The following is a 114,975-nucleotide window of genomic DNA, read 5'->3' on the forward strand; positions in this document are numbered from 1 at the left end:
CGTTTCATTACATGAGAGCAACCCCAAGCAAGTGCAATTAGTAGTACTAAACTGATTGTTAGCTTAGCGTCAGTTGGTGGCTTGCTCATTACTTGGCCAGCGACGATAAATGGTACGAAAACAACGACCAGTAAAAGTCGAATTACTTGAAAATAAGAAATAACGCCGATTTCTTTAACTTTTTCTTCCTCGGCAAAGACGACAATTTGTCCTAAACCGCCTGGGATGGCGCCTAATATGGCAGCTTTCACCGGGATTTTTGTCCATTTGCTCGTTAAGTAGGCGATGCCGATTGAACCGCCGATCAAAATGACGTTTAGGGTTATCATGTAAAGTAAAATGGAGCTCATCATGCCGAATAAATCGGTGTTGAATTGTACACCAATCGCGGTCCCGACCATGACGACACCTAAATCACGCATTTGGCTGGACCATCTAAGCGGTCCTTTATAAACGAATTGAGCTAACATGACGACAACAATTGGGCCAAGCATCCAGGGAATAGGGATGTGCAGCAAGCTAAAAATATAACCGCCAATGAAAGATAAGATTAACACTTTTAACATTGCCTTCAATAGAGACACCCCTTCCTATATAACATTCATCGCATAAGAACCACCAGCATCCTTCATCATGAATGGCTGGTGGTCAATTTATTATGAATTCGCTAATTCCTTAACTTGTGCTTCACGATCTACGTCATCGCGGCGACGGTCGCCCCAGTAGGCAGATCCGTTTTTCAAGTATTCTTCATACGTCCATTTCACTGGCTCCCAGTCTGGCTCGAAGATTAAATAGCTGTTTGTAAAGATTTCAAGACGTAAGCCACTTCCTGGATCTTTTACGTAAATGTACATGGCTTGAGAAATACCATGTTTACCAGGGCCTACGAATTGTACATCAGCTTCGCATAAAATATCCGCAGCACGTAGTAAGTCTTGGGAGTTGTCTAACCAGTAAGCGATATGGTGCATTTCGTTTGGTTCTTTTGAACGGGATGTAGACATGATTGCCACGTCATGAACTAAGTTTGTTACGGATAACCAGCTTGCGACTTGTACATCGTCCGGATTTACGAAATATTCACGTAGCTTGAAGCCTAATGCTTGTTGTAAGTAATTTACGATCACAGCGTTATCTTGTGAAGTTTGTAAGTTAACATGGTCGATGCGACGTGGTGATACACCTTTGGCCCAAGATTTATACGTTTGGTTTTTAAGCACCGATTTACGAGATTCATCAGCAGGTGTTTTTTCCATATCGTAATACAGTTCAAAGCGGTGACCACTTGGTAATTCGAAGCGGACTGCTTCCCCTTGGGCTACTTCTTCGCCTGCTTCTATCCAACGTACTTCTGTACCAGCATCTTCTAATAATTTAGCGAAAGTTGCTACGTCCTCAGGACGTTTTGTACGCCAGCCAATGTGATCGATGTAAGAAGTTTCACCAGCTGTAATGGATAATGTATGGTGTTCGAAATCGCCCCAAGCGCGCAAGTAATGTACACCATCTATCACTTCGGTTTCTTCTAACCCGATTGTGTCGCGGAAGAACCATAAAGATTTTTCAAGATCTGCTGATACTAAAGCTACGTGTCCTAATTTTGCAATTTCCGGTGCGTAAAGAAATTTTTCCATTTATATTCACCTCATAGTCATGTTTTTTTAATAAGAGGACAAGGAAAATATGATTTCAATATTTATCCATCATACTTTCCGATGCTGAAATTACCCTTGAATGTTTGTTTGAACGCCGAATAAATTTCTACCGTATCCTAATATGCCATCTTCATATAAAGAAGTAATGTGTGTGGCGATTGCCATCAGGTCACGAGTGTGCATTTCTACCGGATGACCTTTTAATAATGCGTGCCCACCTAAAGTCAGTAGGGCCTTAACACCGATTTGTGTACACTTATCGATGATTTTTGCACGAATCGCTTTATATTTTGCTCCTTCGTATGGACCACCTTTATCTTCTTCCATCATCCGGATGTATTCGTTCAATAAGCTTTTTGCAGAAATCATTTCTAGCTTTAACTCCGAAAGCACGCGTTGGCTTGTGGGAGAATCCTTTTCGTTTATGCCAGAGAAGCGGACGCGGCCGGCTGTATGCTTTTCGAACTCGTCAACTACACGCTCTGCACCACCAACAGCCATTGCGGCGAACCCTACATAGAAGCCAGGATAGAATGGTGTATTGTAATATAAATAGTCTTGATCGAAATCTTCATATGGCGGTTGGCTCTTTTCGATTATTTTGCTGAAGCGTAAAATGGCATCAGGCTTAACGAAAATATTATCAATGATCAATGTATTACTGCCTGATCCACGAAGACCAAGGGAATCCCAAGTTTTTACCACTTCCAAGTCAGAAACCTTCAATAAAATGCCGACACGTTCGGGCTTGTCATTGTCTTCGAATTTCATCATGGCGCCAACGCCAACCCAATCACAGTAATTGATACCGCTTACAAAATTGTACTTTCCGGAAACGACATAGCCATCTTCAGCTGGTTCCACTTTACCGATGGGGGCAAATACGTCAGCTACAAAGCCACCTTGGTTAATGACTTCATCACGAATGTGCTTAGGATAGTAGCAAACCCAAGAGTTATGCACGGAGAAGAAGTAGGTTAACCATGAAGCTGATAAGTTATGGTAACCAACTGTGCTTACCATATCAACGAATGTATGCCAATCGAGTTGTGGATAACCAAACTCTTTCGGTAAAATCAAACGGTGAATGCCTTCCTCACGAATAATTTCCGCGATGCGTGGGGACACGGTCGAATTTCGATCAGCTTCGATTGCTTCTAACTCTGCGGCTTCACCGATGCGTTTTGCCTTTTGTATAATTTCTTCATACAGCCCTTTACTTTCAACTACTGTTACCATTTGATCAATCCTTTCAAAAATAGTTTATTGTGCTGTAACGGCTTGATCTTTTTCCACTGCCAAAAAGTCAACGACAAGTTTGTTCACGATTTCCGGTTGGTCCGTTTGAGCTTGATGACCGCAGTTTTCTATATATTCAAATGATATGTTCGGTAATAATTTCTCGAGTTTATAACCTGTCTCCACTGGTGCAACGGCGTCTTGCTTACCCCAAATGAATAGGCCTGGAATTTTCAATTTTGGTAAGGTATCTTTCATGCAGTAACGATCCCAAAGCTTAGGCTCTTCGTTCATCCTCGCTAAGTAGGCATCGAACGCCTGATTGGATTCTTTAACGCCTGGGCGGGTTGCCGCTTGATGACGTAGTTGAATCAGTTCTTCAGGAATGACCGTGTCTTCGCTTGAATTACGGTACATGAATTTACGTAAGGATTCTTCTGTATAGTCATAACCAATCACTTCTAAGAATGACCGCAGCTTTCTTTCAGGTACTTCATGCATCGCTTGATAGATGGTATTACTACCGATGTAAACAATTTTATTTACTTTTTCGGGGTGGTCTATGGCATATTTAGCTGCAACGTAAGCACCTTGTGAATTGCCGACAAGTGATACTTCGTCGAGGCATAATGCTTCAATGAAATCATGTACATGATCCACTAGGCTTTGATGACCATTTACAGGCCATGCGTGAGGGCGGGCGTCGGTGAAGCCCATTGAAAGTTGGTCTACTGCATATGCTCGGAAGCCAGCTTTAGCTAATGCAGGTAACATAAAACGCCAACCTGCTGCGCCGCATGCTCCAGGTCCTGCACCGTGCAGTAAAATTACAGCTGGTCCTTCTGTTCCAGCCCAGGAATAATGTGTACGTACACCGTTTGCCAATATGTAACTATTATGAAACCCTTCAAGAATTGTCATCGCTTTGCCTCCTCATACTGATGTGCTTTTATTTTCTGTTTTGAGTATACCTGTTAATAATTTCAAACGTTATACTGATTTTTATTGAAAGAATAGTGTTAATCTTTAAAATTTATTGAAAAATCAATTTCACTTTTGTAATATGAGGAATAGATAGTCAAAGGGGATGTGATTTTAATGAGCGAAATTGCATTTGATTCCAGCGAAACGAAAAATATTTTAATGTCGGCAAATGCCTTCCATACATTAAAGAACAGCTTGTTTAACAACATTGGTTCTCATAAAACAAAAGGCTTTTTATTTCGATTTGGGAAAGAGTTCGGGATGGAATCAGCAAGAAAGATGCTTCAAAATAAAGACTCGATAGATCCAGTCGGTAAGAGACATTCACGCTTAGGTCACGTGAAGGATGTAATTTTCATGGGGGAAATTGTGCGACATCCAGATGGCACGGTTGAATGCATCGATACGTGGGGACAATGGGTAGAATCATTCGAAGCCGCGTTACACCTAAAAAATTATGGTGTAGCAAACGAATGTGTTTGTCATATGTTATGTGGGTTTGCAAGTGGTGCATTGACCTATGAGTATGGTGAATCGATTATTGCCGTTGAGTACAAGTGCGTCGCAAAAGGTGATCCGTGCTGTGAGTTTAAAGTGCGCTTGGAGAGCGATTGGCTCGAAGATGAGGAAGAGCTTATCCACCTTTATCAAAACGACAACATTTTATCTGAACTTGAAATGACTTATGATGCACTTTTACACCATAAGCAAGTGCTCGAGAAAATTTCATTGTTTAATAGTCAGCTCACACAAAAAGTAACAGATAAACATTCGATGGATGAAATTGTTCAGGTTGCGTCCGAGCTGTTGAACATCTCGATTTTGATTGAGGATATCCATGGCAATGCGTTAAGCCATTTTGGTTTAACGGAAGAACAGCAACTAGCAATAAAAAAAGATAAGGTGAAATTATCGCATTTCGACGATACGCATAACGTTTCGCATTACAAAGGCGAAACATTCAGGAAGTTGACGGCACCTGTTCTTATTAACAAAAGGAATTATGCCACTTGTTCATTTTTCTACTTTGATGAAAAGGATATGGATGAAAACGACCACTTATTTTTAGAGCGGATTTCTACGGTCGTGGCCTTATGTATTTTATATGAGGAGGCGCAGTTTGAAGAGCAACAAAGGATGCGTAGCTCACTATTGGAGCGCTTAATTCATAATCGGAAAATTAAAGATATCGAATCTTACTATAAATTTTTACCATTTAAATTTCAGCCGCCGTTCTCTACAGGTATTATCAGTGTCAAAAAGAAAAAGAAAAATAAAGAAATCATCGACATTCATGACCAGTTGACACAGCTGTCCAAGTTGGCAAAAGAGTGGGATTTGCCTTGTATTTTTGCAGTGCTTGGTGAGGAAATTGCGCTCCTCAATTCGCTAAATAGTGATAAGCAAGGCTGGAATAAGAAAATCACGAAAATTTTTCAAAAGATGGAGAAGCAAAATGCCAATTATAAATATTCGATCGGGCTTAGCGGAACATTTAGTAACTTCAAAGATTTCGAGCGTTCGCTACAAGAGGCTCGTGTTGCACAGCGCTTTCCCAACGATAAGCTGCTAACGGATTACGAAGATTTAGGAATGCTTGGGGATATCGTAAAGAACATGAGCATGGAGCATCTGCACGAAATGGCGAAGAAGACGTTAAAAGACTTATACAATTTTGATGATCCCCGTAAAAAGGAATTATTGCATACGCTTTACGTCTATTTATTAAATAGTCAGCGCTTGAAAGAAACGATGGACGAGTTGACGTTATCTATCGGCGGTATCCAATATCGTATCAAGCAAATCGAAGAGCAACTACAAATTTCACTGAAAGACGCATCGACTGCAGCGTATACCTTATTAGTCATTCAGGTACTGATCTTGTCGGATAGCTTAAGCTTCGAGGAATTTGCAAGATAAGAGCGGAGTCTATCAACCATTAGGCTCGAGATGGATGGAAGAGTTACGTAAACCGCTTTTATAAACAAAACAGACTGAAGACAAACTCATTCTTTGAGTTTGTCTTCAGTCTGTTTACATGTGATGAACCCATGGTTGAGTATTATCGCCCTGGGGCGATGTCAAGGTTTATCTGCTCTTCTTCTGTAGCACGACGAGCATCTTCTTTTTCAGTTGCGGTGATTTTCAATTTACGTGTGGCTACTAACACGATGGCCGTAACAACATATAAACTAACGATGACCAACACACCTAAGTTGAAGCCTGACCGCACGTTATCGCCTGCTTGTGTAATCAAGTACCCGGTAATCCATGGCCCGATTACTCCAGCCATACTTGAAATGGATAATGAGACACCCGTTACGCTACCTACTAGATTTTTCGGAATGATCAATGTTTTAATCGCTGTATTTAACGGTAATAAGCAAGTGTTTATGATTAAGCCCATCCCTAGGAACAAACAGGCTAGAACCGGTGAAGCGACAATCGTGGTCATCGCATAAGAAGCAGCGCCGACCAGCAATACTGTAATTAATACACGATCATAAGATTTGATAAGGCTTTTATTTTTCTTGAATAAGTAGTCTGTGAATTTACCTATACAAATTGCGAACACTGTTCCTGAAATGCCCATTGCAGCGAAGATTAAGCCCATACGCTGTGGCTCAAGACCCACGATTTGTGTTAGGTAAGTTGGTGCCCATGTAAGGACCCAAGTTGTAATCCACATGGATACGAAACCTACAACTAAAATCGATAATACATAAGGGTTGATGAATACTTTAAAGATATGTTTGAACGGTACTTCTTTGTTGGACGCTAAACTTTTTACGTCTTCGATGAGGGGTTGCTTTGGCTCGTCTCTCATGAAGAAGAAGAGGATCGCCCATGCAAAGCTTGCTATCCCTAATAATGCGAAAGTGTGCTGCCAACCAAAATTCGTGATGCCTTTAACTAAAAGTGGTGCAGCCAAGTACGTTCCAACTGTTGTACCAGAAGTCATGATAGCTGCAGCGACACCACGTTGTGAGCTAGTGAACCATCGTGCTAAGTGCACGATGCACAGACCGAGCGTACCACCTTCGAAGAAACCTAAGACAACACGCAGTAAAATTAAGTGTGTTAAGGTTTCTACAAAATAAGCGCTTGCTAATGAAATGGTCCATCCAGTAGCAATCATCATTAATAAGTATTTTGTGTTGAAGCGATACGTTAAGGTACCTAAAACGATACTTCCGACAGCGTAAGCAGCGAAGAAACTACTTCCTACTAAACCGAACTGATCATAAGATAGATTCAGTTCAGTCATGATTGGTTCTGCGGCTAATCCTAAAACCGATTTATCCGTATAATTTAAAACAGATAGTAAGAATAGAAAAGCTAATACAACCCAACGCATGAAAATCCCCCTTGTATTACCGTATTTTCCCCATCCACAATTGTTTTTCAAAAAAGTATTGGTGGTCTGATACTTCTGTCTTTTTCTGAAAAGTAGTGATAGCGCTTTCAATTCGGTATTGGAATCATCAAACACCTCCATTATTGTAAGTAAAGGCACACATTTCACCATTATTTTCACTTTTCTCTACAAGAATAATAGTGAATGGTGGGAAAATTCGGAAATTTTTCTTCCATGAACAGAATTCTATTTGAAAAAAAAGAGATTTACAAGCAAAAAAATAAGGATACTAATTTGTGTTTTGAAAGAGAACAAAAATGAAAAAGAAAAATTTCCGATTTACAATGTGGAATTTATAATGGAAGGATATATGATACAGCTGATTTTTTGTAAAAATAATTCACAAAGAATTCAAATATATTTTCATGTGCAATTTTATTGTTTTTATCTGAATTTTCAATAAAAAATACAATGATAATTTTAAATGGACTGATTTATGATTGAATTATTCAGTTACGAATGGAGGAATTAGGATGGATGATCGTTTATTTAGAGATGCAATGGGCAAGTTTGCTACAGGTGTAACCGTTCTATTAACAGAAAACGAAGGTGAAACGCATGGAATGACGGCAAATGGTTTTGTGTCAATATCATTGGATCCTAAACTTGTCTTAATTTCCGTTGGACATAAAGCAAAATTCTTAGAGAGAGTTTCACAATCCAAAAAATATACAGTTAATATTTTAGCGGAGGACCAAGAGCATTATTCACGTCATTTCGCTGGGAGACCTGGTGATGCAGTAGAATTCGAAGCATTGGCTGAACAACCGGTATTAAAAGGGGCCATCGCTCAAATTGCGTGTGAAGTTGTATCCGAATATGTAGAAGGTGACCATACATTATTCATCGGTAAGGTAGTGGATTTACGCCTTGAGGAAAAAAATCCGTTATTGTTCTTCAGTGGTAAATATCATCAGTTGAATGCGGTAGAAACAGTCAATTCATAAAAGGAGAATGGTCTATGAATACACAAAAAATGGCGGAAGCATTGCTTGAAGCGGAACGTACGAAACAGCCCATTGCACCATTAACTGAAACTTATGAAAAGATTACCCCTGCTGATGCCTATGCTGTGCAATTGGCGCAAATTCGTCAAAAGACGGACAACGGGGCGTCTGTAAAAGGGCTGAAAATTGGGTTGACGAGTAAAGCGATGCAAGAAATGTTGAATGTCTATACACCGGATTACGGCTTCATTTTAGATACGATGGTTTACGACGAGGCTGATGGTTTAAGGACTGAGTCCTTCATTCAACCAAAGGTGGAATTTGAAATCGCATTTGTTTTCAATAAAGAGTTAAAAGGACCTGACGTGACGGTGCAGGATGTAATCGATGCCACGGCATATGTTGTGCCAGCAGTGGAAGTGATCGATAGCCGGATTGCGAATTGGGAAATAAAGTTCGAGGATACAGTGGCGGACAATGGCTCTTCGGCAGGTGCCATTTTAGGAGAAAAGCGGACCCTGCTTGAAGAGATTGAAGACATCACGAATATACCAATGACCGTGCATAAAAATGGTGAATTCTTAGATGAAGCAACGAGCGCGGCCGTGTTAGGCAACCCGCTCCAAGCGGTGGTATGGTTAGCAAATGAAGTGAGTACATATGGGATCTCCATCGAGCCTGGCATGTTTGTTTTATCAGGAGCCCTATCAAAAGCCGTGACCTTTGAAACAGGCGATAAATTCGAAGTGGACTTCGGTCAGCTCGGAAAAGTAAGCGTTAACATTTCTAAGGAAGTGGTGAAAAAATGACGAAGCTTAAAGTGGGAATCATCGGGTCAGGAAATATAGGCACCGACTTAATGTACAAAATCGAGCGCAGCCCCGTATTGGAAATGAGTGTGATGGTAGGCATCGACCCGAATTCCGATGGTTTAAAACGTGCAAAGAAGCGCGGATATGAAATAATTTCAAACGGGATTGACGGACTCATGGAACGTGTTGATTTAGTGGATATCGTATATGACGCGACAAGTGCGTATGCACATAAGCATAATAGCGATCGATTAACGGCTGCCAATAAAAAAGTAATTGATTTAACACCAGCTGCAATCGGACCATTTACAGTTCCACCAGTAAATTTAAAAGAGCATATCGATAAACCGAATGTGAATATGGTTACGTGTGGCGGTCAGGCGACAATTCCCATCATTCATGCCATAAATCGGATTGTGTCCGTAGAGTATGCTGAAATTGTCGCAACCATTTCAAGCCTTTCTGCCGGTCCTGGTACACGCGCAAATATCGATGAATTCACAAGTACAACTTCTAAAGCGATCGAAGTGGTAGGAGGTGCGAAAAAAGGGAAAGCCATTATCATTTTGAATCCTGCGGACCCACCAGTTATTATGCGTGATACCATCCATGCTTTGGTCGAAGAAGAAGGTCATGAAGAAGCGATCACCAAGTCGATTCACGACATGGTAGCGGAAGTGCAAGCTTACGTACCAGGTTATACATTAAAAGTGTCGCCGATTTTTGAAGGTAGGAAAGTATCCGTATTTGTCGAAGTGAATGGGGCAGCAGACTATCTACCGGCTTACGCTGGTAACTTGGATATTATGACGGCAGCTGCCGTGCAAGTCGGCAATGAAATGGCACGTCATTTACAAAGAGGGAAGGAGGAGGTCATCTCATGACATTAAATATTTTAGATGTATCGTTACGTGATGGAAGTCACTCTGTCCGCCATATGTTTACAGAGGAACAAGTACGTGCTGCAGCAAAAGGTTTAAATGCGGCGGGTGTTCGCTATTTTGAAGTATCACATGGAGATGGCTTGGGTGGTTCTTCCTTACAATATGGTTTGTCAGCAACCGATGAACTGAAACTGATTGAAGTGGCTGTATCAGAATGTACGACTTCAGAAGTCGCTGTATTATTGATTCCTGGAATCGGTACAAAACATGACTTGGAAAATGCAGCGAACTTAGGGGCGAAAATGGTTCGTGTAGCAACGCACGTAACAGAAGCCGATGTAGCTGCCCAACATATTGAATTAGCACGCAAACTCGACTTGAAAACAGCTGGATTCTTAATGATGAGCCATATGGCGCCCGTTGAAAAAATTGTGGAGCAGGCAAAATTATTTGAAAGTTACGGAGCAGAGATCGTATATGTAACGGATTCGGCTGGTGCCATGTTACCAAAAGATGTAACCGAGCGAATCACAGCGCTAAAACAGACTTTACAATGCGATGTCGGTTTTCATGCCCATAATAATTTATCGATGGCCATGGCTAATACAGTTGCAGCGTTGGAGGCTGGAGCCACTTATATTGATGGAAGCATGCGTGCATTAGGTGCAGGGGCCGGTAATACACAAACAGAAGTGCTGGTAGCTGTTTTAGAAAAACTAGGCTTTGAAACAGGCATCGATTTATATACATTAATGGACACGGCGAATGATGTAATTGCGCCCATCATGCAACAATCACAAGAAATAACTGGCGGTAGCTTAACCTTAGGGTATGCTGGCGTGTACTCAAGCTTCTTATTGCATGCACAAAAGGCCGCAAAGCAATTTGGTGTCGACGAACGGGACCTTTTAATGAAAATCGGCCAAATGAAAGCGGTTGGTGGGCAAGAAGATATAATTTATGAAGTGGCACAAAATCTAGCAAGATAAAAGGAAAAGGAGAGAATCGCAATGAAGGTAATCTATGTGAATGCGAATAATTTACAAGAGATTAAGCAATCCGCTCCCCATGTAGCGATGGCCCTTGGTTATTTTGATGGTGTGCATTTAGGGCATCAAAAAGTTATTCGAACCGCTAAAGAAAAAGCAAAAGCACAAAACTTATCGCTAGCGGTTCTCTCTTTTTTTCCACATCCTAAAAGTGTGCTATTTTCGGATAAAGAAGTTTCCTATCTTGAGCCACTTGAACAAAAGGTTGAGAAACTAGAAAGGCTTGAAGTGGATATTTTTTATATCGTGGAATTCACAAAGGAATTAGCTAAAGTAGAAGCGAACGATTTTTTAGATGATTATATTATTGGGTTGAATGCTAAGGAAATCATTTGCGGTTTCGATTACACATATGGGGCAAAAGCGAGTGGAACTGTTCATACCCTGGCAACTTATGCAGCAATCCAGCAAGTAGGCCTCTCAGTTGTCGAGGAGCTAAAGTGGAATGATCAAAAGATTAGTTCGACTTTGATTCGGAGGTATTTATCAGAACGGAAGCTTAGTGAATTACCGAGGCTATTGGGACGCTTTTATAAAACGAAATATTGTCAGAAGAATGGTCTACTACCGAATTATTCGTTACCGAATGTAGGAAGCTATAAAGTATTGATTGAAGATCAACATTCTATTATTGAGTGTGTTGCAACAGTGAAGTGCAAAAAATATATTCAGATTCATCATGAACTGTCGACACTGCCGAATTTATTAACGATACAATGGGTTGATCAAGTTGATCGACTAGAAACAATACCTAGCTGAATACTCTTTAAACATGTGGCAGAACCATTACTGAAATTGTTCTGCTTATATATTTTTTGAAGGCAGATCCCCTATTTCAAATCTCTCCTCACGGACGACTTTCTTCTATTATATATTAACTGCAAACGCTTGCGAATTTCCCAAATGAACTTACCTTTCAAGAATTCAACAAACTCCCCCATCTCGGAATAGGAGATTGCTAGTAACGAACGATAGGGTTAAGGAATCCATATTAATAGAGTATTGTCATTCATTAAGTCATATAATCCATGTTTATGGTGATTCTAATGGGGTAAAAATATAAGAGAGACAGGATACTTACACATGTAGTAAGGGTGAGCAGAGTACATACATATATTTTAGGCTAGCATTCTGTTTCGACTTATTAAATAATCTATTAGGAGTGACTACAACTATGAAAAGCAAAAAATTAGCAATTGGTTTGGTTTCTTTGGCATCAGCTTTCGCATTATCCGCATGTAATGATGATAATGAAGAGAAAAGCACGGATCAAACACCGAAAACGGAACAAAGTACGGATACAGATACGACTAAAGAGGAAACGAATCATATGGACCATGCTAAAGATACTTCCAATGAGGCAGAGGTTCCTGATGGTTTGAAAGCTGCAGAGAATCCAAAGTATGAAGTGGGAAGTAAAGCAACGATTAAATCAGATCATATGGAAGGCATGGATGGAGCCGAAGCAACAATTGTCGGAGCCTATGATACGACAGCTTATTCCGTTACGTATACACCTACAACAGAAGATAAAAAAGTAGAAAATCATAAATGGGTGATTCATGAAGAAATCGAGGATGCTGGGGAAGTTCCGTTAGAACCAGGTACTGAAGTGACTCTTGATACCGATCATATGGAGGGTATGGAAGGCGCAAAAGGTGTCATTGAGGAAGCCGATACCACTACCGTTTATATGGTTGATTACAAACCTACCGATGGTGGGATTGAAGTGAAAAATCATCAATGGGTAACAGAAAGTGAACTATCATCTAAATAATGATGATGAGCTGTCAAAAGACCTTATCCCTTTACCGATAAGGTCTTTTTGGCGTTGAAATTCATATAGTCATTCATGACCTCTAAAAAACATGTCCTGCTAATGGAGGACATGTTTTTTTATTTTATCTCATTCATGATCAATATTCGCTGCTTTCTGTAGTCATTTCGAAAATTTCGCCTTGTGAAGGGGTAGGATGATTGACTGATTCTGTAGAATACCAGCGAAATTCAGCGGTTTATTTCCCTGTTTTTATAATAGTTAAGGGGATTTTGTCGATATAAGTAGAGGCATCTTTTAGGAGAGTAGAATCTTCTTAAAAGCTCTCTAAAAGACCGAGGACTAGTAAAAGGATGATCCTTGTATTTTCAAAAGATATCAGCATATGTAGGGGGACAAACGTAAATGGTGCAAATAAAATCCGCTTATAGTAGTAAAAAAACTGCATTAGAAGCCTTTCGCGAATTGAAGAGCGGTATACATAGTGAACCAAAATTACTTCTTTTTTTTGCAAGTACCACTCAAAACTTCGAGGAATTAACGGGGCTTTTTCATGAGTCGTTCCCACACTCCGAGATATTGGGATTAACCACTGTTGGTGAAATAGGTCCCAATGGGATTACGGAACATGGGGTTTCGGCCATGAGTTTTAATGGAAGTAATTTCTCGGCAAAAGGTGTGATGATCAAAGATATCATCAAATATCCGATTTTTTATCGCGATCATTTAATTCAAGGGTTAAGTGAGGTTGGGATTGATCGAAATAGTAGGAATATCGAGACGGAAGGCATCGGCCTTGTCTTTCCCAATGGGTTAGTGGGGGCGGAGGAAAAGATGCTTTCCGTTGTGAACTCGGTATTTAAACAAGAAGGGTTTCCACTGTTTGGCGGTACGGCAGGGGATGATGAAAAGTTTCTAGAGACAATGGTTTCTTATAACGGGGAAACTTCGAATACGGCCGGTCTGGTTGCTTTCATTAAAACAGATGATGAGTTTGTCATTCGTAAGGAGAATATCTTTCAGACGACTGGCAAGGAAATGAAGATTACTAAGTCGGATACGGAAAGTCGCACGGTTTATGAAATGAATGGAAAAAGGGCAACGAGTGAATATGCCCGATTATTGGGAGTTCCTGAGAATCAGCTCTCCAAACATTTTATGTCCAATCCTTTAGGTCGTGCGGTCAACGAGGAAATCTATATAGCATCTCCTTTCCAAACACAGCCGGACGGATCCATACAGTTCTACTGCCAAATATTCCAGGACTCGGTTGTAGAGATATTGGAGCCGAAAAATCCAGTGGAAACGCTGAAAAGTACAGTGGCTGATTTCAAAGAAGAGTTTTCTCAATTGGATGGCGTACTGGGCATCAATTGCATATTACGAAAACTACAATTTAAAAGTCAAGGAATCGTCGCCACGTTAAATAAGGAATTAGAGAAACTTCCTCATTTGGGTGGGTTTTGCAGTTACGGGGAGCAACTAAATAACATGCAATTAAATCAGACCCTTATATTACTGGGGTTCGGGAAACGCAAACGAGGAGATAGAAAATGAGTATTCTAGATTTGCTTCGTAAGGGCAACGTCGAGAAAGTGACGAAGAAAGAAATCATCGAGCTTGCGACCACGATGGATAAACAAGACTTCGATCAAGTTGTAAAGGGATTAGACGACTTGGTCGGACTGTTACGGGATACCAGTAGCGACAATTCCAAGCAGGATAGCCAGTTGAATCATTTCGTCCATGATTTGAAATCTAGTATCGAAGTTCAGAATCTGGCCTTGGGAGAGACGGTTTCTAATATTCGTCATGTAGTAGGCAGTACGGAAAACATCGAGACGATTACGGATGAAGTATCTATACAAACAAAAGAAAGTATGGAAATGGTCTTGGCTGGTAGTGATAATATCGATAACTTGGTCAACCAAATGACGAATGTTAATGCGATGTTCCAACAATTCGAAGAAACCATCATGAGTTTACAAGAAGAAATCAAAGAGATTTCAAGCTTTGTCGTGGTGATTGAATCGATCGCCGATCAAACGAATCTTCTCGCCTTGAATGCTTCGATTGAGGCAGCTAGAGCCGGGGAGCACGGACGAGGTTTTGCTTTAGTGGCACAGGAAGTAAGGAAATTGGCAGATAAAAGCAAAGCCTCCCTGACTGAAATCAATCTGAAGGTAAATAGTATCGTGAAGAATGTGGATACTTTTTCAAGTAGTGTTTCAGAGAAAACGAAAGAAATTGAAGCGGTTATCCTGACCACTGAAAATACGAAAAAGTACTTTAATGATATTTCCAGCAATGAGAAGAAATTATCCGAGAAAATGAACGAAATCAAAAAGGCCACGGGTAGTACCCTTCATGAAATGATCGGTTTCTCAGAGGGACTGGATGACGTGCTGAATGGTTTTATCGACAATAACGATAAAATCAAGGCACTCCATGCTTTATCACAGGAAAAGTTCATTTTTTCTACAGAAGCTTTTTCCTATATTACACAAATGAAAGACTTGGTTCATTCTTTGAAGCAGGGGAAGCTGTAGACCCTGCAACTAATTTTGAAAGATAGAGGAAAACTGCCATTCCAAGGGCAGTTTTTTTATTTTAGTTTATACAAATTATTTTGCCTTGAGGAAACATTTTGTCGGAATTGCATAGATTATAAAAAGGAGAGGATTCATATGAATTTTACGAACCGTACCCAAAAGAAAATCATTGGATATTCCACCTTGTTCAAGAAGTTGGGAATCATCAATGATAAGGAATATAAAAATATAATGAATACTGTTCAATCGAAGGATTAAGCTGTGGATACCTATAACCGCGGTTTTCAATAAAAGGTAAGACCCCATCTTTATTACTAAGTAAGGTGGGGGAGGCTGCGGTTACAAAAGAGATGGGATATGGTAGAGTGATTATATTACATTTAATAGGTAAACATCCGTTAAGTGGTGGGAGGATGAGTTGAAAATGAAGCAGAACGTGTTTGTACATATGCCCTCTTTTATTCTATTAGTCTTCAGTTATTTACTTATTGCCCTACTATTCTTTGTTGTTTACAAAAAACAACAGAATCCGCCAAAGGTATGGAAAGGGCTTCTAGTTATGCTCATTGGGATTTTTTCTTTCAGTATTCATTTTAATTTATCAAGTGAAGTGACAAAGATACCAATATTGCCATTAGGGGTCGTCTTTTTATATTGGTTTTTGAGAAGAAAGGACAATACAGAGCGTTGGCCGCGGTACCGTCGTTATGCTTGGCTAGGGTTTTGCGTGAATTTCATCTTTTTTGCTTCTTCATTCTTAAACTCGCCGCTTGAACATTTAATGTTCCCAAAAGATCAACCCTCGACCTATATGCAGGACGTTGAAAAAGCTTCCCTGATTATCACTCACCCAGCTGGCAAGGATGTCACATTGAATAATGAAGTGTTGCAAGTACAGGTGGACAAGATGAAACAAAATCAAATCAAAAGTGAATCTTGGTATTATAAAATTAATGAAAAGAACGGGTATAAAGAACGGTTCCCTTATCTTTTGATAGGAACGGTTCCTGAAAAGGGCAGCGGACTTAAAACAGTCATTTATGTAGAAGATGATGGAAAGGGTTTCCTCATTACACCGAATAATGGAGGCCAGGTTTACTTCCGGTCTGAAGAATCTGTGTTGATCGGAGGTGCTGAAAGAAATGAATAAAAAAACGAAAACCATCATTTTAGTGATGGTGATTGTCCTTATAGTGGGAGTCCTTTTGATCATTCGAGCTCCAAGAGAACCTGAAGCATTTCTTACAGATAAACAAGTGATTAAACGAATCAATTCTTTTTTTCCTGAATCAGAGCCTAAAATCATTCAAGACGTTCTTTATTTAGATGAAACCCATGTTTTTGTCCCTTTCATCAATGAAAGCAAAGAATACGGGATGAGTTTCTGGGTATGGAAGGACAAAAAGTGGAGAACGGCTTCCGTAGATAATGGGGGTGAGCCAAAGGCCTGGAATGGAGAAGGAGATTCATTTTTTATGTGGAATCTAAATCCAAAGGACGAAGTGTCTGAAATTAAGGCGTTTATGAAAAAAGATAGGAATTTCAGTGTATCAGGGGATGAGGCGACCTATGAACCCGGTTTAGAAATGATGCACAGCATTACGGTTGAGGATAAATCATATGGAGTGGAAAAATATCCGGATAGCTGGCGGACTCTTATGGATCAGTATGCAGAAGTACAGAAAGAATCCAGTTTTGATGGGTTCTTTGAGTATGGACAAACATTTAAAATAGGGAATAGATTCTATGACAAGGATGGCAAGGTAGTTTTTCCTACAGTGCCTACCGATGGAATCGGGTATTCAACAGGGAATGATTATGTGGATGTGCCTTATCTAATGGATTTGGTAGATGAAGAATTGGAAGGCTCATATTAACAGGGGGCTACCAAGAAATTGGTGGCCTTTGTACGTTGTGAAAAAACTAGTATTCTTATATAGTTAAAGGACGAAAGTTTTATAGAAGGAGTGGCTTAGAGGTGCTGGCATCATGAGTTCGACGTTTTTAGCTCTACTTATTTTTATGATTACATTAGTGTTGGTCATCTGGCAGCCAAAGGGTCTGGGAATTGGCTGGAGTGCCTGCGGAGGGGCGATCATCGCTCTTTTGTTTGGTGTTGTTTCATTCCAGGATGTAAGTGATGTGACGCAGATTGTTTGGAATGCGACATTGACGTTCGTGGCCCTGATTATCATTTCGTTAATTTTAGATGAAATTGGATTTTTTGAATGGGCTGCGCTTCACATGGCCCGTTATGCAGATGGTAAAGGCTTCCGTCTCTTCATTTTGGTGATGATTCTAGGAGCCATCGTTTCGGCGCTTTTTGCAAACGATGGGGCGGCATTGATCTTGACGCCGATTGTGCTAGCGATGGTGCGAGCATTGAAGTTCGACGATAAGATGGTGCTCCCATTCATCATGGCGAGCGGATTCATTGCCGATACGACTTCCCTGCCATTCGTCATCAGTAATCTGGTGAATATCGTGTCTGCGGACTTTTTCGGGATCGGTTTTGGTGAATATGCCAGCCGGATGATCGTTCCGACTTTATTCAGTTTAGGAGCTAGCATTCTCGTATTGTATTTGTTTTTCAAAAAGGATCTACCTGTAACCTATGATTCCTCTCATTTGAAGCGTCCTGCAGAAGCGGTAAAGGATCCACGTATGTTCAAGATTTCCTGGTTCGTCCTGGCTATTCTTCTAGTCGGCTATTTTTCAAGTGAGTTTGTAGGTGTACCCGTTTCGTTTGTGGCTGGTGTAATCGCCATTGTCCTTTTGATTTTGGCAAGAAGAAGTCCAGCCGTGAAAATCCGTACCGTCCTAAACGGTGCCCCATGGAATATCGTATTCTTCTCGATTGGGATGTATGTGGTCGTATATGGACTGCGAAATGTAGGACTGACTAGTTTGTTAGCTGACGTCATTAAGGCAACGGCCAATCAAGGTTTGTTTTCGGCGACGATTATCATGGGATTCATTGCGGCTATTCTATCTTCATTCATGAATAATCTGCCAACGGTCATGATTAATGCCTTGGCCATTGCAGAAGTTCAAACAACGGCGCCTATTAAGGATGCTCTGATTTATGCCAACGTCATCGGTTCCGATTTAGGACCAAAGATCACGCCAATCGGCTCTTTGGCCACACTTTTGTGGCTCCATGTATTAAAGCTAAAAGGTGTCCGGATCACATGGGGATATTATTTTAAAGTAGGAATCATCCTGACTGTTCCAACACTATTCATCACTCTGTTTGGACTATATATCTGGCTATTGATCCTTCATTAACGAGACTGCCGGTTTTCTGGCAGTTTTTCTTTTGCATGAAAATAATTGGTGAAGGGCCCTATCCTTTGAGATAATAGAATAAATGATTCGAAAAGGAGTTACATAGATGGCAGAGGACTTTAGCATTCTAAGCACCAAGGTGGATGAAATCGATAAGAAAATCATTTCGATCTTGCATGAAGATGCGCGGATTTCGTATACGGATTTAGCAAAGCAAGTGGAACTGTCGAGAGTGGCGGTTCAAACAAGAATCAATCATTTAGTGGAAAAAGGGGTGATTGAACGTTTTACCGCTGTCATCAATCCGGCTAAGATAGGCATTCATGTTTCTGCATTTTTCAATGTCGAGGTGGAGCCTAAATATTTGGAATCGGTGGCACAACAACTGGAGGATGAGCCTGCAGTAACGAGTTTGTATCATATGACGGGGCCTAGTAAGCTGCATATGCATGGAATCTTCACGGATAATCAGGAGATGGAACGCTTCCTCAATGAAAAGTTATATCCGGTCGTCGGGGTTGTCAGCGTCGATTGCCAACTTCTTATTAAACGCTATAAGAGCCGGATGGGAATGAAGCTCTAGGAAAAGCTCCATGTAGAGATAAAAAAAGATTGTCGAGAAGATATAGTTATCTCGGCAATCTTTTTTTTGGGCGCATAATGCCTACAATTCTAATACTATTCCATTTCTTCCACAATTCCTTTGACCAATCCAACGAATTGCGTTCTAACTTTACTTGCAACTTCAATCACTTCATCATGACTTAATGGTTGATCTAAAATCCCGCAAGCCATATTCGTTAAGCAGGAAATCCCTAGCACTTTCATCTTGCCATGGACGGCTACAATGGCTTCCGGAACGGTTGACATCCCTACAGCGTCTGCCCCCAGCGTACGAATCATTCGAATTTCCGCTGGTGTTTCATATGCGGGACCACTCCACCAAGCATAGACGCCCTGTTGCAAGGAAATGTTCTTTTCCTTAGCTACTTTGGACGCAATGTTTCGCAAGTCAGGATGATAAGTTTGGGAAAGGTCAGGGAAGCGAGTACCCAATTCATCATTATTAGGTCCTATGAGAGGATTTGTACCAACTAAATTGATATGGTCGGTAATGAGCATTAAATCACCTGGATTAAAGTCTGTATTAACTGCGCCACAAGCATTGGTAATGATCAATTGCTCCACCCCTAATGCCTTCATGACACGTACGGGAAATGTCACTTCATCTAGTGTATATCCTTCATAATAATGAAAGCGTCCTTTCATAGCCACTACAGTCTTACCTTTCAATTGCCCGATTACTAGTTCGTTTGCGTGTCCAATTGCTTCGGATTTTGCAAAGTGAGGAATTTCACTATATGGGATTTTGAATGGGTTCTCAATTTCATCAGCAAGAGATCCTAACCCCGATCCTAAAATCATACCGATTTTTGGCTGATTGTCCGTTTTGCTCATAATAAAATCTCTGGTCTCTAAAATTTCTTGTAATCTTTGCATACAAAATTCCTCCTCGATAAATGAAAATCCAAGTACTCTATTTGAATATGGATGGTAACCAAAAGTTTAAGGGCTTTACTGGCTAATGTAAATAAAATATTTAGATAAATGGTAATATTAAAATAACTTTTTTTAAATGAACGGGGGAGTTGTTGATCATAATTGCTAAAGAATAACTAGAAATTATTAGTGAAATTAAAACTGAACAAGCAGATAAAATCTAAAACTCAATGGCTATCAACTAATTTATAAGGAGACAATTTAATGTTTGGATTTTTCCGTATGTATCGATTTACATTATCAATTTTACTATTATCAATTATTGTATTAAGTGGTTGTGGAACCACAAATAAAATGGACTTCTATGAAAATACTGATAGCACAAGTTTGTCAGAGGAAGTAAATACAATTTCTTTAAATTCCACAGAAGATAAGATTAAAGAAATTTTAGGAGAACCAGACTTTGTTGAAGAGGTAGAAAAATCAAAATCTACCTATTTAATATATGGAAAAGATAGAGATAATAGTGATATAGAATTTCAAATAGTTAATGGGCAAGTTGCTAGTTATTTTTTTTCAAACAATACATATAAAACATCAAAGAAAATAACAAAGGGCAGTTCAAAGGAAGATGTTATACAAGAATATGGAGAAAATTACTACGAAAGAGATGATTCTGGTGCGAAAATAATGGGGTACTTTGATAAAAACCAAAAGGTTAATATGGAATTTTCTTTTAATGAAACGATAGAGGGTATAATCATATCAAAAATTAATTAATTAAATTTAGCCGTTTAGTTATAGTATCCTTTTCAAATAGTTTTCTTGCTACCCTAATAAAAAAACCACCTTTAAGGTGGTTTTTTTTATGTGATCGGGAGGATGAACCCTCCATAGGCAAAGGCAAAAATGATGACGAAGGCAGGATGAATCTTGAATTTCCCCAATGCTAGGAAGGCAATTCCGGCAATGATTAAGGAATGAATATATCCAATGGAGCCGACAGCGTCAGCAGCCATATGCCATGTAAGCAATAGCATCATGATTGCGATCACGGGCTGAACGAGTAAGGACATGCCTTTTACGATGGGCGACTGCTTGTATTTTCGCAAGATTTTCAATAAATAAATCAAGGCCACGGCAGAAGGAATGATCGTCCCCGCCAAAGCGACGAAGAACCCGGGCCATCCGTAAACATCGTAACCGACATAGGCGGCGATTTTTGTGGCAATCGGTCCTGGGAGGGAGTTTCCAAGCGCAAGCATTTGTGAGAATTCCGTATTAGAAAGCCAACCATAGCGGGTGACAATTTGGTCGTACATAAGCGGAATCGAAGCTGGACCTCCTCCATAGCCAAGGATATTCGCTATGAAAAATGCCAAGAACACAGCTACACCAATCGGGATGAAAATGGCACCCATTATGCTGATTCCTCCTTCTTATCCTGTTTCTTATTTTTCAATCTGTTCTTCAATTTAAAATGAAAGGCACCATATAAAAGGAAAATCATGATGACGATACCAGGATGCAGGGAAACGACCTGAAGAAGTAAGAAGGAGATGGAAAAAAATAAGATGCCAAGCACTTTCCCTAACCCTTTAACGGCCTTTTCACCAAACTCATACGCCATTTGTCCAAGCATGACAGCAACGACTGGCATCACGGCAGCAATCATATTGGTAATCATCGCCGAATTACTGAGGACGTTTATGAAGGCGATCAAGAATACCATGGCAAAGGCAGATGGTAAGATATGCGCCGCCACACTTACGATGGCACCAGGCCATCCTTTCAGTTTGTACCCCAGATAGGCGGCCATCTTTGTGGCAATCGGACCAGGGAGTGTATTGGCAATGGCCAATGTATCACCGAATTCGTCATCATCCAGCCAATGATAACGGGAAACTGCTTCATGCCGGATGAGTGGAATGACCGAGGGACCACCACCGAACCCTAAAATCCCCGTCCGCATCATTCCCACGGTTAATTCGCCATATGGATTGTTCATATTGGTTCCTCCTGTTCGAATAATAATTTCCATGATTATCTATTAATCATAACAAAATAGGTTTCGAAATGCTCATAAAATTTTAATAAAAGTATCGGATTGTATGTAATTATATAACTTATTAGTTCAATAGATGATTTAAAGATGAAAATGATTTCTATTTGTTAATAAAAACAAAAAAGTGGATTACGTATTGTGAGTTAATGGTTTATAATACAAATATAGTTAATTTTCAGAAAAAATAAAATAAATGAAAGGAGCAACTGTATGACACAATCGATTATCGGAACGAAGAGCATGGTAGTGAGCCCCCACTATTTAGCATCGATGGCGGGAAATCATATTCTCGAAAAAGGAGGCAATGCTTTTGATGCAGCGGTGGCTGTCAGCGCCTGCCTGGGTGTTGTTTATCCGCATATGACGGGACTTGGCGGTGATATGTTCTGGCTGAATTATGAAAACAGTGACGGGAAAATAAGTGTTTATAATGGTAGCGGACGATCTGGGGCAAATGTCAGCCGTGAAATGTATGCAGGGGAAGCGGCCATTCCCTTTCGTGGCATAAGGAGTGCCATCACCGTTCCGGGAATGGTAGATAGCTGGGATGCTATATTAACAGAATTAGGTACCTTATCATTGGCTGAAGTTCTTGTACCGGCAATCGAGTATGCGGAAAATGGTTTTCCCATTACGAAGAACCAAGTGGACTATACAAAGCAGAACTGGGACTGGCTTTCAAAGATGCCGATCACGGCTGATATCTATGCGCCAGGAGGAATAATTCCGGAAGTGGGGGAACGCTTTTTCCAAAAAGACTTGGCCCGTAGTTTAATCTTGATCGCTGAACGGGGGAGGGATGTTTTTTATCATGGCGAACTTGGTCAATCCATCGTTACTTATTTGCAGGAACAAGGTGGACTTTTAACCGCTGCTGACTTTGCCAACCATGAAGGTAACTGGGTCGAGCCTATATCCACTACCTACCGCGACTATACCATTTATCAAGTCCCACCTAACTCTCAAGGGTTCGTCGGTCTGCTGGCGTTGAATATTCTAGAGAACTTTGACTTGGAAAGCATGGAGCATGGTTCTGCCGATTATTATCATCTATTGGCGGAGGCATTAAAAGCAGGGTTTCGTGACAGAAACGAGGTATTAACGGATCCTGAATTCTCTGAGATTCCCCTGGGTAAGCTCCTTGATAAGCGATATGCTGCCAAGATCGGGGCAGCCATTCAACGAACGAAGGCAGAAAGGGTAGCCAGCCCGCCGATGGGCAGTGACACCGCTTATGCCGCCGTTGTAGATAAGGATGGGAATTCCGTATCATTCATTCAGAGCCTGTACTTCGAGTTCGGATCGGGTGTCGTTGCCGGGGATACAGGAGTGATTCTTCAAAACCGGGGGTCCTTTTTCTCGCTAGATTCCAACCATGTCAATACTTTGGAACCTAACAAGCGTTCCTTCCATACCCTGATGCCGGCAATGGCCTGTAAGGATGGAAAACCTAGCATTATTTACGGAACGCAAGGTGGGGAAGGTCAACCGCAGACGCAAACCGCGATCATTACCCGGATGATCGATTATGGGATGGATCCCCAAACGGCCATCAATGAGCCTCGTTTTGTCTGGGGCAGGACCTGGGGAGAATCTAGTGAGGCGTTACGCATCGAAAGTCGAGTCGAAAAAGATACCATTAAGGAACTCCAAGAAAAAGGGCATCTTGTCGAAGTCGTGGATGAGTTTGATGGGGCAATGGGACATGCGCAGGCCATCCGGATCGATGAGCATGGGTTCCTTAAAGGTGGAGTCGACCCACGGGGAGACGGTGCAGCCGTCGGATCTTGAAAGAGTACGAACGTAACCTCGATATAACCTGATTTTATTTCATAAAAAACGTAGGGCCTAGGATTTTAAGCCGGGGCCCTACGTTTTTTACTATTACTTTTTTAAAGTTACCAACTTTTTAGTATTCACTCTCACTATATATATTTTAAATGAATAAGATGTTAGTTAGTTCCTACAGAAAATACTACTTTAGTCTAGTGATATATTAAATATAGGAAAATAATACCATTTTAACCATTGCTGACTATCATTAAATATACGGACCTAGCAATTCCAGCGTCATTTTAAGATGGCAGTCGGAAGCTCTTTCTCGCTATTTTCCTACTTCTATACAAGGATTAACCTTGGGAAAGTGTCGAAGACTAAGGGTAAAGTGGATAATTTAAAAGATAATATTTTTTGAAATCCTAAAAAGATTATAAACATATAAGACTATATACAATAATATGTAAAATTAGGTAATATTATGTAAATACATTCTTTATTGAGAACAAATAAATCTTAATAAGGAATATTATGGAGTGAATGTACTCCTAGATTAGTATTGTAAGGTTGCTTCAAGGGTACTCATACGAGTTAAAAAATAAAAGGGAGGAGATAATTTACTTTATATTCCATATTATATAACTTGCAACATGAAGAAGGCTACTAAAGATTTTTAGAAGTAAAAATAGAAATGCGGGGGGAATTGAAGTGGGTATGAAGAAAAAGTTAGGTTTAGGTATTGCATCAGCAGCATTAGGACTATCACTGATTGGTGGGGGTACATATGCTTATTTCAGCGATCAAGAAGTAACCAATAATACGTTCGCAGCCGGTACATTGGATTTGTCCATTAATCCACAAACAATCGTCAATCTTGAGAATATGAAACCTGGTGACTCGAAAACAACTGAATTTAAATTAGCGAATAATGGTTCGTTGAAAATTAAAAACGTCAATCTAAAAACAGCGTATTCGGTTGTCGATGCGAAGGGTGACAATGGTTCTGAGGATTTCGGGAAGCATATCCGAGTGAACTTCTTATGGAATTGGGACAAAGAGAATGAACCTATTTTTGAGACAACACTGCAAGAATTGAAAAATATGGATCCAGACCTTGTTAAAAAGAGTGTTCTAGACCCTTTCTTTGCAAAAAATGGTGGGCTTGAACCGGGTGCTGAAAACGATCTTTGGGTACAGTTTGAATTTATCGATAATGGTGAAGATCAAAATGTATTACAAGGCGATCAACTTAAACTTGACTGGACATTTATCGCCAATCAAACGGCTGGTGAAGCTAAGTAAAATTTCTCATATACCTATGAGAAGTAATTTAAAAACTATTTATCAGGGAGATGAGATAATTGAAAGTAAATAAGAAAATGGTTTCTACTACTTTAGCTCTATCCGTTTTTTTAGGGACGTTCGGTACAGCTGGATCACTTGTAGGTGCTCAGGATACTATTAAATATAATGATGAATATAAAACTCCTTCTTTTATTGGTGAAACCTGGTCCCCAAAAGGGAAAAGTGGCTTAAGTAAGAAGGAAATCGCCTATTCTTTCCTTAATGAAAATAGTAAGAAGTTTAAACTAAAAGGTGATATGAAAAAAAACTTTAAAGTAATAGACGAACAAGCTGATAAAGAGGTCGGAACCCATCACTTTAGACTGATTGAACAGTATAAAGGAGTTCCTATATACGGATCGGATTCGACGATAGCGATTGACGAGAATAATAATGTTACGTCGTTCTTCGGTGAAGTAGTACCTGATCTAGAGAATGAAAATATCAAGACAGAGGTTGCCATTTCTGAAACAGAGGCGATTGAAGTAGCAAAACAGGATCTTGAAAAGAAAATTGGCAAGGTAGATCAGTATGATGGTGACATTGCCGTTGAACAGTATATTTATGAATTCGATGGAGCATTCCATAATACTTTTCTAGTTAAAGCTTCTACTATTGAACCCGAGGTTGGATACTGGCATTATTTCATTGATTCTACCAATGGAAAAATTGTAGATAACAATAATGCTTCCCATGAAGTTACGGCATTTGGTAATGGCGTATTTAATAACAAGCAGATGTTTGAAGCGCAATATGCTAACGGGGTGTATGGTCTCACTGATGTGACGCGAGGTAAAGGTGTAGTCACCAATGATGCAAAGAATGGCAATCGACTAGTCACAAGTCTTATTAAAATGTTTAAAGACGGTGCTGCTGTAGATGCACATGCAAATGCACAAAAGACCTATGATTATTTCAAAGGCACATTTGGGCGTAATTCGGTTGATGATAAGGGTCAACAGTTAATTTCTTCGGTCCATGTGAATAATAATTGGAATAATGCATCCTGGAATGGAAGAACGATGTCATATGGTGATGGTGATGGCATCGCCTATCATAATTTCGCGGGAGGTTTGGATGTTGCTGCGCATGAGATGGCGCATGGTGTGACTGAACATACGGCAAATCTAATCTATCGAAATGAATCCGGGGCCTTAAACGAATCCATGTCAGATATATTTGCTGCCATGGTAGACAGAAGTGATGAAGAATGGCTAATTGGAGAAACAATCGTTAAGGATGGAAGAAAGGGATTGCGTTCCATGAGTAATCCGGCAGAAATCGTTGACGTCAGAACGGATAGCGGCTATTCTCCAGATCATTGGAGTAAAAGGTATACAGGTACTTTAGATAGTGGTGGCGTTCATATCAACAGTAGTATCAATAACAAGGCAGCTTACCTGATCTCAGAGGGTGGAACTCATTATGGAGTTACCGTGAGTGGGGTTGGTCGTGAAGCGACAGAACAAATTTATTACCGCGCCCTTTCTAAATACCTGACAGCCAGTTCAAACTTTACAATGATGAAAGAAGCAGCTATTCAGGCTGCAACGGATTTATATGGAGCTAGCTCAAAAGAAGTAAGAGCTGTAAAAGCTGCATATATCGCTGTTGGTGTGAACTAAGAGTTTAAAAAGTGGAGGTGTCCCAAAGTGTTCTTTTGGGCACTTCTTTTATATCGAATACTTGAAGTACATTCTATACATAGGAGTTCCAGAGCATTAGTCTAGGAATCGTAAATCTGAAAGGCAGCAAGCACTATAAAGAATGAAGCCTAGGAAGAAGGGGTTTCCAATACTAAATAAAAAGGGAATTTGGAAGAGAAAAAAACTATTATGGACATTAACCAAGCTGGTGGCTATATGGTATTTATTTTTAGGAACAGTGGTGGCTGTTACGGGGCAAACGAATGCCTATTACACCGACATGGAACTAGTAAACCAAGAGATTCAAATTGGGACTTGGGAGATAGCCGAGGACATGGATTGCTCTAACGCAAAAGAGAATGAAAATCATGAAGAATGTGAAGAAGTGAAGGAACCGATCGACGATGAGCCAGATCCAAATGAAAATCAGGAGAATGAGAGTGCTGAGCCCGAAACTGAGGAGAATGAAGAAGCAAAGGACTCTGATGAAAAAGTAGAGGATTCCACTAAAGACGAAATTGAAAATAAGCCTAAAGAAAACGAGGCTATCGATAAAGAAAAAGAAGAAAGTGAGTTACCGATTAAAAAGGACCCTATTACAGAGGATGAGAACACAGATGGTAAGGTAGATAATAAGTCAGGAGGCGAAGAGTTTGAAAAGAACGCTGAAAGTAATAAGTAATTTGATTACAGTGGTACTATTTTTAAACTTAATGGTAATGGTATTTCTTGTCATATCTTCAAAAGCATCTGGGGGGGAACCCCAGGTTATGGGGTATCAGCTTAAAACTGTTTTGTCCGGGTCGATGGAACCTACCTTTCAAACCGGGTCAGTTATAGCTGTCAAGCCACTAAGTTCAGACGAGAAACTAGCCCTTAAAAAAGGGGATATCATCACCTTCCAAACAAGTGAGGAAATACTCATAACGCATAGGATCACCAAGGTGAACAGTAGCGGAGAGCATGTTCTTTATGATACGAAAGGTGATAATAATAAAACTGCAGATGCTGACCCGGTTCTATCCGATAATATTGTAGCTCTATACTCTGGATTCACCATCCCTTATGTAGGATATTTCATCGATTTCACCCAATCAAAAGAAGGTGCTGCCCTTTTACTGATTGGTCCGGGTTTATTGCTCTTAGCTTACTCAGGTTTTTGCATCTATCAAGGGTTAAGAGAAGTGGAATCAACCGAAAAACTAACACCCAAGAAAAAAATAGTGTGATGGTGTATGGGCTTAAAAAGACTAATGAATCAATAAGCAGGAAACCCCCGGCAAAGGGACAATGTATATGCCTCTTTGCCGGGGGTTTGTTTGTAGTATTCCTAAATTCATTAACTTCCCCGGTATACCTGATAGCCCCATGGGGAGACGAGTAAAGGCACATGATAGTGGGAAGCGGGGGACGCTAGACCGAAGCGGATAGGAACTTGGTCCAAAAAGGGAGGGTCAGGTAGCTCAATTGATTGACCGCGGAAGTAATCGCCGATATGAAAGACGATTTCGTACTGTCCGGTTTTTGCCTCTTCCCCGGTGAGGAGAGGGGCATCGAGCCGCCCATCCGCGTTCGTGACAGCTGTTTGGAGTAGCTGCCAGGTAGAGGATGATGATTCGGAGTAATATAATTCAATCGTGACGTTTGCAGCGGGTTTCCCGTGCGTTAAGTCCAAGATATGCGTTGTTAAACCAGACATATATGTCTCCTTATCCCTTGCATTCTTCGGCCAAGGCCGAGACTATTTAGCTTTTGATTTTTTCTTGTAAACGAAAGAACGCTATTTGATAAATCTCTGCTAAGGCTATTTCAAACTCGGTTTCTTCTGTATGATGAATCCTTAATTCCATTGCTTCATATATGTCATGCTTATCCTTGCCGCGTACTGCGAGGATGAAGGGGAAGCCGAACTTTTTTTGATAACGCCTATTTAATGAAAGGAAATTTTCGTATTCCAAAACGGTAAGGTCCTTTAATCCCGCTCCTCGTTGTTCCTTGGTCGAGTCAGCTGTCATTTCGACTTTTTCACCCAGGTTTGGGTGCTTCCTTATTAAATCCATTTGCATTTCCTTAGGTGCGTGGTTCACGATATCGACCATGCATTGATGAAGGCTTAATAAGGAAGAAAACGGCCTGGACGCTGAGGCTTGCTCTGGAATCCAAGGTGAGTGCTCGAAAATATCCCCGAGAATCTCCGTGAATTCCTTATCGCTTTTTTTCTGTAACATCTCCAATGTGATCATGTTCTAGGCTCCTTTTATACGCTTTTGGCTAAGAGCTGGTCCGTTTTAGGCACCACTCTAGGATCTGATTTTTTATTCCGGGGAGTTAAAATTAAGTTCAGGATGATGGCTGTCAGGCTACCGGTAATGATTCCATCGCCGACAACAATACGAATCGCTTCCGGCAGGCTCGAGAACAATTCGGGAACGACCGTTGCGCCGAGACCCAATGATACCGAACATGCGATGACCAATAAATTCGAGTTATCGGAAAAGTCTACATCGCCTAACATCTTGATTCCTGAGGATACAACCATCCCGAACATGACGACGGTAGCTCCACCAAGAACGGCTGTAGGAATCAATGTAGCGAGTGCTGCAATTTTTGGAACCAGTCCAAGCCCGATTAAAATGAAACCTGCCGCGATGGTGATGGATCGTTTTTTCACGCCGGACAATTGAACCAGTCCGACATTTTGTGCGAATGTGCTATAGGGAAAGGCGTTGAAGATTCCTCCTAAAGTGAAGGCAAGCCCTTCTGCACGATAGCCCCGTACAATATCCCGTTCCTTCAAGGCACGCCCGGTTATTTTTCCAAGGGCAAGGAAGGCACCGGTCGATTCGATTAGGATGACCGTTCCGACTAGCATCATCGTCAGGATAGGCGCGATTTCAAAGGTGGGTACGCCGAAGTAGAATGGAGCTGGGACATGAAACCACGAGGCTTCCATGACGGTGGAAAAATCCATTTTTCCTGTAAATGCGGAAACGACCGTTCCTGCGATGATGCCGACCAATACGGAAATGGCACGGATGAATCCAGTGAAATACCGATTCATCAGTAAAATGATGGAAAGGACACCGAATGAGAGCATGAGGTTTTCAGCTGAACCAAAGTCTTTGCTTCCTGCACCGCCAGCCATGTTTTTAATGCCGGTGGGAACTAAGGATAATCCAATGATGATGACGACTGTCCCAGTCACGACAGGAGGAAATAACTTTAGTAGCTTGCCAAAGATATTGGAGAAAAAAATGATGAACAGACCTGCTGCGATGATCGATCCATATATGGCGGAAATGCCATAGTTACTTCCTATGGAAATCATGGGGGTGACCGCTACGAAGGAAGTCCCTAAAACAATCGGGAGCCCAATGCCGAAGAATTTGTTTTTCCATGCTTGGAGTAACGTCGCGATTCCACAGGTTAATAAGTCAATGGCAATGAGGTAAGCAAGCTGTTGAGGAGTGAAGCCTAAGGCGCCTCCGACGATGATGGGCACCAGGATTGCCCCTGCATACATGGCGAGGACATGCTGTAGGCCTAAGGAGAAGACCTTGGACTTGCCAACTTTTTCATTCATATAAGTAAAACTCCCTTCTTGAAAAAAATGTCATATAATATAACGCATGCTTGTTATGATTAATATCATCATAATAAATATTCTGATAATTGTCATTGGGTATTGTAACTAATTTTCAGAGGGGATTATGGACAAACTATATAAAGAAAGAAGAAGGTAGTCCAAAGAATGATAGAGTATTTTCCTGCTGGCTTACTTGAAAAGTGGGGATTTGTCGTAATATGCGAAATATATTGACAGATTCATAATGAACATATTAGTATATATGTAATCATTTGGTTGGAATTTAGATATCTCCATATATACCTGTTGGATGTCTGTAATGACAGGAGGCCACTAAGGATGTTTCAGAAAAATACAGTGTACATAGTGGGCGAGTCAAAGGCGGCGTCCAATAATCCGATTACTCAGCAGTTTAACTGCTTTTTTATTGGATTGGTCATTGATAGTGATACACACGAGATCGTGGATGTGGAATGTTCGACTACAATATCGCTTACATCCAAGTTCATTCGCTCCATGTTGAATGGACATTCCATTCTTCAACCTGATGTGTTGGAGAAGGAAATTGAGAAACGGTATTTTGGTTCTTCTCAGAAAGCTCTGACCGTTGCCATAAGGAATGCAAGTATTAAATATCTTCAACTTAATAAGGTATAGCTGCTTCTTTTGTTAGACGCAATTGAAATCCAGCTGTTAAAGAGTGTATTCGTGCGCTCTTTGGCAGCTGGATTTTTTTATTAGGGACATGTTGACTAAATCATAGTTTAGTAGAACGGAATCCCTTGAATATAAGGAGGTATGGGAAATGATTCAAGATGGTGTGATGTTTGTCTGTTTTTTATTGGCATTTACTGCTGCGATTGCCGTAGTGGAGAAGAAATTAGGAGGAAAGTTCTTCAAGTATGTACCTGGCATTGTCCTCATTTATATTGGAGCGGCCTTGATGAAGACATTTGGGCTCTTTTCAGACAGTGAATCAGTCGAAAATGCATATGGTACTGTCAGGGGTCTCCTGCTTCCAGCCATGCTAATGCTCATGTTGTTGCAATGTGATATGCGTAAAATACTGAGACTTGGACCGAAGATGCTTTTAACTTTTTTTGCGGCGTCAATCAGTATCATAGGAGGGTTCACTCTAACTTACGTCTTGATGAATGGTTTTTATGCGGAAGGAACTTGGAAGGCATTTTCGGCTTTGAGTGCAAGTTGGACAGGGGGATCGGCCAACATGGTGATCCTGCAAGGGATATTGGATGTACCTGAAAATATCTTTGGTTATGCGTTAATCATGGATACAGTCAATTACTCCATTTGGGTTATGTTTTTGTTCTGGTTGGTACCTCTAGCCGGGAAATTCAATTTTTGGACCAAAGCGGATACTTCTTTCATTGAACAAATGACCTCCGAGCTTGAAGCGGGAGAAACGACAAAGACGGAATTTGGCTTCGTGGAATTGATCGGTTTCTTGGCGCTCGCTTTAATCGTATCAGCAGGGGCAACGAAAATCGGGGAAAATCTGCCAGTGTTGGGTGCTGCAGTGAATGGGACGACGTGGACCATCATCATCGCGTCGACTGTAGGGTTGCTTCTGGCCGTCACGAAGGTTGGGCGCATCGCGGGCTCCATGGAAATTTCCAAAGTCATGCTGTATATAGTCATTGGTTTAATTGCCTCCCATGCCGATTTTTCACAGCTGTTTCAAGCACCTGTGTATATTCTATCCGGTTTCATGATTCTATTCTTCCATGGATTGATCATGGTCATTTTGGCAAAAGTCTTCAAGTTGGATCTATTTACAATGGGAGTTGTCTCATTGGCTAATATAGGAGGGGTTGCTTCAGCTCCGATATTGGCGGGCGCATTTAACCGGGCTCTAATACCTGTCGGAATCCTGATGGCTGTTTTGGGTAGTCTTCTGGGTACCTATTTTGGAATATTTACGTCATATATACTATCAAGCTTTTAAGGAAGGAATGTTACGATGAAGATTGAAAGTTTACAAGTATCAGTGGAAACTCTACCACTCATCAAACCATTCAAGACTGCCTTGCGCACTGCAATGGAAATTGAGAACATCATGGTTTCTGTGAAGTTGGAGGATGGTACGGAAGGATTGGGTGCAGCAGCCCCGACGGTTGCCATCACAGGAGATTCTACTAATGGAATCATGACGGTCATTGAAGAAGTGATCGCGCCACATCTCATTGGCCGTGACATTGAGAGTATTCATGTATTGTCTCAGGTAATCCAACAATCCTGTGTAGGCAATACAAGTGCAAAAGCTGCTGTTGAAATCGCTTTGTATGATGCAGTCAGCAAAAGGTGGCAGCTCCCTTTATATCAATATCTGGGTGGGAAATCGAATGAGCTGAAAAACGATATGACAATCAGTATTGATACACCTGATGAAATGGCAAAGGCGGCCTTGTCTCTAATAGAAGGTGGATTTTCAACGATGAAAATCAAGCTGGGGAAGGATTGGAAGAGTGATGTGGAACGGGTCTCCCGCATTCGAGAAGCTGTGGGGGATCAAGTCATCATCCGGGTCGACGCGAATCAAGGATGGACAACAAAACAAGCAATCTCCATCATTCATGAAATCGAGGAGAGGAAGCTGAACGTTGATTTGGTGGAACAGCCTGTGCAAGCACATGACATCGATGGTTTGAAAGAAATAAAGAGGTCGGTGAACGTGCCGATCATGGCCGACGAAAGTCTGTTTTCCCCTCGTGATGCCTTGAGACTTTTAAGTGAACGGGCTGTTGATTTACTGAATATTAAATTAATGAAAACCGGAGGAATTCGGCGTGCACTTCAGATCGCGGATATGGCAGAAGTAGCCGGGGTTGAATGCATGATCGGAAGTATGATGGAATCAACCATAAGTGTAGCGGCCGCAGCACATCTGGCAACCGCACATCCAAACATCACGAAGATTGATCTGGATGCACCATTATGGATTAAGGATGAACCATTTGAAGGACTTCAATTTAAGAAAGACCAACTCTTCATTACCGATAAACCTGGACTAGGGGTCAAGAGGAAATCCTCTTTTACTCAATAAAACTTTTTGGAAGGGTGATTATGTAGATGGAAAGAAAAAAGGTATTGGTTTTAGTGCTATCTTTCTTTGCACTTAGTATTTTACTATTCAGTTCAAGTGAAGCAAGCGCAAAAGAAAAAGTGAGAAGTGCCTATGTAGATGTAGCAGTTGCCACTCTGTGGACGGAGCCGGACCTATTAAGACAATTGGATGCTCCTTCTGCGTCGAACCCCGTTGATTTGAATGCCTGGATCAAGTCCATGAAGTATGAGGACAAGCTGTGGCTTGTGGGTAACCTGGAAACACAGGCGTTATATGGGTCAAAAGTGACCATACTCGAAGAACGAGGAAATTGGGTGAAAGTAGCAGTAGCCAATCAGTTGACACCCCGAAATGAAGCGGGTTATCCAGGATGGATGCCAAAAGGGCAATTGAAGACAGCAAAGGCCTTTGAAAAACAACTCTCTAAAGGGTTAGTCCTTGTGGATGCTCCCAAGACTTGGCTTTATTCGGATTCGAAACAGCGGTCGAAATTCATGGAAGTCAGCTTTGATACACGCCTTCCACTTTTACAGGTGAAAAAAGATAAGGTAAAAGTTATGACACCAAGTGATGGAGCCAAATGGATAGATAAGAAAGACGTAGAGATCTATCAAAATGAAAATCAAATTCCAAAACCGACGGGTACGGACATCGTGCAATCGGGCAAAGGGTTTTTAGGTCTTCCTTATCTATGGGCCGGAATGTCCGGTTTTGGATTTGACTGTTCCGGGTTTACCTATACGATGTACCACGCTAATGGAATAACGATTCCAAGGGACTCTTCCGTTCAGGCGCAACAGGGGGAAATGGTGAAAAGGGAAAACCTTGAACCAGGCGATTTACTCTTTTTTGCCTATGATAAAGGAAAAGGGAAGGTCCACCATGTAGGGATGTATATAGGAAAAGGGAAGATGATTCATTCACCAAACACCTCTACACATGTAAGGATAGATGAAATCGATACATCGGGTTACGGTGAAGAATATGCTGGGGCAAGAAGATATCTAGATTGACTTAAGGCGTTATGATAGTCAAAAGGGGTTCGAAATGAAGATTTCGAACCCCCTTTTATTTTGATATTCAGTTCGTCATCCTGGGCATTATTTTATAATGGCAACGGCAGGATCTTTTTTATCTTGATTAGCATGTATTTTTACCATGGCCATTCTTGCAAGGGGTTGAATGACTAAACTCTCAGCAATAAGAACGATGAAGAAGTTTCTTGGCCAATATGAAATAAAGTTGCTAAAGGTATCCGAATTAAAACCGTTACCGATGATTCCGCCAATGAAAGTCATGCACATGGACATGCCGAATACAGTGAATACGATACGGAATAAAATCTTTGCGTTAAAGCTATCTGTTGGTTGAGTGAACTTTTTAACCATGTTTTCTGCAATGCGTCCTACAAGGACTGGCTCAATGACCATGGCGATAACAAACATGATTGGCCAAATTTTGATAATATCCATTGCAATTTCCCCGTTAAATTCACCAGTTACTGTAATGATACTGAATGACGACATGAATAAAGAGGTAAGAAAACAGATGATACCTCCGTATAATGCGCCCTCTTTTCCGTTTCTTGGTAATCTAGTTTCGTTTTTCAATGTTTTCTTCCTTCCGAAAATACATATTTAGACGTTGTGGCTACGTGATCAACACACGTAAAAAGTATTTACACTAACTGATTTCTAAGGCGTAATGAAAATCCCTCAACAAGCAAGTCGAGGGGCTTTGTATGGACGTGATTATATTACATTAATACGCCTTTAATAAATTGGGCAATCCCTTTGAAATCGTTCTTAATGGTTCGCTCGAGTTTTTTGTTAAACAAAGCATGATCCCACCTTCGATGGTAGCGGTCAGCATTAATGCCAGTGCCTGAGCTGCTTCTTTGGAAAAGCCATCTTCTATTAATTTGATTGAATAAATATCTTGAATCTTTGTGAAAGTGAGAGCACAAGTGGTTCTCACTGGTTCGCTTAGCGATCCCATTTCGCTTACCATACTACTGAATGTATAACCACTAATCATCCCATCACGATCATACTGAACGGCCAGTTTTTCAATCATCGATTGAGTAGCCATTTGTGTAGTTGGATGTTGTTGGAAAATTTCTTTCATATCCGAAGTGATAATAGTATTCAAAGATTGAAGACAAGCGATGAGTAATTCTTCTTTTCCGTTGGGGAAATGGTGATAAAGTGAGCCTTTTGAAATGTTACATTTCTTTAAGATTTCATTTAATCCTACGCCTAAATATCCTTTTTTCTGAAAAAGGTTTGTAGCGATGTCAATGATCAGTGATTTTGTATCCAATCGCAGTAAACCTCCTCTAAACCAACCGGTCTGTTTTTAAATATATCAAAATAATGTTTTATAAGTCAAGATAATTATAAATTCTAACTTATTACAAATTAAAATTTATCCCCATTCCATAATCCTACTGGGATAACGCATATGTGGATGGTGGATACAACGGTATATTCTTTGCTTCCATAAAAAAGAGAGCCTTTAACAGGCTCCTGAATACTCCCAATCATTCTTATTCTTTGTAAGTTCGGTCGAATCTTGGAAGGTATTTAGCTTTTTACCCGTTCAAGCAATTCCATGCGGTTACCGAAAGGGTCGGAAATGAAGAATCTTTTAACACCTGGGATTCTATCGTCCTCCATGACATCGATTCCATTTGTTACTAAATGCTGTTTTAAAGCTTCTATATTCTCTACTTCAAAAGCGGGATGAGCTTTTTTTGCCGGATAAAATGGTTCTTCGATTCCGATATGTATTTGGTGATTGGCGAATTCAAACCAAACGCCACCGCGTTTCTTTAGGGCTTCAGGTTTCTCGACTTCATCAAAGCCTAGCAGGTCCTTGAAAAATGTTCTTGCCTTGTCCTCGCTGCCTTTAGGGGCGGCGAGCTGAATATGGTCAATGGACTTAAAAGTAAATGGCATGTAAATCAATCCCCTCTGGATCCAAATGGATAGTATGTTCTTGATTCAAATCTTACACCTATTGTAATAATAAGGAAATTATAAAGTTGTTATTTAAGTTGATAAGTCTTGCTTATGGTTAACGATCCTAACGTGTTTGTAATGGAAGGATGTAATTGGAAAGATGAAATCTAAGTAGTTAGCAGGGTGTTGATCCTTAAGGCAAGTCGTATTTGCAGTGTGGTTTCAGGGTCTTTCAAGCTCTTCCCAAGTAGTTCCTCGCATTTCTCGAGTCTGTATACAACGGTGTTCCGATGAACAAATAATCTCTTGGCTGTTTCGGAAATTTGGCAATGGGTCTCCAGGTAGACGGATAGTGTCTGCAATAATGGTTCTTGCTCTTCGTTCTTTATTTTCGAAAATCCTTGTAGGGCGAAGTGGTTAAAGTTCTTTAGGTCTTCTTCAGGGATGATTCGTAGCAATTCCATGATGTCTTTTGTCCGGAATGTCTGGATATATCCAGCCCTTTTTGATAGACCGCCTTCCTTGAGGGAGTCATTCGCTTCCTTGAAGGCGTGTTTGATCTGAAGAAATTTCGGGGCCATATGGCTGACTCCGAACGACATGGTACAGTCAAATTGTTTATTCACTGTTCTTTGCAAGGCATGTAAGGAGGATTCTACATATTGAAGGGAACGGTTTGAATCTTCGTTTACCTCATATAAAAGAATGCACTTCTTTCCTTTTGTAAAGAGGTGGATAGGGAGGGTTGAGTCGAGAAGTTCCTCTTCTAAAAATGCATAAACCGAATCGGCTTTTTCCTGTTGCTGTGTATAGTTTTTACTTTCATGGGTTTCGTCCATTTTCCCAACGACGCATATATATGTTTGTTCGTTATGTAAGGAGAACTCTTTTGCCCGGTTTATGATTTCCTCATGTGAGGAGAAGCTGCCATCAAGGACATGGAGGAAGAATTCATTTCGTATATTTCGATCATGCTGTTTGAGTGCGTGCTCTTTCATTAATGCGAAGGAGATGACGTTTGTGGCCTGTTCGATTGTTAAGGTAATCAAATTGTCGCTGGACTTGATTTCTCCTGAAATGGTCAAATATCCAAATGTTTTTCCATCCAGATAGATGGGGAAAACCGTATAGGTTTGCTGATTGGATAGGACTGAAAATGAGAAAAAAGGAGACTTGGTTAGTTGAAAATTGTATCCTTCACTGATCATTTTTTTGATTATTGAAAAAACTGAAGAGGTGCGATATGGATGAATCATCGGTTTAAGGTATTGATCAACCAATGTGATGGGAAATTCAATCATATTGGATAAATGATCGAGTAATTTCTGAATTCCTTTTCCACGCATAATGAGATTGGTGAATTGTTTATGTGTTTCCATCGCGTGCGTTAATTCATTGGCTCGTTGATCGAGAATTTGCCGGAGTATGAGATTGGTGATTTCACCGAGAGACAAGTCTGCGGGAAGATCGATGATAGGAAGAGAGAGTTCGTTGGCAAGTTGAAGTATCTCCTCAGGTACTTCCTTCAAGTACCGTCGAGTCTTGATGCCGAGTGCGGCACAACCTTGTTTGGCCATGCCTTCGATGAGAGTCTTGAATAAGAGTGGCTGGTCCTTCAGGTGGTACGCGGTCGTTACGAGAAATTCATTAGGTTTTAGAAAATGGATGATATCCGGGGCATCCATCATGTTGACCGTTTGTACTTCCCCATCCAAACCTAATTCTCCAGCGATAACGTGCATGCCGGGTAAAAACGGCAAATGTAAAAGTTCGGCTACCTTCATCTAAACACACCTCATTCATTAAGATTTTGATTATCTAGGGGTGCGCGAGTGTAATAGTCTTTTCCTATAGAACGTGCTGTGGACTATTTCCTTATCGCCTTCATGATGTGAGTTTTTTTCTATCATATCATACAATTCCTTTGACAATCCTTACAAATTTTCCATTTTATTTTGTTGAGATAGCCAAAATTATATTTTAATGTAAGGTTTTATAACATTGGTGGTGACATAATGTCTGAATATTGTTACTATTTATAAAAAGCTATGAATGAAAAAGGGGAGATGAAGGAATGAAGGAAACCAATGTTGCTACGAAGAAGAAAAAAAGAGTGACACCCTATCCAAAAGAATGCACGTTCAGTAAAGTGGATTGGGATGTATTGACGCAGTATTGGTTTCCGGTGGCGGCGGTCGAGGAAGTGACGGAAAAGCCCCTCGGCATTAAATTGCTGGATGTCCATCTTGTACTTTACCGTGCGAGCGGAAAAATCATTGTGGCTAGGGATCTTTGTCTGCACCGGGGGGTTCCGCTAAGCATGGGGTGGGTGGAAGAAGACAATATCGTTTGTCCTTATCATGGATTTAGATACGGGCCAGAGGGGAACTGCACGGGAATTCCCGCACACCCTAATGCGAAAATATCTCCTCGTCTTTGCATTACCATCTATCCGACGGTAGAACGTTATGGATTGGTCTGGACTTCGATAGCAAGCGATGTTGAGGATATCCCGCCATTGCCGGCATGGGACGATCAGGCATACCTGAATATTCTGCCTCCGTTCATCGACATTGCTGGTTCTGCAGGAAGACAGATGGAAGGGTTTTTGGATGTATCTCATTTTGCCTGGGTTCACTCAGAAAGCTTCGCTGATCGTGATAATCCCGTTGTGCCAAGTTATAAAGTGGATAAAACGGAATACGGCTTACATGTCGAGTATAGAAGTTCGGTCAGCAATTACGGAAAAGCCCTGAAACATTTGGAACCGCCGAATTTTGAGTGGCTACGAGTGTTTGACATTTATCCTCCATTAGCGGCGAGGTTGACAGTCCACTTTCCGGAAGGTGGGAAATTATTTATCCTGAATTGCGCTAGTCCAGTCTCGGCTAGGAAAACAAGGATGTTTTCCCCGATGGCGCGAAATTTTGATTTAGATGCACCTCTTGAAGACACATACGAATTCAATTTACAGATTTTTAATGAAGATAAGGAAATGGTCGAAAATCAAAAGCCGGAGGAGTTGCCGCTCGATCTTCAGGCAGAAGCCCATATCGCGGCGGATAAGACTTCGATTGCTTACCGTCAGCTATTGAGGGAATTGGGGTTAGGCTCAAATTATACAAGTTGATGTGTGAGGGTGTCCTTTTTGTGGACGCTCTCGCTTTTTTTTCTACATCACACTCATTATGAATGCCTCAAATAAGTTTGACGTTTAGTGATTGTGTACAAAAATATCTTTGATTTCTAACAGAATTGTCAATGAAGTTCATCATGTAAGCAAGTAAAATAATCTATATAACATAATTTTGTGAAGATTCATAACATATAATAGGACAGAATAAGAGGAGGTTTATGCTATGGCCATGCAAATCAAGGAATCTCTTTATGAAAAAGATAATGTTGCTTCTATGATTGAATGGTTGGCTTCTTTCGGGTTAACGGAGAAGCAGGGAGTAACTCGGTTATTATATTCCAAGGCATGGGTGCAGGCCCAGCAAGCATTGAAAACGGAAATGGAAAAAGTGGGTTTACAGACGCATTTTGATAGCGTAGGCAACTTGTTTGGAAGATTGGAAGGGACGAATCCCGGAAGTAAAACAATCCTGACGGGGTCGCATATTGATACGGTTGTCGAAGGAGGGAAGTATGATGGTGCATTTGGAATCATCGCTAGTTTTCTAGCGGTACAAAGGTTGCATCAAACCTATGGGCCTCCCCGGAAAACGATCGAAGTCGTTTCCTTTTGTGAAGAAGAAGGGAGCCGTTTCCCCTTGACATTCTGGGGATCGAGGAATATCCAAGGGGTGTATGGTCTGGACCAAGTGAAAGGGCTGATGGATTCAGAGGGGTATCCATTTTTGAAAGCCATGAAGGAAGCAGGTTTTGACCCTGATACATATATAACGCCAGTCCGTGATGATATTGAGGGATTCGTCGAGATTCATATTGAACAGGGAAGTATCTTGGAAAAAAATCAAAAGACGATCGGGGTCGTCAGTCATATTGTTGGGCAGCGTCGCTATACGATTAGGGTTCTTGGTGAAAGTAATCATGCAGGCACCACTCCGATGCATGATCGAAGGGATGCAGTCAGTGCAGCTTCGGAATACATTTCTTTTTTAACGAGTAAGGCCAAGGAAATGGACCCTCATTTAGTGGCGACGGTCGGTAAAGTGGATGTGTTTCCAAACGTTCCGAACGTCGTGGCTGGTGAAGTGGCATTTAGTTTAGATATCAGGCATCACCAAGAAGATGTCCTTGATTCGTTTTGTCGGGAGATTTTCTCTACCTTCCAATCTCATGCGGATGGTAACGAGATACAGTTGGAAGTTGCACAGTGGATGGATGTCGTGCCGGTTGAATTAAGTACAGAGATGAATTCCTTGGTTCGGGAAATTACCGAAAATCATAAGATTCCTTATCAAGATATCATTAGTGGTGCGGGGCATGATGCACAGGTGTTTGGTTCGATTTGTCCGACATGCTTGCTCTTCGTTCCAAGTCGGGATGGAATCAGCCATTCGCCGGGAGAATTCACGAACATTCAGGACTTAGAAAAAGGAATCGATGTGTTAAGCGACCTATTATATAAATTAGCCTATTAAAGGGGGAAGATGAAATGGCATATAAAGAATTATGCACACCGGTCAGGACCATCATGACTCCAGGGCCAGTGGAGGTGGACCCCCGGGTTTTACGGGCGATGAGCACTCCGATTTTAGGGCAGTTTGATCCTGCCTTTACGAATATTATGAATGAAGTAATGGAAATGCTTCGTCTCGTATTCCAGACGAACAATCACTGGGCTTTTCCAATCGACGGGACATCCCGATCCGGAAATGAAGCGATACTATGCAGCATTATTGAGCCTGGCGATAAGGTCCTGGTTCCCATTTTTGGGCGGTTCGGTCATTTGCTGGTTGAAATTTGTGAGCGATATGGTGCGGAAGTGCATACGATCGAATGTCCGTGGGGGGAGGTTTTTGATCCAGCGGATGTCATTGCGGAAATGAAGAAAATATCCCCGAAAATAACGGCAATTGTTCACGGGGAAACGTCCACAGGATGCATGCAGCCGTTAGCGGAAATCGGTAAGGCCTGTCGGGAGCAAGATGTTTTGCTTGTGGTCGATGCGGTTGCGTCGATTGGAGGAACGGAGGTAAAGGTGGATGAATGGTATATTGATGGGTTGATAGGCGGTACGCAAAAATGCCTGTCCGTTCCTTCGGGTATGGCGCCAATCACATATAATGAAAGAATTGAAAAGATCATTCAGTCCCGTAAAAAGGTGGAACGGGGGATTGAAACAGAAGAAGATCGTCAACGTATTTCTAGCCATCGTCCCATTCCCTCCAATTATTTCGATTTGGGCATGCTGCAGGATTATTGGGGACCACGTCGTTTGAACCATCATACAGAAGCAACTTCGATGATTTATGCATTACGTGAAGGACTACGCCTTGTGCTCGAAGAAGGATTGGAACAGCGATTTGCCCGCCATAGGCATCATGAGTCCGCACTTGTTGCTGGCATCAAGGCGATGGGGCTTACGTTATTTGGGGATGGGAAAAATAAATTACCATGCGTAACTTGTGTTGAAATTCCAGAAGGGGTGGATGGAGAGCAAGTCCGGTCGATGCTATTGAATGAATTTAGTATCGAAATCGCATCCTCGTTCGGTCCCCTTCACGGGAAGATTTGGAGAATTGGAACAATGGGATTCAGTTGTCGGAAAGAGAATATTCTCTTTGTGCTGGCTTCTTTGGAAGCGGTCCTTTTACGCCAAGGGTTCGAGGTGAATCGGGGGGGAGCTTTGCAGGCTGCACTCGACATATATGTAGGGGAATCGGGAAAACGGATCGGAGTGAAATCATAACGGGAAGGTGACTTCCTTTATCTTTTGCCAAACGATTTGAAGGAGTGAACAAGATGTCCACATACGAACTCATTATCCGTAATGGCTACGTGGTATTGCCTGAAGAAGTGAAAAAAGCCGATGTTGCCATCCGGGATGGCAGGATTGCCGAGATTGGCAATCTGATCGATGATAAAGGGCTCGAAGAATATGAAGCATCGGAACATTATGTTTTTCCTGGAATGATTGATGTTCATGTCCATTTCAGTGAGCCGGGACGTGCCCATTGGGAAGGGTTTGAAACCGGTTCGCAGATGATGGCAGCAGGCGGATGCACGACCTATTTTGACATGCCATTGAATGGGATCCCTTCCACGATTGATCAACTGGCGCTTCTTGAGAAGGCGAAAATCGGTGAAGCGAAGTCGGTTGTCGATTTTGGTTTATGGGGTGGTTTGGTACCCGGAAATATAGATGAATTGGAAGGGCTAGCTAAATCAGGGGTCATTGGTTTTAAGGCCTTTCTTTCTGCGACGGGCAATGATGAGTTTGAACGGGCGGATGATTTAACTCTGCTTCATGGTATGCGGGAAATCGCCAAGTTGGATAAGATTTTGGCACTGCATGCCGAAAGTGATTCAATTACTCGCTGGTTGAAGCAAGGGAAGGAGGAGCAAGGATTATACAGCGCTGACGACTATGCGGCGACTCGTCCCGTATTAGCAGAAGCAGAGGCAGTCGAACGAGCCATTACATATGCAGAATTGACAGGATGCCGACTGCATTTTGTCCACATCAGCAGTGCATTGGCGATAGAAAAGATAGAACGGGCCAAGCGACGTGGCCTGGATGTAACGGTCGAAACCTGTCCTCACTATCTACTATTCAATCAAGCTACACTCATCGAGAAAGGGTCGGTCGCAAAATGCGCACCTCCACTCCGTGAGAGGGACGAACAGGAAAAGTTAATTGCTTTATTAATAGAAGGAAGGTTTGACATGATTTCATCAGATCACTCCCCAAGTCCTTATGAAATGAAGGATCCTGCGGTGCATAACCTGTTCGAGGCATGGGGTGGAATAAGTGGCGGGCAGTTTTCCTTACTATCGATGATCGAACTGGCCATTACATACGATATTCCTTTACCGAAAGTGGCTGATTGGATAGCGGTAGCACCTGCTGAGCGATTTGGACTTTCTTCAAGGAAGGGACAAATCAAGGAAGGAATGGATGCAGATCTTGCTGTTATTTCCCTGAGTCAAAACTATACAGTCAGTAGGGACAATTTTTATGCCAAGCATAAGCAAAGTGTCTATATGGGCCACACCTTCCCCTGTCAAATAACCTCCACCTTCAACAAGGGAAAGATAGTCTATGATAAGGGCGAAATCAGGAAACAGGCGCGGGGAACGTGGCTAAAATAGTAGGGAAATCGAATTGCACATCTAATATTACAATATTATATGAAGTGGAAAGAAGGTGATTCTCCTATATTTGGATCGCCTTCTTTCATTGTTTTTGCGGAAAGGGTGAAATGAAAAATCTATATAGTGTAGACTAGTATAGGTATAAGTAGCGATGAATGCAGGGAAGAGACTATCCTCCAACGGTACTAGAAAAATATCCCGGTAATAAAACGTTGACTCTTTATGAACCGTTGTTATAGGATTACGGTATGAAAAAATGTGTAATAGGTATAAAATCCACACGATAGATACCGGTAACTGTCCTTTTAGCAAACAAAGGGTGCCCGTGAACAGCGGGGGCATCCTTTTTTATATGTAATTGTCAGAAAGGGGGAAACCTCTATGGAATCTTTGATCATGGATATGATCGAAGCGTTTAAATCTTTATCTTATTTCGGGGTGTTGCTTGCGTTAACATTTGAATTCATCCCAGCTGAAGTCGTTCTGCCGCTTGCCGGCTATTGGGTATATCAAGGTGAATGGAATTTAGTCTTGACGATACTGGCTGGTTCAATTGGTGGGGTAACGGGTCCATTGACCCTTTACGCCCTAGGAAAGTATGGGGGAAGGCCGCTAGTAATGAAGTTTGGGAAGTACTTCTTGGTGAAAGAGGAACAGCTGAACAAGGCTGAGTACTTCTTCGATAAGTATGGAGCGGGAATTGCCTTTTTCGGAAGATTTGTTCCCGGAATCCGTACGGCCATTTCATTACCTTGTGGTATTTTGAAAATGAATATCTGGAAATTCATGCTTTATACATACTTGGCGATGCTTCCCGTGACCACGATTTATGTATATCTAGGATATAAGTTAGGGCCCCAATGGGAGCAAGCTGGAGCGATTTTCGCGCAATACGCGAACTTCTTGCTCATCCCAATCGTCCTGATCGTCATTTGGCTGTTCTTCAAAGCAAAGAAAAGAAAAACGAATCAATAACAAAGAAGGCGCCTGGTATAGGCGCCTTGTTTTATTTAATTTGTTAGCAGCATCCGCCGTAACCTCCGCCGCCATAACCTCCGCCGCCGCCGAAGCCCCAGCTACAACCAATGATGACTAGTAAGATGAACAATACGATCAATAAGGCAAAGCCGTTATCGAAACCTCCGCCACCGCACCCATCATTGCATCCATTGTTACATCCATTATTATTATAACCACCCATTTAACTTCCTCCTCATAACATTTATGATTTACATACCTAGCAAAACATCTTTACTGGGAATACTCCATACTATGTATTCTAGGCCGAAGTGTTTGCTTATTCATTAAAAATGGGCGTGGGTAGACAGGGGGAGATGAGCCCGAATAATTTTTCCTGGATTTTAAAGATGTTATAATATACCACATATATAGAAGGGGGCTGGTCTTCTCCGTGAAAGTTGCGATTATGACAGATATACATGGCAATGCTTCGGCATTGAAAGCCGTTCTTAAGGAAATTGATGAAAGAAATGAAGTGGAGCGAATCTATTGTTTGGGGGATATGATCGCAATAGGACCCGATACAAATGACGTCTTGGATTTGTTATTTTCGAGAGATGACCTAACGATGATCAGTGGAAATCATGATGAAGCCGTATTGGCCATTGTTAAAGGGGAGGAACATCCAACAGGACATGTCCATGTTAAAGAGCACCATGAATGGATTGCGAAAAGGATGGACCCCCTATTCGTGCCGCTCCTGGAAAAACTGCCTCGCACCCTGGAGGTTCCGGTTCATGACCGCACTCTTTTCTTCACCCATTATCATATGGAAAAGGAAAAGGGGAATGCACACATCAGTGAAAATCCCTTCAGCAAGATCGTTGAACCCAATTTAGCTAACTTGGAGGCCCTTTTTAGAAATCGGTCAGAAGATTTGATAGGATTTGGGCATCATCATCCTCTTCATCACTTTCAAAACGACCAAACGATTTTCCTGAATCCCGGATCGCTTGGGTGCAATAGTGAACCAATTGCACGGTATGCCTTGGTTACCATCGAGGACAATGGCATTCAGGTTCATCTGGGAAATGCGTCGTATGATAATGCTGCCTTTCTTTCGTCCTACAAAAAGTTACAGGTCCCGGAGCATGAATTCATTATACGTGCCTTTCATGGAAATCAGATGATATAGATCCAAGCATAAAACATCTTCCTGAGGATATGATAAAAGTCAAACTGTTACATATTCGAGGAGGAGAGTCCCATGAAGGATTCGGAACAGAACCGTCATCTTCAAGATCCCGAAAATGCAGAGCAGCAACATAGCCTCGTCTGCAATGATGAATTATTCAATAAGGACCTGCGTGCGATCGTCGATGATACCATGCAAAATGAAGGATAGCTTGTTAGGACACTGTAGGACATCGCCTGCAGTGTTTATTTTTGCCCTCCCGTACCTTTTACGCTTTAAATGGGTAAGTCAATCATTTGAAACCATTCTGAAATTATCCCATACTATATATAAGGTTATAGATACGAGAGGAGGGGAAATCATGGGACATCATGAGGGTCACTCCCATGACCACGGACACCACCATCATCATTCAGATAATAAAAAAGCTCTGCTGGCGTCGTTTGTGCTGATCTCGACATTCATGGTAATCGAAGTGATTGGAGGGTTCATGACGAATAGTCTGGCCTTGCTATCGGATGCAGGGCATATGCTGAGCGATGCAGCGGCTTTGGGGCTCAGTTATGCAGCGATTAGGCTAGGCGAGCGAAAGGCGACCCAATCCAATTCCTTTGGATACAAGCGTTTCGAAATCATTGCCGCCTGTTTAAATGGTTTGACGTTAATCGTAATCTCGGTATTCATTTTCGTAGAGGCGATTCGGAGGTTTGTAGATCCGCCTGAGGTTCAAAGTTTGGGAATGCTAATGATTTCAATCATTGGCTTGTTTGTGAATATCATTGCCGCATGGATTCTAATGAGTGGCGATAAAGAAGAGAACCTGAATGTACGGAGTGCTTTCTTACATGTAATCGGCGATATGCTCGGTTCAGTGGGCGCCATTGTGGCAGCACTATTGATTTACTTTTTCGATTGGGGAATGGCGGACCCCATCGCGAGTATGATTGTCGCAATTCTAATAGTTATAAGTGGGTATAGAGTGGTGCGCGATTCTTTCCATATTCTAATGGAAGGCACACCAGAACGAATCGACATGGAAGAAGTGAAAGAGAATTTGAAGGAATTGCCGCATGTATCGGATGTCCATGACCTCCATATCTGGACGATTACCTCCGGATTTCTCTCGTTAAGCTGTCATGTCGTCATTGATGCTGGTGGAGACCACGATTCAACCCTTGCTGTTGCCCAAAAACTGCTTCATGACCGACATGGGATTGAACATAGCACGATCCAAGTGGAAAAACAGGATGTGGGGTGCCCGAACCCGCATGAGACATGTAATTGAAACAAGGCCGGCTCATCGATGAAGCCGGCTTTTTTGATGTGTCGTATTTCGGATGAAACCGAGAAGTGTCCAAAAATGTCGAGGAATGATTAGATGAACATATTCCTGACACATTAAGGGGATATGATGGGGGATAAAAGACTGATGCACAGTTAGGTTGGATAATGCAATATGATTCAACTATAATTTAAGAAGGAGGAATTCCTTTATGAAAAAAATTCTAGTCGTTGAAGATGAAATTGCCATTTCGATGGTGTTGAAAGCATATTTACAGCGTGAAGGGATGGAAGTCGTACAAGTTTTCGATGGACTCAAGGCTATTCCGACCTTCGAAGAAACGAACCCTGATCTGGTTCTACTTGATGTGATGCTGCCTGGTAAAGAGGGCTGGGACATCTTGAAAGAAATCAGGGAGAAGGATATGTGTCCTGTGATCATGCTGACGGCATTGAATGATGTGGATTACCGCCTATCCGGCTTTAAGTCGGGAGCGGATGATTATATTTCCAAGCCCTTTGTGGCGGAAGAAGTGATGGCCCGGGTGCATGCCGTTTTAAGGAGGAGCTCGACACCTGTAGTCGAAGAAAAACATGTACATCAATTTGGCAGCTTGTCCATTGATAACAAGGCCTATGCGGTGCACTTAAAAGGGGAGGAAATCAGCTTGACGCCCCGTGATTTGTCATTGCTCATTTTTTTCGCAAAGCACCCCAATCATATTTTCACGAGAGAGCAACTCCTCGATCAGGTGTGGGGCATAGACTATGACGGAAGTGACCGTGCCGTGGATTTGGCCATCAAACGAATCAGGAAAGCCCTCGATGCCTGGCCATCATCTGAAGGGGAGATTAAAACGTTGCGTGGATTGGGGTATCAATTGAGTGTCTATGAAAACTAGGAAACGGACTACCTTGCAGCTCTATTGGACAAAAAGATATGTATTGACGTTGATTTCGGGCTTATTGTTATTATCTGTCTTTTCCTTATGGTGGATGGAAAAAACGGCCCTGGAATATAGGCTGAGCCTTCTTAAGTATTTAGCGGATGAAACGTCCGACCGGGCAATGAAGGAGAATGGCCAAATTGTCGTTGGTCCCATCCTTTCCGAAATCGTGGAAGAAAGGGAAAAAATCCTTCAGCTCAATAAGCAACCGATCATTTATATCGTTGATCCTGATGGCAGTATCATCTATACGATGCCTCAATTATATCTTAATGAAGATAATAGTAAGCTTCCTCACGCCATCATGGATAGTCAGGAATTGATCCAGAAGGTCAAGATTTCCGAAAACAAGGTATTTGTCGTCAAGTCGCCGATCACATTTGAAGGCGAGACAAAGGGGTGGGTCGTCATTGCCCAGGAAGAAGGGGCATTGAAGGAAGTCAACCAGGATCACGGTTTGCTTGCATTCCTGATAGGAGGTTTGCTATGCCTTGGGACGGGCGTCATTTATTTTCTTTCAAGAAAGATATCGAGACCCATCCAAGATGTGGCTAACGCTGCTGTCCAAGTGCGGGAAGGCAACTATGATATCCATTTTAAAGAAGAAGAGGAGATACGCGAAGAAGAGATATACGAACTCGTGGAATCCTTCAAGGAAATGACAAACCGGTTGAAACTCATGGAGAAATTACGGGCCGAATTGCTTGCTGGTGTCACCCATGACCTGAAAACACCGGTCACATCCATTAGCGGGTTGATTCAAGCGGTAAGGGATGACGTGGTTACTGGCGAGCAAAGTAAGGAATTTCTTGATATATCCTTGAAGGAAACTCAACGCCTACAGGTGATGATCGAGGATTTGCTGGATTATAATGCAATGTCGGCCGGTGCCTTTAAAATTCGATTGGAAAGAGAAAATCTAAATACATTCATTCAGGAGATCGCTTATCGTTGGCAGATTACCCAGGAGGATCAGAACTTCACCCTGAATGTGCAGGTTCCGGATGAACCGATTCATGGGCAGATTGATTCACTGCGGATGCAGCAAATTATCATAAATCTGTTGAACAATGCGAAGCATTCCCTGGATGGCAATGGTCAAATCGAGATAGGTCTCTATGATCTGGAAGATTCCCGAATAGGAATCGACGTGAAGGATAGTGGACGCGGCATTCCGCAACATGAACAACAGTATGTGTTCGAACCCTTTTATCGGGGCGAAAACAAAAAACTGAAAGTGCGTGGATTAGGATTGGGCCTTCCCTTCAGCAAGATGCTTGCTAAAGCACAAAAGGGAGACCTCGTGTTGAAAGAAAGCAATGAACAAGGGACGATTTTTACCATTACAGTAGAGAAATCAGCGCGGGTATAACAAAAAAAGGGTTGTCCATTTCTAGTGGACAACCCTTTTGTCAGGTATAGTTGATTAGGCGAGTTGGCTGATGGCACGCCACAATTGAATGTGACGGACTTTTCTTGGAAGGAAGCGGCCCATTTCTTCTTCATTATAGCCAGCATGCAAATTCTTATGATCAAAAATGATCGGGCGACGTAATAAATCTGGATTTGCTTGAATGAGCGTACAAAGGTCGTTAAGTGGGGTATTGTTTATATCGATATTCAAGCTTTTGAATTTTTTGGAACGGGTTGAGATGATTTCATCTGTACCGCCTTCCGTTTTACGTAAAATCGCTTTGATTTCTTCTATAGATAAAGGTTGAGAATATAAGTTCCGTTCATTGTAGGAAATTTCATTTTTTTGAAGCCAAGCTTTTGCCTTACGACATGCTAAACTGCTTGGTGTAGTATAAATTGTAACCATTAAAATCGACTCCCTTAAGGTTTCATATTTTTTATAGGTTTTTTTTGGGTTTTTGCTTTTTTAGTTTATGGGTTAAAATTATTTTGTATTTGTTATACTCTTACTTTAACGTTTGTATGTGTCAGCAATATGTCAAGAAAAATAAACTTAAAAGTTTTTTTTGAAAAGGGAGAATTCGAATGTGGATGTTTAAATTATCGGGAGTGCCTGCATCTGAAGGAAATCCGGGGAATAGGATGAGGGTGGCTGAGCCGTTTTTAGCTAAGGAAAACTATTTCTTAGAAGAGCAACTGTTGCGTTTTCCTTCATTGATGATGTCGACTGTGGGGCAAGGATCATGACCGCGGACTTTTGGTCACCTGTTAGACTGTCCGTTCAGATAGCCGGAATCTCGGGAATCCTCGTCTTTATTATAGGAATCATGCTTGCCCGCATTATGGCCAAAAAGCGCTTCAGAGGAAGGGTCATCCTGGAAACCGTGTTTTTGTTGCCCCTTGTATTGCCGCCTTCCGTCGTCGGTTTTTTACTGATCGTGTTTTTCGGTAAAAATGGAACGCTAGGTCAAGTCATCGAGAAGGTGTTTAGCCAACCAATCATGTTCACCTGGTGGGCGGCGGTTATTGCTTCTACCGTTGTAGCCTTCCCGCTTATGTACCAATCGGCCAAAACGGGCTTTGAGGGCATAGATGAAGAAATAGAAAATGCCGCGAGAGTGGATGGAGCGGGTGAATGGAAGTTATTCTGGTATGTATCCCTTCCATTAGCCGGCAAATCCATCCTGACCGGAGCGATATTGAGTTCAGCAAGAGCCTTGGGGGAATTTGGGGCGACACTCATGTTTGCTGGAAACATCCCGGGACAGACCCAGACGATACCGACCGCGATATATATAGCCATGGATTCAGGGAATATGACTCTAGCCTGGCTATGGGTCGGTGTGATCATCGCCATCTCTTTCATCATGCTTTTCATCGTGACGTACATAAAATGATTATTTTTCGTATAAACTAATGAAAAATTGAGGTGCGACTTCCACGTCTTTCTTATGAATAAAGCCATTTTTTTCATACAGTTTACGTGCAGGCATGTTCAAGGTACCGGTCGAAACGGATAGCTTCTTCCATGGAATCGTCAGTTGTAGGTGGGTAAGAAGGGCCTGTGCAATGCCTTTTCGGAAATGATCTGGGTGTACGACCAATCGGCAAATCTCTATCAGTCCATTTTCACTTTTATAGGAAATGGCCCCGGCAACCGTATCGTCAACAAAAAAACCGATAAATGTTTCTTTGCAGCGTAAGAATTGATTAAACGTTTCTACCAATGGAGGTATTTCGTCAAACCCAACCAATTCCGCTTCCACTGCATAGGCTTTTTTTTGAAGGGAAAACAGTTGTTGTCCATGGATGGAGCGTAATTCTGGAATATTCATCATCATGCGTAAATCATCTCCTTAAAATCCATTATAATAGAAGTAGGTAAACAGAATGATGGTTTCTTGTGTTATAATCGACAAACAAGATGAACTAATGAAATGAGGAAGAAATTTGTTAACATTTGAAGAAAAATTAAGTATCATTGAAACTTTCCCGGAATTAGAACGGAAAGATGTTTCACTAGGACGCGTCAATTTCCATTTTCCCGGCAGTGTTCAGGAGAAGAAAATTGTCGTACAGCACCTGCATCCGAATGGCAATGGCTTCGTATACGCAGGGCATTTGAAAAAGAAGGAAACAGACCGCAAAGGATTCATCAATATACGTGACTATTCCGAAGAGGAATTAAAAGCATTGATCAAAACTGCCCTATCCTATTTATCCGAACCTCCTGTTATGCAAGAAGAGGAGGCGGACGATGAGTTCGCTAGGTTGGAGGGAACTTGGATTGGCCGTGAAAAGCAGGAGCTTTCGCTTGTTAGAGAAGATCAGCTTTGGAACGTATACTCAGGACCGAACTTAGAGGAGTGTTTCGAAAGTCCAATCGAAGCGGAGCGCTACTTATTGGATGAAGGATTCCGTCAAAGCAAAAAAAGAAAAATGTAGAATTTTAGGATAATTTGTCGGCAAAATTACTCCCATTAATATTGTTTTCAGTTAATTACCCATGATATAATATGGGTAATTATTTTTGTTCGGAATAAGTTGTTTGATAGAAGGATTTACCGTTTTAGGGTTCCTCTTGAGACATTATCCAGAACCAAAAATAGTATAAAAATGGATTTTTTCCAAACACAGGAGGAACTAACATGGTACAAGGTAAAGTAAAATGGTTCAACGCAGAAAAAGGTTTCGGTTTCATCGAAGTTGAAGGACAAGACGACGTATTCGTACATTTCTCAGCTATTCAAGGTGAAGGTTTCAAAACACTTGAAGAAGGCCAAGAAGTTTCTTTCGAAATCGAGCAAGGCGCTCGTGGACCACAAGCTGCTAACGTTCAAAAATAATTGAATGTTAAAAAAGACCCCAATTTGGGGTCTTTTTATTTTGTATTTACAAGCTTGGGAGTTTGTTAGTTTGTAAATAGAGAGGCGAACTTTTTTATCCTGGGTAGGTCCGCTTCTTGATACATTTGTTCGATTTTCAATGTAGCGACCAATTGGCTCTTGGCAAATAGCATGTCACGAAATTGGTCGACGGCTCCGCAAAAATGATTGTAATTGGTTTCACCCGTTCCGAAGACTCCTGTTTTCAGGTGTGAAATCGGCATTTGCTCTAGCTCCGAATAGAAGGCGGACATTCTGGCAGGAAGCTCGCCATTTCCCCAAGTATAAGTACCGACAATCAACGAATCATACTCATGCACTGTACGTATATCAAATTCAAGAACCCGAAATAGCTCTGCTTCGGGCAAAAGGGATGCAAGGACTTCAGCAAGCGCCTTTGTATTGCCGCCTGCCGAATGATGGACGATGGCGGTTTTAAAGCTCATCGAACCCGTTGCTTGCATTTACTTGGCTATAGGTCCTTGATTTTTGCTCGAAGAAGTCGGTCTTCGTCAGCCCGATGGATTCATCGTCGAACGTTTTGATCCAGGGCATCGGGTTTTCACTATACTCTTGATACAAGTTTTCAAGTCCAAGCATGCGTAATCGTTTGTTGGCGATATATTCGATATACTCGTTGAACTCTTCCAAATCGAGATCTGCTTTCGTTTGGATATCCTCAAGCATATATTCGGACCATTCCTTTTCAAGCTCGACGGCCTTTTCAATCGTCGTATAGATGAACTTCGTATTGTCTTCATTATTCAGTTCCGGATATTCATACATTAAAATTTGTATAAGCATGCCAATGAAATCGAAGTGGACCATTTCATCGCGATGAATATAGGAAATCATCGTTGCCGAACCGGTCATGAGATTTTGCCGGCCCAGATTGTAGTAGAAGGCGAAAGCCAGGTAAAAATAGATCCCTTCAAGGTTCGTGGAATGGATGAGCGCCTCGAATAAGTGCTGAGGGCTAGGATCGTCCACAAATGTTTGGTAGGCATCCACGATCGGTTGGTTCCGCTTGATCACTTCCGGGTGTTCTTTGATCCGGTCAAAAAGCTGTTTTTGCTTGCCGACAGGAATCAAGGAAGCAAGGATGTAAGAATACGATTCATTATGAATGGATTCCTGCTGGGCCATGTTGGCGAGGATCGCCTTTGCTGCCGGATCCTTGATGTATCGAAGGATCTCCACTAATGTTGGTGTTTGCAGGCTGTCCATCCCGGCAATCATCGTGAGGATGTCGAGGAAAGCATCCTGGATATCCTCATCCAATTCACCCCACTGCTTTTTATCCTGAATCATGTTCACACTCGATGGCTTCCAAAAATTGTTGATGAGCTGTGTATAGGTATCATAGAATTTTTCATACTGAATGTCGTTCCAAAGGAGAAAGCCTGAAGCTTCTCCTTTGAAAACGCCGGTTGCCTTGGTAGGATGGGTTGGTTCGAGCATCCTGATTTTCTTGATATGGTTTGTCATCTGTAAAATCTCCTTCAATAAAGTAAATTCCATTCCCACTCGTTAACTGGAGCAGCTCTCACAGGCATTGTCGTATTCGGATGAAGTGGAACGAAGATAATAAGTCGATTTCAATCCGCTTTCCCATGCTGTTAGGTGGATGTCCAATAACACTTTAGCCTTGATCGTGTTTTGTACATACAGGTTGAAGCTGATGGCTTGGTCGATATGACGTTGACGTGCTGCATTTTGTCTGATGCTTTCCTTTTGGTCCAAATGGAAGCGCGTTTTTTTATAGTATTCATACGTAGTGGGCGTCAATCCAGGCGCTGTCACTTTAAATTTGAAGTTTTTCTTTTCTTCATAAAACTCGATTTCATATAACGGGTCGATGCCATCCGTGGAATGACCGATTTTGGCAGTCGATGAATTGGGGGCGATTGCCATTAAATAGCCGTTTCGTGTACCATACTGCTTTACTTCTTCTTTTAATTCCAACCATTTTGGATCTCTATAGTCACGAAGGTCGAAATACTCCCCCGTTTGCCAATCGGACCCTTCGAAGTATGGGTAGGTTCCTTTTTCCTTGGCCAATTCATTGGATGCTTTAATGGTTAAATAAGCGATTTTCTCATATAAGGTATCGGCGTACTTAACGGCTTCATCGGACTCCCAGTAGATATTTTGCGTCGCCAGTAAATGATGCCACCCGAAAGTTCCTAAGCCGATGGAGCGGTAGCGCTTATTCGAAATGGAAGCTTGCTTGACCGGTAAGGTATTCACGTCAATGACGTTATCGAGCATGCGGATCTGAATCGGGATCAGTCTCTCCAATACATCGCTCTTCACCGCGCGAGGCAGGTTGATGGAAGAAAGGTTACAGACAACGAAATCCCCGCTTTTGCGAACTACGACGACATCGCCATCTTCCGTTTCATATTCGTCGGTGATCGTTGAAGGGCTTAAGTTCTGGGCGATTTCCGTACAAAGGTTAGAACAATAGATCATCCCTTTATGCTTGTTCGGGTTCTTTCTGTTCACTTCGTCCCGGTAGAACATATAGGGTACGCCTTCTTCTAATTGTGAAATCATGATGCCTTTCATAATGTCCATCGCTTTGATTTTCTCGAAACTATAGCCTGGAAGTATGCCATTCTCCGCCGCCTCTACAGCAAGGGCGTAATGGTCCCTGAAACTGCCTTCCCCTTTTTTCTCGTCATAAAAATCTTCGAGGGAGAACCCAAGGGTTTGCTTCACGGTATGCGGGTCGAAGAGATACCAATCTTTCCGGTCGCGCACGGCTTCCATGAATAAATCGGGGATGCAGACGCCCGTGAAGATGTCATGCGCCTTTAAGCGGTCGTCGCCGTTTTGCGTCTTCAAGTCAAGGAAGCTCATGATGTCCTTATGCCACGCATCCAGATAGATGGCGATTGCGCCTTTACGTTGCCCCAATTGATCGACGCTGACGGCCGTTTGGTTAAAGAGGCGAATCCAGGGAGTCGTGCCTGAACTGTTACCGGAAAAACCGCGGATATCAGAACCAAGCGAACGGATTTTCCCGACATATAGACCAACGCCGCCCCCGAACTTGGAAACTTTTGCGGCATCATAGTTTGATTGATAAATTCCGTCGATGGAATCCTCGATTGCATCGATGAAGCATGAGCTCAATTGCCCGTGTGTCTTGCCGGCATTTGAGAGGGTAGGGGTCGCTACCGTCATATATAGGTTCGACATTGCCCAGTAGGCTTCTTTGACAAGCTGCAGTCGGTGTTCCGTTTTTTCCAGTCTCATGATTTCCATGGCAATGATCATGAAGCGCTCCTGGGGAAGTTCATAGACCTTGTCTTTTTTTGGACGGGCTAAGTAGCGATCATTCAAAAGATAGATTCCGATATATGAAAATAGTTTATCTTTTTCCGGATCGATGACCGAACCCAATTCTTCGATTTCCGTTTTTGTGTAGGAGTCGAGAAGCTCTGCTTTATAAACAGGGTAACGTTGGCCTTCATGCTGCTGAGAGAGTTCTTGAATCAATTCATAGAAAGGTCCATAGTTCCGGCCTTCATAGCCCCGGTTCTTTTGGGCATCACGATACATGGTATTCAATAGTTCCCTTGCGGCGACGAATGTCCAGTCTGGGGCATCGATATCGACACTTTCAAGTGCAAGCTGGATCAACTTTTTCGATGTTTGTTCTTCTGAAGCATCACCTTTTCGATCGAGCCATTTAGTAAAACGCTTTTTGAACTTTTCCATATCAAGACGGCCTTCGAAATCCTTGGATAACATGTCCAGCTGGGTTGAATTTGTTTCTGTGTCATTTTTTATGGTAGGGTTATATGTTTGAGTCATAAATGTTCCTCCTCTTAAATGTACGCGAATAAAAAAAACCGCCCAATAAATTGAGCGGATCAAACGATAGGATAAAAGAGCCATGAAAAAATAGCCGTTACACTATCGTTTCATCATCTCAATCCCCGAAGAATAAGAAACTTGAAAAAACCAGGCAGGTCTCCTGACTCATGATCATCCTACTTTGAGTCCTTCCCGTATAGAGAGCTATACAGTGGTTTTCTCATTTCGTCACATTTACAGTTGCGGGGACAGTTCCGGGTTCACACCGGATTCCCTTTTCAGCCATCTCTGGCACCTTGGTTAATAATTCTATATATAGTTATTTATGTTGTTGGAAAAGTCAATATCTAGTATGTATGCTTATATTATCGTAAGCCATCCATGCTGATAATTCAACATATATATTTGTGAAAAACTGATTCATATCTATTGACAAGGTCGGATAAAGGAAGAGGATGATGAAAGAATATAGGGAGGAATACAAAATTCCATCGCGGAATGTCAGGGTTTTTGTGTTAAAATAAATTGCATAGCAAAACTAGGGATTCTGGTTATGAAAAGAAAAATCCCTGCCAAATCATTTAGGAAAAAGGAGAAAAAATCGTGGAAAAAATATTAGTTTTTGGACATAAGAATCCGGATACCGACACTATCTGTTCAGCAATCGCTTATGCTGACCTAAAAAAGCAGCTGGGCATCCAAGCTGAACCTGTTCGTCTTGGTGAAGTGAATGGTGAAACACAATATGCGTTGGACCAATTTAAATTCGAAGCACCCCGCCTTGTTGAAAAAGTGGCTGGGGAAGCGGATGGCGTGATTTTAGTCGATCACAACGAACGTCAGCAGAGTGCCGAAGACATTGACCAGGTACGCGTATTGGAAGTCATCGACCATCATCGTATCGCTAATTTCGAAACAAGTGATCCTTTATATTACCGCGCAGAACCAGTTGGCTGCACGGCTACTATTTTAAATAAGATTTATAAAGAAAACGGAATTGAAGTGCCTAAAGCCATTGCAGGACTTATGCTTTCAGCCATCATTTCCGACTCTTTATTATTCAAATCGCCTACTTGCACGGAGCAAGACGTCGCAGCTGCTATGGAGTTAGCGGAAATTGCTGGCGTGAATGCTGAAACATATGGCTTGGAGATGCTAAAAGCGGGTGCTGACCTGAGTGACAAAACCATCGATCAGCTCATCACACTTGATGCAAAAGAATTTTCAATGGGAACGGCAAAAGTTGAGATTGCTCAAGTGAATGCTGTTGACCCGAATGAAGTGCTTGCAAAGCAATCAGAAATTGAAGCAGCGATTCATGCAGTTATTGCCGCGAAAGAATTGGATTTATTCTTATTCGTCGTAACGGATATCTTAACGAATGATTCCGTTGCCTTGGCTCTAGGAGCATCAGCGGATGCAGTGGAGAAAGCGTATAACGTAACATTGAATAAGAACATTGCTGTATTGGAAGGCGTCGTGTCACGTAAAAAACAAATTGTACCAGTTTTAACCGACATCTTCGCTAAGTAATAAAAAAAGGACTCGAAGCCACTTTGAAAGTGGCTTCGAGTCCTTTTTTCAATTCAACGCTTCATTCTCTTTTTCATACGCAATCACGATAAGCTCTTTGTTGGATTCCTCACGTATTTTGCCTTCAAAGAGTTTTAACTCATTGAGAAGGTCAGGTGATAAATCTGCTGCAGTATAATCCTGTTCGGATGACATGGTTTTCCCTCCAATCCAGAGTATCATTCACTCTAGTTTGGCGGTTCATCAAGAATTTATGCAGGGAAGCCATGCATCCTTTTACTTTTCATATGAGGCGAGGTTCTTTAGCAGCTGAGAACTTTCCTGATCAAGTCCGAGCACTTGAACCGTTTTCCCCTGTACTCTGTATTTTAAGATGACTTTCTCGACGGCGCCTACAGCCGAGGCATCCCATATTTTCGAATTGGAAAAATCAATGATGATGGAATCTGCTTTTTCCTTCGTATCAAACTTCGAAATGAAGTCTTGGACCGATGCAAAAAACACCTGGCCTTTTATCCGATAAGTGATTTGCCGAGCCTGGTTGTCCGCTGTTTTCTCGACAGACACTTTCGAAATTTTAGCCGAGAAGAAAATCATACTCAAGAGTACCCCGGCGAATACGCCTTTGGATAAATCATGCGTATAAAGAACAACGATAACCGTTACGATCATGACTATCGCCTCGGTTTTAGGAGTGATCCGAAGTCTCTTCAAGGAGGACCAATCAAAAGTCCCGATGGAAACCATGATCATGACCGCAACAAGGGCGGCCATCGGAATTTTAATGAGGACATCATTCAATAACACGATCAAGATTAACAAAAAGGCCCCGGCGACGAAAGTGGACAGCCGACCTCGTCCCCCGGATTTGATGTTGATACCGGATTGTCCAATCATTGCACATCCGGCCATCCCGCCGAAGAAACCGGCCACGATGTTCGCTATTCCCTGACCTTTGGCCTCCCGGTTTTTATTGCTATCCGTATCGGTCATTTCGTCAACGATTTGAGCCGTTAGTAAGGATTCAAGCAATCCGACAAACGCTAGGGCAATGGAATAAGGAAAAATGATGGCCAATGTCTCGAATGATAAAGGGATATCCGGAATCAAGAACATGGGAAGAGCCTCGCTCAATTGCCCCATGTCGCCTACGGTCCGTACAGTAGCCCCTGTTGCAACGGCCACGATGGTCATGAAGATGATTGCGACCAGCGGGGAAGGGACGACCTTGGTTATCCGTGGGAAAAGGTAGATGATGGCGAGTGAACCAGCTGTCATGACATACATGACCCACGTTTCCCCTTTGAAATGAGTGAGCTGAGCCATGAAGATCATAATGGCCAAAGAATTCACAAAGCCAGTCATAACCGGCTTCGGTATAAACTTCATGAGCTTCCCAATTTTAAAGACGCCCAGTAGAATTTGAAGGATCCCAGTTAATATGGTTGCGGCAAGTAAATAGTTCAAGCCATGATCCTTTACAAGGTCAACCATCACGAGTGCCATCGCCCCGGTCGCCGCTGAAATCATGCCTGGTCTTCCACCAACAAAGGAGATGACGATGGCGATGCAGAAGGAAGCATACAATCCCACCATCGGGTCGACCCCGGCAATGATGGAGAAAGCTATTGCCTCAGGAATTAAGGCCAGGGCAACGACGATTCCGGAAAGTACGTCTCCGCGGACGTTGCAAAACCACTCCTGTTTTAATGTAGATATATTCAAAATGACACTTCCTTTTTCTCTATATAAGTATGGATTGGCTATTGTAACGTACTAGATTATAGCATGACTTCATTATTCTATCTATGGATTCATAATTGAATGGAAATTTCCTTATTTATATCAATTAGGCCAAATAGAAAGATCCAAGTGGGCCACCTTCAACAAAAAAAGACCAGTGATGGTCTTTTTTTGTTGAACTTACGAGTCATAAGTAAATTCCGGTTCCTTACACTGTGGGATGAATGAAATAATACTATGAAAGGGGTGGACTTGATTGCATGAGTATGTAGAAGCATTAGAGAGAGGAGGGGGATATGTCCTGCTTATTCTTCTTTATGTATAATGCTAGATTTACATGCTGTACAGGTTACTTCTTTATAATGCTTGAAGATGATCTTTCTAAGGTCTCTTCTGGTTAACATAGCGAATACGTTGTATCTCGTACCACATACACACGTATGTTTGTCTTTTACGATGTGTCTTTCATCCGTTTTGATAGTAGGAAAAAGCATTTTAACCCTCTTTTAAACTAATTTTAGGCGAAAAAAACCAAGAAAAAAGTAAATCTTGGAAATCTACCCACCACCTCAAAAGCTTGATATGTCTGGTTTGTGGATTTTCACCTTAAATAATCTTAACATAAAAAAGAATCAAATCTATAAATATACAGAAAAACACGATAATGTTTAAAAAAACAGAAGGAGGAAGACGAGGAAATGAATAGATATCCCTAGGACTTAGGGTTTTCGTTTAAGAACTTTTCCCGACAAGATCTGCAGGTGATATCGGAAACCGATTTAAACTTAACCTTCTTCAGGTCTTTTTTCTCGAATATTCCCCGGTAATTATGAATAATTCCACATTCACAATAACGCTGATCCTTGATGATGTGAACTTTTGCATAATATGTGAAGGTCGGATACATGTTGACACCCCTTGTTAGGTATATATTACTAGGTATATTATACTATTTTATCGTGAATATGTAAAAAAATAAATTTTTAGAAATCGGACGAGAGGAGTTCTGTTACAGAGAGGGTCCAACCATCTTGTTGGGTAAGTTTGAATGAACAAGAAGACACCCGTTAGATGGATCATCTAATGGGTGTCTTCTTGTTGCTAAAGGTCAAATCAATGTGAATGCCGGGCCAACTCCGGATTGCGATGCACCGCCAAATACAGGACGAGTCCTGCTATCAGCAGTAGGAAGCTGGTCGTTATAAAAACGGCTGAAAATCCATAGAATCCAGCAACCATCCCTCCCATTGCCGGGCCGATGATATTGCCTAAAAAGCGGAGGCTGGTATTATATCCAAGCACTTCCCCCTGCATGGCAACGGGAGCCTCTTGGCGGATATAGGCAATCCTTACAGGGATAATTCCCCCTATGACTATACCTAATGCAAACCGTACAAATACAAGTTGCCAAAAGTGATTGATGAAAGCTCCAGGCAAATATACGAGTGCTGTGAGGAAAAGAAGGAGCACCAGAATCTTTATATGCCCATGGTGGTCGCCTATCCTGCCCCAGTACCTGGCCATCAATAAGTTTCCGAGACCAGCTGCGGAAAAGGCGATGCCTGAGTAAAAGGCCAGATTAGTAGTTCCGTGCAGTTCCCCGACATATAAAGATAGAATGGGTTGGATGCTGAAATGAGCCACCTGGACAATCGTTGATATGAGCATGACATTCACTAGAATGGGGTTCCGTAAAATGTGCGAGAGGACCTCCCGGCTCGAATAACTGGCTTTTGTTCCTTTTTGTCGCTGAACTTGATATTCCTTGGTTGCGAATACAAGAAGTCCAGAGACGAAAATTGTGATGGAAGTGAACTTAAACGCTGTTGAGTAGCCGAGAGTATCCGCAAGTACGCCGCCAATCAATGGTCCGAAAAGGGAGCCGGTTATATTTCCCGTTTGAAGAGTACCCAAGACCCTTCCGGCAATCTCTTTAGGTGTCTGTGTGGAAATGAAAGCTTGTGACATGGAGATGAATCCAGTGAATATGCCCATGAACATTCTTAATAAGAACAACTGCAGGACATTTTCTACAAATCCCATCAAGAAAATCGATAGGCCCATACCGAAGGCGCAGGCAATCAGGATTTTCTTTCTACCATAACGGTCCCCGATTCGTCCCCAAATGGGGGAAAACAAAAAGGCTGTCACAAAGGTAATTCCGAATGTCCACCCCGACCAATGCTGGACATATTGTGCCGAATAATTGCCAAAGGTACCGATGTATAACGAGATGAAGGGAAGAACCATCGTCATGCTACCACCGATGAAGAAGTTGGCAAACCACATGATGAAAAGATTCCGTTTGGCCAATTTAACATCCATATACATGTAACACTTCTTTCTACCTGATATTTACTATTCAGTATACAGATTTACCCTATTCTATTAAATGTATTTGATTCAGACATGCTTCAGGGCAAGAAAAAAATCTAGTTTGAAAAAGTTGTTTTTTAATGAAATACCCAGTGTTATACTAACTAAATACTAATTTTTCAGAAAATATAAAATATTTGATGAAAGTTAATATTTCAAATAGTAAGGGGAGAGTCTACATGTTATCGATTCTTGGATTTTGCATGATTTTTACATTTCTTATTTTGGTCATTTCAAAGCGCCTTTCTGTAGTGGTTGCCTTCATTTTCACTGCCATCCTTTTTGCATTGATCGGTGGGTTTGCGTCGGAAATGGGAGAAATGATGATGGCGGGGATTATAAAGGTAACGCCAACGGCCGTTATGATTGTATTTGCTATTTTATATTTTGGCTTGATGCTAGACGTTGGTTTATTTGAACCTATGATTACCAAGATACTAAGCCTTGTGAAGGGGGACCCACTAAAGGTTGTGATGGCCACTGCCATCATCACGATGCTAGTAGGGTTAGATGGTGACGGGTCTTCCACCTTCATGATCACCGTAACAGCCATGTTGCCGCTCTATATAAGGTTAGGGATGAATAGGCTTATATTGGCGTGTGTGGTTGCTTTAGCTGCAGGCGTCATGAATATCATCCCTTGGGGCGGCCCGTTGGTAAGAGCAGCAGCCAGTCTACAAGTGGAAGTATCAGACTTATTCATTCCTCTCATTCCGGTCATGATTGCAGGGCTGATATGGACGCTGTTTTCCGCCTATATCCTTGGGAAGAAGGAAAGAGCCAGATTGGGCATCACTCCATTGCAGACACCAATGCCTTCAGGGTTGGGTGAACAGGCTGCTGCGGTTGAAGCTACTAATGGTACAACCATGAAGTTTTGGTTTAATTGGTTATTGACGATCGCGTTAATGGTATTTTTGGTAATGGAAGTGTTGCCTCTACAAATCTTATTCGCTTCGGCTTTTGCCATAGCATTATTCGTTAACTTTCCAAATCCAAAAGAACAGCAGGAAAGGATATTAAGCCATGCCAATAGTTTTGTTATGATCTGTACACTTATCTTTGCAGCGGGTATTTTCACGGGCGTCTTCACGGAAACGAAGATGATGGATTCGATGGCTTCTTCCATCGTGACCGTTATTCCGGATTGGCTTGGTGCACATCTACCTGTTGTTGTGGCACTTACTAGCATTCCGATGGGCTTCATTTTTTCACCTGACGCATATTACTTTGGAATTATTCCCATCATTAGCGAGGCTGCGGCGAACTTTGGAATTGCCCCAGTTGAAATCGGGAGGGCGGCTTTATTAGGTCATTCCACAACAGGCTTTCCCTTATCCCCCTTGGTTCCTGCCACATTCATTCTGATTGGGCTGGTTGGTGTGGACTTTGGTGATCATCAAAAGTTTCTATTTAAATGGGCGTGTGGGACAACGATTGTAATGACGATCGTGGCTATCACTCTTGGGGTGATTCCATTATAAGAGGTGAGTCTAATAAACTAGTATGGAAAATCTTTTACTGTGAGATTAGTTAGATTTTTATCATGCTCATAGAATCTATTTTCCCATTTATCCCTCTCTCTGTTTATCCTTTCAAAATAGTGGAAATGATTAAGAAGACTATAGATAAATGAAAGAGAGAGAGGGTACTGATGATGAACTATAAGCAAAAGCTGCTGTTGCCAGCATGTGCCGCCTTTTTGTTGTACGGATGCAATTCAGAGGATAACTCAACGAATGCAGACAAAACCGTGGAAGATTCAAAACCGGTACAGGGAACACAAACGGAAGTGGACCCACAAGCACAGGCGGAAGTTAAGGATACTGCGGGTAAAACTTTAGGTACTGTCAATTTTTCCGCGGAAGAGAATTCCGTCTTGATCGAAGCGGCACTGGAAGGGTTAGAACCCGGTTATCATGGGTTCCATATTCATGAAAATGCAGCATGTGAAGCGGATGCAAAGGAAGGGCCTTTTACTACAGCCGGGGGGCACTTCAATCCAACAGATGAAAAGCACTCCCATCATGCTGGGGATATGCTTCCTCTTTTTGTTAAAGAAGATGGAACAGCCAAATATACAGCCACGTTGGATAACATGACAGTGGAACAACTGAAGCAAGAAGAGCTTTCGGTCATCGTTCATGCAAATCCGGACAACTTTGCCAATATTCCTGACCATTATGAAGCGGATGGAGAAAAGGGACCGAATGAAGACACGTTAAAAACAGGTGATGCCGGTGACAGGCAAGCATGCGGGATTGTAGTAAGCACAGATAAGTAAGGGCATGAGCGATTCTTCTATGGAGGAATCGCTTTTTGCATACTATTTGTAGCTTAGCTTGGCCTAAATCAACCACGAACGGCGATAATTCGACCGCAATCCGAATTATTTCAACCATACCAAGCAATATTTCAACCACGCAACATATTAATTCAACCATAGACAAAAAAGCTGAAAAAAAGGATTTTTCTATCGTGATATAGAAGTAAGAGAAAAGCATGAAAAAACCCGAATCAGGACAAGGAGTCGATTGATTCGGGTTTCATGGCTTATTCTGCTGTAGCGGTTTCTTTAATAAGTTGTAGTCGTTCTGCCACTTCTTCTTCAGACAAGTTATGCTCGACTACATAGCGATTACGTGGGTGCACCCGACATTCGTGGGAACAGCTGCGTAAGTGTTTGTGCTCGTTTTCTTCACTGCAAAGGATTTTCTTGTTGCATTCCGGGTTCGCGCAGTTCACATAACGCTCACATGGTTCGCCGGAGAAGATATCCCTGCCGACGATGACATGTTCCTTTTGATTGATCGGAACGGCAATTCTTTGATCGAATACATACATTTGACCATCCCAAAGATCGCCTTGCACTTCAGGGTCTTTTCCGTATGTTGCGATGCCTCCGTGAAGCTGGCTGACATCTTCAAAGCCTTCTTTGACAAGCCATCCGGAGAATTTTTCGCAACGGATTCCGCCTGTGCAATACGTAAGGATTTTTTTACCTTCAAACATCTCTTTATTCTCACGTACCCATTCCGGAAGTTCACGGAAATTTGTGATATCTGGCTTGATTGCGCCGCGGAAGTGACCCAAATCAAATTCATAGTCATTTCTCGCATCAAGTACGACTGTATTTTCATCTTGCATTTGCTCGTAAAATTCTTTTGGGCTTAAGTAATTCCCTGTCGTCTGGTTTGGATCGACGTCATCTTCCAATCGAAGCGTAACCAGTTCATTTTTTGGACGGACATGCATTTTTTTGAAGGCATGGCCATCGGCTTCATCGATTTTATAGACCATATCAGCAAAGCGGGGATCGCTTTTCATCATGTCCATGTATTTTTCGGTTTGTTCGATTGTACCGGATACCGTACCGTTGATCCCTTCCTGGGCAACTAAAATCCGGCCTTTCAATTCAAGTTCTTTACATGCCGCAAGATGTTCGGCAGCGAACTCTACGTGATTCTCGATTGGTGTATACAAGTAATACAATAAAACTCTATATGGTTTTGTTTCCATTTTTTAATTACCACCTGTGATTTATATTTGCAAGATATAAAGGGTGATCAGTTAAGACACTTTTCTCTTACAGACAATCATTATACCAAGAAAACATAACTTTGATAAGTGAATCATGAAAAATGAAAGGGGCCTGTTAAAAATGCTTCAAGATTTAATGAAATATCCCATCATTCAAGCCCCAATGGCTGGAGGCGCATCCACACCGAAACTGGCCGCAACGGTTTCTGCTGCAGGAGGATTGGGGTTTCTCGCAGCTGGCTATAAAACTGCAGAGGAAATGAGAAACGAAATGGAAGAGGTGCGCCGATTGACTGGGCGGCCTTTTGGCGTGAATGTGTTCGTGCCAAGTAAAGAGGTTGTGGATGAATCCAGACTCACCGCCTACCGGGAAAAAATACAAAAAGAGGCGGAAAGTGTAGGGGCTTCAATAGGGGAACCCATGAGCGACGATGATGACTGGGTCAATAAAATAGCCGTGTTAAAAGAACTCCGGGTCGCCGTTGTGAGTTTCACATTTGGGTGTCCAGAATCCGGTATCATCAAGGAACTCCAACATGCCGGTACACTTGTTGCGGTATCGGTGACGAGCCCTACAGAGGCACAAATTGCAGTGACGGCGGGAGCGGATATCCTTTGTGTACAAGGGATTGAGGCAGGCGGCCATCGTGCCAGTTTTGATAACGAGACAGAAAGTGACCAAGCGCTTTTGGAATTGATCAAGATCGTAAAAAAAGAAACGAACGTGCCGATAATTGCCGCAGGCGGATTGATGGATGGAAAAGACATTGCCGCTGTTCTTGCAGCAGGGGCAGTAGCGGCACAGTTGGGAACCGCTTTTCTATGTTGCCCGGAAAGTGGCGCAAGCCCAGCTCATAAGGCAGCGCTCCATAATCCACGGTTTACCGATACGGCGATCACCCGGGCATTTAGCGGCCGCCGTGCTCGGGGATTGGTGAATCGCTTCTTAATGGAATATGACAGGGTCGCCCCGGCAGCCTATCCTTATGTTCATCACATGACGAAACAGATGCGAAAGGTGGCGGGACAAAAAGGCGAACCTGAATTGATGGCTCTATGGGCAGGAGAAGGATACAAACGGAGTCAAACGCTTCCCGTCTCGGTATTGATGGGAGAGTTGGTTGAAGAAATGAATATTGAATCTAGGAGAGTATGTCATGAAAATTAGACCCTTGAATCCAGATGAAGTACCACCGATGGAGTTACTGTTGCTTGCTGATCCTTCAAAAGAATTGGTTGAGACCTATTTGGAGAGGGGCACGTGTTTTGTCGCTGAATCGGATGGGCTGATAACCGGTGTGTATGTCTTGAAGGAATTGACCGATGACACGATAGAAATCGTCAACGTTGCTGTCGCGGAACAATACCAAGGTGAAGGCCTGGGGAAAAGACTGGTCAATCATGCGATTCATCATGCGAAATCACTGGGGTATCACTCCATCGAAATCGGCACGGGTAATTCAGGGATGGGGCAGCTGGCCCTTTATCAAAAATGTGGATTTAGAATAACCGATATCGATCGCGATTTTTTCACGAGGAATTATCCAGAGCCCATTTATGAAAATGGGATACAGTGCAGGGACATGATTCGTTTATCTCAAACCATCGGGAGCACCTAATGGCGTTAGGGAAATCAATCCGATGTAGGCATCCCATCTTACTGGATAGAGCATAGGAGGAAAAATCATGCTTTTCGGCGATTCCATTTATCTATTATTTGCGTTGCTCATGCCACTTTTTTTCGCTATTGTCGTATTCATATTCATTCGTTCTATTAAAAAGCAGAATGAATCTTTACAGCAAAAGGAGAAGGAAAGTACAGCTCATAAACAATCATCCGAAAATTAATCCATGGTCAAGAGAGTGTCCAAATGAATGGGCACTCTCTTGATTCATTTCCCCAAAAATGATTCATTTCCCCAAAAACCCTTCCAACTTCTGCTTCACATTCGGCCACTCTTCTTTGAGGATACTGAACACCATGGTATTTCTGACTCTCCCATCTTTCAGTACTTTTTCTTTTCGTAACATCCCCTCTTCAACAGCTCTAAGCCTAGCAATGGCCGCACGTGAAGCACTGTTCAGCTCATCTGTCCTGAATTCTACACGATTCATGTGCCACGTTTCAAAGGCATGCTGTAAAAGTAAATATTTGCATTCGGTGTTGACGGCTGTCCTCCACTTTGAAGGGTGATACCAGGTCGAGCCGATTTCCACTGTCTGATTATCGAATCGTATATCCCTTAGGCTTGTGCTGCCGATAACCGATTGAGTCGAAGAATCGATTACCGCAAAGGGATGGTGCTGATTCTTTTCCCTTGATAAGATGCCTTGCTGTACAAATTCCACAGCGTCTTGATGAGACAAAATCTTCGTCGCACTCCACACCCAGATTTCTTTGGGGAGGGAGGCTGTGTAAATCGGTTCGATATGATTTTCCATCAGGGGTACCAGTGAAACGTATTTCCCGGTTAATTCAAACGGCTTCATGTTCATTCCTCCAATCAAGTAATATCCTGATTATAAAAAAAATCTGGTACTATAATAAGAACCAGAACTGTTATAATTTATGGAACCAGTAAAGGGGTGGGCGCCATGTACGAAATCACTTTTCAACTCGAAAAAACAAAGGATCGACCATTATATGTTCAACTGTATCACTATTTGAAAAGGGAAATTCAGAATGGGCAAATAAAGGCTGGAATGAAGTTACCCTCAAAACGAAAGCTAGCCGTTCATTTAGGTATTGGCTTGAATACGGTGGATTCAGCTTATCAGCAGCTAATCGCGGAAGGGTATGTGGAGAGCCGGGTGAGAAAAGGATATTTCGCAGCGGAAATCGATCGGATTTCTTCCATTATGGAGCAAGTAACCACAACTAGTAATCCAGAGACCATTTTGCCAATTGTAACCAACATGATAGATTTTCATTATGGCCATGTGGATATCGACTCCTTCCCACATACCGTGTGGAAAAAGTGCATGAATAATACGCTGTACCTTCAGGAAAGGGACATGTTCATCAGCGGGGACCCTCAAGGGGAGCATGGTCTTAGGAACGAAATTGCGGACTACCTTTTTCAGTCAAGAGGGGTGCGGTGTGTCCCTAATCAAATCATCATCGGAGCGGGTACACAGTATTTCATTCATCTTTTGCGGCTTCTTCTTGGCAAGGAGAGAGTATTTGGGTTGGAAGACCCCGGGTTTCATCGGGTGAGAGAAGTATTGAAAGTGGAGGGAGCTGAGATGAGGTTCATTCCTTGTGATGAAAGCGGGTTGTGTGTGGAATCATTAAAGGAAAGCCAAGCTGATATCGCCTATGTTACCCCTTCTCACCAATTCCCGTTAGGAATGATCATGCCCATATCACGAAGGGTGGAATTATTGAAATGGGCAGGTAGAAAGAATGGCTATATTATTGAAGATGACTATGATGGGGAATTCCGACATACAGGCAAACCTATACCGTCTCTGCAAGGTCTGGATACAGGTGGAAGGGTGATCTATTTAGGCACGTTTTCTAAATCATTGATTCCCACGATTAGAGCGGGATATATGGTACTACCTCCTGAGTTAGCCGATCTTTACCAAAGAAAATTACAAGGATACAAACAGACCATTTCCAAAATGATCCAAGAAACGGTCTGTCTTTTTATAAAAGATGGCCATTGGGAACGGCATCTGAATAGAATGAGAATCCTGTATCGAAAAAAGAATCAAGTGTTGCTTGCTGAACTAGAAGAAACCTTCCATGATCAAATAACGGTAATAGGAGAGAAGTCCGGACTACATATTCTAGTGCAAGTCCATAGTGATAAATCCGAAGCCGAGCTTATTCAAACCGCTGAAAGAAAGGGAGTGAAGGTGTACCCCACTTCGGTTTATCATTCAAAGAAAGACAACCATCCAACCATTTTGATGGGATATGGCGGTTTATCTGAATCAGATATCAAAGAAGGGATTCGCCTGTTAAAAAAGGCGTGGCTCTAGCTTTTGAATCGCTTATATAAAAGGGATTTAAAAGAATGATGGCAATTAATCTCTAATATTATTTAGAATTTTAAGCAGTGTTTGGAAAAATAAGTCCTGCTCTTCTTCGGAAATGCCATCTAAGGCTTTTCCTTCGATCTTATCCGCAATCTTCATGCATTTCATATGTACTTCTTTTCCTCTGGGCGTGAGTTCAATTCGCTTTTCCTCTTCATCCTTCCCAGGGACTTGTTTGATCATATGGTTCTCTTCCATGCTATTCACGGAACGGGTAATGATCACGCTATCAACGTCTAGATAATTGGATATGTCATTGATGGTAGAATAACCGCAGTTCTTTAAATAATTCAAGATTGTCCATTGGTTATGATAAATATTCAGGCTTGTGATCTGTTCGTTCATATTTTTTACGATAGTTCTGGATAATTGTAAATGTTGATGGAATAGCTGATTTTGTTTGTTTTTCATATAATTCTCCTTCATAATGAGCGGCCACTTCATTATAATTTATAAATTGAAAAAGTCTAAGATAAAGAAAGATTCATATGATTCATTTTACTCATAACCGATTTTATCTTCAAGACATGTAAGGGGTATCATTTGTCGTACTTTGTGAGCAGTTGAACATAAACAAGTGCCAAAAAGAGAACGACCCTTTGTATTATACGACAAACATACAGAAATTTTAAGTATCGTCTTGAAAATCATGGGGAACTATCTTTTTCCAATTTGCCCCTTACAAAAATATCAACTAAAAAAACCAGCATGGAAGCTGGTTTTTTGTCGTTAAATTCTTTCGCTTGCGGAGCGGTGTTTGGTTTCTTCTTTATTTCGTTCTTCTTCTTTTTCGTATTTAATGTCTTCTAGTGGCAAATCGTCGATGGGCATGACAAGCTGATCACGTTCTAGTTGTTTCTCCTGATTTTCTTTGAAAGCCTTGGATTTATCATTACGTTCCTGCAGAGTTTTATCTTTTTTTAAGTTATCCATAATCGATCCCTCCATCTCTTTCCTTATCTTTTCCCTTGAAATGAGAAAATAAAACGTATAACCGAAATATATGGGAGATTCTTTCATAAATATAGGAGAAATAGGAAAGGGCAAGGGGGTGTAGTAATTGAATTTCGCTATGTTTTTTCGCTGGTTTTGGAAGGCGGCTATCCTTTTAGGGATTATATTCTTGATTCCTTACTCGTGGGCGCTGATTTTTGCTCTAGTAACCGCCATCATATTGGATGGATTAGTGAACTTTATAAGCAAAATGTTAAACGTACATCGCCTTTGGGGCGTGTTGGTTTCCTTCATTATCTATGTAGGTGGCTTTATCGGCTTGATTTATTTCTCGCTTTCCGTTCTTATCAAACGGATCATCGTCCATTCTGAAAAGCTACCGATTTTAATTCGAGAAATTTATCTCACGGCAATTTTGCCGGTCATCAGGCAATGGGAGCAATATTCCCAAACGTTGCCGCCTAATCTCATTCAGTCAATCGAACTTACGATGGAAAAAGGGGTCATGGCTCTTGAAGGGTTTACGAAGGACTTTGTCCAGGACATGGTTCAGCTTGTTACGCTCGTACCCGCCTTTTTTATAGATTTCTTAATCTATTTAATTGCTTTATTCTTAATCAGTCTTGAGCTTCCGATGTTGAAGAGAAAGCTAGTTTCTTTTTTAAGGGAGTCAACCTACCAAAAAATCACCATGGTTTATCAAGATCTTAGTATGGCGGCTGTCGGATTCTTTAGGGCGCAGATTGTATTGAGTTTATTCACGTTCTTGATGGCCTATGCGGGACTATGGATTCTAGATGTGAAATACACCTTGCTCTTGGCTCTTTTAATCGTCATCGTCGATATTCTCCCGATATTGGGAACAGGGTCAGTGCTCGTTCCTTGGGCTGTCATTGTATGGACGCAAGGAAATCATCACCTTGGCATTGGTCTAATCATCTTGTTCCTGGTCATAACCGTTGTCAGGAGGACCATTGAGCCAAAAATCTATTCAGCAAATATGGGTTTAACCCCGCTAGCGTCGCTTGTCAGTCTTTATTTAGGATTTAAAGTGCTGGGGGTAATCGGACTTTTCCTAGGGCCGGCTATTCTCATCGTTTATAATACATTGAAGAGGGCTGGTGTCATCAAGCTTCATCATTTTAAAATATGAGCCATTGTTAGAAATTCTTAATGGAGTTTACTGAATTGGACATATCTTTAACCGTTTTACCTTTTCCTTTACAATGATTGCAGTTCCGTGAAAAGAACTGTAGATAGCGAGTTTTGCCTTTCCCTTTGCATTGCTGGCAAATGGTTATAACTTTCATCAGTCTTCACTCCTTAATTATGATGATGTTTCTTTAACAGTATGAAACAAGAAAGGTAGAACTATACCTCAATCACTATAAATAGAGGGGGATTTCTTACTATAATATGAAAGTTTTTTGTCTCATGTAACCATAATGAAAGTGAAATCATGGAAGATGCCATGATGTAGGGTAGAAAAAACCCCGTCCTAATAAACTAGGGCGGGGTTTTCCATTAAGAAACGATTTCAGTCTGCGACATTAAAGGAAATTCCTTTACTTCGCTTACTGCTTTTGCAGGTTTATAAATCTCGATATAGCTGATATGGTGGTCTTCCATTTCTTTTATTTTAAAATGGTAAGGTCCATAATTCAGAATATCGCCTTGTTTGGCTTCGTAGTTCTCGGTAAGAATCCAGCCACCCATCGTATCGATATCTTCATCGTTGATATCGATGCCAAGTAAATCATTTATTTCACTGACCAATACCTTTGCATCGATAATATAATGATTTTCCTTCACTTTACGAACGTCAGGGACTTCATCTAAGTCGAACTCATCCCGGATATCACCGACAATCTCTTCCAGGATATCTTCAACGGTGACTAATCCCGATGTGCCGCCATATTCATCCATGAGGATTGCCATGTGTACACGTTCTTTTTGCATCTTTAATAGTAAATCGTGGATGGGGATGCTATCGATGACACGAATGATCGGACGAACATAACGATTGATCGTAGATGTTGCCTGATTTTTCTTGTCTATCATTTCCGTGAAAAGTTCCTTGATATTGACCAGTCCGATGATATGGTCTTTATCACCATCGATAACTGGGTATCGAGTGAAGTTTTCTTCAGCCATGATGGAAAAAAACTGCTGTATGGTATCATCTTTGGAAATCGTGGCGATTTCGGTACGAGGAACCATGATTTCCTTTGCTATGCGATCATCGAATTCAAAAATTTTATTCACATATTTAAACTCAGATTGGTTAATTTCGCCGCTTTTATAGCTTTCTGAAACAATGATGCGAAGCTCTTCTTCCGTATGAGCCAAGTCATGCTCAGAAACTGCTTTTAATCCAAACATTTTTGTTAGCACTCTTGCAGAGCCATTAAGTACCCAGATGAAAGGATACATGACTTTGTTAAATCCAATTAGCGGTTTGGCAATGAATAATGTTACTTGCTCTGCTTTTTGAATGGCCATCGTCTTTGGTGCCAGTTCTCCCACCACCACATGAATGAAGGTGATCAAAGAAAAGGCAATCGCGATTGAAAGGATATGTGAAGCAGATTCAGGGATATTTAATTGAGTGAGAAGCGGGCCCAAAATACTTTCAACTGTCGGTTCTCCCAGCCACCCAAGTCCTAATGCCGTAACTGTAATTCCCAGTTGGCATGTTGACAGGTATTCGTCGAGATTGGATGTGACCTTCTTTGCTGCTAGGGCATTCGGCTTACCTTCTTCAATTAATTGATCGATCTTCGTGCTCCTCACTTTAACAATCGCAAACTCCGAAGCTACAAAAAATGCTGTTAAAGCAATTAAAATGGCAATAAGTACCAAGTTTATTATGTCCAAAAAGTCTCCCTTACATCGCCTATGAGACGAATAAGGAGTCCACCTCCTACATTTTTAAAATATACAAGTATATTTTTTTTGTCGTGCTAAATAGCTAAAACGTACTGGAGTCGTGCATGAAGGCTGCAAGTTTACACTCCGTTTTTAAATGAATAGAGTACTAGTATATGTGTATTAGCGATACGTAGACGGGAAATAGAAGAATTTTGCAAGGAAAATGCAAGCAAGATTATTTAATACCGTGCACTTTTTCGCCAGGCAAAGCAGCGTCCGTCCGTCACAACGAACGTTCTTTAATGTCCCATCCAATCACCTCAGTTTAATTGATTTAAATACTTTCATTATAGAAAGAGTTAGTCATCCAGTCAAATTGCCTAATACTCGCAAAATGGTGGAAATGGCTTGTAAAAGGTTCATTTGTTTCACTATTTGACGGTTTTTGACCAATTCCTTTCCTATAACCATTATATAATGGAATATTCAGAAAATTAAAGGTCTATGCCTATAAAAAATAAAAAAGGCCTTTTATTAATTTTTAGCTTCTCTGTACATAGGATATAGGATTGGGACAAGATTATCCATTATAAAGGATGTGGAAGTCATGATGATCATCGAAAAGATGGCAGCCATAATGGCCGGAAGTTTGCTTGTGGGCGTAGGAATTAATTTTTTTCTCATCCCTTATCACTTGTTGGATGGTGGCATGATTGGGATTGGTTTAATCATTCATTATTTTCTAGGGCTTCCAACTGGGTTAGGCGTTATTCTGAGCAGTATTCCCCTATATATATATGCTTGGTATTACGAAAAAAAACTATTCCTCAACAGTTTGCATGGCCTACTTTTCTCTTCGTTATGTATCGATATTTTTTCCGAGGCTGTCATCGATTGGAATCTTCCCATCTATATAAGTGCCATAATCGGAGGGGGATTAATCGGGCTGGGAATCGGGCTCATGCTCCGGTATGGTACATCAACAGGCGGGACCGACATGCTTGCACAGATCATTTCCAGGAAAAGCGGGCTTAATGCCGGCATGTTAATTTTCTTCATAGATGGATGTGTCCTCATTGTGGGCCTGAGCGTGGTGGACCTGACTGTGTTTTTCTATTCATTTTTGACCATCATCGCGGTGGCGATGCTGACTTCGGTAACCGTGATGCGGACCGCAACTTAATAGAATGTATATATTTCAGTTATCTGGGAAGGATGGTGTATAAAACGACCGTCTTATCGGTTAATTATGAAAAAGAAGGAAGTTTTCGATGAAGAAATTTTATTTGTCAGCCATATTATTGTTTGCGTTAGCAGGATGTCAGGAAACCGAAAAGCCAGAAGATAAAGAAGTGAGCAATGCCATACCTGAAACCATGGAGGCTACTATATCCGTTAAAGGGACATTGGTTTCCGGAAAAGAGGTCATCCTTGAAACCACAGTGAAGGAAGGAAGCCAACTTGTAAATGAAGCTGGTGAGGTTCTTTTTGAAGTGAGGAAATCCGGACAGGATAAACGGGAAATGTTAGATGCAAAGAATACGGGAAGCGGGACATATCAAGTGATGCACACCTTCAAGGAACAAGGAAAGTATCATGTAATTGCCCATGTAACAGCTAAAAATCAACATGTGATGCCGGAAAAAGAAGTGGTCATTACTGATAATGAAAGTGAAAACACCTCGGTACACCCAAGGTCGAATGTTCTGATCGAGTTTCATAACAATCCTGTGACGGCGGGGAACAGTTCCACCTTTGAAGCCAATGTGCATTTGGATGGGAAGCCTTTGACTGATGCAGATGTAAATTTTGAGGTGTGGAAAGAAGGCAGTGAAGAAAGTTATTTCACCAAGGCGAAAGAAGAGGGAAAAGGGACATATCTAAATAAAGTGTCCTTTGACGAGGCGGGAACTTATAAGATTCAGGTGCATGTGGAAAAAGAAGAAGTGCATGAACATCAGTTACAAACGATACAGGTTAATTGATGAGAATATCTACCCTTTTTGGCGAGTATTTATCCAGATAGGTTTTAGCCTTACTTTTAATGGGAACGTAAAGGATAACGAATACAGCAGGAAGGGAGGGTAAGCATGAAAAATGAAATAATCAACAAGTACAAAAATCTCGGGGTCCATATTCAAAAAACGAAATCACGTCAGGAGATTTTCACGAATATTTCTCACACTGATTCATCCTTACTCACCTTAGAGTTCGCAACTGCTTTTTCAAACGATGTACAAAAACAGGAAATAAAAGAATATTAATCACAAGGAGACCGGGAAAGACAAGCTGGTCTTTTTTTTGTTATCTAAAATCATATCCCAATCTGACTGTTCCTTTTTTCAGGAAAATGAATAGAACGGATTTTTCCGCAATAGGATAGAAGGACAACCAAGTCAAAATTAGCGGAAAAGGGAGTCATTACATGATGTCAGAGCTGATAATGAAGATACTGAATTGGTTTGCGGAGATGGGATATATCGGTATTTTATTGGGGTTGATGGTGGAAATCATCCCCAGTGAGCTCGTACTTGGATACGGTGGCTATTTGATCGGAATGGGTAAGATGAACTTTTTGGGTGCCGTTATCGCAGGGGTGATGGGAGGTACGATTGCCCAATTATTCCTTTATTGGGCTGGTTATTATGGAGGACGGACATTCCTTTTAAAGTATGGAAAATATATATTCATTAAAGAAGCTCATATGATAATGGCCGAAGAATGGTTCCAACGGTATGGGGTGGGGGTGGTGTTCACAGCTCGCTTCATTCCTGTCGTACGACATGCCATTTCCATACCAGCTGGGATTGCCCGGATGTCCGCCTGGACATTCACTTTTTATACAGTGGCAGCCGTCATCCCTTGGACGATATTGTTCTTGTCATTGGGTCGGATTTTGGGGGAGAATTGGCAACAAATTAGAGAAATCACTGCACCTTATTTGATTCCTGTAGCAGGTTTTTCATTCGTCTTGATCATGTTGTATATCATTTGGAAGAAAAAGAGCCCGCCGCCAATCGTGACGGTCAAAAAGGTTGGGTCTGATAAAAGAATATAAAAAAATGGCCCCGGTAAGAATACGAGGGCCATTTTTCTTATTCTTAATCTTGTGGAAGGTTCTCCTCAAGTGTCAGCTGTTCTACTTTTTTTGTCACTTCAATAAAACGGATGGCGTGTTCATCCATCTCAATGACTTTGAAACAGAAACCATCTTTTTCCATGATGTCGCCAACTAGTACATCATAATTTTCCGTTAAGATCCAGCCACCGATTGTATCTACATCCTCTTCATCCAGGTGAATGCCAAGTAAGTCATTCACGTCTTTTACTAGAAGTTTGGAATCCAAGATATAGTGTCCATCCTTGATCTTACGAATGGAAGGAACTTCATCGATATCGAATTCATCACGAATTTCCCCGACGATTTCCTCAAGGATATCTTCAACGGTGACGAGACCGGAAGTACCACCATATTCATCCATCAAGATGGCCATGTGAATCCGCTCTTTTTGCATTTTTAGCAGTAATGTGTGAATGGGTATATTCTCCATGACCCGAATGATCGGGCGGGTATATTGTTCAATGGTTTTGGACTGGATATCCCGGTCCTTAATTAGGTCAGAAAAAACTTCTTTCAGATTGACCAAGCCAATCACATGATCCTTATCACCTTCGACAACGGGGTAACGCGTGTATTTTTCCGTTTTGGCAACATCGACGAAACCTTGTACGGTTTCATCTTTGGAAATGGTAAGGATTTCTGTTCTTGGAACCATGATTTCCTTGGCTACCCGGTCATCAAAATCAAATATATTGCTTACATATTTGAATTCAGATTGATTGATTTCCCCGCTTTTATAGCTGTCCGAAAGGATGAAACGCAATTCTTCCTCCGTATGAGCAAGCTCGCTTTCCGAAGCGGATTTGAAGCCGAATAATCCAACGACAAACCGAGAGGAATGATTCAATAACCAGATGAACGGAAACGCGATCTTATGGAAAAGGATCAGAGGTTTGGCGATGGCCAAGGCAACCTCTTCCGCTTTTTGTATGGCAACCGTTTTAGGTGCGAGTTCACCTACGACGACATTCAAGAAGGTCATTAGGGAAAATGCAATGATAAAGGACAAAATACCTGCCACTTTGTTCGGAATATGTAATAGCTCGAATAAAGGTTCTATCAATTTATAGATTGTCGGTTGCCCAAGCCACCCAAGTCCAAGGGCGGTCACGGTAATGCCGAGCTGCGTTGCCGATAGGTACTCATCGAGATCTGATGTCACCTTTTTTGCAGCTAAGGCTTTCCTGTTTCCTTCTTCTATCAATTGGTCGATTCGCGAGCTTCGTACCCTAATGATTGAAAACTCGGAAGCAACAAAAAAGGCGGTTAAAGCGATTAAGATAATGACTAAGGCTAAACTAAATATGTCCAATAGTGAGGGATGTAATTGAACCGTTTACTTGCACCAAACGGGTGAATTATCCCAGTCACCTCCCAAAAACAAAAATGAATAAAATGTATAATGACTGTAAAAAAAGTAGATGGAATGATCTTGAAATGAATGTCTTCGAGCTTTTCTTTACGAATCTGTAGATTTATTCATCACGATTATACAAGTCACCTAATTATAGTATAAGGAACTATCAGGGAATCAGTCAAAAATTACACACTACTTCCCCTTGATTTGGTGACTTTTACTTATGATTTTGTTTTTACGCGTATGGAGAATGTAGTTAAGAAGTCTGTTGAATGACAAGTCAAGGTGCCTTGATGCTTCAGGATGATTTCCTTGCAAACGAATAGTCCCAACCCTGTGCCCCTTTTTTTCGTTGTGATGAAGGGTTCAAAGATGCTAGGAAGCACCTCGGAAGGTATCTTTGGACCGTTATTAGAAATATTCAAGGTTAAGAAACCTGATGCGACCGAACCGGAAATGTCTATGGATGGATTTGGCGTTTCCGTAACCACATCCAGGGCATTCAATATGATATTGAGTAATACTTGCCTGAATTCCTCCTTGGAGCCGGCCAACTGGGCATCGCCCTCGATATTACAGGAGACGGTAGCATTTACTTCCAAGATGCTAGGGTATAGGAATTCAATCACTTCATCTACCAGGGGGGCGATTGGAAATATTTCATTTTGTGTAGTATCCGTTTCCCTCTTGGAAAGGTTAAGAAATTGTGTAATCCGATAATTAAGCTGATCCAATTCCTTTGAAATGATGTCCAGATACTTAATCTCTGGCTGTTCGGCTTGTAATAATTGAATGAAACCCATGATGGAAGTAAGGGGATTCCGGAACTCATGGACAAAACTTGATGTCATCTGGCCTAAAAGGGTCAAACGGTCTTTATGATTTGGATTGATCAGCTGATATTGCTCCGCAACCTGCTTCGTCTTTAAATCGGTATAACTGGATAAAGCGAAATAAATGAGTTTATCGAAGTACGCATTTATTTGGTGGATAACCGCAGATAGTTCTCCTTTGATGGCTTCGTAAGCGAGAAATTGATCAATGATGATCGATCTTCCGGTAGAGGTTATGGAAAAGAACATATCCATATTCAAATGCTGTTTAACCCGGCCGGCTGAAATCTTTTCCCCTAAATCCTTCAGCATATCATCTATGTTAGTATCTGTATTTTTCAGTTGTTTCATCAGTGAATTTAGAATTTTTTCTATTTCTTCTTCAAAATATTCTATATAGCCATCTGATAAATGCTTTAATCGCTCTTTCCATTCGGTAAGGATAGTAGTTTTATGAGAAGATAGGAAGTGAAGAGTCATTTCTCGATTCAATACCATTTTGCCCTCCATGTGTAGGAAAATGAATTTATCTTACTTAATTATGAATGAATTAGAATATAATTCCAAAATGCAATATATGGTTTTAATAATAACAGATTAAAAGCGTTCTTTAAATACTCATTCATGCGGTAAATGATCGGTAAAAGGGGAAAGGCTTTGTTTATATTAGGTAAACATTGTATTAATAGGGGGTTTACACATATAAAAAAGGCACCGTTCATTATTGACGGGTACCTTTTTTTTGAAATGTATAGGGTTCGATATGGACAATGACATGTTTGATGTCATGTTCCTTTAATAAGTTTTCTTCAACTTTCACTGTAATGTCATGACTTTGGATGACGGTCAAGAGCGGATTGACATGCACGGTAGTTTCAACCAGAATTTCATTCCCATGCATCCGTGCTTTAATTTCACTCATGTCTTTCACCCCATCCGTCAACAGGATGGTTTGACCTATTTGTTGGAGATGCTGTTCATCGAAACCGTCGGTCAAGGAAAGTGAAGCGTCGTGGAAAATATCCCAAGCCGTTTTGCAGATCATCAGGCCTACCACTAAAGCGGCAACCGCATCCAACCAGTCTATGCCGATTGTGGTACCGATAATACCTACGAAAGCACCGATACTGACCAGAGCATCAGAACGGTTGTCCTGTGCGACAGCATGGATGGAGGCGCTGTTTATTTTTTTGCTTAAAGCCAAGTTATAACGATAAACCCCGTACATGAAGATGGCGGAGAATAAAGCGACATAAGCTGTGAACATATTCGGTACAACTGTCGCGTCCTGCGAAAAGAATGATTCGATGGCGCTGTATATGACCTGTAATCCGACGGTGATCATAATGAAGGCGGCAACCAAAGACGCTACGGTTTCAGCTCTCAGATGACCGTATGAATGATTTTTATCCGGTGGTCGCTTTGATATTTTTAAACCTATTAATACAGCGACAGAGGCAATGATATCGGTCGTGTTGTTTAAACCATCTGCCCAAAGTCCTTTCGAGTCTCCAAAGTAACCAAACGTTAATTTGAGGGCCGACAAGAATATGTATGCGGCTATACTGATATAGGCGCCCTTTTCTGCAGAAATTGAATGTTTATCCATGTCTTTTCCCCCTCGTGCAAAATAACCTTTATAAAGATATCAAATTGAACCCTAGTGAGTCTATAGAAAAATTGTCGTCTTTATCCATCTAACTTGGCATATGGCATGTGTATTGAGGACGTGTAAAGAAGTTGGCTGGATGAAAAAATATAACCAGTAATAGGGAAAAATACTCGTGGATATAATCGTGTTATTTACTTGTCAATTAGAGAAACTAGTAGTATATTCTAACCGAGGAACAAAAATTAAATACTTCCACAAGGGGAGCCAAGATGGCTGAGAGTGAACGGTTGAGTTCAGACCCTATGAACCTGTTAGTTAGTACTAGCGTAGGGATGTGGTTTTGGATAGCAATACTGGGCATCCATTACCGCCCTGGTGTTGCTTTTTTGCATGCCAAAAAAGCGACACGGGACTCATGGGCACTTTTGCACGTGGAGAAGGGTGAGAGATGATGAAACATAAAACATTATTCATGACAGAGGTCGCGATTTTTTCTGCATTGGCATTACTGCTGGATATAGTCTCCGGTTTTGTTTTTGCAAGGATATGGCCACAGGGGGGATCGATTTCCATTGCCATGGTGCCGATATTCTTAATGGCCTATCGTTGGGGAATCAAGGGCGGAATGGCCACCGGTTTACTATTGGGGCTTTTGCAGATTGCCACTGGTTTGGCATTTCTGGCAACGCCGCTTCAAGGATTTATCGAATATTTTCTTGCTTTTACCGCCGTGGGATTATCCGGGTTGTTCATGAATAAATTTGTGAATAACCGTAAAGGGGGAAAACGGTTAAGAGGGGATATATATGCGGTTTGTGGCATGTTTGTGGGGAGCTTCCTGAGGTTTCTTTGCCATTTTACAGCAGGTATCGTTTTCTTTGGGGAATATGCGCCAAACGGGCAACCAGTCGTCCTCTATTCCTTGATTTACAATGGGACATATATGCTGTTTAGTTTTATTTTATCAGCAATCGTGGTAATGGTGCTTTATTCGGCTGCTTCGAATGTCTTGTTGAAGAAAGTCATCTAAGGACAGACCTATAAAAAGGGCCGGCTCAATTATGAGCCGGCCCTTTTCTCCATTATTTTGCAATAAATACCGAGCAAGGTGCCTGCTTGGCTATGGAACTGCTGGTGCTTCCGAGGAAGAACTTTTCCAGGCCGCTTTTTGCACTGTTGCCGACGATGATTAAATCGGCATTCGCCCGCTTTGCATAGTCACATATGCTATCGGTGGCATTTCCCTCTAAAATCTCGATATTTCCATTAACCTGGCATTCACTGAGCAATCTCATCATATTGCTTTCAGCCATCCTCACATTGTTTTCATGAACGGTGGGAGTATCGTTCATGTGCATTTGACTTTGTTGTTCTACTTCTGTTACGGGATGCGTTTGTGAAGGGTCGACATAAAATCCTGCTGCCGGTACGAACCCAGGAGCGGATGCACTCTCGATGATGCGGCTTTCACCTTTTGGATTCAGAACTTGAACAATGGTCAATTCAGCTTCCGGAAAGGCCTTTTTTAATGAAGCTCCATATTCCACTGCGCGGTTGCTCTCTTCATTTCCATCATAAGCGGCGACGATACGTTTTAATTGTTTCATCTAAGATCATCTCTCCCCATAATTTGTCATTATAGGTTATATACCCGTTTTTATTGGTTTCATGCCTTTTTCAGGTGTATATTGATTTATAAATGTGGGTAAAGGGTATGGAAAAAGAAAAGACTAGGCATGAAAGGGAGAAATATTGTAGGCACTTTGTATGGAAAAGGATAAGGGGAAAAATGTTGTGGAATTTGTTTTCCCTTTTAGCCATTGCAAGAGTTTTCTTTCATAAAAAGGGCAAAATATTTTTAATGGAGCATGTCGCATCTGGGAAAATGGGGGTACAAATGAGAGCGTTATTGAAAATAGGTCTTATAATTATATCAATCATTGTCGTAGTGGGAGCCGGTTTGTTCATATATTTTAAACAAACTGTGGATATAAGCAATCTCCAGGATCAACTTCAGCAACCGACCAAGATTTATGACGAGGATGGGAACTTAGCCAGTACCGTCACGGCTAATAAATCGGAAGGCGTCGCGATAGAGGAGATCCCGGAACATCTCATTCAAGCGGTCGTATCCATTGAGGATCACCGTTTTTATGAACATCATGGCATAGATTATCAAGCGATCATGCGTGCGATGGTGAAAAATGTCAAGGCGAAAAGCGTTGTTGAAGGCGGGAGCACACTTACCCAACAACTTGTAAAAATCACCATGCTTGAATCAGATCGGACCTTGAAAAGAAAGATAGAAGAGTTTTTCATCGCTCAAGAATTGGAACGTACGTATACAAAGGATGAAATTTTGGAAATGTATGTGAATCAAGTTTATTTTGGACATGGAGCATGGGGACTCAAAAAGGCAGCGAACATATATTTTTCAAAAGATGTTTCTGAGTTAACCGTCGCCGAAGGGGCTTTGCTTGCTGGGGTCATTAACTTGCCTTCCAAGCTCGATCCGTACAAAAATCCAGAAGGGGCGGTTAAACGACGGGATTTGGTACTGTCTAGAATGACCGAACACGGATATTTGACCGAAGAGGAAGCGGCTTCTGCCAAAAAGGATGAAGTATCGCTGCAGTTAGGTGAAGATACAGATCCTTTAAAAGGGAAGTATCCTTATTATATAGACCATGTCCTATCTGAAGCCTCCACCATGTATGGATTGGAGCTCCAGCAATTACTCACTAGGGGCTATAAAATATATACCACGTTAGATCAATCGATGCAGCAGGCAGCCGAATCAGTCTATAGCCAGGATGCCAATTTCCCTTCTGGGACAAGCAATGACATATTGGTGCAAAGTGGAACTGTCCTTCTTCATCCTAAAACAGGCGGCATTAAGGCCCTTGTTGGGGGGAGGGGCGAGCATCAATTCATGGGATATAATCGGGCGACGCAACTGAAAAGATCTCCTGGTTCGTCGATTAAACCGCTCGCTGTCTATACACCGGCAATTGAAGAAGGATATGAACTGACCGACTCTTTAAAAGATGAGAAGATGAAGTTCGGGAATTATGAACCATCGAATTTGAGCGGCACTTATAAAGGGGAGGTCCCAATGTATGAAGCCGTGATGAATTCCTTGAATGTGCCAACCGTTTGGCTCCTGAATGAAATTGGAATCGACAAGGGGCTGGATGCGCTCAAACGGTTTGGGATTCCTTATGACAAAAAAAATGACCGAAATCTATCGATAGCCTTAGGCGGGATGGATAAAGGGGTGTCCCCACTCCAAATGGCAGGAGCTTATGCGGCGTTTGCAAATGAAGGAAAGCGAAACGAAGCGCATGCCATTATAAAAATAGAAGACACGGATGGGAAAGAAATAGCAGCCTGGAAGGAAAAGAAGACAAAGGTGGCTTCGAAGGATGTCGTCGATAAGATGAATGCGATGCTTCTTGGGACAGTTAACTATGGAACGGCTAAAAATGCCGCGGTCTCTGGCTATGAAATCGCAGGAAAGACAGGATCCACACAGGTCCCGATCGAAGGCATATCAGGTGTGAAGGATCAATGGTTCGTGGGATACACCCCTTCTTTAGTAGGAGCTGTATGGGCTGGCTACGATAAAACGGATAAAGAACATTATTTAACCACTAACAGCAGCCAAGGAAGTACACTCATCTTTCAAAAAATCATGGCTCAGGCCTTACAGAACGAAACGGCTGAATCATTTCATGCAGAAGACATCGGACCATTGATAGCAGAACAGCAGAAAAAGGAAGAAGAAGCGGAAAGGAAGCAATATTGGATTGATAAGGGAAATGAAATCAAGGAGGGGCTTGGTAAGTGGAAAACATGGGATTTTCCTTGGTGATGATTGGGATATATCCATATTCCCAATAAACGAAAAAAAGCTGTCATGATTGACAGCTTTTTTCCCTCATTAAAAGATGAAATTTACAACTAAACCGATTACGACGATAGCCCCGATAATCATTAAAATGGTTCTCATATCTATACACCTCATTTATATGTAATTTTTTTATCGTATATTAAATCCCAACTGTTTGGTTGGAGTGAAATCCTAATTTTTCATCATTTTCTTTACAAATGGCCTGAACCTTTTCCAGCATTGCATGTACATTTTGTCCTTCTAGGATCACTTTCATATCCACACACTCTTGTAGGATGAGAACGAATGATACAAATGTAGAAAGTTTTGTGGCATCGACCATTTTATGATTGCAGATAAAGTAGATGTTTCCTTTGAATTCTTTTGTCACTTGATATAAGTTCATGATTTGACGCATGGATAATCGTGTATTTGTTTTAATATCAGCAGAAATTACTTTGTTCATGGTTGTTTACTCCTTTAATTTTTATATAATTAAATGTTTGTGCCGTAATACTTATAAGATAGAAAAACTAAGTTAAGTTCTTTTGAATTCATGTAATTGGGTTATGGTGTATATTTACCCGCGTATATTGTTTTGAAACCTATTAGAATTTTTAAACTTGGAGGGAGTTTGGCCCTATGCTGACACTGATAAAGAATGGTGAGGTTTATACGCCGGAATACATAGGTAAGAAAGACATTTTGTTGGTTGGAAAACAGATTGGCTTCATCGAGGATAATATCGACGTCCCTGCCAATTTCGTTGAAATGCAAGTGATTGACGCGAACGGTCGAATCATTGTACCAGGTTTTATCGATGCCCATGTTCATATCATCGGGGGTGGCGGTGAAGGGGGATTCAAAACAAGAACGCCCGAAATTCAGTTGACCGACGCGACGCTAGCCGGTATCACGACATTAGTCGGGGTCATTGGAACGGATGGAACGACAAGGACGATGCCGGACTTGCTTGCTAAAGCGAGGGCCCTAGAAGAAGAAGGAATTAGTTGCTTCGTTCAAACAGGTTCGTACCAAGTGCCGGTTAAGACCCTAATGGACAAGATTGAAGATGATCTAATCTTAGTGGATAAAATCATTGGAGTTGGTGAAATTGCCATTGCCGATCACCGTTCTTCACAGCCAACCGTGGCAGAGCTTGCGAAACTTGCGTCGCAGGCCAGGAATGGAGGACTTTTGTCCGGGAAAGCCGGTATCGTTAATATACATGTCGGGGATAGCCTGGATCATGTACAGGTAATCGAGGAAGTCGTCGGGACGACGGAAATACCGATTACCCAGTTCTACCCTACACATATGAACCGGAACCCGCATTTGTTTGAGGCCGGGATACAGTTTGCCAAAAAAGGCGGGTACATCGATTTCACGACAAGTACCATTCAAAAATTCCTGGATGAAGGGGAAGTAAAAGCAAGCACGGCAATAAGGAGGGCCCTCGACGAAGGTGTTGATATCCGCAACATCACGCTTACATCAGATGGACAGGCTAGCCTTCCGGAATTTGATGGCAACGGAAATATATCCGGACTGAGTATGGGGACCTGCATGTCGCTGTATGAATCGGTTGTCGATGCGATTATTGATGATGGAGTTTCGATAGAGGATTCCATTCGTGTGGTCACAGAAAATCCCGCGAATATTTTGAAGCTAAGTAATAAAGGACGGGTGGAAACGGAAAGGGACGCAGATATACTGATTTTGAAAAAGGAGACCTTTGAAATAGATACCGTCATCGCAATGGGACAAATTATGGTCAGTGGGGGCAAAGCGATGGTGAAAGGCACATTTGAAAAATAATTCGCTGATTTCTCTTTCTTGAATTGGAATTTTTGGGTAAAATTAACCGGAAAGTCGGATGAAGGGGGAAGGAAAGAGATCATAAAACTTTTTAATAATCAAAATTACACGAAGTTATTTTTAGCGAACGTAACATCACAAATGGGCGGGACCATCGGCATGACTGCATTTATGTTTTATTTACTGGACCGTTTCACCAATCAGCCGATTTACGCGACGGTTACGGAATTAATGTATTCTTTGCCGACCCTTGCTGTTTTCTTACTGGTGGGGGTTTTTGCTGATAGATTGGACAGGCAAAAGATTGCCTTGTATTGTGATTGGATTTGCGCAGGGTTGTCTGTTTTATTTTTGCTTTCGTTAGAGCTGGATCTTCTTATGGTATCGTTTGCCGTCATTTTTCTGAGAAGTGCCATCAGGAATTTCTTTGTGCCAGCGGAGTCAGCGTTGATTCAAGGCATTTTGCCTAAAGAGGATTATACGATGGCGGCTGGTTTAAATCAGATGGTATCGAGTCTGTTCATGCTTTTCGGAAACGGAATCGGCATTTTTATCTATTGGTCAGTCGGCATTGAGGGAGCCATTATCTTCGATGTGATCGGATTTATAATCAGTGGTTTCTTGATCCGTTCCTGTCGGATTTCAAAAGAAGTCAGACAGCCGAATGGAGTTTACAATTTGAAGGAACTGAGTGTAACAGGCGTTTGGGCAGATTTTAAAATTGGCTGGCAATATATATGGCAGTATAAGCTATTGTTCACGTTAATCAGCGGTTTTCTAGTATTTGGGATTGTGAATGGTGGATTTTCCGTGATGCAGGTTTTTATCTTGAAGTACAAACTTGAACCTGTTGATTATGAAAAGTATGCCGTCATCTTTGGTGTCATTTTTGGGACAGGAGTATTGCTGGGAAGCATTTTAGCTTCGGTACTGGCTAAAAAAATGAAGCTTCATCATATGATGGTCGTAGGCTTGCTGATATCGGGAGTGGGCACGGTGGCCAGTGGCCTTGTTGAAACAACCCTGCAATATATGATTGGGTTAGCTATCGTGGCTCTATCGCTTCCCATACTTAATGTGTCCCTTGGCGGGTGGCTGCCAAGCCTCGTTGCTCCCGAAATGATGGGGAGGGTCCAAGGATGGATCAACCCCTTGGTGATGTTATCGCAATCAATCACGTTATTCTTGATAGCCGTTGGATTCCCCACCTACATAGCAGTAGAAACGTTATATTGGGTAGTGGGAGGGTGTCTGATTTTCGTAGGCTTCCTATATATGGCCATTATACCGAAGTTCATCCATGAAAAGGCGCCAGAAGCTACTGTGATGATGAAGGATCAAGCGAAGTAATTAAGCAAGTAAGGAATGGAACAAGGAACTTCTTGTTCCATTTACCTTTTCCATTTCTAAACAGGTTCAGCCTCAATCTGAGAAAATGTCATGCTAGATATAGAGGTGCTAGGTTATGGGGGGAGACCATGAAATCGAAGCTAATCATCATACGAGGGAACTCTGGCAGTGGAAAAACAACGATAGCAAAGAGCCTTCAAAATCAGTTAGGAATAGGTACCCTATTGGTTTCTCAGGATACAGTTCGCCGGGACATGTTGAATGTTCGTGATAGAGAAGGCAACCTTTCAATTGATTTGATCCGACAAATTACGGAATACGGAAAAGGAAAATGTGAATATGTCATTTTGGAAGGAATCTTACATAAAGATCTTTATGGTGATATGCTACATCACTTAATACGGTTCTATAACGAAAAGGTTTTAATTTGTTATTTTGATTTATCCTTTGAAGAAACCGTCAAACGTCACAACTCTCGTTCAAAAAAGATGGAGTTTGGAGAAGAGTCTTTACGTGCTTGGTGGAAGCCGAATGATTATCTAGGTATCAAAAATGAAATGATATGGACTAACGAAACGTCACAGGATGATGTATTGAATCAGGTTTTTGATCATTTAGAAGATTGATTGATTGATATAACGAGAATGAGTATAAAAGCAGAGTGAATTCACTCTGCTTTAATATTTGTATAGAGAAGCGGTGTTTACCTTCTTACACTATATTCATCACATGTACGAATCCACTGCAAGTCCTAGAAATTGTAACTGAATGCAAACGTTATTTTAGTCCCATCATGGCCCCGAAGTATTGTTGTGCAGTGGAAAAACAAATGAAGGCTATTAATTCTGATATTTCTTCGTCGCTGAATACTTCCTTTAATACTACAAAAAAACGTTCTTCTGTTTTCTCGCGTTGCACTAAAAATACCTCTGCAAAGGCGATTGCGTAGCTTTCTTTTATATCGGCCGGTTCCATTGGAATGCCTTTGGCCTGACAGTATGCACAGCCATTTCCATAGGCTAGAATTCTTCTGACATTTTCCTTCAATTGCTTTGTAAGCACTCCATCAGCAGAAATGGTTTCTGAGAGGTCATTCCAATTATGCGCAATTCCTTCGTTATGAAACAATTGCTGAAATGGACTTGTTCCAAATTGTGAACTTTTAATTCTTGGCATCGATATCTCCCCTTTGAGATAATCATAATCTAGAAGAAATGAAAAATTAATCGCATATGAAAAGTGATAGGAACAAAAAAATACTAGATGAATGGAAAATAAGGAGAATAGTATTCATATGAAATTAGACGATAAAGACCGCAGCATTTTAGCCGTACTGAAGAATGATAGCAGGGTTTCCATGAGAGAATTGGCAAAGAAAGTGGAGATGTCAGCACCCGCCGTTACAGAACGTGTCCGGCAAATGGAGTCTTTTGGTATCATCAAGGGTTATGGAGCCGAGATTGATTATAAAAAAATGGGCTTTCCGATAGAATGCATGATTGAAGCGACGGTGAAAAATGGGGAATATGACCGATTCAGAAAGTTTATCTTGGGTCAAGAAAATGTGGAATTTTGCTATCGAATCGCGGGAAAGGCTTGTTTCATGCTCAAGATTCGCTGTGAAAGCCTTCAAAGAGTGGAAGAATTCATTAATCTCGCCATTCCTTTTGCATCGACGGTGACGCATGTAATTCTTTCTGAAGTAGAGAGACTTTCTGAATGAAAAATTTTTTTACAAGTCAGTGAACGAATTCATTTCCTTAACCGTCATATAAGTAACAAGCTAAGGATCAGGGAGCAGGTGATGATAGATGGAAGAACTGGAGCTGATTAAAGCGGCGAAAAAGGGGGATGATCAGGCGTTAGCCTCACTATTTCAAAACACGTATCCTTTTCTGCTAAAATACTTGCTTAAATTGACTTATGATTTACAAACTTCAGAAGATGTAGCTCAGGAAACCTTTTCTAAGGCCATCGAGAATCTTTCAAGGTACAAAGGGACTTCCAAGTTTTCCACATGGCTGATTTCCATTGCGACTCGGGTTTACTTGGATCAGAAGCGGAAGGAGAAGCGGGAAGAGTCCTGGTTAAGGCAAGAACAATCGGTCAGAAAGCTCAAATGGGAGACGCAGGCCAACAATCAGGCATGGGATGATGTAATGGAAGCATTGGGGAATGTAGAGGATGATCTGCGAATTCCAATCATCTTGAAGCATTATTACGGATTTTCTTACGAAGAGATTGCGAAAATCATCAAGATACCAGAAGGTACCGTGAAGTCACGTGTCCATATTGGATTAAAGAAGATTAGAAAGGAGTTGGTCAGTAACGATGAAAAAGAACCATCCGGTTTATCAAAACCACTCAGACAAGAGTGATCAAGAGACGGTTAGTCAAATCAAGAAAAGCTTGGAGGAATTTGACGATACGATTTCCATCGATGTCCCACAAGTATCTTTTTTTGAGCAAACCATTAAACGAAAGCGTCAAAAAGCCAGAAGGGAATGGCGGAAAGAAGTGCTTATGTTTCTAGTGACGGCTGCTCTCATTCTCTGCTTCTTGTTTCTATCTTTATTTCATCAACCTGAAGTATTTCTCACATTACAAGTGTTGAGCGTGATTTTCATCGGCATATATACGTTTTATGTAAAAAGGAAGGTGGAAAGCAGTCATGGATAGAATGCAGATGTATGTATTGATTATGTGTGGGCTTATCTTGTTGGCCCAAAGCATATATTTATTCACCGATGCAAAGAAGAATGGTTTCAATCATTGGTTATGGGGCATTCTTGGTTTGATTCAAGCACCGGTTCCGCTAATTTTTTATTTAATCGTAAAAAAAATAAGAAAACGGGAAGAGGATGAGCTCAATGATTATCGTGACTACTAATGAAGTGCCGGGTAAAGAAATAAAGGAACTGAAGGGACTCGTTAAAGGGAACTCGGTCCAATCAAAGCATATCGGGAAAGATATTATGGCGGGTTTGCGGACCATTGTCGGTGGGGAAATTTCTGAGTATACGGAAATGATGAAGGAAGCTAGGCAAAAGGCCATTGGCAGAATGGTGGATGAGGCGAAGGAAAAAGGAGCGAATGCCATCGTTGCGATGCGCCTTGAAACATCCGCTATCATGCAGAACGCTTGTGAAATCATTGCCTATGGAACTGCCGTATATGTTGAATGAAGGTTTTTGTAAGCAATTAGTCATAGGTATTTAAGCTTATTTCTTTTGTTCCTTCTATTCCTATCGTATAATTCTAGATAGAAAATAAGGGGGAATGAAGAGTGGGGATTTATGAATTTTCTGCAGAGCGAATCAATGGACAGGAAGTTTCTTTAGAGAAGTATAAAGGTGAGGTCCTTATCGTCGTCAATACGGCAAGTAAATGTGGGTTTACCCCGCAATACGAGGATTTACAAAAGCTTTATGACCGATATAAAGATAAAGGATTGAACATTCTTGGTTTTCCTTGTAACCAGTTTGGAGAACAGGAACCAGGCCAAAACCAAGAAGTGGAAACATTTTGTCAGTTGAATTACGGCGTGAATTTCCCACTATTCAGTAAAGTGGATGTCAGGGGAAGTCAGGCACATCCATTATTTCACTATTTAACAATGAATGCGCCATTTACCGGTCTTGTCGACAAGCCAGGCGGAAGAATGCTGCATGCAAAATTGCAAGCGGAGCATCCAGAGTTTTTGATAGATGATTCAATTAAGTGGAACTTCACGAAGTTCCTTATCGACCGCGAAGGAAATGTCGTGAAGCGTTTTGAATCGGTGGAAGCCCCATTTGATATGGAACAGGATATTGAAGCCCTTTTATAAAACCCTTATGGAAAAACGGCAGCGCTTGGATTCTTTCAGGCGTTTTTGTCGTTTTCACGTTAAAAATATCTGCATATGGAAATAAAGAGAAGGACGATGTGTTATCCTGCGTTTTATATGGAATAGACAATCGAGAATGAGGGTACTGGTAAAAGATAACTTTAGCGGAAAGAAGGGTGATGAACGTGGAAAATGAAAAGGCAAAACCCGAATTAGCTAATCAGGCGGTGGATGCCATTGAAAAAGTCGTGGGTACGTTTCCGGGTAATCGTCGAGCTCATGCGAGGGGGAATTACTATGAGGGCGTGTTTACCCCAAATGGTCAAGCCGCATTGTTAACTGACGCGCCACATCTTCAGAATCAGGCAGTTAATGCCACCATCCGATTCTCCAATAGTTCCCCGAACCCCAATCATACGGATGCCCATTCTCCCGTAAAAGGGATGGCGGTCAAGTTCCATTTGCCTGATGGGGAGGAAACAGATCTTATTGCTGTGACGATTCCGTTGTTCTTCGCGAAAAAACCAGAAGCGTTTGTTGAGATTCTTGAGTTTGTCAAATCGGCCAAAGATGGTTTCCCGAATTTGAAAGAACTCGCAACGATTGCGATGAAATACCCTGAAAGCAAAGCGGGTCTACAGATGATTAAAGAAATGCGTTCCCCTGCCAGTTATACAATGGCACGATACTTTTCCATACACGCCTATTATTTCGTGAATGAAAATGGGAAGCGCCAGGCCATCAAATATCAGTGGGAGCCGGATGCCGGGTTAAGTATGCTGGAAAAGGATGAATTGGCCAAGCTTCCACCAGATTTCTTGACTGGAGACATGGAGGAAAGGCTGAAACGAGGACCAGCCAGCTTTAATTTAAACATTCAAATCGGTAAGGAAAATGCTCCGACTGATGATCCTACCGTCGTGTGGCCGGAAGATAGTCAAATCATTACGGTTGGGAAGTTATCCATCACAGGTAAATTGGACTCGCAGAATGAGGCAATCCGGTTCGATCCAACGAATGTGACGGATGGGATTGAGTGTTCGGAAGATCCCATCTTGAATTTCCGTCATAGCGCCTATGCTGTTTCTTATGACCGACGCACACATAACCAGTGATTGGGCAGGCGAATTTGTGAATGTCCATGAAAAAAAGAGAAAATGCCAAGAAGGGATTTTCTCTTTTTTCATGATGAAACTACATTCTCCCCGATCTAAAGATGGTATAGATCATCAATAAGAACATGAGGGTTGCGACGACAAACCCGATTTCGATGGCCGGTATATTCCAAAGGATGTTTGCTTGGCCGGCAATGGCAGAGCCGACGATTAGACCGACCATGATGATGCTAAAGGCCAACAGGATTATACTGAAGGACAGCCGATTCGAGATTTGATCAAGTTTATGTAAGAAAACCTGGAGTTCGGGGATGTTGATGTCCAACCGTAACTTTCCTTTTTTGATGATATCTGAAACGTCCCTTATATCCTTAGGAAGCTCGGAAATTGCTTCTGCGGATTCAATAAATTGATTCCATGTTTTCTTTGCCAGGTTCTTAGGATGGAAACGCTCTTTCAATAGCCTTTCACCAAAAGGTTCTGCGGCTTTCATGATACTGAAGTTCGGGTCCAATTCTTCGACGATGGCTTCCATGGTGAGCAAAGCCTTACCAAGCATCGTGAATTCGGGTGGAATCATGACCTTGTGTTCATTGGCCACGGAAAACAGATCATTGACTGCACCACCCAAGCTTATCTGGCTCAAGGGGATGTCATAATATTTATTCCGCAATTCATCAATATCATATCGTAACGAAGACATATCCGTTTCGTCCGTGAGAAGTCCCATATTGGAAAGCGTATTGATCAATCCAGTGGTGCTTCCTCGCTTTAGATTGATGACAAGGGAAGCAAACTGATACTTCATCTCTTCCTCAAGACGGCCGACCATACCGAAATCCATCAGAGACACTACATTCCCAGGTAAGATGACGATATTCCCTGGATGAGGGTCACCGTGATAAAAACCATCAATCAAAATCTGCTGAAGAATGGAATTGGCTAATCTATCCGCGATTATCCTGCGATCATATCCTTCTTCATCAAGCTGTTTGTAATGATTGATCTTGATGCCTTTGATGAAGTCCATCGTCAGGACCTTTTTGGTTGAATAATCCCAGTGGATCTTCGGTATCTTGATACCTTGATTGTCGATGAATTGCTTGGCTATCCTTTCTCCGTTCCGCCCTTCTGAATTATAATCGAGTTCAGCTCGCAGGGACTTAGCGAACTCATCAATCATTTTTCTGATTTGATATCGCCTTGCCCAAGGTATCCGGGCTTCCATAAGCCTGGTCAAATCATCGAGGATTTCCAAATCCGTTTCCACGTTTGGCAAAATGTCGGGTCGTTGGACTTTGATGGCGACCACTTCCTGTGAGTGAAGCCGAGCAACGTGGACCTGACCGATTGAAGCGGTCGCAAGAGGGGTTTCTTGAAATTCAAGAAAAAGGCTTTCCAAGGAATCCCCCAATTCAGCTTCAACAATCTGGCGTGCTTTTTCAAAAGGGAAAGGTGTGACCTGATCCTGGAGTTTCTCTAGCTCGCGGACAATTTCTTCCGGTACAATGTCACGTCTGGTACTGGCAATCTGACCAAGCTTGATGAAAGTCGGGCCTAAACTTTGTAATATCTTATGTAGCCGTTCCCCGATCGACCGCAGGTTCAGGTTTTCTTCAGGTGCGACTTTCGATGTGGATTTTCCATCAGATAATCCCAATCGATAGATGAAATAACCCATGCCGTTTTTTAAAAAGGCATTCGTGATTTCCTGGTACCGATGTGCATGTTTCAATCGCTTGCCAAACATTCATTTTCCTCCAGATCAAGGTTGTATGGATTGGTTTTTTTGTTCTAAAGCAGCTATCCGGCGCTCTAATGCCTGAACTTCTTCTCTTGTGGCCAAATTGAGGCCATTCAAAGCCTGGTTGACTTTCACTTTGACTGAATCATCGATTTGCTTTTGGGCCTGTTCTCCTTTTTCTACCCACTGTTTAATAAGGTCCTTTGATTCTTCTTTACTGATATCGCCTTTTTTTACCAGGGTATCCACCGTTTTCTCAATCTGCTCTTTCGTTGCTGCAGCAGCACCTATGCCTAAGGAAAATATGTTTTTTATTAAGTCCATGTTTACATTCCTCCAATATAAAGTTTTTTACACCTTAAACTCCAAGAGTAAACCATGCTTTTCTTCTATCATACATGAATCATGAACACTACTAAAATATTATGGGTCAGAGTATTCGAAATGATGGGAAGAATGTGTCTACAAGGTGAAAGGTGAACATGCACTAAAGATTTGTTAGAAATCGACTTGATACGGAGAACCATTCAATATGAAAGCCACTGACAAGATAAGAAGAATGAATGTCATTTTTTACGGTAGAGGTATTGCCATTCGGTTCCGAGCTCCCGGTTAAGCAGTCGTTCCATTTGTTCGAGTTCGTTTCTGCCAACAGGCTCATCGGCAGGTGTCCACTGAATGGTGTAAACAAAATAGTACTCTCTTATTTTTCTGAAGATGACGGGGGAGTTGGGGTATTGGTCAAAAATCGCTTTGATATTGTATCGTCTCATGTAGGACCATTTAACAAGCTGCATGTCGATTCCACCCTTTTCTGCTAGATGATATCTGTGGCCGAAAAGCCTGCCGGCGACAGACTGCATCAATTATTTATCGTTGAATAAGCCGAACAAGCCTTTTGCTATGCTTCCTTCATCGGATGACCCGCCATTTTGTGGCATCGCAGCAAACACACGGCTGGCCAGGCGGCTGAACGGAAGGGATTGAATCCAGACGGTTCCAGGACCCTTCAATGTCGCAAAGAAAAGACCTTCTCCGCCGAATAGCGCAGTTTTTACACCTTTGACGAATTCGATGTTATAATCCACCCCGCTGGTCATGGCGACTAGACAGCCGGTATCCACACGGAGTACCTCACCTGGGGCCAATTCCTTTTGGTGGATCGTACCCCCTGCATGGACAAAAGTCATTCCGTCCCCTTCGAGTTTTTGCATGATGAACCCTTCACCACCGAAAAAGCCTGTCCCAATTTTCCTCTGAAATTCGATTCCAACCGATACACCTTTCGCTGCCGCTAAAAAAGCATCTTTTTGACAAATGATTTTTCCGCCGAGCTCACTCAAGTCTATAGGGATGATCTTACCTGGATAAGGGGAGGCGAAAGAAACATGCCTTTTTTCATGACTTTCATTGGTAAAGGTGGTCATGAATAAGCTCTCGCCCGTAAGCAGCCTTTTACCGGCACCAAAAAGTTTTCCCATCATCCCTCCATCACTGCTAGATGACCCATCGCCAAAGATCGTTTCCATTTTGATTTGATCTTCCATCATCATTAAACTGCCTGCTTCGGCAATCACCGTTTCTTTGGGATCCAATTCGACCTCGACAAACTGCATGTCATCCCCGTGTAATTTGTAATCTATTTCATGATTATTCATTGTTTATCCTCCATTCTGATCTTATTTTCATTGTAAAAGAAATTCATCCAATCTTCCAATATTATTCAATGATTTGTTTTACGGAAAAAGAGGGGGCTGATTGTCCAATAAGAGGGTGGGGCAGATGAAAGTAGAAAAATTGACAAAGAATGCACAAGTACCAATGTTTTTTAATGGTATGATTAAATGGAAAGTTAGTGAAAATATAGATATTGGATATGGAACATCAACTTAAAAAAGGGGTGGTTGGATGTTAGTCAAGGATTATATGATCAAAGAGGTATATGTGGCTCGCCCGAATTTTACATTAAAGGAAATCATGGGGCTCTTTATAGAAAATAAGGTTGGTGGGGTTCCTGTGGTCGATGATCAGGATAAGCTTCTAGGGATGGTATCGGATGGAGATATTTTACGCTACCTGGCACCCGCGGAAGAATCCGTCAAGGGATATTACACGTACATCACGATTTTGCCTGGCGAAAACCTGGATGAAAAGGTCGCCTCTAAAATGAATGATAAAGTCTCGCAAATTATTAAAAATAAGAAAATCACGAAGTTATCCCCGGAAGATCCATTGTCTGATTTGATAAAGGTCATATCAAAACACCACTTCAAGAAAATCCCGGTGGTGGATGAACATAATAAGGTTGTCGGGATAATTAGCAGGGGAGATGCGCTACGGGCCCTTTATAAAGAGTTCGTCCAAAAGCTATAGTATTAAGTATGAAAATGAAATGGCCTGCTCGGATGAGCAGGCCATTTTTGTCGATTCATCCGATTTGGATCACTCGGGATTTGAATCAACCGCCTTGTCTTTCTCTGTATCTCCTTTTAATCTTTTTTCCTTTAATTTGAAATAAGCATCCATCGCCCTTTCACCAATCCGCTTGTTGATATCATCTGCGGCGGAACCTTGGTAAACCCATGGTGCTACGACGGAAAACGCCACTTCTGGTTTATTGTGTGGGGCGTAACCTACAAGCGTTAGATTGATAGTTGGTTCGGGTTCGCTATATTCATTTCTTCGAGGCCCGTCATAAAAGGCCTGGGCCGTCCCTGTTTTCGCAGCCGGGCGGTATGACTTGCTGGCAAAAGCACTATATGCCGTTCCACCAGGTTCCTGTGCAACCTGTCTAAAGCCTTCTTGGACACGTTGAATCCAAATTTCTTCCCCGCCCAGATCGTTTAAAACTTTCGGACTCACCGATTGAAATACAGATCCCAATTCCCCATGCTTATCGGAAGGGTTCCTGATTTCCTTAACAACATGAGGCTCAAGTCTTTGTCCACCATTAGCAATCGTCGATACGTACTGTGCCAATTGCATCGGTGTATAGGTATCATACTGTCCAATGGATAAATCGAGTAGCAATCCATCTGTCGAAGTATCGACCCCTTTAAATCCTGCCGATTCATTGGGAAGGTCGATGCCCGTACGAACGCCTAAACCAAATTGGGCATAATGGTTTCTTAGTGTGGTAAACGACCCACTCTTAAGACCCAACTTTTGATGTGGACTATAATGACCGCCGCCAATCTTGATTGCCGTTAGGAACATATAAACGTTCGATGATTTTTTTAATGCAGTTACATCTGATAGATACCCCAAGTTGCTATATGACTTTTTGGGTTTAGCCCCAGCCAGATAAAGTGGCTGGTCATACAAGGTTGTCCCGGGAGAGATGACCCCTGTTTGAAAACCTGTGTAAACCGTCGCCCCTTTTACAGAGGAACCCATCGTATAAGATGTGGTAATCGTTCCAAGGGCAAAATCGTTAATCTCGGTCGCACCGGTTTTAGCGTTGTGCCCGTATTGTTTCCCGGACATTGCCAGGACTTCGCCAGTATTAGGATCCATTAAAACGACGAAGGCACGATCTAACAAATATGTATTACCCTTTGCTTTCGTTCTTCTTAACTCCGTTTCAATGATTTCGTCTACTATTTGCTGCAGCTCCATATCGATGGTCAGGACCAGGTCCTTTCCACTTTCTCCGTCAGTCACGGGAATCGTGTCAACCACTTCGCCTTTACTTAAGATGTTTTCCACTTTCGCCTTTTTCCCACGGAGGACATCTTCATATTGTTTCTCAATATAACTTTTTCCGACTCGATCATTCCGGGTATAGTCACGGGCTAGATAATAGTCTAGATTTTCGCTAGGAAGCCCTTCTTCGGAAGAGGAGACTTTTCCGAGTACCGACCGCAACGTTTCATCATATTTATAGGTCCTATCCCAATCCGTCGTAACATCGACACCAGGAAGGTCGGATAAATGCTCACTGACCCTGGCGAATTCTTTTTTGGTCACGCCTTTATTCTTAACGATGGATGGGGTAAGTGCGTATCCACTATTAAACTCTCGAAAAATTGCGAGAACTTCCAATTCATCCTTGGTGAATTCTTTGATGTTTTCTTCGGTTATTCGCTCTAATTGAAGTTCATATAACTTTTTTTCTTTCCACTTATTTTCTTCGACTTTCTTCCGTTCCGCTTTTGTAATCAAAGCCTCCGCTTTTTTAGGATTTTTTAAGATCCAGAAATCCTTCCTATCCCGCTCCGTAATTTTTTTCGTATCCTTTTTTATCAAGGTAGCGAGGATTTCGGCCGTTTCTAGCATTTCTGCTGTCTTTGTATTTGGATATTTCGTATAGGTGATCGCATTAAGAGGATCATTATCGACGACTGGGTTCAAGTACCGGTCGTACATTTTACCACGGGGAACGGGGCTGTTGACCACATCATTTTCGGTTCGATCCACCTCGCGTAAATAATTATCTCCATAAACAATTTGAACGATACCCAGCCTTATAACCAGGGCGGAAAATAATATGAATATGAAAAAGAACATAAAGTTCAGTCGGAAAGGAATTGGATTCTTTTTTTTCTTTTCTTTCTTCATTTAGGTCATTCCCTTCTTAATCAAAAGTAAAAAATTCCTAAATCTAATGATATATAAAAACAGCCTATATATCTATGGTTATTCCATAAAATTATTTAATTAGAAAAAATAGGTCGGAAGAATAAGAGGATAACCAGGAGAATTCGGGAGGACGAGAAGAAAGAAGCAGAGGATGAGGGGGAGTATGTACCCTTTTAGATGGGGGCTGGAACGCCGCCAAATTAACTGCGAATTTCCCTTCTTAAGGAATTATAAGGAATATACGGAATGCGAGCAATGCCTAATTGGCTTCTTTTCCCTTTGGTGTTAGCGAATAACTCATACGGTCGGATACGCTGATTACTTCATTGAAATATCCGCAAAGTTCAAGCCACTTTTCAGGATAAATCGTGATAAAACGTTCCATTGTTTCGATTGAATGCAGGACAAGGCAATCAATTTGCTTTACTTGTTTATTCTGCAGGTTAAAGAGAAGTACATGAGGGATGGTGTAATACGGATAGAGCTGATATGGGTTCAGTATGACCGGGGAAATATTCTTTTCTTCTATATACTTGTCCGTCATGATTTTTTGGATTGCAAAACTCTCACTCGGATGTAAGTCTCCTATGGCGTGATTCGGATTCATCAGTACAATGCCTCTCATTTGGTTTCTCCCCTTCTTTTTGGTACTCATTGTTTCCAAATGATGGGAGTTGTATTCGTAATGAGAGGCATGGATTCAAATGAAAGATTTCAGTTCATTGATGGTCTTTAAGTGTTGGACATTTTCTAACACCTTGCTTGTCAGGTCCACCTTCTGAACAAGCGGCAAGTCTTGTAAATCATAAATGAAGGCTTCTTTCGTAAACCAATCAGTCCGGGGCAAAGGGAAAACCGGACAATCACTCCAGGCGGTGGGGAGGGTTGGGCTGTATACCTTCGATTCCACGCCGGAAATGGATGTAGAGGTATACACATCATCCCAATAGTCTGCCCGGGAAGCGGTGTGGGGATGATTGGTTGCGAATTGCTCGACACCTTGGAGGATCATGGGGTGCTGAAAGAGAAGCTGGTATAGGGTCTTGCCGGTCTTGATTCGTTGAAGGGGATCAGCAAATCGCGAAACGGTCAGGCCGGTTAATGAATAGCGCTTTTTCTGGTATGCATAAGGAAAGAGCACCGTCGTAAAGCCTAAAAGTTCCTGTATCCGGAAATCGAGCCTCCGGAGGATTTCACCATGACGGGAGCGTTTCAATACGCGTTCTTCCAGCATCCTTTGTTCATTGATAATGAGGGCGTTTGTTAAAAGTGGAGAATGGGGCTCATGGATAAAGGATTCCCATATGGGGGCCATGAAGTTGGAGATATGGAAGATCCGCAAATATTTACTTAAGGGAATATTTTTTTGCTTGGCCTTTTCATATAAAAGGAGCTGTGGAAAGGCATCGGCAAAAATGGCCGAATTTGCCCGTTCAAGGAAAAGGAAGAATTTTTGCCGATCCTCGCTGTTGAGAAGATGGGTCATGGAAGAACTGGCCAAGTCCGTCATATGATAGCCACCGTTCCTAGAAACCATATGAGCTAAAAAAGACCAATGCACCTCGGGGTTTCGCTTGTAATAGGAAAGGTAAGCTTGAGTCCTGGTCACGTTATTCCGGTTCTGGGCCGCAGTCTCAGCCCGGATGTTTTTTATAAGGGAGGATTCTTCAGGAAAGAAAATGATGGATTCTTCCGCAGGCTGCTTAAGCTCGAGTTCCAATCTGGATTTCAATGCATCGAAATTCCCGGCATCCAAGACGGGTTGAATCTTTTGTGGAGCTCCACCTAACAGCTTCTGCACATATTGCGAGAACATACAATCACCACGAATGTTTTTCGGTTAGTATATGCAGAGCAGTCAAGAAAGGGGCGTTGCTCCTGCAGAGCCATCGTACTAGATCAACGGTTCTTTTTCTTCTTATTCAAATACATGATGATATAGTAGACGACCCAGAAAAGCCCAACAGGAATGAAAGCTAACGGACTGTATTTTTCGGGAACGACAAATGCAATGAAAATGGATAGTAATAAAAATGGAACAGCCAGTAGTATATAGCTTCTCCAATTCATAGAATGAACCTCCTTTAAGGTTACGTTATCCCTATAGGATAAATGATTATTCAACAATAATCTAGAAAAGTCACAATTGACAAAAATATACACCCGTAGTAATCTTTAAAAACAAGTTAATTATTTCCAATGTATCTTTAAAAGGAGGAGGACGTCATGACGAAATTCGATAAGCAAAAAGAAACAATGATCGTATATTTTCATACGTCAGCCTGGCCCGAGACATTGTCTATATAAGTAATAGACTTATATGTTTCTTTGGATAGCATGTGCGCAGGTTGTGGATATTCGCGGCCTGCTTTTTGATGCGTTTTCTTACGCATATTGAAAGCTTCTGCTAAATGATGCGGGAGCTTTTCCTGTTTAGAGAGCATTGTGGGCAGGCCAGTATCCTTTCCGTATACACGTGTAAGAGGAGGAAGGTCAGAGGGGGCAAAGCTTGTGGATAACTGCTTCGAGCGGGAGAGCCAAATAGTGGCCAATCAACCTTGGTGGTGACTACATAAGGAGGAGGAATTCATGTTTGCGATATTCAAGAAGCTGAGCTGGTTCTTTAAAGAGCAGTGGAGGCGGTATACCTGGGCTATTATCTTTTTATGTTTGGTAAATGTAATGGAAGTCATCCCCCCACGGCTCATTGGGAATGCCATCGATGATATGAACAATGGCAATATGACCCAAGATGCCTTGGTGCGGTATGTTACTTATTTGCTTGTTCTTATGTGTGTCAGCTATTTATTTGGATACTTATGGAGTTACCTTTTATTTGGTGGCGGGAATTTGGTCGAAAGGAAGATCAGGTCAGGATTCATGGGGCATTTATTGAAGATGACACCGACCTTTTACGAGAAAAATCGTACTGGTGATCTGATGGCAAGGGCGACCAATGATTTAAAAGCCATCTCGCAAACGGCTGGTTTCGGAATATTGACACTGGTCGACTCGGTCGTCTTCACATTCATGGTCGTCATCATGATGGGCGTGACCGTCAGTTGGCAGCTAACGATTGCGGCTATACTGCCCCTACCCATCATGGCCCTCATGATGCAGATTTATGTGAAGAAAATTTATAAGCGATTTACGGATGCACAATCAGCATTTGGTGAGCTGAATGACAAAGTGTTGGAGTCCATTTCCGGCGTGCGTGTCATACGTGCATACGTCCAGGAAAGGGAAGATGAAAAGAGATTCGATGAGATGACGGAGAATGTTTATCGCAAAAACCTGGCAGTGGCAAAGATCGATGCCCTTTTCGATCCGACGATCACCATCATCATCGGCATTAGTTACTTAATCGGCCTTGGATACGGAGCGTACCTTGTTTTTCAACAAGCCATCACGCTTGGAGGCCTTGTATCATTCAACGTATACCTAGGCATGTTGATTTGGCCAATGATTGCCGTAGGCGAATTGATCAATGTCATGCAAAGGGGGAATGCATCTTTAGACCGTGTTCAAGATACCCTTTCCTATGAAGCCGATGTGAAAAATCCATTGAAGCCCGGGCAATCTTTGAACGGGGATGATATCGCGTTTCACCAAGTGAGTTTTACCTACCCTTCTTCAAAAGTGGTGAATCTGTCTGATATATCGGTTCAACTGGAACAAGGCCGCACTTTAGGGATTGTCGGTAAAACAGGAAGCGGGAAAACGACGTTCGTGAAGCAATTGCTGAGGGAATACCCACTGGGAAGCGGGGAAGTCGTATTTGCGGGAATGCCGATTGAACGGCTTGAACTCGGGGATGTCCGCGGCAAAATCGGGTATGTCCCACAGGATCACTTTTTATTTTCAAGGTCCGTGAAAGATAATATCCTCTTCGGAAAGCTGGATGCCTCGGAAGAAGAGCTTGCAGAAGCGATCCGGCTTGCAGATTTCGAGAAGGATGTAACGATGCTACCTAACCGGCTTGAAACGCTCGTCGGTGAAAAGGGGGTCGCTCTATCAGGAGGACAGAAACAGCGGATATCGATAGCAAGAGCCTTGATTAAAAATCCGGAAATTCTGATCCTGGATGATTCCCTTTCAGCCGTGGATGCTAAAACGGAAACGACGATCATCAAAAATATCCAAAATGAACGGGCGGGGAAAACGACAATCATCACGACCCACCGCTTATCGGCCGTTCAACATGCGGACCATATCATCGTCCTCGACAATGGGACGATTATCGAAGAGGGAACACATGCAAGTTTACTCAAGAAAGAAGGCTGGTATAAGGAGCAATATGAACGGCAACAAGTTAATGAAGGAACGGAGGTCGGGGCATGAAGGTTGTAAAAAAACTCGTTCAATATGCTTCCCTTTACAAAAAGATAATCATCGGAGCACTGATCATGCTGGCCCTTTCCGTTGCCGCCGATTTAAGCGGTCCATTCGTCGCTAAAAAAATCATCGACTCTCATATAATGGGAATCGAATCATCTTGGCATGAAACGGAAAAAGGGCAAGATGCCGTGGAATACGAAAATCACTGGTACAAAAGGGATGCCTATTTTTCAAAAGGGGAAGAGAAAGGGAAAGAGGTCCGGGTGCTACAGGTCGGTAGCCAATTCGTCTTCGTCGATAAAGCGGTCCCGGTGGATGGGCGCCGCAGTTTAGATGGAAATACATTAGTCATTGAAAAAGGCGGAAAAGAAACGAGGACGGCATTTGAACCCTTATCAACCCAGGAATTGATGGGGTTTTATCAACCGGAAATTCCAAGGATATTGGGACTGGTCGCTTTTTATTTCGGTCTAGTCCTCATTTCCTCCGTCTTTCAATACGGACAGAGCTTTTATTTACAGAAAGCCGCCAACCGGATTATCCAGCGGATGAGAAATGATATTTTCACCCACATTTCCCGTTTGCCAATCCGCTATTTTGACAATATGCCTGCTGGTAAGGTCGTTGCCAGGGTTACAAATGATACAGAGGCCATCCGCGAATTATATGTAACCGTCCTGGCCAATTTCTTTTCGAGTACGATCAACATCATCGGTGTACTTATTGCCTTATACATTTTGGATGCACGTGCGGGTCTCATGGGTCTCCTACTTGTTCCCATCATTATTATCTGGACGAAGGTATATCGTAAATTCGCCTCGAAATATAATCATATCATTCGGGAACGAGTCAGTGATATCAATGGGATGATCAATGAATCGATTTCAGGAATGAATATCATTCAAGCATTCGGACGTGAAAAGGAAACGAAACAGTCATTTGAAACCTTGAACCGAGATCATTACTTTTATCAAAACAAGATGCTTCATTTGAATTCCTTGACGGGGGGAAACTTGATTGGAGTCATCAAGGTTATCGCACTCATCGCATTTGTATGGTATTTTGGCGGGATGTCTCTTACAGCGACCTCAGCCGTTTCACTCGGGATGATGTATGCCATCGTCGACTTGATCAGCCGACTGCTTCATCCGTTACATGGAATCGTCAATCAGTTCGCGAACCTGGAACAGGCATTGGTTGCGGGGGAGAGGGCTTTCAGTCTGTTGGATGAGCCGGGCATTCAAGTCAGCGATCGAAACATTCCCAGATATAAAGGCAATGTGGCATTCGAACATGTATCGTTTGGCTATAAGGAAAATGAATATGTCTTAAAGGACATATCCTTTTCAGCTAGTCAGGGAGAAACGGTCGCATTGGTGGGCCATACTGGTTCAGGGAAAAGTTCCATCATGAATTTACTGTTCCGTTTTTATGACAGCAATGAGGGATCCATTAAGATTGATGGAAAGGATATTTTGGATATTCCCCATCAAACCTTAAGGGAACATATGGGAATCGTCCTTCAGGATCCTTACTTATTCACGGGAACGATTGCTTCCAATATCAGTCTAGGCCAGGAAAGGATCACAAGGGCCACCATAGAAAAAGCGTTAAAGGATGTTGGTGGAGATAAAGTGTTGCGGCATTTGCCATTAGGGCTTGATGAACCGGTGATTGAAAAAGGTGGGACATTGTCCTCGGGACAACGACAGCTGATTTCCTTTGCTCGCGCCCTGGCCTTCGATCCGGCGATTTTGATCTTGGACGAAGCAACGGCGAGCATCGATACGGAAACAGAGGCCATCATCCAAGAAGGCATGGAAGTGTTGAAAAAAGGAAGAACGACTTTCATCATCGCGCATCGATTATCCACGATCAAGAATGCCGACCAGATTCTCGTATTGGATAAAGGGCGGATAGTGGAACAGGGGACACACGAAGGGTTGATGGAACAAAAGGGGAAATACTATCAAATGTATGAACTGCAGGCTGGACCTAATAAGGGGATGGCTGGATAGATTCATAATATGTAGGATGAGAAAGAAGAGGGGCATTTGCTCCTCTTCTTTCTCATTTGCTCATATAGATTACATTTCCTTGTAAACAAATTCTCGGTATTTTACAAACTCATTCTTCTTATAAAAGTTCCTTGCAATTTCGTTATCGAACCAATAATCCAGTTCAATCCTGTTAATGCCGTTTTCTTTTGCAAAATCAGTAATTCTATCCATCAACGTAGTAGCATATCCTTTTCTTCTTTGACTATCCACTATACTTATTTGATGAACATATACAGATTTATACGCTTTTTTAAAGGCATTTTCGGGAAGGTTTCTTAACTCAATCCAAGCATATCCCAAAGGTTTTCCTTCATCCTCCAACTTCAGGAAAGTGAATTCGTCTCGATGGATGATTCCTTGGAAAAAAGCTTTAACTTCTTGGAAGTTATATGGCTTAAAATAATCAGGATATAAATTCGCATGTAAATCGTGCACGTATTTATTCAATCTAGCAACTAATTCATAATCGTCTGTTCGATCGATTTTCAAATCCTTTTCTCCTTTGAAATATCCTGAATTAAAATCCTAACATTACTTGTTCCTTTTATCCTTCTCATCCGATTATTTAGTAGAAACGGCCTGTTTTTCTGCACTTTTCTTAAGGGCTAAATCAAAGTCCCTGATCAAATCATCAGGATTTTCCAAACCGACGGACAAGCGAAGCAAGCTGTTCGTGATGCCGCGTTTTTCCCTTTCTTCTGCAGGCATGGCCGCATGGGACATTTTAGCCGGGTAAGATAGAATCGATTCGACGGCCCCGAGGCTTACAGCAAATACGGGTAACTCGACATGGTTTACGAACGAGCGGAAAATTTCTTCGCTTTCCAATTCGAATGATAGAACAGCTCCCGCTCCCCTGGCTTGATTTTCCTGGATGCCGTGTTGTGGGTGGTCGGAAAGACCAGGGTAATACACGTTTTTCACTAACGGTTGCTGTTTTAAATATTCCGCAATTCTCTCAGCACCTTTTTGAGAGTGCTCCATCCGGACGGATAGGGTTTTCAGACCTCTCATCACAAGCCAGGCATCCTGAACACCGAGCACCGCTCCAAAAGAGTTTTGGAGGGAACCAAGTCTATCGGCAAGGTCCGGGTCTTTTACGACGGCAAGGCCTGCTACGACATCACTATGTCCAGACAAAAATTTCGTTGCACTGTGCAGGACAATATCGGCCCCGAGGTTTAACGGTCTTTGCAGGGCAGGTGTCAGGAATGTATTGTCTACAAAGCTTAATGCGCCAATGCTTTTGGCGATATCACATACCGCTTTAATATCGGTTACTTTAAGCAAGGGATTGGAAGGCGTTTCAATATAGATTGCTCGCGTATTTGGCTGGATGGCCGCTTTTACACTCTCAAGATCCGTCATATCCACGAAGGTATGTTCGATGTTAAAACGGGTCAGCACGGTTGTTACCATTCGGAATGTGCCTCCGTATACATCTTCAGAGATGACGATATGGTCACCGGCAGAAAGCAGGAGGAAAGCCGTTGAAATGGCAGCCATCCCGGATGAAAAAGCGAATCCGCGCGTGCCTTCTTCCAGTTCCGCAATGATATCTTCCAGTGCTTCTCGCGTCGGATTCCCGCTCCGGCTGTAATCGTATTTGCCAAATTGATCAATGTCGGTTTGATGGAAGGTGGAAGCATGCTGGATCGGAACACTCACCCCACCTGTTGTTGGATCGAATTTATGTTGGTTGTGTAGTAATTTGGTTTCAAAACTGAATTCTTGGTTTGTCATCGTATTGCCTCCTTTTTTACTTGAGCAAATGCCTGCTGCAGGTCTTCGATTAAATCTCCGCTGTCCTCGATGCCGACAGAGAATCGAAGGAGTCGATTGCAAACTCCATTTGCCGTTCTAACTTCAAGAGGCATATCGGCATGTGTCTGTGTCGCCGGATACGTGATGAAGCTTTCGACGCCACCAAGGCTTTCGGCAAATGAAATCAATGAAAGGGACTGTAGAAATGGGTTGACCACCGCTTCATCATTGACCCGGAATGAAATCATGCCGCCACGACCAGGATAGAGAACATCCGTTACACTTTCATGTTCCGTCAAATAATCAACGATAACCTTGGCGTTCTTTTCATGACGCTCCATTCTCAGTGCCAAGGTTTTCATCCCGCGCATCAACAGCCACGAATCAAATGGGCTCAAGACCGCTCCCATACCATTATGGTGGAAAGCAAGGGACTCACATAACTCGGCGCCTTTTGCCACAATCAAGCCGGCCAACACGTCATTATGGCCACCTAGATATTTCGTTGCACTGTGAATCACGATGTCAGCACCAAGTAAGAGGGGCTGTTGGATGATCGGCGTGTAAAAAGTATTGTCAACAATCAATAGTAAATTGTATTGTTTGGCAAGAGCGGCGACGGCTGGAATGTCCGTTTGCTGCATAAGAGGATTTGTGGGAGTTTCAATAAAGATGGCCTTTGTTTGAGGGGTGATTGCTTTTTCAATTTCCTCCAGGCAACATGTATTGACATATTCGCATTGTAGCCCCCATTTTTTAAAGCCATGCTCTAATAAACGATATGTACCGCCATATAAATCTTCGCTACTGATCCATGCATCCCCTGATTTGAATAAGGAAAGGATGGTGGCAATGGCAGCCATTCCCGAACTGCATGCATATCCTTGATCGCCATGTTCTAGTTTGGCGATAGATTGCTCCAATAGCTGGCGTGTAGGGTTTCCTGTTCGTGTATAGTCGAATCCTGTTGATTGACCAATTCCTTCGTGACGGAAAGCCGTCGAGAAGTAAACGGGCGGATTGACCGTTCCTGTCGCCGTTTCACTGCGGTTTCCAAGCTGAGCAAGATAGGTTTCTGTTTTGTACATAATTTTCACTGCTCCTTTTAGTTAAATAAAATAAAAAAAGTCTTCTTTAAGAAGAAGACTTGAATAAGTAGGATAGAGTCATTCTTCTTATCTTCCAAGTTACACAAACTTGTGGAATTAGCACCTTTTCATTGGTTTGAAACAAATGAAGGTTGCTGAGGTGTCATAGGGCCATTCCCTCTACCTCTCTCGATAAGAGTTTTGATTATTCAATTTCTTTTGAATTTACTATAAATATAGGATTCTGTCAAGGACATTCCTAATAGACGGTTATTTGGGACTAGCTATTATGGAACATGTATCAGATTTATCATTATAAAATTACGAATTCAACAGAGTAATAGAACCGGATTCAGATTAAACGGACTTTTCTGAAGGAAAAGGTCATTTGTGTTCCGTTTTTTTTGCTTTACAATAATAAAGTTTGTACAATATATAGGGGATCATATAAAACGTCATTATTCATTACATATACATATTGTTTCTCAGTGGATAGTGCGAATATAGGAGGAGAACACATGGAATATAGAATCGAACGAGATACAATGGGGGAAGTAAAAGTTCCTGCTGATAAGTACTGGGGTGCTCAAACGGAAAGAAGCCGTAATAACTTCAAAATCGGTTATGAAAAAATGCCGATTGAATTAGTTCATGCATTTGCTTACGTAAAACAAGCGGCAGCAAAAGTGAATTTTGAACTTGGCGATCTTTCAGAAGTGAAGAAGGATGCCATCGTTAAAATTTGTGGTGAAATCCTTGAAGGGACGCTTGACGAACATTTCCCACTTGTCGTCTGGCAAACTGGTAGCGGCACACAAAGTAATATGAACGTGAATGAAGTTGTCGCAAACAAAGGGAATAAATGGTTAGAGGAAAAAGGCGAAACTGAGATGCTTCACCCGAATGATGATGTTAACAAAGCGCAAAGCTCTAACGATACATTCCCGACAGCCATGCATATCGCAGCTTATATGGAAGTTGCCGAAAAATTGGTACCGGCCATTAAAGTGCTTCGTGACACATTCGAAGCCAAAGAAAAAGAATTCTGGGATGTCGTGAAAATTGGACGGACCCATCTTCAAGATGCGACACCACTAACTCTTGGCCAAGAAATCTCCGGTTGGAAAGCAATGCTTGGTAAAGATTTGGCGATGATCGAAGAAAGTAGCCAAAAATTATTGAACCTTGCATTGGGCGGTACGGCTGTAGGGACTGGAATCAATACGAAAAAAGAATTCCCGGCACTTTCTGCTAAACAAATCGCAGCGGATACAGGACATTCATTTGTCACATCGGATAATAAGTTCCATGCTTTAACAAGCCATAACGAAATTGTTTATGCACACGGTGCTCTTAAAGCGTTGGCTGCTGATTTAATGAAGATTGCCAATGATGTTAGATGGCTGGCAAGTGGCCCAAGAAGCGGAATCGGTGAAATCGCCATTCCTGAAAATGAGCCAGGCAGCTCCATCATGCCAGGTAAAGTGAATCCGACCCAATGTGAAGCAATGACAATGATTGCGACACAAGTTGTCGGAAATGATGCTACAATCGGTTTTGCAGCAAGCCAAGGGAACTTTGAATTGAATGTTTTCAAACCGGTCATCATTTACAACTTCCTGCAAACCGTTAAATTATTGACAGATGGCATTCATTCCTTCAATGATAACTGTGCGGTAGGAATTACAGCGAATGAAGATAAGATCAAAGAAAATGTTGATCGTTCTCTTATGCTCGTAACGGCATTGAACCCACATATTGGGTATGAAAAAGCGGCTAAAATTGCGAAAACTGCATTCAAAGACAACTCCACTTTGAAAGAAGCGGCGTTGAAACTTGAATTCCTAACGGAAGATGAATTCAAAGCATGGGTTGACCCTGCTAACATGGTCAATAAATAATCAACAGGTAAGCATCCTTCCTCGCATGTAGGGAGGATGTTTTGATGTGTTAAAATGATGGAATAAACGAATACTTAAACTAGATAAATCGAACAGGAGGAATGGTCATGTCTTTATGTCCACTATGCAATGGTCTTAGAAAAATGCATTTAGAATGCCCTAAATGCAGTAGTGACCTTGAAGATCAAGGGAAATTGATGGATTATGCCGATGATTACAGTGCTTATATGGATATTGATACATTGAAAAAAAATGACGGTTTTCCCGAATCCCTTCAAAAGGGACAATGCCCGCATATTATGAAGTGCCCCAACTGCGGACACGATGAAGTGATTTTGGTACAGGAATAGAGTTCTTGAATAATAGGGTGAGACCTAAGAATAATTAATGATCGAGACTTTTTCATAAAAATGAGAAGTCTCTTTTTTATGTGGATCATTTTTTCATGAAAAGGAGGTTACCTAAACTTGGATTTGGAAATTCATAGTGGAAAAATAGAGGGATAGTGGGCTTGTCTCGCCGTATAATGTTATGGTAGTGAGTTATTCGTGGTGAATGGAAAGTAGGGTGGTATCCTTGGCAATGCTCTTATTGGTTATGATTTACTTGGCTTTCATAAGCCTGGGTCTTCCAGATTCCTTACTGGGTGCTGCCTGGCCGGTCATGCAGTCTGATTATGACCAGCCACTGGAGACTGCAGGCTTACTTTATATGATTGTTGCAGCAGGGACCATTTTCTCAAGCTTGGCTAGCGGCTGGCTAAATAAACGACTGGGGACGGGAAAGGTCACGTGTATAAGTGTGGCCCTGACAGCGGTGGCCTTATTTGGCATTGCCTATTCTCCCTCTCTGGCTTGGCTTATTATCTGTGCGATCCCTTTGGGGCTGGGTGCAGGAGCTATCGACGCTGCGCTGAATAACTACGTGGCTTTGCATTATAAAGCCCATCATATGAACTGGCTTCATTGCTTTTGGGGAGTGGGGGCAAGCATAGGCCCAATCATGATGTCTTATTATATGGCTAATCAAGGCACATGGAGAGCTGGTTATGTAACCATTTCCTATATCCAGTTCACCCTAGCCCTTTTACTCGTGTTAACCCTCCCATTATGGAAGCTAGTCTCTCGGAGGGTGCCAATCGATGAACGTAGCGCAGTGAATCCGGATTACTCGGAAGAACGGGTATCCAAGGAAAGGCCGCTTAAAATCAAAGGAGTCAAGTATGCATTGTTCACGTTCTTTTTCTATTGCGGCGTTGAATCAACGCTAGGACTGTGGGGAAGCAGCTATCTTGTGAATAGCAAGGGCATGTCAGCTGCTTTGGCCGCTCAAGGGGTCTCTTTTTTCTATACGGGTATTATGCTAGGACGGCTTATAACAGGATTTATTCTTTTGAAGGTCACCAACCATCAGCTGCTGATCCGATTGGGACAGATTGCAGCACTTATTGGGACGGTACTCCTTATCCTGCCCTTGCCGGTTACGATGTCGCTTGTCGGTTTTGTTATAGTCGGATTGGGCTTGGCCCCCATTTATCCTTGCATGATTCATGAGACCCCCGCCAGGTTCGGTAAAACCCATTCACCGTCCATCATAGGATATCAAATGGCTGTGGCATACACGGGGACCACCCTTTTGCCGCCCTTTCTAGGGTTAATTGCTTCGTACACTACGCTTGATGTATTTCCGTACTTTGCTCTGGTTTATGTGATGGCCATGCTGTTCGGATCTGAAAAGTTGAATGGAATGTTGAAGAAGCGTTGGGCTAATTAAGATCCCTACCTTGGATGGGAGGACTACCTCATGAATCTTTATGAAGTGATGAACGTGAATGCCATATTTTAAAGTCTTATTGCTTCGTGGTAGGCAGGCGATTAGACGCAGGATAATGAAGCTGAAAAAAGAAACGTGGAGCGGGTCGATAGAAGTGGATGAGGTAAGTTTTTGGAATAGAATAGTTCGGCGGATCGTCCATATATGTAGTATAAAGGAGCATGTAATGTGAGTTTAGCGAGCTATATTGGGTGTAACGTGGAACTCCTTCCTTGTGAAGATGGGGAGCATAACGCCTTAATTCAGATTGGAGATTGTTTTTCAAGTAAGTACGACAAACAACATGTGAAAAAGTATCAATTCACGGCACAGTTTGTTTATGAAGTGTCATCCGACTGGGGAATTGAAATTTCAAAAGATATGAGTCCAAGCCAGTGTTTTGAATCAAAAAAGAAGCTTACAGCATTATGCGAAATGATGAATGACTATCTTGAAAAAGGTGAATATTTCGAATTGTATAGTTGCTGGGTAGGGGAGGAGAAAGAAAAACGAGTAGGTGAGTTAACGTTAAAAATGGATACATTGAATGTTGATTCGATTGAAATGCCTAAAAAGACATTGGTTCGATTTGAGAAATAAGTTGAGGGAAGCCTTGGGCGATAAGGCTTCCCTCATTTGTATGCAAATCCAAATCAAAAAGTAATTACTTAAGCCATCTTCGTTTGCTGGTTGCCTTCCATTTCTGATTCTTCGTCAAAAATGCGTTGCTCGGACTCTTTATCGAAGAAATGGGTTTTATTCATATCAAGGGCCAGGTCAATGGCATCACCAGCCTGGATGAGATGTTTGGCATCCACCCGGGCAACAAAGTCCTGTCCTGCGAATGTCGAATAGAGCATGATTTCGGCACCCATTAGCTCGGCCACATCGACTTGAGCCGTGAATGTTGAAGTGGGCGATGCGGAAATGAACGTTTCTTCGTTATGGAAATCCTCAGGCCGGATGCCAAGAATGATGTCTTTTCCGATATAGCCTTGATTACGAAGCGTATCCATTTTGAAAGGGGGCACCTCAAGTGTTTGCTCCCCAATTTGAATGAATCCATCCTGCAAGGTACCCGTAAAGAAGTTCATGGCAGGTGAGCCGATGAATCCGCCTACGAAAACATTTACAGGCTTTTCATAGACATCTTTCGGTGCACCCACTTGCTGGATGATGCCATCCTTCATGACTACAAGCCGGGTGGCCATGGTCATGGCTTCTGTTTGGTCATGGGTGACATAAATGGTTGTTGTATTGATCCGTTTGTGCAGTTTAGCGATTTCTGCGCGCATTTGTACCCGAAGTTTTGCATCAAGGTTGGAAAGGGGCTCATCCATCAAGAAGACTTTGGCATCCCGGACAATGGCCCTTCCAAGTGCCACACGCTGGCGCTGCCCGCCAGAAAGGGCTTTCGGCTTCCGTTGTAAGAAGTCTTCAAGTCCAAGGATCTTGGCAGCATCATGGACGCGTTGCTTGATTTCCTTCTTCGGGGTTTTCCTTAGCTTCAGTCCAAAAGCCATATTGTCATAGACGGTCATATGAGGATATAAAGCGTAGTTCTGGAAAACCATCGCAATGTCCCGATCTTTTGGAGGCACGTCATTGACCCGCTTGCCATCTATAAAAAGATCCCCTTGGGAGATGTCCTCAAGGCCGGCAATCATCCTTAAAGTGGTCGACTTTCCACACCCCGAGGGTCCGACGAAAACAATGAATTCCTTATCGGCCACGCTAAGGTTGAAGTCTTTAACGGCTGTCACCTTATTATCATAAATCTTGAAGATATGATCCAATACTAACTCTGCCATGAACTATTCCTCCTCTTAAACTCCTAAATTCGTAATGATATTTTATAGTCTACTCTATCAATGCTGAAATAAATATGGGCACACTGCACAAAAGGGATAATTATCCTTTTTGCTCATTTAAGAGAATGAGGAGGTAGGCAGCCAAAGCATGCGGGAAATTCCGTACATCCAGTCCTGTTTTTTCAGCGAATTTATCTATCCTGTATTGCAGGCTGTTCCGATGGATATAAAGTTGTTTAGCTGCCGATGAGGCGTTGGAATTACATTCGATATACGTTTTAACCGTTTTGATCAATTCATGATCCTGCCGCGTCTTGCCAAGCAATTCATTGATGTACCATCTTTTATCCATGTCAGTACAGGCATTCATGAGTGCGTAGGGGATAATATTGGGTAATTCCGTCACCTTAACATCGGATAGATGGAGCAAAGAAAGTGTGAAACATTTTCTCTCTTGTATCAGATGGTGATGAAGGTCCGCATCGACAGGGTGAAATCGACCGGCATAGACCCTGATCTTCACGTAAAAGTCACTCTCGAGTGTAGATGAGATGGCGAGAAAATCATGCGTCGATAAGGGTTCATCCATGTCTGATTCAATTAAGGTTCCCGCCGTTTCATTCTCCCAGACCAGGATGGAATCGGATGGTACGAATGAGAGAATCGCTTCCTCGAAATGATCGTGTGAAAAATCCCCATGGGCCAGGTTAAAGTAGGTGAACCGGACATTCTCCCAGTTCGTTAGGGGCTGGGAGGCACGCGGCCCAAATAAAAAATCATTCCAAGTAGTTTTTTGGGTAGTGGAGGTGTTTGGACTTTGGAGTGATGGAGTGTCAAAGAGTAGCGTAAGCAAACGGATTCCCTCCGCCGATATGTCTGAGCGGGGAATGCCAATTGTATGGCCGAATGGATCTTCCAACCAGAAATATGCCGAGATGTCCTGTGCATCCTTTTTATCTGAAAGGGAGTTTGGGAATGTATGTTTAAGCTTATTAAGCATCATGTTCACCTTCTTTCCATTCCATTATATCCAAAAAGGGCAAAGCGGAAAAGAAAACAATGACTGCGTTCGTAGGTATTGTTAATCAGTAAAGGCCTGCCCCAGACAGGAGCAGACCCATACTTGCTGTTTCCTTATTTCATCCAATCGGGTTTACCGAAGCCTTGGAACTTGTCATCAATCACCTTTTCGAATTCGGCACTTTCTACAACTGATTTGATATCTTTTGCAAATTGGGCGTCTTTATCCTTAGTGTTTACAGCCACGACATTGCGATACGTATCTGGCATGTTTTCTAATGCAAGAGCATCTTGAAGGTCCATTTTGGCGGCAATCGCAAAGTTACCAGGAACGGCCGATAGGTCAACACTGTCCGTTGCACGAGGTAATTGTGCCGATTCCAGTGGTTCGAATTGAATGTTCTTCGGATTCTTTGTTACATCTTTCTCAGATATTCTTAATGGATCAACATCCGGATCCACGTCAATCAGGCCCTCATCCAATAAAACTTTAAGT

118 protein-coding genes and 3 riboswitches (2 of these 121 running past the window's edge) are annotated in these 114,975 nt (G+C 42.0%); of the genes, 69 read left to right on the forward strand and 49 right to left on the reverse strand.

What is annotated here, in order from left to right; all coding sequences use genetic code 11:
• The 4 genes from ACIQXQ_RS03560 to ACIQXQ_RS03575 all read right to left on the reverse strand — a co-directional run.
• Positions 1-566: the 5' portion of an AbrB family transcriptional regulator gene (locus ACIQXQ_RS03560; protein ID WP_402956026.1), read on the reverse strand. 475 nt of this gene lie to the left of the window's left edge; only the first 566 of its 1,041 coding nucleotides appear in the window; the start codon lies at positions 564-566; its stop codon lies off the left edge, out of view.
• Between the two features lie 90 nt (positions 567-656).
• On the reverse strand, positions 657-1,637 hold the full coding sequence (locus ACIQXQ_RS03565) for a VOC family protein (RefSeq protein WP_402955391.1): 981 nt from the start codon (positions 1,635-1,637) through the stop codon (positions 657-659).
• 90 nt (positions 1,638-1,727) lie between these two features.
• Positions 1,728-2,897 (reverse strand): acyl-CoA dehydrogenase family protein, encoded by a 1,170-nt coding sequence (locus ACIQXQ_RS03570; protein WP_402955394.1) that lies wholly within the window; start codon positions 2,895-2,897, stop codon positions 1,728-1,730.
• A 24-nt stretch (positions 2,898-2,921) separates the two neighbouring features.
• Positions 2,922-3,818 carry an alpha/beta fold hydrolase gene (locus ACIQXQ_RS03575; RefSeq protein ID WP_402955397.1) on the reverse strand — a complete coding sequence of 299 codons (897 nt, stop codon included), beginning with the start codon at positions 3,816-3,818 and terminating at the stop codon, positions 2,922-2,924.
• 177 nt (positions 3,819-3,995) lie between these two features.
• On the opposite strand from ACIQXQ_RS03575, the gene ACIQXQ_RS03580 reads away from it, so the two are divergent.
• On the forward strand, positions 3,996-5,801 hold the full coding sequence (locus ACIQXQ_RS03580) for a V4R domain-containing protein (RefSeq protein WP_402867560.1): 1,806 nt from the start codon (positions 3,996-3,998) through the stop codon (positions 5,799-5,801).
• A gap of 142 nt (positions 5,802-5,943) precedes the next feature.
• On the opposite strand, the gene ACIQXQ_RS03585 is transcribed toward ACIQXQ_RS03580, so the two are convergent.
• Entirely contained in the window at positions 5,944-7,239 is a 1,296-nt protein-coding gene (locus ACIQXQ_RS03585) for an MFS transporter (protein ID WP_402867561.1), read from the reverse strand.
• Between the two features lie 533 nt (positions 7,240-7,772).
• On the opposite strand from ACIQXQ_RS03585, the gene ACIQXQ_RS03590 reads away from it, so the two are divergent.
• The 13 genes from ACIQXQ_RS03590 (at position 7,773) to chrS (ending at position 19,191) form a co-directional block, all read left to right on the forward strand.
• Positions 7,773-8,246, forward strand: a complete 474-nt coding sequence (locus ACIQXQ_RS03590; protein WP_402955400.1) for a flavin reductase family protein — start codon at positions 7,773-7,775, stop codon at positions 8,244-8,246.
• Between the two features lie 14 nt (positions 8,247-8,260).
• Positions 8,261-9,055, forward strand: a complete 795-nt coding sequence (locus ACIQXQ_RS03595; RefSeq protein WP_402955403.1) for a 2-keto-4-pentenoate hydratase — start codon at positions 8,261-8,263, stop codon at positions 9,053-9,055.
• Entirely contained in the window at positions 9,052-9,942 is an 891-nt protein-coding gene (locus ACIQXQ_RS03600; protein WP_402867564.1) for an acetaldehyde dehydrogenase (acetylating), read from the forward strand. The genes ACIQXQ_RS03595 and ACIQXQ_RS03600 overlap by 4 nt, the downstream gene beginning before the upstream one ends.
• On the forward strand, positions 9,939-10,931 hold the full coding sequence (gene dmpG, locus ACIQXQ_RS03605) for a 4-hydroxy-2-oxovalerate aldolase (protein WP_402955406.1): 993 nt from the start codon (positions 9,939-9,941) through the stop codon (positions 10,929-10,931). Before ACIQXQ_RS03600 ends, dmpG begins: the two co-directional genes overlap by 4 nt.
• Before the next feature lie 21 nt (positions 10,932-10,952).
• On the forward strand, positions 10,953-11,750 hold the full coding sequence (locus tag ACIQXQ_RS03610) for an adenylyltransferase/cytidyltransferase family protein (protein ID WP_402955409.1): 798 nt from the start codon (positions 10,953-10,955) through the stop codon (positions 11,748-11,750).
• A 415-nt stretch (positions 11,751-12,165) separates the two neighbouring features.
• The gene (locus ACIQXQ_RS03615) at positions 12,166-12,768 is read left to right on the forward strand and encodes a YdhK family protein (protein ID WP_402867567.1); all 603 of its coding nucleotides are present in this window, start codon (positions 12,166-12,168) and stop codon (positions 12,766-12,768) included.
• A gap of 405 nt (positions 12,769-13,173) precedes the next feature.
• The gene (locus ACIQXQ_RS03620; protein ID WP_402955412.1) at positions 13,174-14,325 is read left to right on the forward strand and encodes an FIST signal transduction protein; all 1,152 of its coding nucleotides are present in this window, start codon (positions 13,174-13,176) and stop codon (positions 14,323-14,325) included.
• A 374-nt stretch (positions 14,326-14,699) separates the two neighbouring features.
• Positions 14,700-15,317 (forward strand): methyl-accepting chemotaxis protein, encoded by a 618-nt coding sequence (locus tag ACIQXQ_RS03625; protein WP_402956028.1) that lies wholly within the window; start codon positions 14,700-14,702, stop codon positions 15,315-15,317.
• A gap of 138 nt (positions 15,318-15,455) precedes the next feature.
• Positions 15,456-15,578: a hypothetical protein gene (locus ACIQXQ_RS03630; RefSeq protein WP_402867568.1), complete on the forward strand. Its 123-nt coding sequence runs from the start codon at positions 15,456-15,458 to the stop codon at positions 15,576-15,578.
• A gap of 166 nt (positions 15,579-15,744) precedes the next feature.
• The gene (locus ACIQXQ_RS03635; protein ID WP_402955415.1) at positions 15,745-16,470 is read left to right on the forward strand and encodes a hypothetical protein; all 726 of its coding nucleotides are present in this window, start codon (positions 15,745-15,747) and stop codon (positions 16,468-16,470) included.
• A complete protein-coding gene (locus ACIQXQ_RS03640) occupies positions 16,463-17,197 on the forward strand; it encodes a hypothetical protein (RefSeq protein WP_402955418.1) in 735 nt (244 codons plus the stop codon). Before ACIQXQ_RS03635 ends, ACIQXQ_RS03640 begins: the two co-directional genes overlap by 8 nt.
• A 112-nt stretch (positions 17,198-17,309) precedes the next feature.
• Positions 17,310-18,608 (forward strand): arsenic transporter, encoded by a 1,299-nt coding sequence (locus tag ACIQXQ_RS03645; protein WP_402955421.1) that lies wholly within the window; start codon positions 17,310-17,312, stop codon positions 18,606-18,608.
• Positions 18,609-18,714: 106 nt separating this feature from the next.
• Entirely contained in the window at positions 18,715-19,191 is a 477-nt protein-coding gene (gene chrS / locus ACIQXQ_RS03650) for a chromate efflux transcriptional regulator ChrS (RefSeq protein ID WP_402955424.1), read from the forward strand.
• Between the two features lie 95 nt (positions 19,192-19,286).
• Here chrS and ACIQXQ_RS03655 read toward each other — a convergent pair whose 3' ends face one another.
• Entirely contained in the window at positions 19,287-20,108 is an 822-nt protein-coding gene (locus ACIQXQ_RS03655) for a purine-nucleoside phosphorylase (protein WP_402955427.1), read from the reverse strand.
• 264 nt (positions 20,109-20,372) lie between these two features.
• On the opposite strand from ACIQXQ_RS03655, the gene ACIQXQ_RS03660 reads away from it, so the two are divergent.
• The gene (locus ACIQXQ_RS03660; RefSeq protein ID WP_402955433.1) at positions 20,373-20,888 is read left to right on the forward strand and encodes a hypothetical protein; all 516 of its coding nucleotides are present in this window, start codon (positions 20,373-20,375) and stop codon (positions 20,886-20,888) included.
• 86 nt (positions 20,889-20,974) lie between these two features.
• Here ACIQXQ_RS03660 and chrA read toward each other — a convergent pair whose 3' ends face one another.
• Positions 20,975-21,529 (reverse strand): chromate efflux transporter ChrA, encoded by a 555-nt coding sequence (gene chrA, locus ACIQXQ_RS03665; protein WP_402955437.1) that lies wholly within the window; start codon positions 21,527-21,529, stop codon positions 20,975-20,977.
• The gene (chrB, locus tag ACIQXQ_RS03670; protein WP_402867579.1) at positions 21,529-22,116 is read right to left on the reverse strand and encodes a chromate efflux transporter ChrB; all 588 of its coding nucleotides are present in this window, start codon (positions 22,114-22,116) and stop codon (positions 21,529-21,531) included. Before chrB ends, chrA begins: the two co-directional genes overlap by 1 nt.
• Before the next feature lie 267 nt (positions 22,117-22,383).
• On the opposite strand from chrB, the gene ggt reads away from it, so the two are divergent.
• The 5 genes from ggt to sipW all read left to right on the forward strand — a co-directional run bounded on the left by ggt (position 22,384) and on the right by sipW (position 28,168).
• The gene (ggt, locus tag ACIQXQ_RS03675) at positions 22,384-23,964 is read left to right on the forward strand and encodes a gamma-glutamyltransferase (RefSeq protein ID WP_402955440.1); all 1,581 of its coding nucleotides are present in this window, start codon (positions 22,384-22,386) and stop codon (positions 23,962-23,964) included.
• 693 nt (positions 23,965-24,657) lie between these two features.
• Positions 24,658-25,251: a TasA family protein gene (locus tag ACIQXQ_RS03680; RefSeq protein WP_402955442.1), complete on the forward strand. Its 594-nt coding sequence runs from the start codon at positions 24,658-24,660 to the stop codon at positions 25,249-25,251.
• A 77-nt stretch (positions 25,252-25,328) separates the two neighbouring features.
• The gene (locus ACIQXQ_RS03685; RefSeq protein ID WP_402956030.1) at positions 25,329-26,918 is read left to right on the forward strand and encodes a M4 family metallopeptidase; all 1,590 of its coding nucleotides are present in this window, start codon (positions 25,329-25,331) and stop codon (positions 26,916-26,918) included.
• A 229-nt stretch (positions 26,919-27,147) separates the two neighbouring features.
• Complete coding sequence (locus tag ACIQXQ_RS03690) at positions 27,148-27,621, forward strand: hypothetical protein (protein ID WP_402955444.1); 474 nt, start codon at positions 27,148-27,150, stop codon at positions 27,619-27,621.
• Positions 27,593-28,168 carry a signal peptidase I SipW gene (sipW, locus tag ACIQXQ_RS03695; RefSeq protein ID WP_402955447.1) on the forward strand — a complete coding sequence of 192 codons (576 nt, stop codon included), beginning with the start codon at positions 27,593-27,595 and terminating at the stop codon, positions 28,166-28,168. The genes ACIQXQ_RS03690 and sipW overlap by 29 nt, the downstream gene beginning before the upstream one ends.
• Positions 28,169-28,278: 110 nt before the next feature.
• Here the strand turns inward: sipW and uraH are convergent, their stop codons facing one another.
• From uraH to ACIQXQ_RS03710, 3 genes are read right to left on the reverse strand one after another with little or no spacing between them, the layout of a single operon-like run.
• Complete coding sequence (uraH, locus tag ACIQXQ_RS03700) at positions 28,279-28,638, reverse strand: hydroxyisourate hydrolase (protein ID WP_402867583.1); 360 nt, start codon at positions 28,636-28,638, stop codon at positions 28,279-28,281.
• A 46-nt stretch (positions 28,639-28,684) separates the two neighbouring features.
• Positions 28,685-29,182 carry a 2-oxo-4-hydroxy-4-carboxy-5-ureidoimidazoline decarboxylase gene (gene uraD / locus ACIQXQ_RS03705; RefSeq protein ID WP_402955449.1) on the reverse strand — a complete coding sequence of 166 codons (498 nt, stop codon included), beginning with the start codon at positions 29,180-29,182 and terminating at the stop codon, positions 28,685-28,687.
• Positions 29,183-29,196: 14 nt separating this feature from the next.
• Positions 29,197-30,522: a nucleobase:cation symporter-2 family protein gene (locus ACIQXQ_RS03710; RefSeq protein WP_402955451.1), complete on the reverse strand. Its 1,326-nt coding sequence runs from the start codon at positions 30,520-30,522 to the stop codon at positions 29,197-29,199.
• Positions 30,523-30,864: 342 nt separating this feature from the next.
• On the opposite strand from ACIQXQ_RS03710, the gene ACIQXQ_RS03715 reads away from it, so the two are divergent.
• The 4 genes from ACIQXQ_RS03715 (at position 30,865) to ACIQXQ_RS03730 (ending at position 34,623) form a co-directional block, all read left to right on the forward strand.
• Positions 30,865-31,182 carry a DUF3870 domain-containing protein gene (locus ACIQXQ_RS03715; RefSeq protein ID WP_402867587.1) on the forward strand — a complete coding sequence of 106 codons (318 nt, stop codon included), beginning with the start codon at positions 30,865-30,867 and terminating at the stop codon, positions 31,180-31,182.
• Positions 31,183-31,330: 148 nt separating this feature from the next.
• On the forward strand, positions 31,331-32,491 hold the full coding sequence (locus tag ACIQXQ_RS03720) for a DUF819 family protein (RefSeq protein WP_402955454.1): 1,161 nt from the start codon (positions 31,331-31,333) through the stop codon (positions 32,489-32,491).
• Positions 32,492-32,506: 15 nt separating this feature from the next.
• Positions 32,507-33,589 (forward strand): dipeptide epimerase, encoded by a 1,083-nt coding sequence (locus tag ACIQXQ_RS03725; RefSeq protein WP_402955457.1) that lies wholly within the window; start codon positions 32,507-32,509, stop codon positions 33,587-33,589.
• A gap of 26 nt (positions 33,590-33,615) precedes the next feature.
• Entirely contained in the window at positions 33,616-34,623 is a 1,008-nt protein-coding gene (locus ACIQXQ_RS03730; protein WP_402955460.1) for a C40 family peptidase, read from the forward strand.
• Between the two features lie 87 nt (positions 34,624-34,710).
• Here ACIQXQ_RS03730 and ACIQXQ_RS03735 read toward each other — a convergent pair whose 3' ends face one another.
• The 4 genes from ACIQXQ_RS03735 to ACIQXQ_RS03750 form a co-directional block, all read right to left on the reverse strand.
• Complete coding sequence (locus ACIQXQ_RS03735; protein ID WP_402955463.1) at positions 34,711-35,220, reverse strand: DUF2798 domain-containing protein; 510 nt, start codon at positions 35,218-35,220, stop codon at positions 34,711-34,713.
• 151 nt (positions 35,221-35,371) lie between these two features.
• A complete protein-coding gene (locus tag ACIQXQ_RS03740) occupies positions 35,372-35,932 on the reverse strand; it encodes a TetR/AcrR family transcriptional regulator (protein ID WP_402955466.1) in 561 nt (186 codons plus the stop codon).
• 263 nt (positions 35,933-36,195) lie between these two features.
• Positions 36,196-36,570, reverse strand: a complete 375-nt coding sequence (locus ACIQXQ_RS03745) for a VOC family protein (RefSeq protein ID WP_402955469.1) — start codon at positions 36,568-36,570, stop codon at positions 36,196-36,198.
• A 170-nt stretch (positions 36,571-36,740) separates the two neighbouring features.
• Positions 36,741-38,357, reverse strand: coding sequence for a PucR family transcriptional regulator (locus ACIQXQ_RS03750; RefSeq protein WP_402955472.1), 1,617 nt, complete (start codon positions 38,355-38,357; stop codon positions 36,741-36,743).
• Between the two features lie 290 nt (positions 38,358-38,647).
• On the opposite strand from ACIQXQ_RS03750, the gene ACIQXQ_RS03755 reads away from it, so the two are divergent.
• The 5 genes from ACIQXQ_RS03755 to ACIQXQ_RS03775 all read left to right on the forward strand — a co-directional run bounded on the left by ACIQXQ_RS03755 (position 38,648) and on the right by ACIQXQ_RS03775 (position 44,832).
• Positions 38,648-39,703, forward strand: coding sequence for an aromatic ring-hydroxylating dioxygenase subunit alpha (locus tag ACIQXQ_RS03755; protein ID WP_402955475.1), 1,056 nt, complete (start codon positions 38,648-38,650; stop codon positions 39,701-39,703).
• 229 nt (positions 39,704-39,932) lie between these two features.
• Positions 39,933-41,180 carry an allantoate deiminase gene (allC, locus tag ACIQXQ_RS03760; protein ID WP_402955478.1) on the forward strand — a complete coding sequence of 416 codons (1,248 nt, stop codon included), beginning with the start codon at positions 39,933-39,935 and terminating at the stop codon, positions 41,178-41,180.
• A 14-nt stretch (positions 41,181-41,194) separates the two neighbouring features.
• Positions 41,195-42,451 carry a pyridoxal-phosphate-dependent aminotransferase family protein gene (locus ACIQXQ_RS03765; protein WP_402955481.1) on the forward strand — a complete coding sequence of 419 codons (1,257 nt, stop codon included), beginning with the start codon at positions 41,195-41,197 and terminating at the stop codon, positions 42,449-42,451.
• 53 nt (positions 42,452-42,504) lie between these two features.
• On the forward strand, positions 42,505-43,854 hold the full coding sequence (locus ACIQXQ_RS03770) for an allantoinase (RefSeq protein ID WP_402955484.1): 1,350 nt from the start codon (positions 42,505-42,507) through the stop codon (positions 43,852-43,854).
• Between the two features lie 384 nt (positions 43,855-44,238).
• Positions 44,239-44,832 (forward strand): DedA family protein, encoded by a 594-nt coding sequence (locus tag ACIQXQ_RS03775; RefSeq protein WP_402955488.1) that lies wholly within the window; start codon positions 44,239-44,241, stop codon positions 44,830-44,832.
• 43 nt (positions 44,833-44,875) lie between these two features.
• On the opposite strand, the gene ACIQXQ_RS03780 is transcribed toward ACIQXQ_RS03775, so the two are convergent.
• On the reverse strand, positions 44,876-45,058 hold the full coding sequence (locus ACIQXQ_RS03780; RefSeq protein ID WP_402955491.1) for a YjcZ family sporulation protein: 183 nt from the start codon (positions 45,056-45,058) through the stop codon (positions 44,876-44,878).
• 210 nt (positions 45,059-45,268) lie between these two features.
• Here ACIQXQ_RS03780 and ACIQXQ_RS03785 point away from each other — a divergent pair, with 210 nt between their 5' ends.
• The 5 genes from ACIQXQ_RS03785 to ACIQXQ_RS03805 all read left to right on the forward strand — a co-directional run bounded on the left by ACIQXQ_RS03785 (position 45,269) and on the right by ACIQXQ_RS03805 (position 49,612).
• A complete protein-coding gene (locus tag ACIQXQ_RS03785) occupies positions 45,269-46,012 on the forward strand; it encodes a metallophosphoesterase family protein (protein WP_402955494.1) in 744 nt (247 codons plus the stop codon).
• Positions 46,013-46,084: 72 nt separating this feature from the next.
• A complete protein-coding gene (locus ACIQXQ_RS03790; protein WP_402867602.1) occupies positions 46,085-46,222 on the forward strand; it encodes a hypothetical protein in 138 nt (45 codons plus the stop codon).
• 151 nt (positions 46,223-46,373) lie between these two features.
• On the forward strand, positions 46,374-47,297 hold the full coding sequence (locus ACIQXQ_RS03795) for a cation diffusion facilitator family transporter (RefSeq protein ID WP_402867603.1): 924 nt from the start codon (positions 46,374-46,376) through the stop codon (positions 47,295-47,297).
• Between the two features lie 208 nt (positions 47,298-47,505).
• Complete coding sequence (locus ACIQXQ_RS03800) at positions 47,506-48,195, forward strand: response regulator transcription factor (RefSeq protein ID WP_402867604.1); 690 nt, start codon at positions 47,506-47,508, stop codon at positions 48,193-48,195.
• Complete coding sequence (locus tag ACIQXQ_RS03805) at positions 48,185-49,612, forward strand: HAMP domain-containing sensor histidine kinase (RefSeq protein WP_402868516.1); 1,428 nt, start codon at positions 48,185-48,187, stop codon at positions 49,610-49,612. Before ACIQXQ_RS03800 ends, ACIQXQ_RS03805 begins: the two co-directional genes overlap by 11 nt.
• A 54-nt stretch (positions 49,613-49,666) precedes the next feature.
• Here ACIQXQ_RS03805 and spx read toward each other — a convergent pair whose 3' ends face one another.
• The gene (spx, locus tag ACIQXQ_RS03810; protein ID WP_402867605.1) at positions 49,667-50,062 is read right to left on the reverse strand and encodes a transcriptional regulator Spx; all 396 of its coding nucleotides are present in this window, start codon (positions 50,060-50,062) and stop codon (positions 49,667-49,669) included.
• Positions 50,063-50,241: 179 nt separating this feature from the next.
• Between spx and ACIQXQ_RS03815 the strand changes: the two genes are divergently transcribed.
• Together ACIQXQ_RS03815 and modB are read left to right on the forward strand one after the other, a co-directional pair.
• Complete coding sequence (locus ACIQXQ_RS03815) at positions 50,242-50,403, forward strand: hypothetical protein (protein WP_402955500.1); 162 nt, start codon at positions 50,242-50,244, stop codon at positions 50,401-50,403.
• Positions 50,400-51,053, forward strand: a complete 654-nt coding sequence (gene modB / locus ACIQXQ_RS03820; RefSeq protein ID WP_402867607.1) for a molybdate ABC transporter permease subunit — start codon at positions 50,400-50,402, stop codon at positions 51,051-51,053. Before ACIQXQ_RS03815 ends, modB begins: the two co-directional genes overlap by 4 nt.
• Here modB and ACIQXQ_RS03825 read toward each other — a convergent pair whose 3' ends face one another.
• A complete protein-coding gene (locus ACIQXQ_RS03825) occupies positions 51,054-51,497 on the reverse strand; it encodes a GNAT family N-acetyltransferase (protein WP_402955504.1) in 444 nt (147 codons plus the stop codon).
• 109 nt (positions 51,498-51,606) lie between these two features.
• On the opposite strand from ACIQXQ_RS03825, the gene ACIQXQ_RS03830 reads away from it, so the two are divergent.
• Complete coding sequence (locus ACIQXQ_RS03830; RefSeq protein WP_402867609.1) at positions 51,607-52,101, forward strand: hypothetical protein; 495 nt, start codon at positions 51,607-51,609, stop codon at positions 52,099-52,101.
• Between the two features lie 203 nt (positions 52,102-52,304).
• Entirely contained in the window at positions 52,305-52,502 is a 198-nt protein-coding gene (locus tag ACIQXQ_RS03835) for a cold-shock protein (RefSeq protein ID WP_028393295.1), read from the forward strand.
• Positions 52,503-52,567: 65 nt separating this feature from the next.
• Here ACIQXQ_RS03835 and ACIQXQ_RS03840 read toward each other — a convergent pair whose 3' ends face one another.
• The 3 genes from ACIQXQ_RS03840 to ACIQXQ_RS03850 are packed head-to-tail and all read right to left on the reverse strand — an operon-like array spanning position 52,568 to position 56,366.
• Entirely contained in the window at positions 52,568-52,987 is a 420-nt protein-coding gene (locus ACIQXQ_RS03840) for a flavodoxin domain-containing protein (RefSeq protein WP_402955507.1), read from the reverse strand.
• Positions 52,977-54,029, reverse strand: coding sequence for a ribonucleotide-diphosphate reductase subunit beta (locus ACIQXQ_RS03845; protein WP_402955510.1), 1,053 nt, complete (start codon positions 54,027-54,029; stop codon positions 52,977-52,979). The genes ACIQXQ_RS03840 and ACIQXQ_RS03845 overlap by 11 nt, the downstream gene beginning before the upstream one ends.
• A gap of 42 nt (positions 54,030-54,071) precedes the next feature.
• Positions 54,072-56,366: a ribonucleoside-diphosphate reductase subunit alpha gene (locus ACIQXQ_RS03850; protein ID WP_402955514.1), complete on the reverse strand. Its 2,295-nt coding sequence runs from the start codon at positions 56,364-56,366 to the stop codon at positions 54,072-54,074.
• Between the two features lie 136 nt (positions 56,367-56,502).
• A riboswitch (cobalamin riboswitch) is annotated at positions 56,503-56,684 on the reverse strand.
• 288 nt (positions 56,685-56,972) lie between these two features.
• On the opposite strand from ACIQXQ_RS03850, the gene ACIQXQ_RS03855 reads away from it, so the two are divergent.
• Complete coding sequence (locus ACIQXQ_RS03855; protein WP_402867612.1) at positions 56,973-57,902, forward strand: manganese-dependent inorganic pyrophosphatase; 930 nt, start codon at positions 56,973-56,975, stop codon at positions 57,900-57,902.
• 48 nt (positions 57,903-57,950) lie between these two features.
• On the opposite strand, the gene ACIQXQ_RS03860 is transcribed toward ACIQXQ_RS03855, so the two are convergent.
• From ACIQXQ_RS03860 to ACIQXQ_RS03870, 3 genes are all read right to left on the reverse strand, one after another.
• A complete protein-coding gene (locus tag ACIQXQ_RS03860; protein ID WP_402955517.1) occupies positions 57,951-58,097 on the reverse strand; it encodes a hypothetical protein in 147 nt (48 codons plus the stop codon).
• 81 nt (positions 58,098-58,178) lie between these two features.
• The gene (locus ACIQXQ_RS03865) at positions 58,179-59,627 is read right to left on the reverse strand and encodes a SulP family inorganic anion transporter (RefSeq protein WP_402955520.1); all 1,449 of its coding nucleotides are present in this window, start codon (positions 59,625-59,627) and stop codon (positions 58,179-58,181) included.
• 1,131 nt (positions 59,628-60,758) lie between these two features.
• Complete coding sequence (locus tag ACIQXQ_RS03870; protein WP_402955523.1) at positions 60,759-61,976, reverse strand: MFS transporter; 1,218 nt, start codon at positions 61,974-61,976, stop codon at positions 60,759-60,761.
• 224 nt (positions 61,977-62,200) lie between these two features.
• Here ACIQXQ_RS03870 and ACIQXQ_RS03875 point away from each other — a divergent pair, with 224 nt between their 5' ends.
• Positions 62,201-63,505 (forward strand): CitMHS family transporter, encoded by a 1,305-nt coding sequence (locus tag ACIQXQ_RS03875; protein WP_402867617.1) that lies wholly within the window; start codon positions 62,201-62,203, stop codon positions 63,503-63,505.
• Positions 63,506-63,675: 170 nt separating this feature from the next.
• The gene (locus ACIQXQ_RS03880; protein ID WP_402867618.1) at positions 63,676-64,305 is read left to right on the forward strand and encodes a superoxide dismutase family protein; all 630 of its coding nucleotides are present in this window, start codon (positions 63,676-63,678) and stop codon (positions 64,303-64,305) included.
• A 269-nt stretch (positions 64,306-64,574) separates the two neighbouring features.
• On the opposite strand, the gene trhO is transcribed toward ACIQXQ_RS03880, so the two are convergent.
• Positions 64,575-65,540, reverse strand: a complete 966-nt coding sequence (gene trhO, locus ACIQXQ_RS03885; RefSeq protein ID WP_402867619.1) for an oxygen-dependent tRNA uridine(34) hydroxylase TrhO — start codon at positions 65,538-65,540, stop codon at positions 64,575-64,577.
• Between the two features lie 142 nt (positions 65,541-65,682).
• Here trhO and ACIQXQ_RS03890 point away from each other — a divergent pair, with 142 nt between their 5' ends.
• The 3 genes from ACIQXQ_RS03890 (at position 65,683) to ACIQXQ_RS03900 (ending at position 67,409) form a co-directional block, all read left to right on the forward strand.
• Entirely contained in the window at positions 65,683-66,729 is a 1,047-nt protein-coding gene (locus tag ACIQXQ_RS03890; RefSeq protein WP_402955526.1) for a nitronate monooxygenase, read from the forward strand.
• Complete coding sequence (locus ACIQXQ_RS03895) at positions 66,719-67,180, forward strand: GNAT family N-acetyltransferase (protein ID WP_402955529.1); 462 nt, start codon at positions 66,719-66,721, stop codon at positions 67,178-67,180. Before ACIQXQ_RS03890 ends, ACIQXQ_RS03895 begins: the two co-directional genes overlap by 11 nt.
• Before the next feature lie 67 nt (positions 67,181-67,247).
• Positions 67,248-67,409, forward strand: coding sequence for a hypothetical protein (locus ACIQXQ_RS03900; protein WP_402867622.1), 162 nt, complete (start codon positions 67,248-67,250; stop codon positions 67,407-67,409).
• A gap of 63 nt (positions 67,410-67,472) precedes the next feature.
• Here the strand turns inward: ACIQXQ_RS03900 and ACIQXQ_RS03905 are convergent, their stop codons facing one another.
• On the reverse strand, positions 67,473-68,051 hold the full coding sequence (locus ACIQXQ_RS03905; protein ID WP_402955532.1) for a GNAT family N-acetyltransferase: 579 nt from the start codon (positions 68,049-68,051) through the stop codon (positions 67,473-67,475).
• Between the two features lie 105 nt (positions 68,052-68,156).
• Between ACIQXQ_RS03905 and pdxR the strand changes: the two genes are divergently transcribed.
• The gene (gene pdxR, locus ACIQXQ_RS03910; RefSeq protein ID WP_402955535.1) at positions 68,157-69,551 is read left to right on the forward strand and encodes a MocR-like pyridoxine biosynthesis transcription factor PdxR; all 1,395 of its coding nucleotides are present in this window, start codon (positions 68,157-68,159) and stop codon (positions 69,549-69,551) included.
• Between the two features lie 45 nt (positions 69,552-69,596).
• On the opposite strand, the gene ACIQXQ_RS03915 is transcribed toward pdxR, so the two are convergent.
• Both ACIQXQ_RS03915 and ACIQXQ_RS03920 read right to left on the reverse strand, forming a co-directional pair.
• Positions 69,597-70,019 carry a MarR family winged helix-turn-helix transcriptional regulator gene (locus ACIQXQ_RS03915; protein ID WP_402867625.1) on the reverse strand — a complete coding sequence of 141 codons (423 nt, stop codon included), beginning with the start codon at positions 70,017-70,019 and terminating at the stop codon, positions 69,597-69,599.
• A gap of 318 nt (positions 70,020-70,337) precedes the next feature.
• On the reverse strand, positions 70,338-70,541 hold the full coding sequence (locus tag ACIQXQ_RS03920) for a hypothetical protein (protein ID WP_402867626.1): 204 nt from the start codon (positions 70,539-70,541) through the stop codon (positions 70,338-70,340).
• A 127-nt stretch (positions 70,542-70,668) separates the two neighbouring features.
• Here ACIQXQ_RS03920 and ytvI point away from each other — a divergent pair, with 127 nt between their 5' ends.
• On the forward strand, positions 70,669-71,715 hold the full coding sequence (gene ytvI / locus ACIQXQ_RS03925; protein WP_402867627.1) for a sporulation integral membrane protein YtvI: 1,047 nt from the start codon (positions 70,669-70,671) through the stop codon (positions 71,713-71,715).
• 371 nt (positions 71,716-72,086) lie between these two features.
• Here the strand turns inward: ytvI and ACIQXQ_RS03930 are convergent, their stop codons facing one another.
• Complete coding sequence (locus ACIQXQ_RS03930; RefSeq protein WP_402867628.1) at positions 72,087-73,439, reverse strand: hemolysin family protein; 1,353 nt, start codon at positions 73,437-73,439, stop codon at positions 72,087-72,089.
• Positions 73,440-74,040: 601 nt separating this feature from the next.
• Here ACIQXQ_RS03930 and ACIQXQ_RS03935 point away from each other — a divergent pair.
• From ACIQXQ_RS03935 to uptA, 4 genes are all read left to right on the forward strand, one after another.
• Complete coding sequence (locus ACIQXQ_RS03935; protein ID WP_402867629.1) at positions 74,041-74,616, forward strand: YitT family protein; 576 nt, start codon at positions 74,041-74,043, stop codon at positions 74,614-74,616.
• Between the two features lie 88 nt (positions 74,617-74,704).
• Positions 74,705-75,418 carry a FixH family protein gene (locus ACIQXQ_RS03940; protein WP_402867630.1) on the forward strand — a complete coding sequence of 238 codons (714 nt, stop codon included), beginning with the start codon at positions 74,705-74,707 and terminating at the stop codon, positions 75,416-75,418.
• 105 nt (positions 75,419-75,523) lie between these two features.
• Positions 75,524-75,697: an Lmo0850 family protein gene (locus tag ACIQXQ_RS03945; protein WP_402867631.1), complete on the forward strand. Its 174-nt coding sequence runs from the start codon at positions 75,524-75,526 to the stop codon at positions 75,695-75,697.
• A gap of 164 nt (positions 75,698-75,861) precedes the next feature.
• Positions 75,862-76,491, forward strand: coding sequence for an undecaprenyl phosphate transporter UptA (uptA, locus tag ACIQXQ_RS03950; protein ID WP_402955538.1), 630 nt, complete (start codon positions 75,862-75,864; stop codon positions 76,489-76,491).
• Between the two features lie 43 nt (positions 76,492-76,534).
• On the opposite strand, the gene ACIQXQ_RS03955 is transcribed toward uptA, so the two are convergent.
• The 3 genes from ACIQXQ_RS03955 to ACIQXQ_RS03965 form a co-directional block, all read right to left on the reverse strand.
• Positions 76,535-77,866, reverse strand: a complete 1,332-nt coding sequence (locus ACIQXQ_RS03955; protein ID WP_402955541.1) for a hemolysin family protein — start codon at positions 77,864-77,866, stop codon at positions 76,535-76,537.
• 266 nt (positions 77,867-78,132) lie between these two features.
• Positions 78,133-79,242: a histidine kinase N-terminal domain-containing protein gene (locus tag ACIQXQ_RS03960; protein ID WP_402955544.1), complete on the reverse strand. Its 1,110-nt coding sequence runs from the start codon at positions 79,240-79,242 to the stop codon at positions 78,133-78,135.
• Positions 79,243-79,465: 223 nt separating this feature from the next.
• Entirely contained in the window at positions 79,466-80,353 is an 888-nt protein-coding gene (locus ACIQXQ_RS03965; protein WP_402955547.1) for a cation diffusion facilitator family transporter, read from the reverse strand.
• A gap of 250 nt (positions 80,354-80,603) precedes the next feature.
• Positions 80,604-80,706, forward strand: a riboswitch (TPP riboswitch).
• Positions 80,707-80,804: 98 nt separating this feature from the next.
• On the opposite strand from ACIQXQ_RS03965, the gene thiT reads away from it, so the two are divergent.
• Complete coding sequence (thiT, locus tag ACIQXQ_RS03970; protein WP_402955550.1) at positions 80,805-81,386, forward strand: energy-coupled thiamine transporter ThiT; 582 nt, start codon at positions 80,805-80,807, stop codon at positions 81,384-81,386.
• Positions 81,387-81,438: 52 nt separating this feature from the next.
• Here thiT and ACIQXQ_RS03975 read toward each other — a convergent pair whose 3' ends face one another.
• Positions 81,439-81,963 carry a universal stress protein gene (locus ACIQXQ_RS03975; protein ID WP_402867637.1) on the reverse strand — a complete coding sequence of 175 codons (525 nt, stop codon included), beginning with the start codon at positions 81,961-81,963 and terminating at the stop codon, positions 81,439-81,441.
• Between the two features lie 290 nt (positions 81,964-82,253).
• Here ACIQXQ_RS03975 and ACIQXQ_RS03980 point away from each other — a divergent pair, with 290 nt between their 5' ends.
• Positions 82,254-84,230, forward strand: coding sequence for a transglycosylase domain-containing protein (locus ACIQXQ_RS03980; protein WP_402955553.1), 1,977 nt, complete (start codon positions 82,254-82,256; stop codon positions 84,228-84,230).
• Positions 84,231-84,408: 178 nt separating this feature from the next.
• Here the strand turns inward: ACIQXQ_RS03980 and ACIQXQ_RS03985 are convergent, their stop codons facing one another.
• Complete coding sequence (locus ACIQXQ_RS03985; protein ID WP_402955556.1) at positions 84,409-84,714, reverse strand: hypothetical protein; 306 nt, start codon at positions 84,712-84,714, stop codon at positions 84,409-84,411.
• Between the two features lie 176 nt (positions 84,715-84,890).
• Between ACIQXQ_RS03985 and iadA the strand changes: the two genes are divergently transcribed.
• The 3 genes from iadA (at position 84,891) to ACIQXQ_RS04000 (ending at position 88,042) form a co-directional block, all read left to right on the forward strand.
• Positions 84,891-86,066, forward strand: coding sequence for a beta-aspartyl-peptidase (iadA, locus tag ACIQXQ_RS03990; protein WP_402955559.1), 1,176 nt, complete (start codon positions 84,891-84,893; stop codon positions 86,064-86,066).
• 18 nt (positions 86,067-86,084) lie between these two features.
• Entirely contained in the window at positions 86,085-87,416 is a 1,332-nt protein-coding gene (locus tag ACIQXQ_RS03995; protein ID WP_402955562.1) for an MFS transporter, read from the forward strand.
• Between the two features lie 128 nt (positions 87,417-87,544).
• Entirely contained in the window at positions 87,545-88,042 is a 498-nt protein-coding gene (locus ACIQXQ_RS04000) for a kinase (RefSeq protein WP_402955565.1), read from the forward strand.
• Positions 88,043-88,193: 151 nt separating this feature from the next.
• Here the strand turns inward: ACIQXQ_RS04000 and ACIQXQ_RS04005 are convergent, their stop codons facing one another.
• A complete protein-coding gene (locus ACIQXQ_RS04005) occupies positions 88,194-88,592 on the reverse strand; it encodes a carboxymuconolactone decarboxylase family protein (protein ID WP_402955568.1) in 399 nt (132 codons plus the stop codon).
• Positions 88,593-88,710: 118 nt separating this feature from the next.
• On the opposite strand from ACIQXQ_RS04005, the gene ACIQXQ_RS04010 reads away from it, so the two are divergent.
• From ACIQXQ_RS04010 to ACIQXQ_RS04040, 7 genes are all read left to right on the forward strand, one after another.
• The gene (locus tag ACIQXQ_RS04010; RefSeq protein ID WP_402955571.1) at positions 88,711-89,139 is read left to right on the forward strand and encodes an Lrp/AsnC family transcriptional regulator; all 429 of its coding nucleotides are present in this window, start codon (positions 88,711-88,713) and stop codon (positions 89,137-89,139) included.
• Positions 89,140-89,227: 88 nt separating this feature from the next.
• Entirely contained in the window at positions 89,228-89,794 is a 567-nt protein-coding gene (gene sigY, locus ACIQXQ_RS04015) for an RNA polymerase sigma factor SigY (RefSeq protein ID WP_402955575.1), read from the forward strand.
• A complete protein-coding gene (locus ACIQXQ_RS04020) occupies positions 89,748-90,095 on the forward strand; it encodes a YxlC family protein (RefSeq protein ID WP_402955578.1) in 348 nt (115 codons plus the stop codon). The genes sigY and ACIQXQ_RS04020 overlap by 47 nt, the downstream gene beginning before the upstream one ends.
• Positions 90,088-90,306: a sigma-Y antisigma factor component gene (locus tag ACIQXQ_RS04025; RefSeq protein ID WP_402955581.1), complete on the forward strand. Its 219-nt coding sequence runs from the start codon at positions 90,088-90,090 to the stop codon at positions 90,304-90,306. The genes ACIQXQ_RS04020 and ACIQXQ_RS04025 overlap by 8 nt, the downstream gene beginning before the upstream one ends.
• A complete protein-coding gene (locus ACIQXQ_RS04030) occupies positions 90,287-90,601 on the forward strand; it encodes a YbjQ family protein (RefSeq protein WP_402867647.1) in 315 nt (104 codons plus the stop codon). The genes ACIQXQ_RS04025 and ACIQXQ_RS04030 overlap by 20 nt, the downstream gene beginning before the upstream one ends.
• 101 nt (positions 90,602-90,702) lie before the next feature.
• Positions 90,703-91,245, forward strand: coding sequence for a glutathione peroxidase (locus ACIQXQ_RS04035; protein WP_402955584.1), 543 nt, complete (start codon positions 90,703-90,705; stop codon positions 91,243-91,245).
• A 185-nt stretch (positions 91,246-91,430) separates the two neighbouring features.
• Positions 91,431-92,360: a catalase family peroxidase gene (locus tag ACIQXQ_RS04040; RefSeq protein WP_402955587.1), complete on the forward strand. Its 930-nt coding sequence runs from the start codon at positions 91,431-91,433 to the stop codon at positions 92,358-92,360.
• A gap of 79 nt (positions 92,361-92,439) precedes the next feature.
• On the opposite strand, the gene ACIQXQ_RS04045 is transcribed toward ACIQXQ_RS04040, so the two are convergent.
• From ACIQXQ_RS04045 to ACIQXQ_RS04060, 4 genes are all read right to left on the reverse strand, one after another.
• Positions 92,440-94,110 (reverse strand): ABC1 kinase family protein, encoded by a 1,671-nt coding sequence (locus tag ACIQXQ_RS04045; protein WP_402955590.1) that lies wholly within the window; start codon positions 94,108-94,110, stop codon positions 92,440-92,442.
• A 15-nt stretch (positions 94,111-94,125) separates the two neighbouring features.
• The gene (locus ACIQXQ_RS04050) at positions 94,126-94,428 is read right to left on the reverse strand and encodes a phasin family protein (RefSeq protein ID WP_402955593.1); all 303 of its coding nucleotides are present in this window, start codon (positions 94,426-94,428) and stop codon (positions 94,126-94,128) included.
• Positions 94,429-94,670: 242 nt separating this feature from the next.
• Positions 94,671-94,967, reverse strand: a complete 297-nt coding sequence (locus tag ACIQXQ_RS04055; protein ID WP_402867652.1) for a hypothetical protein — start codon at positions 94,965-94,967, stop codon at positions 94,671-94,673.
• A 3-nt stretch (positions 94,968-94,970) separates the two neighbouring features.
• A complete protein-coding gene (locus ACIQXQ_RS04060) occupies positions 94,971-95,762 on the reverse strand; it encodes a TIGR00266 family protein (RefSeq protein WP_402955596.1) in 792 nt (263 codons plus the stop codon).
• A gap of 250 nt (positions 95,763-96,012) precedes the next feature.
• On the opposite strand from ACIQXQ_RS04060, the gene ACIQXQ_RS04065 reads away from it, so the two are divergent.
• Positions 96,013-96,477, forward strand: coding sequence for a CBS domain-containing protein (locus ACIQXQ_RS04065; RefSeq protein ID WP_402955599.1), 465 nt, complete (start codon positions 96,013-96,015; stop codon positions 96,475-96,477).
• Positions 96,478-96,546: 69 nt separating this feature from the next.
• On the opposite strand, the gene ACIQXQ_RS04070 is transcribed toward ACIQXQ_RS04065, so the two are convergent.
• The 4 genes from ACIQXQ_RS04070 to ACIQXQ_RS04085 form a co-directional block, all read right to left on the reverse strand.
• Positions 96,547-98,664, reverse strand: coding sequence for a peptidoglycan D,D-transpeptidase FtsI family protein (locus ACIQXQ_RS04070; RefSeq protein WP_402955602.1), 2,118 nt, complete (start codon positions 98,662-98,664; stop codon positions 96,547-96,549).
• Between the two features lie 280 nt (positions 98,665-98,944).
• Positions 98,945-99,310, reverse strand: a complete 366-nt coding sequence (locus ACIQXQ_RS04075) for a hypothetical protein (protein WP_402867656.1) — start codon at positions 99,308-99,310, stop codon at positions 98,945-98,947.
• 75 nt (positions 99,311-99,385) lie between these two features.
• Complete coding sequence (locus ACIQXQ_RS04080) at positions 99,386-100,501, reverse strand: DUF2515 family protein (protein ID WP_402955605.1); 1,116 nt, start codon at positions 100,499-100,501, stop codon at positions 99,386-99,388.
• Positions 100,502-100,584: 83 nt separating this feature from the next.
• Entirely contained in the window at positions 100,585-100,755 is a 171-nt protein-coding gene (locus ACIQXQ_RS04085) for a hypothetical protein (protein ID WP_402867658.1), read from the reverse strand.
• Between the two features lie 519 nt (positions 100,756-101,274).
• On the opposite strand from ACIQXQ_RS04085, the gene ACIQXQ_RS04090 reads away from it, so the two are divergent.
• Together ACIQXQ_RS04090 and ACIQXQ_RS04095 are read left to right on the forward strand one after the other, a co-directional pair.
• Positions 101,275-103,026 carry an ABC transporter ATP-binding protein gene (locus ACIQXQ_RS04090; protein WP_402955608.1) on the forward strand — a complete coding sequence of 584 codons (1,752 nt, stop codon included), beginning with the start codon at positions 101,275-101,277 and terminating at the stop codon, positions 103,024-103,026.
• On the forward strand, positions 103,023-105,041 hold the full coding sequence (locus tag ACIQXQ_RS04095; RefSeq protein WP_402955611.1) for an ABC transporter ATP-binding protein: 2,019 nt from the start codon (positions 103,023-103,025) through the stop codon (positions 105,039-105,041). The genes ACIQXQ_RS04090 and ACIQXQ_RS04095 overlap by 4 nt, the downstream gene beginning before the upstream one ends.
• A gap of 69 nt (positions 105,042-105,110) precedes the next feature.
• On the opposite strand, the gene ACIQXQ_RS04100 is transcribed toward ACIQXQ_RS04095, so the two are convergent.
• From ACIQXQ_RS04100 to ACIQXQ_RS04110, 3 genes are all read right to left on the reverse strand, one after another.
• A complete protein-coding gene (locus tag ACIQXQ_RS04100; protein ID WP_402955613.1) occupies positions 105,111-105,572 on the reverse strand; it encodes a GNAT family N-acetyltransferase in 462 nt (153 codons plus the stop codon).
• 72 nt (positions 105,573-105,644) lie between these two features.
• On the reverse strand, positions 105,645-106,826 hold the full coding sequence (gene metC, locus ACIQXQ_RS04105; RefSeq protein WP_402955616.1) for a cystathionine beta-lyase: 1,182 nt from the start codon (positions 106,824-106,826) through the stop codon (positions 105,645-105,647).
• Positions 106,823-107,935, reverse strand: a complete 1,113-nt coding sequence (locus tag ACIQXQ_RS04110; RefSeq protein ID WP_402955619.1) for a methionine biosynthesis PLP-dependent protein — start codon at positions 107,933-107,935, stop codon at positions 106,823-106,825. The genes metC and ACIQXQ_RS04110 overlap by 4 nt, the downstream gene beginning before the upstream one ends.
• A gap of 84 nt (positions 107,936-108,019) precedes the next feature.
• Positions 108,020-108,134, reverse strand: a riboswitch (SAM riboswitch).
• A gap of 319 nt (positions 108,135-108,453) precedes the next feature.
• Between ACIQXQ_RS04110 and fumC the strand changes: the two genes are divergently transcribed.
• From fumC to ACIQXQ_RS04130, 4 genes are all read left to right on the forward strand, one after another.
• Positions 108,454-109,836, forward strand: coding sequence for a class II fumarate hydratase (gene fumC, locus ACIQXQ_RS04115; protein ID WP_402955622.1), 1,383 nt, complete (start codon positions 108,454-108,456; stop codon positions 109,834-109,836).
• 107 nt (positions 109,837-109,943) lie between these two features.
• Positions 109,944-110,186, forward strand: a complete 243-nt coding sequence (locus tag ACIQXQ_RS04120) for a hypothetical protein (protein WP_402867664.1) — start codon at positions 109,944-109,946, stop codon at positions 110,184-110,186.
• A gap of 226 nt (positions 110,187-110,412) precedes the next feature.
• Positions 110,413-111,609: an MFS transporter gene (locus ACIQXQ_RS04125; RefSeq protein WP_402955625.1), complete on the forward strand. Its 1,197-nt coding sequence runs from the start codon at positions 110,413-110,415 to the stop codon at positions 111,607-111,609.
• A 228-nt stretch (positions 111,610-111,837) separates the two neighbouring features.
• Positions 111,838-112,248, forward strand: a complete 411-nt coding sequence (locus ACIQXQ_RS04130) for a hypothetical protein (protein WP_402955628.1) — start codon at positions 111,838-111,840, stop codon at positions 112,246-112,248.
• Between the two features lie 68 nt (positions 112,249-112,316).
• Here ACIQXQ_RS04130 and ACIQXQ_RS04135 read toward each other — a convergent pair whose 3' ends face one another.
• From ACIQXQ_RS04135 to ACIQXQ_RS04145, 3 genes are all read right to left on the reverse strand, one after another.
• Positions 112,317-113,459 carry an ABC transporter ATP-binding protein gene (locus ACIQXQ_RS04135; protein ID WP_402955631.1) on the reverse strand — a complete coding sequence of 381 codons (1,143 nt, stop codon included), beginning with the start codon at positions 113,457-113,459 and terminating at the stop codon, positions 112,317-112,319.
• Between the two features lie 100 nt (positions 113,460-113,559).
• Complete coding sequence (locus ACIQXQ_RS04140) at positions 113,560-114,459, reverse strand: PucR family transcriptional regulator (protein WP_402955634.1); 900 nt, start codon at positions 114,457-114,459, stop codon at positions 113,560-113,562.
• 134 nt (positions 114,460-114,593) lie between these two features.
• A protein-coding gene (locus ACIQXQ_RS04145) for a MetQ/NlpA family ABC transporter substrate-binding protein (RefSeq protein WP_402955637.1) crosses the window boundary here: on the reverse strand, positions 114,594-114,975 show its end. Its footprint extends 440 nt past the window's final position; the window shows 382 of its 822 coding nt (coding positions 441-822); the start codon falls outside the window, past its right edge; the stop codon is at positions 114,594-114,596.

The organism is Peribacillus sp. NPDC097198 (assembly GCF_044762055.1).
Lineage (GTDB): Bacteria > Bacillota > Bacilli > Bacillales > DSM-1321 > Peribacillus.

Coding starts and splice junctions, on each gene's coding strand:
- ACIQXQ_RS03730 (WP_402955460.1), top strand. CDS start 33,616: ATGGAAAGAAAAAAGGTATTGGTTTTAGTGCTATCTTTCTTTGCACTT.
- ACIQXQ_RS03895 (WP_402955529.1), top strand. CDS start 66,719: ATGAAAATTAGACCCTTGAATCCAGATGAAGTACCACCGATGGAGTTA.
- ACIQXQ_RS03790 (WP_402867602.1), top strand. CDS start 46,085: ATGAAGGATTCGGAACAGAACCGTCATCTTCAAGATCCCGAAAATGCA.
- ACIQXQ_RS04085 (WP_402867658.1), bottom strand. CDS start 100,755: ATGAATTGGAGAAGCTATATACTACTGGCTGTTCCATTTTTATTACTA.
- ACIQXQ_RS03900 (WP_402867622.1), top strand. CDS start 67,248: ATGCTTTTCGGCGATTCCATTTATCTATTATTTGCGTTGCTCATGCCA.
- ACIQXQ_RS03920 (WP_402867626.1), bottom strand. CDS start 70,541: ATGGATAACTTAAAAAAAGATAAAACTCTGCAGGAACGTAATGATAAA.
- ACIQXQ_RS03600 (WP_402867564.1), top strand. CDS start 9,052: ATGACGAAGCTTAAAGTGGGAATCATCGGGTCAGGAAATATAGGCACC.
- ACIQXQ_RS03850 (WP_402955514.1), bottom strand. CDS start 56,366: ATGACTCAAACATATAACCCTACCATAAAAAATGACACAGAAACAAAT.
- ACIQXQ_RS03980 (WP_402955553.1), top strand. CDS start 82,254: ATGAGAGCGTTATTGAAAATAGGTCTTATAATTATATCAATCATTGTC.
- ACIQXQ_RS04010 (WP_402955571.1), top strand. CDS start 88,711: ATGAAATTAGACGATAAAGACCGCAGCATTTTAGCCGTACTGAAGAAT.
- ACIQXQ_RS04090 (WP_402955608.1), top strand. CDS start 101,275: ATGTTTGCGATATTCAAGAAGCTGAGCTGGTTCTTTAAAGAGCAGTGG.
- ACIQXQ_RS03610 (WP_402955409.1), top strand. CDS start 10,953: ATGAAGGTAATCTATGTGAATGCGAATAATTTACAAGAGATTAAGCAA.
- ACIQXQ_RS04110 (WP_402955619.1), bottom strand. CDS start 107,935: ATGTACAAAACAGAAACCTATCTTGCTCAGCTTGGAAACCGCAGTGAA.
- ACIQXQ_RS03800 (WP_402867604.1), top strand. CDS start 47,506: ATGAAAAAAATTCTAGTCGTTGAAGATGAAATTGCCATTTCGATGGTG.
- ACIQXQ_RS03795 (WP_402867603.1), top strand. CDS start 46,374: ATGGGACATCATGAGGGTCACTCCCATGACCACGGACACCACCATCAT.
- ACIQXQ_RS03915 (WP_402867625.1), bottom strand. CDS start 70,019: ATGAAAAACAAACAAAATCAGCTATTCCATCAACATTTACAATTATCC.
- ACIQXQ_RS03570 (WP_402955394.1), bottom strand. CDS start 2,897: ATGGTAACAGTAGTTGAAAGTAAAGGGCTGTATGAAGAAATTATACAA.
- ACIQXQ_RS04070 (WP_402955602.1), bottom strand. CDS start 98,664: ATGAAGAAAGAAAAGAAAAAAAAGAATCCAATTCCTTTCCGACTGAAC.
- ACIQXQ_RS03755 (WP_402955475.1), top strand. CDS start 38,648: ATGAAGGAAACCAATGTTGCTACGAAGAAGAAAAAAAGAGTGACACCC.
- ACIQXQ_RS03805 (WP_402868516.1), top strand. CDS start 48,185: ATGAAAACTAGGAAACGGACTACCTTGCAGCTCTATTGGACAAAAAGA.
- ACIQXQ_RS03655 (WP_402955427.1), bottom strand. CDS start 20,108: ATGCAAAGATTACAAGAAATTTTAGAGACCAGAGATTTTATTATGAGC.
- ACIQXQ_RS03725 (WP_402955457.1), top strand. CDS start 32,507: ATGAAGATTGAAAGTTTACAAGTATCAGTGGAAACTCTACCACTCATC.
- pdxR (WP_402955535.1), top strand. CDS start 68,157: ATGTACGAAATCACTTTTCAACTCGAAAAAACAAAGGATCGACCATTA.
- uptA (WP_402955538.1), top strand. CDS start 75,862: ATGTCAGAGCTGATAATGAAGATACTGAATTGGTTTGCGGAGATGGGA.
- thiT (WP_402955550.1), top strand. CDS start 80,805: ATGATGAAACATAAAACATTATTCATGACAGAGGTCGCGATTTTTTCT.
- chrA (WP_402955437.1), bottom strand. CDS start 21,529: ATGGGTGCCATTTTCATCCCGATTGGTGTAGCTGTGTTCTTGGCATTT.
- ACIQXQ_RS03880 (WP_402867618.1), top strand. CDS start 63,676: ATGATGAACTATAAGCAAAAGCTGCTGTTGCCAGCATGTGCCGCCTTT.
- ACIQXQ_RS03645 (WP_402955421.1), top strand. CDS start 17,310: ATGAGTTCGACGTTTTTAGCTCTACTTATTTTTATGATTACATTAGTG.
- ACIQXQ_RS04075 (WP_402867656.1), bottom strand. CDS start 99,310: ATGAGAGGCATTGTACTGATGAATCCGAATCACGCCATAGGAGACTTA.
- ACIQXQ_RS03845 (WP_402955510.1), bottom strand. CDS start 54,029: ATGACAAACCATATCAAGAAAATCAGGATGCTCGAACCAACCCATCCT.
- ACIQXQ_RS03825 (WP_402955504.1), bottom strand. CDS start 51,497: ATGATGATGAATATTCCAGAATTACGCTCCATCCATGGACAACAACTG.
- ACIQXQ_RS04140 (WP_402955634.1), bottom strand. CDS start 114,459: ATGCTTAATAAGCTTAAACATACATTCCCAAACTCCCTTTCAGATAAA.
- ACIQXQ_RS03635 (WP_402955415.1), top strand. CDS start 15,745: ATGAAGCAGAACGTGTTTGTACATATGCCCTCTTTTATTCTATTAGTC.
- ACIQXQ_RS04020 (WP_402955578.1), top strand. CDS start 89,748: ATGAAAAAGAACCATCCGGTTTATCAAAACCACTCAGACAAGAGTGAT.
- ACIQXQ_RS03750 (WP_402955472.1), bottom strand. CDS start 38,357: ATGAAGGTAGCCGAACTTTTACATTTGCCGTTTTTACCCGGCATGCAC.
- ACIQXQ_RS03620 (WP_402955412.1), top strand. CDS start 13,174: ATGGTGCAAATAAAATCCGCTTATAGTAGTAAAAAAACTGCATTAGAA.
- ACIQXQ_RS04080 (WP_402955605.1), bottom strand. CDS start 100,501: ATGTTCTCGCAATATGTGCAGAAGCTGTTAGGTGGAGCTCCACAAAAG.
- ggt (WP_402955440.1), top strand. CDS start 22,384: ATGACACAATCGATTATCGGAACGAAGAGCATGGTAGTGAGCCCCCAC.
- ACIQXQ_RS04050 (WP_402955593.1), bottom strand. CDS start 94,428: ATGGACTTAATAAAAAACATATTTTCCTTAGGCATAGGTGCTGCTGCA.
- trhO (WP_402867619.1), bottom strand. CDS start 65,540: ATGGAAACAAAACCATATAGAGTTTTATTGTATTACTTGTATACACCA.
- ACIQXQ_RS03870 (WP_402955523.1), bottom strand. CDS start 61,976: ATGTATATGGATGTTAAATTGGCCAAACGGAATCTTTTCATCATGTGG.
- chrB (WP_402867579.1), bottom strand. CDS start 22,116: ATGAACAATCCATATGGCGAATTAACCGTGGGAATGATGCGGACGGGG.
- ACIQXQ_RS03765 (WP_402955481.1), top strand. CDS start 41,195: ATGGCATATAAAGAATTATGCACACCGGTCAGGACCATCATGACTCCA.
- ACIQXQ_RS04030 (WP_402867647.1), top strand. CDS start 90,287: ATGATTATCGTGACTACTAATGAAGTGCCGGGTAAAGAAATAAAGGAA.
- ACIQXQ_RS03890 (WP_402955526.1), top strand. CDS start 65,683: ATGCTTCAAGATTTAATGAAATATCCCATCATTCAAGCCCCAATGGCT.
- ACIQXQ_RS03965 (WP_402955547.1), bottom strand. CDS start 80,353: ATGGATAAACATTCAATTTCTGCAGAAAAGGGCGCCTATATCAGTATA.
- ACIQXQ_RS04055 (WP_402867652.1), bottom strand. CDS start 94,967: ATGCAGTCTGTCGCCGGCAGGCTTTTCGGCCACAGATATCATCTAGCA.
- ACIQXQ_RS03685 (WP_402956030.1), top strand. CDS start 25,329: ATGGTTTCTACTACTTTAGCTCTATCCGTTTTTTTAGGGACGTTCGGT.
- metC (WP_402955616.1), bottom strand. CDS start 106,826: ATGACAAACCAAGAATTCAGTTTTGAAACCAAATTACTACACAACCAA.
- ACIQXQ_RS03985 (WP_402955556.1), bottom strand. CDS start 84,714: ATGAACAAAGTAATTTCTGCTGATATTAAAACAAATACACGATTATCC.
- ACIQXQ_RS03710 (WP_402955451.1), bottom strand. CDS start 30,522: ATGAATGAAAAAGTTGGCAAGTCCAAGGTCTTCTCCTTAGGCCTACAG.
- chrS (WP_402955424.1), top strand. CDS start 18,715: ATGGCAGAGGACTTTAGCATTCTAAGCACCAAGGTGGATGAAATCGAT.
- uraH (WP_402867583.1), bottom strand. CDS start 28,638: ATGTCTGGTTTAACAACGCATATCTTGGACTTAACGCACGGGAAACCC.
- ACIQXQ_RS03780 (WP_402955491.1), bottom strand. CDS start 45,058: ATGGGTGGTTATAATAATAATGGATGTAACAATGGATGCAATGATGGG.
- ACIQXQ_RS04005 (WP_402955568.1), bottom strand. CDS start 88,592: ATGCCAAGAATTAAAAGTTCACAATTTGGAACAAGTCCATTTCAGCAA.
- iadA (WP_402955559.1), top strand. CDS start 84,891: ATGCTGACACTGATAAAGAATGGTGAGGTTTATACGCCGGAATACATA.
- ACIQXQ_RS03595 (WP_402955403.1), top strand. CDS start 8,261: ATGAATACACAAAAAATGGCGGAAGCATTGCTTGAAGCGGAACGTACG.
- ACIQXQ_RS04025 (WP_402955581.1), top strand. CDS start 90,088: ATGGATAGAATGCAGATGTATGTATTGATTATGTGTGGGCTTATCTTG.
- ACIQXQ_RS03940 (WP_402867630.1), top strand. CDS start 74,705: ATGAAGAAATTTTATTTGTCAGCCATATTATTGTTTGCGTTAGCAGGA.
- ACIQXQ_RS03660 (WP_402955433.1), top strand. CDS start 20,373: ATGTTTGGATTTTTCCGTATGTATCGATTTACATTATCAATTTTACTA.
- allC (WP_402955478.1), top strand. CDS start 39,933: ATGGCCATGCAAATCAAGGAATCTCTTTATGAAAAAGATAATGTTGCT.
- ACIQXQ_RS04135 (WP_402955631.1), bottom strand. CDS start 113,459: ATGGCAGAGTTAGTATTGGATCATATCTTCAAGATTTATGATAATAAG.
- ACIQXQ_RS04060 (WP_402955596.1), bottom strand. CDS start 95,762: ATGAATAATCATGAAATAGATTACAAATTACACGGGGATGACATGCAG.
- ACIQXQ_RS03580 (WP_402867560.1), top strand. CDS start 3,996: ATGAGCGAAATTGCATTTGATTCCAGCGAAACGAAAAATATTTTAATG.
- fumC (WP_402955622.1), top strand. CDS start 108,454: ATGGAATATAGAATCGAACGAGATACAATGGGGGAAGTAAAAGTTCCT.
- ACIQXQ_RS03565 (WP_402955391.1), bottom strand. CDS start 1,637: ATGGAAAAATTTCTTTACGCACCGGAAATTGCAAAATTAGGACACGTA.
- ACIQXQ_RS03975 (WP_402867637.1), bottom strand. CDS start 81,963: ATGAAACAATTAAAACGTATCGTCGCCGCTTATGATGGAAATGAAGAG.
- ACIQXQ_RS04045 (WP_402955590.1), bottom strand. CDS start 94,110: ATGTTTGGCAAGCGATTGAAACATGCACATCGGTACCAGGAAATCACG.
- ACIQXQ_RS03715 (WP_402867587.1), top strand. CDS start 30,865: ATGTTTCAGAAAAATACAGTGTACATAGTGGGCGAGTCAAAGGCGGCG.
- ACIQXQ_RS03745 (WP_402955469.1), bottom strand. CDS start 36,570: ATGCCATTTACTTTTAAGTCCATTGACCATATTCAGCTCGCCGCCCCT.
- ACIQXQ_RS03575 (WP_402955397.1), bottom strand. CDS start 3,818: ATGACAATTCTTGAAGGGTTTCATAATAGTTACATATTGGCAAACGGT.
- ACIQXQ_RS03840 (WP_402955507.1), bottom strand. CDS start 52,987: ATGAGCTTTAAAACCGCCATCGTCCATCATTCGGCAGGCGGCAATACA.
- ACIQXQ_RS03935 (WP_402867629.1), top strand. CDS start 74,041: ATGATGATCATCGAAAAGATGGCAGCCATAATGGCCGGAAGTTTGCTT.
- ACIQXQ_RS03630 (WP_402867568.1), top strand. CDS start 15,456: ATGAATTTTACGAACCGTACCCAAAAGAAAATCATTGGATATTCCACC.
- ACIQXQ_RS03615 (WP_402867567.1), top strand. CDS start 12,166: ATGAAAAGCAAAAAATTAGCAATTGGTTTGGTTTCTTTGGCATCAGCT.
- spx (WP_402867605.1), bottom strand. CDS start 50,062: ATGGTTACAATTTATACTACACCAAGCAGTTTAGCATGTCGTAAGGCA.
- ACIQXQ_RS04120 (WP_402867664.1), top strand. CDS start 109,944: ATGTCTTTATGTCCACTATGCAATGGTCTTAGAAAAATGCATTTAGAA.
- ACIQXQ_RS04065 (WP_402955599.1), top strand. CDS start 96,013: ATGTTAGTCAAGGATTATATGATCAAAGAGGTATATGTGGCTCGCCCG.
- ACIQXQ_RS04095 (WP_402955611.1), top strand. CDS start 103,023: ATGAAGGTTGTAAAAAAACTCGTTCAATATGCTTCCCTTTACAAAAAG.
- ACIQXQ_RS03960 (WP_402955544.1), bottom strand. CDS start 79,242: ATGGTATTGAATCGAGAAATGACTCTTCACTTCCTATCTTCTCATAAA.
- ACIQXQ_RS03945 (WP_402867631.1), top strand. CDS start 75,524: ATGAAAAATGAAATAATCAACAAGTACAAAAATCTCGGGGTCCATATT.
- ACIQXQ_RS03770 (WP_402955484.1), top strand. CDS start 42,505: ATGTCCACATACGAACTCATTATCCGTAATGGCTACGTGGTATTGCCT.
- ACIQXQ_RS03835 (WP_028393295.1), top strand. CDS start 52,305: ATGGTACAAGGTAAAGTAAAATGGTTCAACGCAGAAAAAGGTTTCGGT.
- ACIQXQ_RS03585 (WP_402867561.1), bottom strand. CDS start 7,239: ATGCGTTGGGTTGTATTAGCTTTTCTATTCTTACTATCTGTTTTAAAT.
- ACIQXQ_RS03860 (WP_402955517.1), bottom strand. CDS start 58,097: ATGTCATCCGAACAGGATTATACTGCAGCAGATTTATCACCTGACCTT.
- ACIQXQ_RS03875 (WP_402867617.1), top strand. CDS start 62,201: ATGTTATCGATTCTTGGATTTTGCATGATTTTTACATTTCTTATTTTG.
- uraD (WP_402955449.1), bottom strand. CDS start 29,182: ATGATCACATTGGAGATGTTACAGAAAAAAAGCGATAAGGAATTCACG.
- ACIQXQ_RS03905 (WP_402955532.1), bottom strand. CDS start 68,051: ATGAAGCCGTTTGAATTAACCGGGAAATACGTTTCACTGGTACCCCTG.
- ACIQXQ_RS03815 (WP_402955500.1), top strand. CDS start 50,242: ATGTGGATGTTTAAATTATCGGGAGTGCCTGCATCTGAAGGAAATCCG.
- dmpG (WP_402955406.1), top strand. CDS start 9,939: ATGACATTAAATATTTTAGATGTATCGTTACGTGATGGAAGTCACTCT.
- ACIQXQ_RS03775 (WP_402955488.1), top strand. CDS start 44,239: ATGGAATCTTTGATCATGGATATGATCGAAGCGTTTAAATCTTTATCT.
- ACIQXQ_RS03720 (WP_402955454.1), top strand. CDS start 31,331: ATGATTCAAGATGGTGTGATGTTTGTCTGTTTTTTATTGGCATTTACT.
- ACIQXQ_RS03590 (WP_402955400.1), top strand. CDS start 7,773: ATGGATGATCGTTTATTTAGAGATGCAATGGGCAAGTTTGCTACAGGT.
- sigY (WP_402955575.1), top strand. CDS start 89,228: ATGGAAGAACTGGAGCTGATTAAAGCGGCGAAAAAGGGGGATGATCAG.
- modB (WP_402867607.1), top strand. CDS start 50,400: ATGACCGCGGACTTTTGGTCACCTGTTAGACTGTCCGTTCAGATAGCC.
- ACIQXQ_RS03640 (WP_402955418.1), top strand. CDS start 16,463: ATGAATAAAAAAACGAAAACCATCATTTTAGTGATGGTGATTGTCCTT.
- ACIQXQ_RS04000 (WP_402955565.1), top strand. CDS start 87,545: ATGAAATCGAAGCTAATCATCATACGAGGGAACTCTGGCAGTGGAAAA.
- ACIQXQ_RS03625 (WP_402956028.1), top strand. CDS start 14,700: ATGACGAATGTTAATGCGATGTTCCAACAATTCGAAGAAACCATCATG.